95 protein-coding genes and 2 riboswitches (2 of these 97 cut by a window edge) are annotated in these 115,343 nt (G+C 74.4%); of the genes, 71 read left to right on the plus strand and 24 right to left on the minus strand.

The features are described 5' to 3' along the window. From aroB to fusA, 8 genes are all read left to right on the plus strand, one after another. Positions 1-506: the 3' portion of a 3-dehydroquinate synthase gene (aroB, locus tag ACH4SL_RS25495; RefSeq protein ID WP_398449417.1), read on the plus strand. Its footprint begins 601 nt before the window's first position; only the last 506 of its 1,107 coding nucleotides appear in the window; its start codon lies beyond the left edge, outside the window; the stop codon is at positions 504-506. Continuing rightward, the gene (locus ACH4SL_RS25500; protein ID WP_398449419.1) at positions 503-940 is read left to right on the plus strand and encodes a type II 3-dehydroquinate dehydratase; all 438 of its coding nucleotides are present in this window, start codon (positions 503-505) and stop codon (positions 938-940) included. The genes aroB and ACH4SL_RS25500 overlap by 4 nt, the downstream gene beginning before the upstream one ends. 126 nt (positions 941-1,066) lie before the next feature. After that, on the plus strand, positions 1,067-1,963 hold the full coding sequence (locus ACH4SL_RS25505) for an AAA family ATPase (RefSeq protein ID WP_398449644.1): 897 nt from the start codon (positions 1,067-1,069) through the stop codon (positions 1,961-1,963). Between the two features lie 55 nt (positions 1,964-2,018). Continuing rightward, positions 2,019-3,152, plus strand: a complete 1,134-nt coding sequence (locus ACH4SL_RS25510; RefSeq protein ID WP_398449421.1) for a M24 family metallopeptidase — start codon at positions 2,019-2,021, stop codon at positions 3,150-3,152. Between the two features lie 54 nt (positions 3,153-3,206). After that, positions 3,207-3,773 carry an elongation factor P gene (gene efp / locus ACH4SL_RS25515; protein WP_031515388.1) on the plus strand — a complete coding sequence of 189 codons (567 nt, stop codon included), beginning with the start codon at positions 3,207-3,209 and terminating at the stop codon, positions 3,771-3,773. Between the two features lie 2 nt (positions 3,774-3,775). Continuing rightward, positions 3,776-4,201 carry a transcription antitermination factor NusB gene (gene nusB / locus ACH4SL_RS25520; RefSeq protein ID WP_398449423.1) on the plus strand — a complete coding sequence of 142 codons (426 nt, stop codon included), beginning with the start codon at positions 3,776-3,778 and terminating at the stop codon, positions 4,199-4,201. A 106-nt stretch (positions 4,202-4,307) separates the two neighbouring features. Beyond that, the gene (locus ACH4SL_RS25525) at positions 4,308-5,765 is read left to right on the plus strand and encodes a pyridoxal phosphate-dependent decarboxylase family protein (protein WP_398449425.1); all 1,458 of its coding nucleotides are present in this window, start codon (positions 4,308-4,310) and stop codon (positions 5,763-5,765) included. 316 nt (positions 5,766-6,081) lie between these two features. Then, on the plus strand, positions 6,082-8,088 hold the full coding sequence (fusA, locus tag ACH4SL_RS25530; RefSeq protein ID WP_398449427.1) for an elongation factor G: 2,007 nt from the start codon (positions 6,082-6,084) through the stop codon (positions 8,086-8,088). A 462-nt stretch (positions 8,089-8,550) separates the two neighbouring features. On the opposite strand, the gene bldD is transcribed toward fusA, so the two are convergent. Beyond that, positions 8,551-9,051 (minus strand): transcriptional regulator BldD, encoded by a 501-nt coding sequence (gene bldD / locus ACH4SL_RS25535; protein ID WP_031515395.1) that lies wholly within the window; start codon positions 9,049-9,051, stop codon positions 8,551-8,553. Between the two features lie 186 nt (positions 9,052-9,237). Here bldD and pyrR point away from each other — a divergent pair, with 186 nt between their 5' ends. From pyrR to ACH4SL_RS25605, 14 genes are all read left to right on the plus strand, one after another. Further along, on the plus strand, positions 9,238-9,870 hold the full coding sequence (pyrR, locus tag ACH4SL_RS25540) for a bifunctional pyr operon transcriptional regulator/uracil phosphoribosyltransferase PyrR (RefSeq protein WP_398449429.1): 633 nt from the start codon (positions 9,238-9,240) through the stop codon (positions 9,868-9,870). 95 nt (positions 9,871-9,965) lie between these two features. Then, the gene (locus ACH4SL_RS25545; protein WP_398449431.1) at positions 9,966-10,970 is read left to right on the plus strand and encodes an aspartate carbamoyltransferase catalytic subunit; all 1,005 of its coding nucleotides are present in this window, start codon (positions 9,966-9,968) and stop codon (positions 10,968-10,970) included. Between the two features lie 2 nt (positions 10,971-10,972). Next, on the plus strand, positions 10,973-12,265 hold the full coding sequence (locus ACH4SL_RS25550; RefSeq protein WP_398449433.1) for a dihydroorotase: 1,293 nt from the start codon (positions 10,973-10,975) through the stop codon (positions 12,263-12,265). Beyond that, complete coding sequence (locus tag ACH4SL_RS25555) at positions 12,262-12,888, plus strand: hypothetical protein (RefSeq protein ID WP_398449435.1); 627 nt, start codon at positions 12,262-12,264, stop codon at positions 12,886-12,888. Before ACH4SL_RS25550 ends, ACH4SL_RS25555 begins: the two co-directional genes overlap by 4 nt. Beyond that, positions 12,885-14,018: a glutamine-hydrolyzing carbamoyl-phosphate synthase small subunit gene (carA, locus tag ACH4SL_RS25560; protein ID WP_398449438.1), complete on the plus strand. Its 1,134-nt coding sequence runs from the start codon at positions 12,885-12,887 to the stop codon at positions 14,016-14,018. The genes ACH4SL_RS25555 and carA overlap by 4 nt, the downstream gene beginning before the upstream one ends. Continuing rightward, entirely contained in the window at positions 14,011-17,325 is a 3,315-nt protein-coding gene (gene carB / locus ACH4SL_RS25565) for a carbamoyl-phosphate synthase large subunit (protein ID WP_398449440.1), read from the plus strand. Before carA ends, carB begins: the two co-directional genes overlap by 8 nt. Before the next feature lie 93 nt (positions 17,326-17,418). Further along, complete coding sequence (locus ACH4SL_RS25570) at positions 17,419-18,528, plus strand: quinone-dependent dihydroorotate dehydrogenase (protein WP_398449442.1); 1,110 nt, start codon at positions 17,419-17,421, stop codon at positions 18,526-18,528. Beyond that, positions 18,525-19,364 carry an orotidine-5'-phosphate decarboxylase gene (gene pyrF, locus ACH4SL_RS25575; RefSeq protein ID WP_398449444.1) on the plus strand — a complete coding sequence of 280 codons (840 nt, stop codon included), beginning with the start codon at positions 18,525-18,527 and terminating at the stop codon, positions 19,362-19,364. The genes ACH4SL_RS25570 and pyrF overlap by 4 nt, the downstream gene beginning before the upstream one ends. A 288-nt stretch (positions 19,365-19,652) precedes the next feature. Beyond that, the gene (locus ACH4SL_RS25580) at positions 19,653-19,976 is read left to right on the plus strand and encodes an integration host factor (RefSeq protein WP_031515413.1); all 324 of its coding nucleotides are present in this window, start codon (positions 19,653-19,655) and stop codon (positions 19,974-19,976) included. 37 nt (positions 19,977-20,013) lie between these two features. Further along, a complete protein-coding gene (gmk, locus tag ACH4SL_RS25585; RefSeq protein ID WP_398449447.1) occupies positions 20,014-20,637 on the plus strand; it encodes a guanylate kinase in 624 nt (207 codons plus the stop codon). Positions 20,638-20,737: 100 nt separating this feature from the next. Then, a complete protein-coding gene (gene rpoZ, locus ACH4SL_RS25590) occupies positions 20,738-21,010 on the plus strand; it encodes a DNA-directed RNA polymerase subunit omega (protein WP_031515417.1) in 273 nt (90 codons plus the stop codon). 140 nt (positions 21,011-21,150) lie between these two features. After that, positions 21,151-22,416, plus strand: a complete 1,266-nt coding sequence (coaBC, locus tag ACH4SL_RS25595; protein WP_398449449.1) for a bifunctional phosphopantothenoylcysteine decarboxylase/phosphopantothenate--cysteine ligase CoaBC — start codon at positions 21,151-21,153, stop codon at positions 22,414-22,416. Between the two features lie 259 nt (positions 22,417-22,675). Continuing rightward, positions 22,676-23,890, plus strand: a complete 1,215-nt coding sequence (gene metK / locus ACH4SL_RS25600; protein ID WP_398449451.1) for a methionine adenosyltransferase — start codon at positions 22,676-22,678, stop codon at positions 23,888-23,890. Between the two features lie 496 nt (positions 23,891-24,386). Next, a complete protein-coding gene (locus ACH4SL_RS25605; RefSeq protein WP_398449453.1) occupies positions 24,387-26,441 on the plus strand; it encodes a primosomal protein N' in 2,055 nt (684 codons plus the stop codon). Between the two features lie 354 nt (positions 26,442-26,795). On the opposite strand, the gene ACH4SL_RS25610 is transcribed toward ACH4SL_RS25605, so the two are convergent. After that, positions 26,796-27,215 (minus strand): hypothetical protein, encoded by a 420-nt coding sequence (locus ACH4SL_RS25610; protein WP_398449455.1) that lies wholly within the window; start codon positions 27,213-27,215, stop codon positions 26,796-26,798. A 154-nt stretch (positions 27,216-27,369) separates the two neighbouring features. Between ACH4SL_RS25610 and def the strand changes: the two genes are divergently transcribed. From def to ACH4SL_RS25625, 3 genes are all read left to right on the plus strand, one after another. Then, a complete protein-coding gene (gene def, locus ACH4SL_RS25615; protein WP_398449457.1) occupies positions 27,370-27,915 on the plus strand; it encodes a peptide deformylase in 546 nt (181 codons plus the stop codon). Positions 27,916-27,937: 22 nt separating this feature from the next. Then, positions 27,938-28,870 carry a methionyl-tRNA formyltransferase gene (gene fmt, locus ACH4SL_RS25620; RefSeq protein ID WP_398449459.1) on the plus strand — a complete coding sequence of 311 codons (933 nt, stop codon included), beginning with the start codon at positions 27,938-27,940 and terminating at the stop codon, positions 28,868-28,870. A gap of 62 nt (positions 28,871-28,932) precedes the next feature. Further along, a complete protein-coding gene (locus ACH4SL_RS25625) occupies positions 28,933-30,375 on the plus strand; it encodes an RsmB/NOP family class I SAM-dependent RNA methyltransferase (protein ID WP_398449461.1) in 1,443 nt (480 codons plus the stop codon). A 172-nt stretch (positions 30,376-30,547) separates the two neighbouring features. On the opposite strand, the gene ACH4SL_RS25630 is transcribed toward ACH4SL_RS25625, so the two are convergent. Beyond that, positions 30,548-32,647 (minus strand): MMPL family transporter, encoded by a 2,100-nt coding sequence (locus ACH4SL_RS25630; RefSeq protein ID WP_398449463.1) that lies wholly within the window; start codon positions 32,645-32,647, stop codon positions 30,548-30,550. 186 nt (positions 32,648-32,833) lie between these two features. Here ACH4SL_RS25630 and rpe point away from each other — a divergent pair, with 186 nt between their 5' ends. The 8 genes from rpe (at position 32,834) to ACH4SL_RS25670 (ending at position 40,751) form a co-directional block, all read left to right on the plus strand. Next, entirely contained in the window at positions 32,834-33,499 is a 666-nt protein-coding gene (gene rpe, locus ACH4SL_RS25635; protein WP_398449465.1) for a ribulose-phosphate 3-epimerase, read from the plus strand. A gap of 96 nt (positions 33,500-33,595) precedes the next feature. Next, complete coding sequence (locus ACH4SL_RS25640; protein WP_398449467.1) at positions 33,596-34,609, plus strand: sugar-binding transcriptional regulator; 1,014 nt, start codon at positions 33,596-33,598, stop codon at positions 34,607-34,609. A 96-nt stretch (positions 34,610-34,705) separates the two neighbouring features. Beyond that, entirely contained in the window at positions 34,706-35,041 is a 336-nt protein-coding gene (locus ACH4SL_RS25645) for a barstar family protein (protein WP_398449469.1), read from the plus strand. 25 nt (positions 35,042-35,066) lie between these two features. Continuing rightward, on the plus strand, positions 35,067-36,515 hold the full coding sequence (locus tag ACH4SL_RS25650; protein WP_398449471.1) for a GuaB1 family IMP dehydrogenase-related protein: 1,449 nt from the start codon (positions 35,067-35,069) through the stop codon (positions 36,513-36,515). Positions 36,516-36,536: 21 nt separating this feature from the next. Continuing rightward, positions 36,537-36,992: an Lrp/AsnC family transcriptional regulator gene (locus ACH4SL_RS25655; RefSeq protein WP_031517638.1), complete on the plus strand. Its 456-nt coding sequence runs from the start codon at positions 36,537-36,539 to the stop codon at positions 36,990-36,992. 116 nt (positions 36,993-37,108) lie between these two features. Continuing rightward, the gene (locus tag ACH4SL_RS25660) at positions 37,109-38,056 is read left to right on the plus strand and encodes a PRC and DUF2382 domain-containing protein (RefSeq protein WP_398449473.1); all 948 of its coding nucleotides are present in this window, start codon (positions 37,109-37,111) and stop codon (positions 38,054-38,056) included. Between the two features lie 227 nt (positions 38,057-38,283). Further along, entirely contained in the window at positions 38,284-39,048 is a 765-nt protein-coding gene (locus ACH4SL_RS25665; RefSeq protein ID WP_398449646.1) for a carbon-nitrogen hydrolase family protein, read from the plus strand. Next, entirely contained in the window at positions 39,045-40,751 is a 1,707-nt protein-coding gene (locus tag ACH4SL_RS25670; protein WP_398449475.1) for a flavin monoamine oxidase family protein, read from the plus strand. The genes ACH4SL_RS25665 and ACH4SL_RS25670 overlap by 4 nt, the downstream gene beginning before the upstream one ends. Here the strand turns inward: ACH4SL_RS25670 and ACH4SL_RS25675 are convergent. Continuing rightward, positions 40,712-41,422 carry a DUF5995 family protein gene (locus ACH4SL_RS25675; protein ID WP_398449477.1) on the minus strand — a complete coding sequence of 237 codons (711 nt, stop codon included), beginning with the start codon at positions 41,420-41,422 and terminating at the stop codon, positions 40,712-40,714. The genes ACH4SL_RS25670 and ACH4SL_RS25675 overlap by 40 nt on opposite strands. A gap of 334 nt (positions 41,423-41,756) precedes the next feature. Here ACH4SL_RS25675 and ACH4SL_RS25680 point away from each other — a divergent pair, with 334 nt between their 5' ends. Then, positions 41,757-42,599: a helix-turn-helix transcriptional regulator gene (locus ACH4SL_RS25680; protein WP_398449480.1), complete on the plus strand. Its 843-nt coding sequence runs from the start codon at positions 41,757-41,759 to the stop codon at positions 42,597-42,599. A gap of 375 nt (positions 42,600-42,974) precedes the next feature. Beyond that, on the plus strand, positions 42,975-44,360 hold the full coding sequence (locus ACH4SL_RS25685; protein WP_398449482.1) for a uracil-xanthine permease family protein: 1,386 nt from the start codon (positions 42,975-42,977) through the stop codon (positions 44,358-44,360). A gap of 48 nt (positions 44,361-44,408) precedes the next feature. On the opposite strand, the gene ACH4SL_RS25690 is transcribed toward ACH4SL_RS25685, so the two are convergent. Beyond that, positions 44,409-45,641: an MFS transporter gene (locus ACH4SL_RS25690; protein WP_398449484.1), complete on the minus strand. Its 1,233-nt coding sequence runs from the start codon at positions 45,639-45,641 to the stop codon at positions 44,409-44,411. 73 nt (positions 45,642-45,714) lie between these two features. On the opposite strand from ACH4SL_RS25690, the gene ACH4SL_RS25695 reads away from it, so the two are divergent. The 11 genes from ACH4SL_RS25695 to ACH4SL_RS25745 all read left to right on the plus strand — a co-directional run bounded on the left by ACH4SL_RS25695 (position 45,715) and on the right by ACH4SL_RS25745 (position 56,205). Then, the gene (locus tag ACH4SL_RS25695) at positions 45,715-46,893 is read left to right on the plus strand and encodes an ROK family transcriptional regulator (protein WP_398449486.1); all 1,179 of its coding nucleotides are present in this window, start codon (positions 45,715-45,717) and stop codon (positions 46,891-46,893) included. Between the two features lie 417 nt (positions 46,894-47,310). Then, positions 47,311-47,441, plus strand: a riboswitch (FMN riboswitch). Positions 47,442-47,598: 157 nt separating this feature from the next. Continuing rightward, the gene (ribD, locus tag ACH4SL_RS25700) at positions 47,599-48,678 is read left to right on the plus strand and encodes a bifunctional diaminohydroxyphosphoribosylaminopyrimidine deaminase/5-amino-6-(5-phosphoribosylamino)uracil reductase RibD (RefSeq protein ID WP_398449648.1); all 1,080 of its coding nucleotides are present in this window, start codon (positions 47,599-47,601) and stop codon (positions 48,676-48,678) included. A gap of 1 nt (position 48,679) precedes the next feature. Continuing rightward, positions 48,680-49,306 (plus strand): riboflavin synthase, encoded by a 627-nt coding sequence (locus tag ACH4SL_RS25705; RefSeq protein WP_398449488.1) that lies wholly within the window; start codon positions 48,680-48,682, stop codon positions 49,304-49,306. Beyond that, positions 49,303-49,977 (plus strand): nicotinamide riboside transporter PnuC, encoded by a 675-nt coding sequence (locus ACH4SL_RS25710; protein ID WP_398449490.1) that lies wholly within the window; start codon positions 49,303-49,305, stop codon positions 49,975-49,977. Before ACH4SL_RS25705 ends, ACH4SL_RS25710 begins: the two co-directional genes overlap by 4 nt. Beyond that, on the plus strand, positions 49,974-51,305 hold the full coding sequence (locus ACH4SL_RS25715; RefSeq protein ID WP_398449492.1) for a bifunctional 3,4-dihydroxy-2-butanone-4-phosphate synthase/GTP cyclohydrolase II: 1,332 nt from the start codon (positions 49,974-49,976) through the stop codon (positions 51,303-51,305). The genes ACH4SL_RS25710 and ACH4SL_RS25715 overlap by 4 nt, the downstream gene beginning before the upstream one ends. After that, a complete protein-coding gene (gene ribH, locus ACH4SL_RS25720) occupies positions 51,302-51,787 on the plus strand; it encodes a 6,7-dimethyl-8-ribityllumazine synthase (protein ID WP_398180176.1) in 486 nt (161 codons plus the stop codon). The genes ACH4SL_RS25715 and ribH overlap by 4 nt, the downstream gene beginning before the upstream one ends. A gap of 33 nt (positions 51,788-51,820) precedes the next feature. Beyond that, entirely contained in the window at positions 51,821-52,093 is a 273-nt protein-coding gene (locus ACH4SL_RS25725) for a phosphoribosyl-ATP diphosphatase (RefSeq protein ID WP_031517613.1), read from the plus strand. Between the two features lie 114 nt (positions 52,094-52,207). Further along, the gene (hisG, locus tag ACH4SL_RS25730; protein WP_398449494.1) at positions 52,208-53,056 is read left to right on the plus strand and encodes an ATP phosphoribosyltransferase; all 849 of its coding nucleotides are present in this window, start codon (positions 52,208-52,210) and stop codon (positions 53,054-53,056) included. After that, positions 53,053-53,574 (plus strand): PH domain-containing protein, encoded by a 522-nt coding sequence (locus ACH4SL_RS25735; protein WP_398449496.1) that lies wholly within the window; start codon positions 53,053-53,055, stop codon positions 53,572-53,574. The genes hisG and ACH4SL_RS25735 overlap by 4 nt, the downstream gene beginning before the upstream one ends. A 229-nt stretch (positions 53,575-53,803) precedes the next feature. After that, complete coding sequence (locus ACH4SL_RS25740; protein ID WP_398449498.1) at positions 53,804-55,147, plus strand: hemolysin family protein; 1,344 nt, start codon at positions 53,804-53,806, stop codon at positions 55,145-55,147. 8 nt (positions 55,148-55,155) lie between these two features. Then, complete coding sequence (locus ACH4SL_RS25745; protein ID WP_398449650.1) at positions 55,156-56,205, plus strand: hemolysin family protein; 1,050 nt, start codon at positions 55,156-55,158, stop codon at positions 56,203-56,205. 19 nt (positions 56,206-56,224) lie between these two features. On the opposite strand, the gene ACH4SL_RS25750 is transcribed toward ACH4SL_RS25745, so the two are convergent. Continuing rightward, positions 56,225-58,135 carry an AAA family ATPase gene (locus ACH4SL_RS25750; RefSeq protein WP_398449652.1) on the minus strand — a complete coding sequence of 637 codons (1,911 nt, stop codon included), beginning with the start codon at positions 58,133-58,135 and terminating at the stop codon, positions 56,225-56,227. A 634-nt stretch (positions 58,136-58,769) separates the two neighbouring features. Beyond that, positions 58,770-59,378, minus strand: coding sequence for a uridine kinase (locus ACH4SL_RS25755; RefSeq protein WP_398449500.1), 609 nt, complete (start codon positions 59,376-59,378; stop codon positions 58,770-58,772). Positions 59,379-59,481: 103 nt separating this feature from the next. On the opposite strand from ACH4SL_RS25755, the gene ACH4SL_RS25760 reads away from it, so the two are divergent. The 6 genes from ACH4SL_RS25760 to ACH4SL_RS25785 all read left to right on the plus strand — a co-directional run bounded on the left by ACH4SL_RS25760 (position 59,482) and on the right by ACH4SL_RS25785 (position 68,922). Further along, on the plus strand, positions 59,482-60,615 hold the full coding sequence (locus ACH4SL_RS25760) for a M24 family metallopeptidase (protein ID WP_398449502.1): 1,134 nt from the start codon (positions 59,482-59,484) through the stop codon (positions 60,613-60,615). A 187-nt stretch (positions 60,616-60,802) separates the two neighbouring features. After that, positions 60,803-62,209, plus strand: coding sequence for a peptidase C39 family protein (locus tag ACH4SL_RS25765; RefSeq protein WP_398449504.1), 1,407 nt, complete (start codon positions 60,803-60,805; stop codon positions 62,207-62,209). Positions 62,210-62,963: 754 nt separating this feature from the next. Then, complete coding sequence (locus ACH4SL_RS25770) at positions 62,964-64,214, plus strand: carbohydrate-binding protein (RefSeq protein ID WP_398449507.1); 1,251 nt, start codon at positions 62,964-62,966, stop codon at positions 64,212-64,214. A gap of 303 nt (positions 64,215-64,517) precedes the next feature. Beyond that, positions 64,518-65,333: an SAM-dependent methyltransferase gene (locus ACH4SL_RS25775; protein WP_398449509.1), complete on the plus strand. Its 816-nt coding sequence runs from the start codon at positions 64,518-64,520 to the stop codon at positions 65,331-65,333. 2 nt (positions 65,334-65,335) lie between these two features. Beyond that, entirely contained in the window at positions 65,336-67,570 is a 2,235-nt protein-coding gene (locus ACH4SL_RS25780) for a putative bifunctional diguanylate cyclase/phosphodiesterase (protein ID WP_398449654.1), read from the plus strand. A 95-nt stretch (positions 67,571-67,665) separates the two neighbouring features. Beyond that, entirely contained in the window at positions 67,666-68,922 is a 1,257-nt protein-coding gene (locus ACH4SL_RS25785) for an SLC13 family permease (protein WP_398449656.1), read from the plus strand. Positions 68,923-68,933: 11 nt separating this feature from the next. Here ACH4SL_RS25785 and ACH4SL_RS25790 read toward each other — a convergent pair whose 3' ends face one another. Then, the gene (locus ACH4SL_RS25790) at positions 68,934-70,589 is read right to left on the minus strand and encodes a serine/threonine-protein kinase (RefSeq protein ID WP_398449511.1); all 1,656 of its coding nucleotides are present in this window, start codon (positions 70,587-70,589) and stop codon (positions 68,934-68,936) included. A 258-nt stretch (positions 70,590-70,847) separates the two neighbouring features. On the opposite strand from ACH4SL_RS25790, the gene ACH4SL_RS25795 reads away from it, so the two are divergent. Further along, positions 70,848-72,023, plus strand: coding sequence for an acyl-CoA dehydrogenase family protein (locus ACH4SL_RS25795; protein ID WP_398449513.1), 1,176 nt, complete (start codon positions 70,848-70,850; stop codon positions 72,021-72,023). 80 nt (positions 72,024-72,103) lie between these two features. On the opposite strand, the gene ACH4SL_RS25800 is transcribed toward ACH4SL_RS25795, so the two are convergent. Continuing rightward, the gene (locus ACH4SL_RS25800; protein ID WP_398449658.1) at positions 72,104-72,478 is read right to left on the minus strand and encodes a hypothetical protein; all 375 of its coding nucleotides are present in this window, start codon (positions 72,476-72,478) and stop codon (positions 72,104-72,106) included. 407 nt (positions 72,479-72,885) lie between these two features. Here ACH4SL_RS25800 and ACH4SL_RS25805 point away from each other — a divergent pair, with 407 nt between their 5' ends. The 5 genes from ACH4SL_RS25805 to ACH4SL_RS25825 all read left to right on the plus strand — a co-directional run bounded on the left by ACH4SL_RS25805 (position 72,886) and on the right by ACH4SL_RS25825 (position 79,841). Further along, complete coding sequence (locus tag ACH4SL_RS25805; RefSeq protein WP_398449515.1) at positions 72,886-74,127, plus strand: FAD-binding protein; 1,242 nt, start codon at positions 72,886-72,888, stop codon at positions 74,125-74,127. A gap of 35 nt (positions 74,128-74,162) precedes the next feature. Further along, positions 74,163-74,603, plus strand: coding sequence for an Lrp/AsnC family transcriptional regulator (locus ACH4SL_RS25810; protein ID WP_398449660.1), 441 nt, complete (start codon positions 74,163-74,165; stop codon positions 74,601-74,603). Positions 74,604-74,838: 235 nt separating this feature from the next. Continuing rightward, complete coding sequence (locus ACH4SL_RS25815; RefSeq protein WP_398449517.1) at positions 74,839-76,485, plus strand: amidohydrolase; 1,647 nt, start codon at positions 74,839-74,841, stop codon at positions 76,483-76,485. 786 nt (positions 76,486-77,271) lie between these two features. Continuing rightward, positions 77,272-78,951, plus strand: coding sequence for an apolipoprotein N-acyltransferase (lnt, locus tag ACH4SL_RS25820; protein ID WP_398449662.1), 1,680 nt, complete (start codon positions 77,272-77,274; stop codon positions 78,949-78,951). Continuing rightward, entirely contained in the window at positions 78,948-79,841 is an 894-nt protein-coding gene (locus ACH4SL_RS25825) for a polyprenol monophosphomannose synthase (RefSeq protein ID WP_398449519.1), read from the plus strand. Before lnt ends, ACH4SL_RS25825 begins: the two co-directional genes overlap by 4 nt. Before the next feature lie 22 nt (positions 79,842-79,863). On the opposite strand, the gene ACH4SL_RS25830 is transcribed toward ACH4SL_RS25825, so the two are convergent. Beyond that, the gene (locus ACH4SL_RS25830) at positions 79,864-80,643 is read right to left on the minus strand and encodes a hypothetical protein (protein WP_398449521.1); all 780 of its coding nucleotides are present in this window, start codon (positions 80,641-80,643) and stop codon (positions 79,864-79,866) included. Between the two features lie 91 nt (positions 80,644-80,734). Between ACH4SL_RS25830 and fxsA the strand changes: the two genes are divergently transcribed. Further along, positions 80,735-81,346, plus strand: coding sequence for an FxsA family membrane protein (gene fxsA, locus ACH4SL_RS25835; RefSeq protein WP_398449524.1), 612 nt, complete (start codon positions 80,735-80,737; stop codon positions 81,344-81,346). Positions 81,347-81,559: 213 nt separating this feature from the next. On the opposite strand, the gene ACH4SL_RS25840 is transcribed toward fxsA, so the two are convergent. Further along, the gene (locus tag ACH4SL_RS25840; protein WP_031517570.1) at positions 81,560-81,934 is read right to left on the minus strand and encodes an RNA polymerase-binding protein RbpA; all 375 of its coding nucleotides are present in this window, start codon (positions 81,932-81,934) and stop codon (positions 81,560-81,562) included. Positions 81,935-82,191: 257 nt separating this feature from the next. Then, on the minus strand, positions 82,192-82,818 hold the full coding sequence (locus tag ACH4SL_RS25845) for a YitT family protein (RefSeq protein ID WP_398449664.1): 627 nt from the start codon (positions 82,816-82,818) through the stop codon (positions 82,192-82,194). 184 nt (positions 82,819-83,002) lie between these two features. Between ACH4SL_RS25845 and ACH4SL_RS25850 the strand changes: the two genes are divergently transcribed. After that, on the plus strand, positions 83,003-84,493 hold the full coding sequence (locus ACH4SL_RS25850) for a PLP-dependent aminotransferase family protein (RefSeq protein WP_398449526.1): 1,491 nt from the start codon (positions 83,003-83,005) through the stop codon (positions 84,491-84,493). 252 nt (positions 84,494-84,745) lie between these two features. On the opposite strand, the gene ACH4SL_RS25855 is transcribed toward ACH4SL_RS25850, so the two are convergent. Then, positions 84,746-86,338: a hypothetical protein gene (locus ACH4SL_RS25855; protein ID WP_398449528.1), complete on the minus strand. Its 1,593-nt coding sequence runs from the start codon at positions 86,336-86,338 to the stop codon at positions 84,746-84,748. Positions 86,339-86,445: 107 nt separating this feature from the next. Further along, entirely contained in the window at positions 86,446-86,640 is a 195-nt protein-coding gene (locus tag ACH4SL_RS25860) for a hypothetical protein (RefSeq protein ID WP_031517563.1), read from the minus strand. A gap of 235 nt (positions 86,641-86,875) precedes the next feature. Between ACH4SL_RS25860 and ACH4SL_RS25865 the strand changes: the two genes are divergently transcribed. The 3 genes from ACH4SL_RS25865 to ACH4SL_RS25875 all read left to right on the plus strand — a co-directional run bounded on the left by ACH4SL_RS25865 (position 86,876) and on the right by ACH4SL_RS25875 (position 90,038). Continuing rightward, entirely contained in the window at positions 86,876-87,517 is a 642-nt protein-coding gene (locus ACH4SL_RS25865) for a uridine kinase (protein WP_398449530.1), read from the plus strand. A 62-nt stretch (positions 87,518-87,579) separates the two neighbouring features. Then, entirely contained in the window at positions 87,580-88,596 is a 1,017-nt protein-coding gene (locus ACH4SL_RS25870; RefSeq protein ID WP_398449532.1) for a GNAT family N-acetyltransferase, read from the plus strand. A 382-nt stretch (positions 88,597-88,978) separates the two neighbouring features. Next, positions 88,979-89,168: riboswitch (cyclic di-AMP (ydaO/yuaA leader) on the plus strand. A gap of 3 nt (positions 89,169-89,171) precedes the next feature. Then, positions 89,172-90,038 carry a peptidoglycan DD-metalloendopeptidase family protein gene (locus ACH4SL_RS25875; protein WP_398449534.1) on the plus strand — a complete coding sequence of 289 codons (867 nt, stop codon included), beginning with the start codon at positions 89,172-89,174 and terminating at the stop codon, positions 90,036-90,038. Between the two features lie 84 nt (positions 90,039-90,122). Here the strand turns inward: ACH4SL_RS25875 and ACH4SL_RS25880 are convergent, their stop codons facing one another. From ACH4SL_RS25880 to ACH4SL_RS25900, 5 genes are all read right to left on the minus strand, one after another. Beyond that, complete coding sequence (locus ACH4SL_RS25880; protein WP_398449536.1) at positions 90,123-93,347, minus strand: AAA family ATPase; 3,225 nt, start codon at positions 93,345-93,347, stop codon at positions 90,123-90,125. Positions 93,348-93,356: 9 nt separating this feature from the next. Continuing rightward, positions 93,357-94,157, minus strand: coding sequence for a phytanoyl-CoA dioxygenase family protein (locus tag ACH4SL_RS25885; protein ID WP_398449538.1), 801 nt, complete (start codon positions 94,155-94,157; stop codon positions 93,357-93,359). A 65-nt stretch (positions 94,158-94,222) separates the two neighbouring features. After that, a complete protein-coding gene (gene rho / locus ACH4SL_RS25890; protein WP_398449540.1) occupies positions 94,223-95,368 on the minus strand; it encodes a transcription termination factor Rho in 1,146 nt (381 codons plus the stop codon). 341 nt (positions 95,369-95,709) lie between these two features. After that, entirely contained in the window at positions 95,710-96,945 is a 1,236-nt protein-coding gene (locus tag ACH4SL_RS25895) for a D-alanyl-D-alanine carboxypeptidase family protein (protein ID WP_398449542.1), read from the minus strand. Positions 96,946-97,359: 414 nt separating this feature from the next. Then, the gene (locus ACH4SL_RS25900; RefSeq protein ID WP_398449544.1) at positions 97,360-98,370 is read right to left on the minus strand and encodes an LLM class flavin-dependent oxidoreductase; all 1,011 of its coding nucleotides are present in this window, start codon (positions 98,368-98,370) and stop codon (positions 97,360-97,362) included. 214 nt (positions 98,371-98,584) lie between these two features. On the opposite strand from ACH4SL_RS25900, the gene ACH4SL_RS25905 reads away from it, so the two are divergent. Further along, positions 98,585-99,859 carry a transglycosylase family protein gene (locus ACH4SL_RS25905; RefSeq protein WP_398449546.1) on the plus strand — a complete coding sequence of 425 codons (1,275 nt, stop codon included), beginning with the start codon at positions 98,585-98,587 and terminating at the stop codon, positions 99,857-99,859. Between the two features lie 72 nt (positions 99,860-99,931). Here ACH4SL_RS25905 and ACH4SL_RS25910 read toward each other — a convergent pair whose 3' ends face one another. Both ACH4SL_RS25910 and ACH4SL_RS25915 read right to left on the minus strand, forming a co-directional pair. Next, positions 99,932-100,936: an aldo/keto reductase family protein gene (locus ACH4SL_RS25910; RefSeq protein ID WP_398449548.1), complete on the minus strand. Its 1,005-nt coding sequence runs from the start codon at positions 100,934-100,936 to the stop codon at positions 99,932-99,934. A gap of 115 nt (positions 100,937-101,051) precedes the next feature. Beyond that, on the minus strand, positions 101,052-101,711 hold the full coding sequence (locus ACH4SL_RS25915) for a hypothetical protein (protein WP_398449550.1): 660 nt from the start codon (positions 101,709-101,711) through the stop codon (positions 101,052-101,054). A 254-nt stretch (positions 101,712-101,965) separates the two neighbouring features. Between ACH4SL_RS25915 and ACH4SL_RS25920 the strand changes: the two genes are divergently transcribed. From ACH4SL_RS25920 to ACH4SL_RS25950, 7 genes are all read left to right on the plus strand, one after another. Continuing rightward, a complete protein-coding gene (locus ACH4SL_RS25920) occupies positions 101,966-102,691 on the plus strand; it encodes a DUF4232 domain-containing protein (RefSeq protein ID WP_398449552.1) in 726 nt (241 codons plus the stop codon). Positions 102,692-102,814: 123 nt separating this feature from the next. Further along, complete coding sequence (locus ACH4SL_RS25925; RefSeq protein WP_398449554.1) at positions 102,815-105,538, plus strand: CocE/NonD family hydrolase; 2,724 nt, start codon at positions 102,815-102,817, stop codon at positions 105,536-105,538. Beyond that, entirely contained in the window at positions 105,535-106,440 is a 906-nt protein-coding gene (locus ACH4SL_RS25930) for an ABC transporter permease (RefSeq protein ID WP_398449557.1), read from the plus strand. Before ACH4SL_RS25925 ends, ACH4SL_RS25930 begins: the two co-directional genes overlap by 4 nt. Before the next feature lie 192 nt (positions 106,441-106,632). Then, a complete protein-coding gene (locus ACH4SL_RS25935) occupies positions 106,633-108,012 on the plus strand; it encodes a S8 family serine peptidase (protein ID WP_398449559.1) in 1,380 nt (459 codons plus the stop codon). Positions 108,013-108,245: 233 nt separating this feature from the next. Further along, on the plus strand, positions 108,246-109,799 hold the full coding sequence (locus ACH4SL_RS25940; protein WP_398449561.1) for a glycosyl hydrolase family 18 protein: 1,554 nt from the start codon (positions 108,246-108,248) through the stop codon (positions 109,797-109,799). A gap of 171 nt (positions 109,800-109,970) precedes the next feature. After that, complete coding sequence (locus tag ACH4SL_RS25945; RefSeq protein ID WP_398449563.1) at positions 109,971-110,807, plus strand: undecaprenyl-diphosphate phosphatase; 837 nt, start codon at positions 109,971-109,973, stop codon at positions 110,805-110,807. A gap of 162 nt (positions 110,808-110,969) precedes the next feature. Then, positions 110,970-113,210, plus strand: a complete 2,241-nt coding sequence (locus ACH4SL_RS25950) for an RICIN domain-containing protein (RefSeq protein WP_398449565.1) — start codon at positions 110,970-110,972, stop codon at positions 113,208-113,210. Between the two features lie 76 nt (positions 113,211-113,286). Here the strand turns inward: ACH4SL_RS25950 and ACH4SL_RS25955 are convergent, their stop codons facing one another. The 3 genes in view from ACH4SL_RS25955 to ACH4SL_RS25965 are tightly spaced (at most 23 nt apart) and all read right to left on the minus strand, a layout consistent with a single transcriptional unit that may run on beyond the window. Next, positions 113,287-114,390: a Gfo/Idh/MocA family protein gene (locus ACH4SL_RS25955; protein ID WP_398449567.1), complete on the minus strand. Its 1,104-nt coding sequence runs from the start codon at positions 114,388-114,390 to the stop codon at positions 113,287-113,289. Next, positions 114,387-115,133: a sugar phosphate isomerase/epimerase family protein gene (locus ACH4SL_RS25960; protein ID WP_398449569.1), complete on the minus strand. Its 747-nt coding sequence runs from the start codon at positions 115,131-115,133 to the stop codon at positions 114,387-114,389. Before ACH4SL_RS25960 ends, ACH4SL_RS25955 begins: the two co-directional genes overlap by 4 nt. A 23-nt stretch (positions 115,134-115,156) precedes the next feature. Beyond that, positions 115,157-115,343 carry the end of a sugar phosphate isomerase/epimerase family protein gene (locus tag ACH4SL_RS25965; RefSeq protein WP_398449571.1) on the minus strand. The gene runs 734 nt beyond the window's last position, so only the last 187 of its 921 coding nucleotides appear in the window; its start codon lies off the right edge, out of view; the stop codon is at positions 115,157-115,159.

Genomic DNA, 115,343 nt, shown 5'->3' on the forward strand with positions numbered 1-115,343 from the left:
CCGACCCGGTCATCCTCGACCTGATCGAGGCCGACCCCGAGGGCGCCCGCAGCCCCGGCTACGCCCACACCGCCGAGCTGGTCGAACGCGCCATCCGCGTCAAGGCGCAGGTCGTCTCCAGCGACCTCAGGGAATCCGGCCTGCGGGAGATCCTCAACTACGGCCACACACTCGCCCACGCCATCGAGAAGAACGAGCGCTACCGCTGGCGGCACGGCGCCGCCGTCTCCGTCGGCATGGTCTTCGCCGCCGAACTCGGCCGCCTCGCCGGGCGCCTCGACGACGCCACCGCCGACCGGCACCGCGCCGTCCTCGGGGCGGTCGGCCTGCCGCTCACCTACCGCGGCGACCAGTGGCCGAAGCTGCTGGAGACCATGAAGGTCGACAAGAAGTCCCGCGGCGACCTGCTGCGCTTCATCGTCCTCGACGGCCTCGCCAAGCCCACCGTCCTCGAAGGCCCCGACCCCGCGGTCCTGCTCGCCGCCTACGGGGAGGTGTCCGCGTGACCCGCCCGGTCCTCGTCCTCAACGGCCCCAACCTCGGCCGCCTCGGCTCCCGCGAGCCCGACGTCTACGGCTCCACCTCCTACGCCGGCCTCGTCGAGCGCTGCACGGCCTTCGGGGCGAAGCTCGACTTCGCCGTCGAGGTCCGCGAGACCAACGACGAGGGCGAGCTGATCCGCTGGCTGCACGAGGCGGCCGACGGGCGGGTGCCCGTCGTCCTCAACCCCGGTGCGTTCACGCACTACTCGTACGGCCTGCGCGACGCTGCGGCGCAGCGGACCGCGGCGCTCATCGAGGTCCACATCTCCAATCCGTACGCGCGCGAGGCCTTCCGCCACGAGTCGGTGATCGCCCCGGTGGCCACCGGCACGATCGCCGGCTTCGGCCTCACCTCCTACCTCCTGGCCCTCCAGGCCCTCGCCGACCTCCCCGAGTAGGCGTTCCTGCTGCGCAGGGGGCTGCGCCCCGAAGGGGCGCGGGGAACTGCGCGAGCGACCACCCACCGGCCGGTGGTCCGGTACGGACCGAACTGCCCCTTCGGGCCGGTGACGACGTGCACCACGGTGGTGGGCTGGTCGCGCAGTTCTCCCCCAGGCTCCGCCTGGGAGGTGCCCCCACGCGCCCCTGAAAACGCTCGCCCGGCGTGGCAAGGGCACGGGGAAGCTTTCCCGGGCGTTCACCAAACGAAGCACGGGAACGGTACCGTTCCATGTCAACCCGCGCGGCAGCGCACACCGCACGAGATGGAGTCGGCCGACATGCAGCACGCTGTGGGGGCGCCGCAGCCCGGCGGGGGCCCGACGCCCCCGGCCGTAAGCGTCACCGGGCACTTCCCGCTGCCCGCGGCGGCCCCGGTGCAGGCGCCCGTGCCGGACGGCAACGGCTCGCTGGGCGGCGCCGCCCACGGCCCGGTGGCCGTCCTGCTGATCGGCGCGGCGGGCGCCGGGAAGACGACCATCGCGCGGCACTGGGCGGACAACCGCGGCGCCCCGACCGCGCACATCAGCCTCGACGACGTACGCGAGTGGGTGCGGGCCGGGTTCGCCGACCCGCAGGCGGGCTGGAACGAGCACTCCGAGGCGCAGTACCGGCTGGCCCGGCGCACCTGCGGTTTCGCGGCGCGCAACTTCCTGGCCAACGGCGTGTCCTGCATCATCGACGACGCCGTCTTCCCCGACCGCCCGGCGGTCGGCCTCGGCGGCTGGAAGCGGCACGTCGGGCCCGGCCTCGTCCCCGTGGTGCTCCTCCCGGGCCTGGACATCGTCCTGACCCGCAACGCCGAGCGGTCCGGCAACCGCCGGCTCTCCGACGAGGAGGTCGCCCGTATCCACGGCCGGATGGCCGGCTGGTACGGGTCGGGCCTGCCGATCATCGACAACTCCCACCTCGACGTCACGGCGGCGGCCGCGGCCCTCGACCGCGTAGTGCTGCGCAGCTTGCAGGGCCCCCCTACCTGGTGAGCTCCGCAGCGGCGGAAAACGGGCGAGGGTCGACACGTCGACTTAAGCTCGCCGCATGGCGGAGGTGCATGGGACCCGGCGGGACCGGCTGCGCGAGCGATGCGCCGCGGCCGGCGCTGCCGCCGCGCTGATCACCCGACCGGCGAACGTCCGGTATCTGACCGGCTGCGCGCCGCCCGGCTCCGCGCTGCTGGTCGGCCCCGGCGCCGAGGACACCCTCGTCCACCTGCGGCCGCCACCGGACGACGAGGGCGCGGCCGCCGACCCGCGGGGTGCGGGGGAGCAGCCCCCGGAGGACCTGCGGGCGACCGTGCTGCCCTCGCCGGACGGCGACGCGGCCGTGGCCGCGGCCACGCTCGCGCGCGAGCAGCACGCGGGATCGCTCGCCGTCGAGGAGCACCACCTCACCGTGGCGCGCCACCGCGCCATCCGCTCGGTCGCGAACGGCATGCCGATGTCCGACCTCGGCGGAGCCGTGGAGCAGCTGCGGCTGGTCAAGGACGAGCACGAGATCGCCGCGCTGCGGATCGCCGCGGAGATCGCCGACCAGGCGCTCGGCGAGCTGCTGGAGTCGATCCTGGTGGGCCGCACCGAGCGGCATCTCGCGCTGGAGCTGGAGCGCCGGCTCGTCGACCACGGGGCCGACAGCGCCGCCTTCCCCACCTCCGTGGGCACCGGCCCGAACAGCGGCACGGCCCGGCACGTACCGACGGACCGGCGGGTCGAGGAGGGCGACTTCCTCACCGTGCGGCTCGGCGCGTGCTACCGCGGCTACCGGTGCGAGGTGGGCCGCACGTTCGTGATCGGCACGGCCCCGGCGGGCTGGCAGATCGACCTGTACGACCTGGTCTTCAACGCCCAGCGGGCCGCCCGGGAGGCCCTGGCACCCGGTGTGGCCTGCCGGGACGTCGACCGGGTGGCCCGGCAGCCGCTGGTCGCGGCGGGGCACGGCGACGGTGTCGCGCAGTGGTCGGGGCACGGGGTGGGCCTGGAAATCGACGAGGACCCTCAGTTGTCACCTGCGGCCATGGGTAAACTGGACGCTTGCGTGCCGGTCACCGTCGAGCCGGGGGTCCACCTTCCGGGCCGCGGCGGGGTCCGCATCGACGACACACTCGTCGTACGCCCCGCGGCGGACGGCGGGCCCGAGCTACTCACCATCACGACCAAGGAACTCCTCGCCCTGTGACGGGCAGGGGGTGTCCGCGGTCCCCGAAGCAGCACATTCAGGAGATCCGCCACCGTGGCCACCACGAACGACCTCAAGAACGGCCTCGTGCTCAAGCTGGACAGCGGTCAGCTCTGGACCGTAGTCGAGTTCCAGCACGTCAAGCCCGGCAAGGGCCCCGCCTTCGTGCGCACCAAGCTGAAGCACGTGCTCTCCGGGAAGGTCGTCGACAAGACCTTCAACGCGGGTGTGAAGGTCGAGACCGCCAACGTCGACAAGCGCGGCATGCAGTTCTCCTACAAGGACGGCACCGACTTCGTCTTCATGGACACCGAGACCTACGACCAGATCACCATCACCCCCGAGGTCGTCGGCGACGCCGCCAACTACCTGCTGGAGGGCTTCGACGCCACGGTGGCGATGTACGAGGGCTCGCCGCTGTACGTCGAGCTGCCCGCGGCCGTCGAACTGGTCATCGAGTACACCGAGCCGGGCGTCCAGGGCGACCGCTCGACGGGCGGCTCCAAGCCGGCCCGGCTGGAGACCGGCTACGAGATCGGTGTCCCGCTCTTCATCACCACGGGTGAGAAGGTCAAGGTCGACACCCGTACGGGCGACTACCTCGGCCGGGTGAACAGCTAACCGTGGCCGCACGGAACAAGGCCCGCAAGCGCGCCTTCCAGATCCTCTTCGAGGCGGAGCAGCGGAACGCCGACCCGGTGACGGTGATGGCGGACTGGATCCGGCTCGCCCGGACCGACGACCGGCAGCCGCAGGTCACCGAGTACACGATGCAGCTGGTCGAGGGCTACGCGGCGCACGCCGCGCCGATCGACGAGCTGCTGTCGCGGCACGCCGTGGGCTGGACGCTCGACCGGATGCCGGTCGTCGACCGCAACGTGCTGCGGCTCGGTGCCTACGAGCTGATCTGGGAGGACGACGTCCCGGATGCGGTGGTGCTGGACGAGGCGGTGGAGCTGGCCAAGGAATTCTCCACGGACGAGTCGCCGTCCTTCGTCAACGGCCTGCTCGGCAAGCTCATGGAGCTCAAGCCGACCCTGCCGCGCTAGCCGCGGGCGTCCGCTCGCACCCCTGACCAGGCCCGACAGCAGAAGGTGAACAATATTCTGCTTCGGGCCTGGTGCATGCCGCACACCGTGGCCTAGATTCCCGCGCATGGACGAAGCGGCGGGCCCCGGCGGCGACGACACGATCCTGGCCCACCTGGAGCGGCTGCGCGCCGCCGACCTGCCCGTGCGCGGCGGCCGCACCATGGCCTACGTCTACGACGCCGGACTCGCCGGCCTCGACGAGCTGGCGGCCCGCGCGCACGCCGCGTTCGCGGGCGTCAACGGGCTGGACATGACCGCCTTCCCCAGCGTCGTAGCGCTGGAGAACGACATCGTCCGGCAGGCCGCCGACCTGCTCGGCGGCGGCCCCGCCACGGCCGGCACCTTCACCAGCGGCGGCACCGAGAGCTGCCTGCTCGCGGTGCTGACCGCCCGCGAGCACGCCGCTCGCACCCGCGGGGTCACCGCGCCCGAGATCGTGCTCCCGCAGACCGCGCACGCCGCCTTCCACAAGGCCGCCGCGCTCTTCGGGCTCACCCCCGTCACCGTCCCCGTCGACCCCGCGACCTTCCGGGCGGACCCGCGCGCCACGGCCGCCGCCCTCACCGGGCGCACCGCCCTGGTCGTCGTCTCCGCGCCCTCGTACGCGCACGGCGTGGTCGACCCGGTGCCCGCCGTCGCGGCGGCCGCCGCCGAGCGCGGGATCCTCTGCCACGTCGACGCCTGCATCGGCGGCTGGTACCTCGGCCACCGGCGGCTCGCCGACGGCATCGCCCCGCCGCCGCCCTTCGACCTGTCCGTGCCCGGCGTCACCTCGCTCTCGGTCGACCTGCACAAGTACGGCTACACGCCCAAGGGCGCCTCCGTCCTGCTCTTCCGCGACGCCGAGCTGCGCCGCCACGGCTGGTTCGCGCACGCCTCCTGGCCCGGCTACCCGGTCGTCAACGCCACCCTCCAGGGCACCAAGTCCGCCGGGCCGCTCGCCGCCGCGTGGGCGGTACTGCGGAAGGTCGGCACCTCCGGGTACGTCGACCTCGCCCGCCGGGTGCACGAGGCGACCGCGCGGCTCACCGAGGGCGTCGGGCGGATCGAGGGCCTGCGCGTGCTGGGCACCCCCGACGCCTCGCTCGTCGCGGTGGCCGCCGCGGAGGAGGGGCCCGACCCCTTCGTCCTGGCCGACGAGATGCGGCTGCGCGGCTGGTACCTCCAGCCGCAGCCCGCGTACGGGCCGTCACCGGCGAACGTGCACCTGACCGTGACCGCGGCCGCCGCGGACCCCGCCCGGATCGACGAGCTGCTCGCCGAGCTGGCCGCCGCGACCGGCCGGGCCCGCGCGCGGGGCCCCGCGACCGCCGACCCCGCCGTCGCCGAGGCCGCGGCGGGGCTCGACCCGGCGGCGCTCACACCCGACGAGGCCGCGTTCGCGCTCGACGTCGCCGGAGTGGGCTCGGACGGGGCGCTGCCCGAGCGGATGGCGCCGGTGCTCGCCGTACTCCAGGCGCTGCCCGCGCCGCTGACGGAGCGTCTGCTGCCCGAGGTCGTCGCGCGGCTCTACACCGCCTGAGCGGCGCCCCGGGAAAACCGGGTGCCCGCGCCGCGCGCCGCGCGCTACGCTCACGCCCGGAATCACGCGCAGCCCCCCACGAGGGGCGCGCCCGCTGACGAACGAGGGGAGACCGGCCGTGCGTACCGCCGCCGTCATCCCCGCGTCGCGGCACCGGGTGATCCTGGTGTCCTCGTGCCTCCGGCGCCGGCTGCGCGGCCGGCCCCGGACCCCCTGACGCACCCGCACGCCCTCCGCCGCCAGGCGATCCGCGGGCCCGGTGCGCCCGGGGAATCGCGCCCGCCCGATTCCCGGATCACCCGAAAGGCCCAGGGCCGTGCGCAGCACCCGCACCCGTCAGTCCGCCAACCCCCTCGCGACCGTCCGCAACATCGGCATCCTCGCCCATGTCGACGCGGGCAAGACCACCGTCACCGAGCGGGTCCTCCACCTCACCGGCGCCACCCACAAGCGCGGCGAGGTCCACGACGGCACCACCGTCACCGACTTCGACCCGCAGGAGCGCGACCGCGGCATCACCATCTTCGCGGCCGCCGTCTCCTGCGACTGGGACGGCCACCGGATCAACCTCATCGACACACCCGGCCACGTCGACTTCGCCGACGAGGTCGAACGCTCGCTGCGCGTCCTGGACGGCGCGGTCGCGGTCTTCGACGCGGTCGCCGGTGTCGAGCCGCAGAGCGAGTCGGTGTGGCGGCAGGCCGACCGGCACGGCGTCCCGCGCATCGCCTTCGTCAACAAGATGGACCGGGCCGGTGCCGACCTCGACGCCGTCGCGGACTCCGTCCGGCGGCGGCTGCACACCGTCCCGCTGGTCGTCCAGCTGCCGATCGGCCGCGAGGACGGCTTCACCGGCGTCGTCGACCTCGTCACGATGCGCGCGCTGCTCTGGGTGGACGGCGCGTACACCGAGGGCGAGGTGCCGCCGGAGCTGCGGGACGAGGCCGCGCGGCGCCGCCGGCTGCTGGAGGAGACGGCGGCGGAGCTGCACCCGGCCGCGCTGGAGGAGTTCTGCGCCGGGCGGGCGCTGGGCGCCGAGGCGCTGACCGCGGTGCTGCGCGACCTCACCCGCGGCGGCGAGGCCGTCGTCGTGCTGTGCGGCTCGGCCTACCGCAACCGCGGTGTCGAACCGCTGCTGGACGCCGTCACCGCCTACCTGCCCTCGCCACTGGACGTCCCGGCGGTACAGGGGCGGGCGGCCGACCCGGCGGCGCCCTTCGCGGGGCTGGTGTTCAAGGTCAACACGACCGCCACCGGGCGGCTCACGTTCCTGCGGATCTACTCGGGCACGCTGCGGAAGGGGGACACCGTGCTGGACGCGGGCGCCGGGCGCACCGAACGCGTCGGCCGCATCCTGCGGGTGCAGGCCGACCGGCACTCCGAGGTCGGACAGGCCGTCGCCGGCGACATCGTGGCCGTCGTCGGGCCCAAGGCCGCACGCCCCGGCGCGACGCTGTGCGCACCGGACGCGCCGCTGGTCCTGGAGCCGCCGACGGTCGCCGAGCCGGTCGTCTCCGTCGCCGTCGAGGCCGCGCTGTCCGCCGACACCGAACGGCTCGTCGGCGCGCTCGCCCGGCTCGCGGAGGAGGACCCGTCGCTGACGGTCCGCACCGACGCGGAGACCGGCCAGCTCGTGCTGGCCGGCATGGGCGAGCTGCACCTGGAGGTCGCGGTGGAGAAAGTACGCATCGACCACGGCATCCGGGTCGCGGTCGGCGCCCCGCAGGTCTCCTACCGGGAGACCGTGCGGCGCGGGGTGACCGGGCACGTCCACCGGCACGTCAAGCAGGACGGCGGCGCCGGGCAGTACGCACACGTGGTGATCGACGTCGCCCCGGGAGAGGAGGGTTTCGTGTTCGCGTCCACCGTGACCGGCGGGCGGGTGCCGCGCGAGTACGTACGCGCTGTCGAGGACGGCTGCCGGGACGCGCTCGTCGAGGGGCCGCTCGGCGGGCACCCCGTCACCGGCCTGCGGGTCGTCCTCACGGACGGGGCCACGCACCCCAAGGACTCCTCGGAGCTCGCCTTCCGCACGGCCGGCCGCGACGCCCTGCGGGCGGCGCTGCGTGCCTGTGAGCTGGGGCTCCTGGAGCCGGTCGTCGAGGTCACGGTGACCACGCCGGATGACTTCGTCGGGGCGGTCCTGGGCGACCTCGCCGCCCGGCGGGGCCGCGTGAGCGCCCAGCGCTCCCTGGCCGGCGCCGCGGAGCTGGTCGCGACGGTGCCCCTCGCCCGGCTCTTCGGCTACGCCGGGTCCCTCCGCAGCCGCACGCAGGGCCGCGCGACCTTCACCACCCGCTCCGCGGGGTTCGCCGCAGCCTGACCCCTACGCGGGGGCGTTCGGCTTCCCCGCCGCGGGGGGCCCGCGCCTTCGGCGCGGGGTGCTCCCACCCGCACCACCCGTGCGGGTGGGAGCGAAGTGTGCCGGTCTTCCTGTGGGCCGCAACCACCGTCGGCGGCGAGCCCGCCGTACAACCCGGAGGGGGACGATCCGGGGGTGCCCCCGGAGGAATGCGCACGCAAGACCCGCCACCTACGTCATGAGGTCGGACGCGCATTCCGAGGAGGTACCCCCGGAGTGGCACCCGACCCCACCCCCGCACGGAGTGCGCGATGCCCCGCCGGGTGACAACAGGGGCGCGAGGAACTGCGCGGCCAGCCCCCACCGGCGGCAAGGTCGCGCGGAGCACCGCGAGAGGCACCCCGCGGCGCAAGGGTGTGCGGGGCGGAGCCCCGGGGAGGGGGGACCGCCCCGGGGCGGGACGTTTCTGCTCAGGGGAGGGCGTCAGCCCTCTTCGTGCTGGACGGCCCGCCGCGCATCCGCGTCAAGAACGCCCCAGCCGATGAGCTGCTCGGTCAGCACCGACGGCGACTGGTCGTAGATCACGGCGAGCGTGCGCAGATCGTCCTGCCGGATCGACAGCACCTTGCCGTTGTAGTCGCCGCGCTGGCTCTGGATCGTCGCGGCGTACCGCTGCAGCGGACCGGCCTTCTCCGGCGGGACCTGGGACAGCCGCTCCAGGTCGAGGACCAGCTTCGGCGGCGGCTCGGCCGCACCGCCGGGCGTCGAACCCGGCAGCAGCTCCTGCACCGGCACGCCGTAGAAGTCGGCGAGTTCGGCGAGGCGCTGGACGGTCACGGCACGGTCGCCGCGCTCGTACGAGCCCACGACCACTGCCTTCCAGCGGCCCTGGGACTTCTCCTCGACACCGTGCAGTGACAGTCCCTGCTGGGTGCGGATGGCGCGGAGCTTCGCGCCGAGCTGTTTGGCGTAATCGCTGGACATATGGCTCCCCGGACGGAATCTCGGTGACTCACTGTGAGGTTACGCAGCGTAATCCGGGCTCGTCAAGCCGAACAGGTCCGACCGGTCCCTGACCTGGGCAGTCCGGGTCACCTGATACGGTGATGGGCGTACCCCCGACGTCCTTTAACGCCCGTCCCGTGAGGCGGGGAAGGAGGTCCCCGACCCATGGTCGAGAACCGCACGACCGCACCGTCCGGCGAAGCCGTTACCGCCGGTACAACCGATCCTCGGGAGGACCGCCCGGTCCTCGAGGCACCCGACATCGCCCGGGTCCTCACCCGCATCGCCCACGAGATCGTCGAACGCGCCAAGGGCGCCGACGACGTGGTGCTCCTCGGTATCCCCACCCGCGGGGTGTTCCTGGCCCGCCGGCTGGCCGCCAAGCTCGCCGAGATCACCGGCCGCGAGACCGCGGTGGGCTCCCTCGACACCACCATGTACCGCGACGACCTGCGGCTGCGGCCGCCGCGCGCGCTGGCCACGACCGAGATCCCGGGCGACGGGGTCGACGGCAGGCTCGTCGTCCTCGTCGACGACGTGCTCTTCTCCGGCCGCACCATCCGCGCCGCCCTCGACGCGCTGGGCGACATCGGCCGCCCGCGGGCCGTCCAGCTCGCCGTGCTCGTCGACCGGGGCCACCGCGAGCTGCCGATCCGCGCCGACTACGTCGGCAAGAACCTCCCCACCTCCCAGCGCGAGACCGTGCGGGTGCTGCTCACCGAGCAGGACGGGCGCGACAGCGTCCTGCTCGGCCAGCGCGACCCGGCGCCGCGCAGCGGCACGGCAGCGGACGAGTAGCGCCGTACGCCAGGGCCCCCGCAGCGGGGGTCCTGCGCCGCCGCATGCCCGAAGGCCGCCCCGCCACGCCCCCGCACACCCGGAGACGAGTCACCATGAAGCGCCACCTGATCTCGGCCGCCGACCTCACCCGTGACGACGCCCTGCTGATCCTCGACACCGCCGAGGAGATGGCCCGCGTCGCCGACCGGCCGATCAAGAAGCTGCCCACCCTGCGCGGCCGCACCGTCGTCAACCTGTTCTTCGAGGACTCGACGCGCACCCGCATCTCCTTCGAGGCGGCGGCCAAGCGGCTGTCCGCCGACGTCATCAACTTCTCCGCCAAGGGCTCCTCGGTCTCCAAGGGCGAGTCGCTGAAGGACACCGCGCTGACCCTGGAGGCGATGGGCGCCGACGCCGTCGTCGTACGGCACCACTCCTCCGGCGCCCCGCACAACCTCGCCACGTCCGGCTGGATCAACGCCTCGGTGGTCAACGCCGGCGACGGCACCCACGAGCACCCCACGCAGGCGCTGCTGGACGCCTTCACGATGCGCCGCCACCTGTCCGGCACCGGCCGCGACCTGGCAGGACGCCGGATCACCATCGTCGGCGACATCCTGCACAGCCGCGTCGCCCGCTCCAACGTCCAGCTGCTGGCCACCCTCGGCGCGGGCGTCACCCTCGTCGCCCCGCCCACGCTGCTGCCGATCGGCGTGGAGACCTGGCCCTGCGAGGTGTCCTACGACCTCGACGCGGTCCTCGCGAAGTCCGACGCGGTCATGATGCTGCGGGTGCAGCGCGAGCGGATGAACGCCGCGTACTTCCCGACCGAGCGCGAGTACGCCCGCCGCTACGGCCTGGACGGCCGGCGGATGGCCGCGCTGCCCGAGCACGCCATCGTCATGCACCCCGGCCCGATGAACCGCGGCATGGAGATGACCGCCGAGGTCGCCGACTCGCCGCGCTGCACCGCCGTGGAGCAGGTCGCCAACGGTGTCAGCACCCGGATGGCGGTGCTCTACCTGCTGCTCGGCGGCTCCGAGCCGGCCCTCAGCACCGAACGACCCGCACCCGGCACCGACCCGGGCCCCGCCGCCCGCACCGAGGAGAGCAAGTGACCATGAGCGACACCACCCTGATCCGCGGCGCGAAGGTCCTCGGCGGCGCTGCGCAGGACGTGCTGATCACCGGCGAGACCGTGACGGCCGTCGGCGAGGGCCTCGCGGCCCCCGAGGGCGCGGCGGTCGTCGAGGCCGCGGGCCACGTCCTGCTGCCGGGCCTGGTCGACCTGCACACCCACCTGCGCGAGCCCGGCCGCGAGGACTCCGAGACGGTGCTGACCGGCACCCGCGCGGCCGCCGCCGGCGGCTACACCGCCGTGCACGCCATGGCCAACACCTTCCCCGTGGCCGACACCGCGGGCGTCGTCGAGCAGGTCTGGCGGCTCGGCCGGGAGTCCGGCTACTGCGACGTCCAGCCGGTCGGCGCGGTCACCGTGGGCCTGGAGGGCAAGCAGCTCGCCGAGCTGGGCGCGATGGCCGACTCCGCCGCGCAGGTCCGGGTCTTCTCCGACGACGGCAAGTGCGTGGACGACGCCGTGATCATGCGCCGCGCGCTGGAGTACGTGAAGGCGTTCGGCGGCGTCGTCGCCCAGCACGCCCAGGAGCCCCGGCTCACCGAGGGCGCCCAGATGAACGAGGGCACCGTCTCCGGCGAGCTGGGCCTGACCGGCTGGCCCGCGGTCGCCGAGGAGTCGATCATCGCCCGCGACGTGCTGCTGGCCGCGCACGTCGGCTCCCGCGTGCACATCTGCCACCTGTCCACCGCGGGCTCGGTGGAGATCGTGCGCTGGGCCAAGTCCAAGGGCTGGGACGTCACCGCCGAGGTCACCCCGCACCACCTGCTGCTGACCGACGAGCTGGTCCGCTCCTACGACCCGGTCTACAAGGTCAACCCGCCGCTGCGCACCGAGGCCGACGTCCTGGCGCTGCGCGAGGCGCTGGCCGACGGCACGATCGACTGCGTCGCCACCGACCACGCCCCGCACCCGCACGAGGACAAGGACTGCGAGTGGGCCGCGGCCGCCATGGGCATGGTCGGCCTGGAGACCGCCCTGTCCGTGGTGCAGCACACCATGGTCGACACCGGGCTGCTCGACTGGTCCGGCGTCGCCGACCGGATGTCCGCCCGCCCCGCCGCCATCGGCCGGCTCGCCGGGCACGGCCGGCCCGTCGCCCCCGGCGAGCCCGCGAACCTGGTGCTGGTCGATGCCGCATACCGTGGGACCGTCAATCCCGCGGGATTCGCCTCCCGCAGCCGCAACACCCCGTACGCGGGCCGCGAGCTGCCGGGCCGGGTCGTCGCGACCTTCCTGCGGGGCCGTGCGACGGTCATGGACGGACAGCTCGTATGACACCACTGGATCGGCTCAGCCTCGCGGCCGCGCAGGCCGAGGGCAAGCACTCGGCGAAGGTCACCCACTGGGGCGACCGGATCGGCTGGATCGTGGGCCTGGCCCTCGTCGTCGGCCTGGTCTACTGGCTGATGCGGCAGGGCTGGCAGTGGCGCCGCACCCTCCAGGGCGGCCTGCCCGCCCTCCCGCAGCCTCCCGAGGCCACCGGCGAGGTCCTGCTCGGCGACGAGGGCCGCTACCACGGCAGCACCACCGCCGGGCAGTGGCTGGACCGCATCGTCGCGCACGGCCTGGGCGTCCGCAGCCGCGCCGGACTCACCCTCACCGCCGAGGGGCTGGACGTCGACCGCACCGGCGCACCCGGCTTCTTCGTCCCCACCGCCGCCCTGCGCGGCGCCCGGCTCGACAAGGGCATCGCCGGCAAGGTCCTCACCGAGGGCGGCCTGCTGGTCGTCACCTGGGAGCACGGCGGCACCCTCATCGACTCCGGCTTCCGCCTCGACAGCGCCGCGCGGCACCCCGCGTGGGCCGAGCGGATCACCGACCTCAGCGGCGACAGCGCTGTCGCCTTCACCGGCATCCGGCCGGAATCCGAGCAGCACCAGAAGGAAGGCGCGAAATGACGACCTCCACCCGGGCGGCGCGCACGCCCGCCGTACTCGTCCTGGAGGACGGCCGCACCTTCCGCGGCCGCGCCTACGGCGCGGTGGGGGAGACCTTCGGCGAGGCCGTCTTCTCCACCGGCATGACCGGCTACCAGGAGACCCTCACCGACCCCTCCTACCACCGGCAGGTGGTCGTCATGACCGCCCCGCACGTCGGCAACACCGGCGTCAACGACGAGGACCCCGAGTCCCGCCGCATCTGGGTGTCCGGCTACGTCGTCCGCGACCCCGCCCGCCGCCCGTCCAACTGGCGCTCCGTGCGCTCGCTGGACGAGGAGCTGACCGCCCAGGGCGTCGTCGGCATCAGCGGCATCGACACCCGCGCCCTGACCCGGCACCTGCGCGAGCGCGGCGCCATGCGGGTCGGCATCTTCTCCGGCAACGCGCTCGCCGACGAGGGCACCCTGCTCGCGAAGGTCCGCCAGGCCCCCGAGATGACCGGTGCCGACCTGGCCGGCGAGGTCGCCACCGAGCAGCCGTACGTCGTGCCCGCGGTCGGCGAGAAGCGCTTCACCGTCGCCGCCCTCGACCTCGGCATCAAGGGCATGACCCCGCACCGGATGGCCGAGCGCGGCATCGAGGTGCACGTGCTGCCCGCGAACGCCACCGCCGAGGACGTCTACGCGATCGCGCCCGACGGCGTCTTCCTGTCCAACGGCCCCGGCGACCCCGCCACCGCGGACCTCACCGTCGTCAAGGCGGTCCTGGAACGCGGCACCCCGCTGTTCGGCATCTGCTTCGGCAACCAACTGCTCGGCCGCGCCCTCGGCTTCGGCACGTACAAGCTCAAGTACGGCCACCGCGGCATCAACCAGCCGGTGCAGGACCGCGCGACCGGCAAGGTCGAGGTCACCGCGCACAACCACGGCTTCGCCGTCGACGCCCCCCTCGACGAGGTCAGCCAGACCCCGTACGGGCGCGCCGAGGTCAGCCACGTCTGCCTCAACGACCAGGTGGTGGAAGGCCTGCGGCTGCTCGACCGGCCCGCCTTCTCCGTCCAGTACCACCCCGAGGCCGCGGCCGGCCCGCACGACGCCGCGTACCTGTTCGACCGCTTCGTCAAGCTCATGGAGGCCCAGCGTGCCTAAGCGCACCGACATCCGGTCCGTTCTGGTCATCGGCTCGGGTCCGATCGTCATCGGCCAGGCCGCGGAGTTCGACTACTCCGGCACCCAGGCCTGCCGCGTCCTCAAGGCCGAGGGCCTGCGCGTCGTCCTGGTCAACTCCAACCCGGCCACGATCATGACCGACCCGGAGATCGCCGACGCCACGTACGTCGAGCCGATCACCCCGGAGTACGTCGAGAAGATCATCGCCAAGGAGCGCCCCGACGCGCTGCTGCCCACCCTCGGCGGTCAGACCGCGCTCAACACCGCGATCGCGCTGCACGAGAACGGCACGCTCGCCGAATACGGCGTCGAGCTGATCGGCGCCAACGTCGAGGCCATCCACAAGGGCGAGGACCGCGACCAGTTCAAGGGCGTCGTCGAGGCGGTCCGCGCCAAGATCGGCCACGGCGAGTCCGCCCGCTCGGTCATCTGCCACACCATGGACGACGTCCTCACCGGCGTCGACACCCTCGGCGGCTACCCCGTCGTCGTCCGCCCCTCCTTCACCATGGGCGGCGCCGGCTCCGGCTTCGCGCACGACGAGGAGGAGCTGCGCCGGATCGCCGGCCAGGGCCTGACCCTCTCGCCGACGACCGAGGTGCTGCTGGAGGAGTCCATCCTCGGCTGGAAGGAGTACGAGCTGGAGCTGATGCGCGACAAGCACGACAACGTCGTGGTCGTCTGCTCCATCGAGAACTTCGACCCCATGGGCGTGCACACCGGCGACTCCATCACCGTCGCGCCCGCCATGACCCTCACCGACCGCGAGTACCAGATCCTGCGCGACATCGGCATCGCCGTGATCCGCGAGGTCGGCGTCGACACCGGCGGCTGCAACATCCAGTTCGCCGTCAACCCCGAGGACGGCCGGGTCATCGTCATCGAGATGAACCCCCGGGTCTCCCGCTCCTCCGCGCTGGCCTCCAAGGCCACCGGCTTCCCGATCGCCAAGATCGCCGCCCGGCTCGCCGTCGGCTACACCCTCGACGAGATCCCCAACGACATCACCGAGAAGACCCCGGCGTCCTTCGAGCCCACGCTCGACTACGTCGTGGTCAAGGTGCCGCGCTTCGCTTTCGAGAAGTTCCCGGCCGCCGACGCCGCCCTCACCACCACCATGAAGTCGGTCGGCGAGGCCATGGCCATCGGCCGCAACTTCACCGAGGCCCTCAACAAGGCGCTGCGCTCGCTGGAGAAGAAGGGCTCGCAGTTCGACTTCGCGACCCCCGCCGACCCGGCGGCGAAGGCCGAGCTGCTGGAGCGCGCCGCGATCCCCACCGACGGCCGGATCAACACCGTCATGGCCGCGATCCGCGCCGGCGCCACCCCGGAGGAGGTCTTCGCGTCCACGAAGATCGACCCGTGGTTCGTCGACCAGCTCTTCCTCATCCACGAATACGCCGAGGAGCTTGCCGCCGCCGACCGCCTCGAACCGGAACTGCTCGCCGAGGCCAAGCGGCACGGCTTCTCCGACGCCCAGATCGCCGGCATCCGCGACCTGCGCGAGGAGACCGTCCGCGAGGTGCGGCACGCGCTCGGCATCCGCCCGGTCTACAAGACCGTCGACACCTGCGCCGCCGAGTTCGCCGCCGCCACGCCGTACTTCTACTCCTCCTACGACGAGGAGACCGAGGTCGCGCCGCGGAGCAGGCCCGCGGTGATCATCCTGGGCTCCGGGCCCAACCGCATCGGCCAGGGCATCGAGTTCGACTACTCCTGCGTGCACGCCTCCTTCGCGCTGCACGACGCCGGGTACGAGACCGTCATGGTCAACTGCAACCCGGAGACCGTCTCCACCGACTACGACACCTCCGACCGGCTCTACTTCGAGCCGCTCACGCTGGAGGACGTACTGGAGATCGTGCACGCCGAGGAGCAGGCCGGCCCGGTCGCCGGCGTCGTCGTCCAGCTCGGCGGCCAGACCCCGCTGGGCCTCGCGCAGGCCCTCAAGGACAACGGCGTGCCGGTCGTCGGCACCTCGCCCGAGGCCATCCACCTCGCCGAGGACCGCGGCGCCTTCGGCCGCGTCCTGGCCGAGGCCGGCCTGCCCGCGCCCAAGCACGGCACCGCCACGTCCTTCCCCGGCGCCAAGGCCATCGCCGACGAGATCGGCTACCCGGTCCTCGTCCGGCCGTCCTACGTGCTCGGCGGACGCGGCATGGAGATCGTCTACGACGAGGCGCGGCTCGCCGAGTACATCGCCGAATCCACCGAGATCAGCCACGATCGCCCGGTCCTGGTCGACCGCTTCCTCGACGACGCGATCGAGATCGACGTGGACGCCCTCTACGACGGCCACGAGCTCTACCTCGGCGGCGTCATGGAGCACATCGAGGAAGCCGGTATCCACTCCGGCGACTCCGCGTGCGCGCTGCCCCCGATCACGCTGGGCGGCCACGACATCAAGCGGCTGCGCGCCTCCACCGAGGCCATCGCCCGCGGTGTCGGCGTGCAGGGCCTGATCAACATCCAGTTCGCGCTGGCCGGGGACATCCTCTACGTCCTGGAGGCCAACCCGCGCGCCTCCCGTACCGTCCCCTTCACCTCCAAGGCCACCGCGGTGCCGCTCGCCAAGGCCGCCGCCCGTATCTCGCTCGGCGCGACCATCGCCGAGCTGCGCGCCGAGGGCCTGCTGCCCGCCACCGGCGACGGCGGGGAGCTGCCGCTGGACGCGCCGATCTCCGTCAAGGAGGCCGTGCTGCCCTGGAGCCGCTTCCGCGACCCCCAGGGCCGCGGCGTCGACACCATCCTCGGCCCGGAGATGCGCTCCACCGGCGAGGTCATGGGCATCGACGCGGTCTTCGGCACCGCCTACGCCAAATCCCAGGCCGCCGCGTACGGGGCCCTGCCCAGCAAGGGCCGCGCCTTCATCTCGGTCGCCAACCGCGACAAGCGCGCCCTGATCTTCCCGGCCCGCGCGCTCATCGAGCACGGCTTCGAGCTGCTCGCCACCTCCGGCACCGCGGAGGTGCTGCGCCGCAACGGGATCCACGCGAAGGTCGTGCGCAAGCAGAGCGAGGGCGTCGGGCCCGAGGGCGAGCCCACGATCGTCACCCTCATCCACGAGGGCGAGGTGGACCTGATCGTGAACACCCCGTTCGGCACGGGCGGCCGCCTCGACGGCTACGACATCCGTACGGCCGCGGTGTCGCGGGGCATCCCCTGCCTCACGACGGTGCAGGCGCTCGCGGCGGCCGTCCAGGGCATCGACGCCCTGACCCGCGGCGAGATCGGCGTCGGCTCCCTCCAGGAGCACGCCGCCCGCCTGGCAGCGAGCCGCGCATAGCCGCGCGGGGCGAGCGTTTTGAGGGGCGCGTGGGGGGCACCTCACGCGCCCCCAGACGCGGGCGCACCGAACCGTACGACGAGAAAGCGACGCATGTACGACTTGCTCTTCCGGATGCTCTTCCGGCGGATGGACGCCGAGAAGGCGCATCACCTCGCCTTCGGGTGGATCCGGGCCGCGGCCCGGACGCCCGGGGTGCGGGCGCTGGCCGCCCGCGTCCTGGCCCGTCCGCAGGCGAGCCTGCGGACCACCGCGTTCGGGCGGACGATGCCGGGGCCGTTCGGCCTGGCGGCGGGGTTCGACAAGAACGCCGTCGCCGTCGACGGCATGGCGATGCTCGGCTTCGACCACGTCGAGATCGGTACGGTCACCGCGCGGCCGCAGCCCGGCAATCCGCAGCCGCGGCTCTTCCGGCTGGTGCCGGACCGCGCGCTGATCAACCGGATGGGGTTCAACAACGACGGCTCCGCCGCCGTCGCGGCCCGGCTGGCGGCGCGGCGGGCGGTCTTCCCGGTCACCGTGGGCGTCAACATCGGCAAGACCAAGGTCGTCCCGGAGGGGGAGGCCGTACAGGATTACGTGGCCTCCGCCGAGCGGCTGGCCCGGCACGCCGACTACCTGGTTGTCAATGTGTCGTCGCCGAACACTCCGGGGCTGCGCAGCCTTCAGGCCACCGAGGCGCTGCGGCCGCTGCTGGCCGGGGTGCGGGAGGCCGCCGACCGGGCGGTGCCCGAGCGGCGGGTCCCGCTGCTGGTCAAGATCGCACCGGACCTCGCGGACGAGGACGTCGACGCGGTCGCCGACCTGGCCGTCGAGCTGGGCCTGGACGGCATCATCGCCACCAACACCACCATCGCCCGCGAGAGCCTGGGCCTGACCGGCGACCCCGCGGTCGCCGCCGAGACCGGCGGCCTGTCCGGGGCGCCGCTGAAGGACCGCTCGCTGGAGGTGCTGCGGCGGCTGTACGAGCGGGTCGGCGACCGGATCACGCTGGTCGGCGTCGGCGGCGTGGCGGACGCCGAGGACGCCTGGCAGCGCATCCTGGCGGGTGCGACGCTCGTCCAGGGCTACAGCGCCTTCATCTACCAGGGGCCCTTCTGGATGCGCGCCGTCCACAAGGGGCTGGCCGCCCGGCTGGCCGCGAGCCCGTACGCCACCCTCGCCGACGCGGTCGGCGCCGACACCAGGAAGGCCACCTCGTGAGCACCGAGCAGGAACCCTTCGGCGCGCGGCTGCGCCGGGCCATGGACACCCGCGGGCAGCTGTGCGTCGGCATCGACCCGCACGCCTCGCTGCTGGCCGAGTGGGGGGTCGGCGACGACGTCGCGGGCCTGGAGCGCTTCACGATGACCACGGTCGAGGCGCTGGCGGAGCAGGTCGCGGTGCTCAAGCCGCAGTCGGCCTTCTTCGAGCGCTTCGGCTCGCGCGGTGTCGCGGTGCTGGAGCGGGCCGTCGCCGCGGCCCGGCAGGCGGGTGCGCTGGTGCTGATGGATGCCAAGCGGGGCGACATCGGCTCGACGATGGCCGCGTACGCCGCCACGTACCTGGACCCGTCCTCGCCGCTGTTCAGCGACGCGGTCACGGTCAGCCCGTACCTGGGCTTCGGCTCGCTGCGGCCCGCGCTGGACGCGGCGCGGGCGGCGGGCGCGGGCGTCTTCGTCCTGGCGCTGACCTCGAACCCGGAGGGCGCCGAGGTACAGCGCGCGACGGCCGCCGACGGCCGGCCGGTCGCCCAGGTGGTGCTGGACGCCATCGCCGAGGAGAACGACGGGACGGCCCCGCTGGGCTCGGTCGGCGCGGTGGTGGGCGCGACGCTGGGCCGCGCCGGGGTGAACCTGGCGGTGAACGGGCCGCTGCTGGCCCCGGGCGTCGGCGCGCAGGGGGCGACCCCGGCCGACCTCCCGGGCGTCTTCGGCGCCGCGCTGGCCAACGTACTGCCGAGCGTGAGCCGCGGGGTGCTGCGGCACGGACCGGACGCGGCGGCGCTGCGTGCGGCCGCCCGGCGGTACGCCGACGAGGTACGCCAAGCGGGGCAATAGTGCGGTAATACCTGCGGGTAATACGGTCGAATATCGAACAGAAAAAGGGCCGGATTCAACCACCTGCGGCTTTGTGCTCGCAAGGTGTTCCGCTTTGTCCCAAATATCCCCTCGGATCAAGGCTGACCAGGACTTTTCGACTGTTCTCGCTGACGTGAGCCGTCCGGACCGCTAGTCTCCGACAGGAGCGCGCAGTTCACCCGCGCAGCTCCTCTCCTCCGCACAGGTGTGGGGGAGCGTGTTCCACCGGTCCATATCCGATTGCTCTACTTCCGAGGTGACGTAGGCGTGGCACTTCCGCCCCTTACCCCCGAACAGCGCGCTGCCGCGCTCGAAAAGGCCGCCGCGGCTCGCCGGGAGCGCGCCGAGGTCAAGAACCGACTGAAGCACTCCGGCGCGTCTCTGCACGAGGTCATCAAGCAAGGCCAGGAGAACGACGTCATCGGCAAGATGAAGGTCTCCGCCCTGCTCGAGTCCCTTCCCGGTGTCGGGAAAGTGCGCGCCAAGCAGATCATGGAGCGGCTCGGCATCTCCGAGAGCCGCCGGGTGCGCGGTCTTGGCTCGAACCAGATCGCTTCCCTGGAGCGGGAGTTCGGCGGCACCGCCGCCTGATGTCCCGGGTCCTTCGGGAACCAGGGATAATCGCTCCATGAGCTCTGCTGTCTCCCGGGGGGCTGTCGGCCCCCTCGCTCCGCAGGGGGCCACCGCGGCCCCCCCGGTCAGACGTCCGCGACTGACCGTGCTCTCCGGCCCCTCCGGGGTCGGCAAGAGCACGGTCGTCGCCCACCTGCGCACCGTGCACCCCGAGGTGTGGCTCTCGGTGTCGGCGACGACCAGAAAGCCCCGCCCCGGTGAACGGGACGGCGTGCAGTATTTCTTCGTCGACGACGACGAGTTCGACAAACTCGTCGCCAACGGCGAACTGCTGGAGTGGGCCGAATTCGCCGGCCATCGCTACGGCACCCCGCGGCAGGCGGTCCTCGACCGGCTCGCCGCGGGCGAGCCCGTGCTGCTGGAGATCGACCTCCAGGGCGCCCGGCTGGTGCGCGAGTCGATGCCGGAGGCCGATCTGGTCTTCCTCGCCCCGCCCAGCTGGGACGAGCTGGTCCGCCGGCTCACCGGCCGGGGCACCGAGTCGCCCGAGGTGATCGAGCGCCGGCTGGCCGCGGCCCGGGTCGAACTGGCCGCGGAGTCCGAGTTCGACCGCACCCTTGTCAACACCTCCGTCGAGGATGTAGCGCGTGAGCTGCTAGCCTTGATGCACATCGACTGAGTGGCATCTTTGTCCCGCGCGCCGGACCCCGGTCCGGCTTCCGCGCCCGCCACCCCGTCCGCACCGTCCACTCGTTCCCGTCAGTAGGGGTAGGTAGAGCGTGTCCTCTTCCATCACCACGCCCGAGGGCATCATCAACCCGCCGATCGACGAGCTGCTTGAGGCCACCGACTCCAAGTACAGCCTGGTGATCTACGCGGCCAAGCGCGCCCGCCAGATCAACGCGTACTACTCCCAGCTCGGCGAGGGCCTGCTGGAGTACGTCGGCCCGCTGGTGGACACCCACGTCCACGAGAAGCCGCTGTCGATCGCGCTGCGCGAGATCAACGCGGGCCTGCTCACCTCCGAGGCCGTCGAGGCCCCGGCCACCTGAGCAGCCGCACGGCGCACACACGTACGACGCATGACCACAGGCCCGGCGGCGCGACCGCCGGGCCTGTGGTGTGTCATGGGGGGAGCGGCGGCCGGCGCGAGCAGGGCCGGTGAAGGCGCGACGGCAGACGGGAGAGACGCATGGAGCGGCAGGCGGACGGTACGGACGCCCCGGGCGGTACGGCGGGTGCCCGGCCCCGGGTCGTGCTCGGGGTCGGCGGCGGCATCGCGGCGTACAAGTCCTGCGAGCTGCTGCGGCGGCTCACCGAGTCGGGGCACGACGTCACCGTGGTGCCGACCGAGTCGGCGCTGAACTTCGTCGGCGCGGCCACCTGGTCCGCGCTGTCCGGCCACCCGGTCGCCACCGGGGTGTGGACCGGCGTCCACGAGGTGCCGCACGTCAGGATCGGCCAGCACGCCGACCTGGTCGTCGTCGCCCCCGCCACCGCCGACCTGCTCGCGCGGGCCGCCCACGGCCTGGCCGACGACCTGCTCACCAACACCCTGCTCACCGCGCGCTGCCCCGTCGTCTTCGCCCCCGCCATGCACACCGAGATGTGGGAGCACCCCGCGACGCAGGAGAACGTCGCCACGCTGCGCCGCCGCGGCGCCGTGGTCGTCGAGCCCGCGGTCGGCCGGCTCACCGGTGTCGACACCGGCAAGGGGCGGCTGCCCGAGCCCGCGGAGATCTTCGAGGTCTGCCGCCGGGTGCTGGCCCGCGGCGGCCTCACGCGCGATCTGGCCGGCCGCCATGTGGTGGTCAGCGCCGGCGGCACCCGCGAGCCGCTGGACCCGGTGCGCTTCCTCGGCAACCGCTCCTCGGGCAAGCAGGGCTACGCGCTGGCCCGTACCGCGGTCGCGCGCGGCGCCCGGGTCACGCTGGTCGCCGCCAACACCGCGCTGCCGGACCCGGCGGGCGCCGACGTGGTGCCGGTCGGCAGCGCCGCGCAGATGCGCGACGCGGTGCTCGCCGCGGCCCGGGACGCCGACGCGGTCGTGATGGCGGCGGCTGTTGCGGATTTCCGTCCGTCTCATTACACGGATATGAAGATCAAGAAGCGGGACGGCCAGGGCCCCGAGCCGATCGGGCTCGCGGAGAACCCCGACATCCTCGCGGGCCTGTCCGCGGACCGCCCGCACCCCGCCCTGGTCGTCGTCGGCTTCGCCGCCGAGACGGACGACGTGCTCGCCAACGGGCGCAAGAAGCTCGCCCGCAAGGGCTGTGACCTGCTGGTCGTCAACGAGGTCGGGGAGGGCACGGCCTTCGGCACCGACCACAACGCGGCCGTCGTGCTGGGTGCCGACGGCAGCGAGACCGAGGTGCCGTACGGGCCGAAGGAGGCGCTTGCCGAGACCGTCTGGGACCTCGTGTCCGTCCGGCTCGGCGGCGCCCCCCAGGGGGGCTGAGGCCCCCCGACCAGGCGCTTCCGCGGAAATCCCCCGAACGGCCGTACCGAATCGGGCGGAATCGCATGAAAGGCCGCCGTGGCGGGACTGATCGTCATACCGTCGTGGGAAGTGACGCAGGTCATGCAGCATCCAAGGAACGAGATGTCGTGTCCGCTCCGGCGGCGCGAACGATAAACTTGCCGCCGGAGTGCCGGGCGCAGCCCCGCTGCACTCCACCAAGAATCAGCCAGCAGCCGCTGCAACCCCAGGGAGCGATGTGTCCCGCCGCCTCTTCACCTCCGAGTCCGTCACCGAGGGCCACCCGGACAAGATCGCTGATCAGATCAGCGACACCATTCTCGACGCCCTGCTGACCGCCGACCCCGCCTCGCGCGTCGCGGTCGAGACGCTGATCACCACCGGCCAGGTGCACATCGCGGGAGAGGTGACGACGACCGCGTACGTGGACATCGCCACCCTCGTCCGCAGCAGGATCCTCGACATCGGCTACGACTCGTCCAAGAAGGGCTTCGACGGCGCCTCCTGCGGCGTGTCGGTGTCCATCGGCGCGCAGTCGCCCGACATCGCCCAGGGCGTCGACACCGCCTACGAGGCCCGGGTCGAGGGCGCCGCGGGCGAGGACGACCTCGACAAGCAGGGCGCGGGCGACCAGGGCCTGATGTTCGGCTACGCCTCGGACGAGACGCCCGAGCTCATGCCGCTGCCCATCACCCTCGCGCACCGCCTCTCCCGGCGCCTCACCGAGGTCCGCAAGAACGGGACCATCCCCTACCTGCGGCCCGACGGCAAGACGCAGGTCACCATCGAGTACGACGGCGACAAGGCCGTCCGCCTCGACACCGTCGTGGTGTCCTCGCAGCACGCCTCCGACATCGACCTGGAGTCGCTGCTCGCGCCCGACATCCGCGAGTTCGTCGTCGAGGTCGAGCTCAAGGCGCTCATCGAGGACGGCATCAAGCTCGACACCGAGGGCTACAAGCTGCTCGTCAACCCCACCGGGCGGTTCGAGATCGGCGGCCCGATGGGTGACGCGGGCCTGACCGGCCGGAAGATCATCATCGACACGTACGGCGGTATGGCCCGCCACGGCGGTGGCGCCTTCTCCGGCAAGGACCCGTCCAAGGTGGACCGCTCCGCGGCGTACGCGATGCGGTGGGTCGCCAAGAACGTCGTGGCCGCCGGGCTCGCGGCGCGCTGCGAGGTCCAGGTCGCGTACGCGATCGGCAAGGCGGAGCCCGTCGGGCTCTTCGTCGAGACCTTCGGCACGGAGAACGTCGACGTCGAGAAGATCGAGCAGGCCATCTCGCAGGTCTTCGACCTGCGGCCGGCCGCGATCATCCGCGACCTCGACCTGCTGCGGCCCATCTACGCGGCCACCGCCGCGTACGGCCACTTCGGCCGCGAGCTTCCCGAGTTCACGTGGGAGCGCACGGACCGCGTCGAGGCGCTGCGCGCCGCCGCGGGCATCTGAGGTAGCCCCCGCCCCTCGCGAAGCGCGGTTCGCCGCCTCCGCGAGGGGCTTCGCCCTGCCAGGGGGTGCGCCACGGGGTGCCCCTCGCGGTGGCCGCCGCGACCGTCCGCCGGTGGGTGGCTTGTCGCGCAGTTCCCCGCGCCCCTCAAAAACGGGTGCCCTCCCGCGTAACAGCAGCCGCCTCCGGCGGCGAAGCCCCGAACGAGAGGGGCTCATGTCTGCGGCGCAGGGCAACAAATCAGGGGCGCGGGGAACTGCGCGCTCAGCCCCCACCGGGCGGAAAGGTGGCGTGCCACGCCAGGCGGCAACCATCCAGGGGCGCGGGGAACTGCGCGCTCAGCCCCCACCGGGCGGAAAGGTGGCGTGCCACGCCAGGTGGCAACCATCCAGGGGCGCGGGGAACTGCGCGACCAGCCCCCACCGGCGGAAGATCGCGGAGCCCAGCGCAAGGGGCAGGTCGGGGCGTCCTGTCAGAGCCGTCTGGCACGATTGCCGGGTGAGCGACCAGGACAAACCGGCGGAGCAACTCGCCCTTATCCGGGGGGCCGTCCGGAAGGCGAAACCGCGGACGTGGCGCGGAGCCGCCCTCGCCGAGGGGCTGCCGGTCGCCCGGGTGCTGGTCGACAAGGGGCTGCTGCACCTGGACCAGTTCTTCGACTACGCCGTCCCCGCCGCGATGGACGCGGACGCCCAGCCCGGCGTACGGGTCCGGGTCCGCTTCGGCGCGCGTGTCGTCAAGGGGCGGCGCGAGGGCGGCACCCTGCACGACGGCTTCATCGTCGAGCGCCGCGCCGAGAGCGACTACGCCGGCCCGCTCGCCCCGCTGGCCCAGGTCCTCTCCGCCGAGCGCGTCCTCACCCCGCGGCTGCTCACCCTGTGCCGCCAGGTCGCCGACCGCTACGCCGGGGTGCTCGCCGACGTCGTCCAGCTCGCCGTGCCGCCCCGGATGGCCCGCGCCGAACGCGACCCGTCCCCCGAGCCGCTGCCCGCCCCCGCCGCCCCCGCGCCCGGCAGCTGGGCGCGGTACGCCACCGGGCCCGGCTACCTCCAGGCGCTCGCCCGCGGCGACACCCCGCGGGCCGTCTGGCTCGCCCTCCCCGGCCCGCACTGGCCTGAAGAACTCGCCCGCGCCATCGCCGCGACCCTCGCCTCCGGGCGCGGCGCCCTCGCCGTGCTGCCCGACGGGCGCGCCGTCGCCCGCGCCGACGCCGCCCTCACCGCACTCCTCGGCGAGGGCCACCACGTCATGCTCACCGCCGACGCCGGCCCCGAGGAGCGCTACCGGCGCTGGCTCGCCGTCAGCCGCGGCGCGGTCCGCGCCGTCGTCGGCACCCGTGCCGCCATGTTCGCCCCCGTCGCCGACCTCGGCCTCGTCGCGGTGTGGGACGACGGCGACTCCAGCCACTCCGAGCCGCACGCGCCCTACCCGCAGGCCCGGGACGTCCTGCTGCTGCGCGCCACCGAGGAGCGCACCGCCTTCCTGCTCGGCGGCCTGACCGGCACCGTCGAGGGCGCCCAGCTCGTCGACAGCGGCTGGGCGCTGCCGCTGGCCGCGACCCGCGACCAGGTACGGGCCGCGGCCCCGCTCATCCGCACCATCGGCGACGCCGACGAGGCCCGGGACGCCGCCGCCCGCGCCGCCCGGCTGCCCTCGCTCGCCTGGCAGGTCACCCGCGACGCGCTGGCCCGCGGACCGGTCCTCGTACAGGTGCCGCGGCGCGGCTACGTCCCCCGGCTGGCCTGCGGCTCCTGCCGCGCCGCCGCCCGCTGCGCCGCCTGCGCAGGACCGCTGGAACTGCACGAGCAGGGCGGCACACCCGCGTGCGGCTGGTGCGGGCGCCCCGCCGCGGACTGGCACTGCCCCGAATGCGGCGGCTTCCGGCTGCGCGCCCAGGTCGTCGGCGCCCGCCGCACCGCGGAGGAGCTGGGCCGCGCCTTCCCGCGGGTCCCGGTGCGGACGTCGGGCCGCGACACCGTGCTGCCGTCCGTCGGCGCCGCCCCCGCGCTCGTCATCGCCACGCCGGGCGCGGAGCCCGTCGCCGACGGCCCCGGTTACGCGGCCGCCTTGCTGCTCGACGGCTGGGCCCTCCTCGGGCGGCCCGACCTGCGGGCCGGCGAGGAGGCGCTGCGGCGCTGGGCCGCCGCGGCCGCGCTGGTGCGTCCCGCGGGGGAGGGGGGCACGGTCGTCGTCCTCGCCGAGCCGACGCTGCGGCCCGTGCAGGCGCTCGTCCGGTGGGACCCCGCCGGGCACGCCGTGCGGGAGCTGGCCGAACGCGCCGAGCTGCGGTTTCCGCCGGTGGCACGGATGGCGTCGGTCTCCGGGCCGCCCGGTGCGGTGGCGGAGCTGCTCGCGGTACTGCGGCTGCCGCCGGGGGCGGACCAGCTGGGGCCGGTGCCGATGCCTTCCGGCGGGGAGAGGGTGCTTTTGCGGGTGCCGCCGGGGAGTGGGGGGGCGCTGGCGCTGGCGCTGCGGGAGGCGCGGGTCGCTCGGGCCGCGCGGGGTGGGGGGGAGCCTGTCGCTGTCCGCCTTGACCCGGCGGACATCGGGTAGTTTTCGTTTTCCCGCCCCGCCCACCCGTGCGGGTGCTTGGCCGTCTGCCGGTGCCACTCGTGGGTGGGTCGGGTGCCGCCCCGGGGCACCTCCTCGGAATGCGCGTCCGACCTCATGCGCTGGGCGGCGGGTCCCGGGTGCGCATTCCTGCGGGGGCACCCCGGACCGTCCCCCTCCGGGAGCGTTGGCGGCGTTCCGCCCGGTGGGGGTGGAGGAAAAACGAGGTACTGCGGGGAGCCCCCGACGGCGACTCGGCCCCACAGGTGGACCGAAACTTTCTGCTCTCACCTGCACGGGTGGTGGGGGTGGGAAAACCCCCGCGCCGGAGGCGCGGGGGCGCACCGCGCCGGGGGCTCAGCCGTTGCGGGGGCTCGGGAGGAGGGGGTCGGGGAGAGGGGCGTCCTCCGGGAGGGGGGGAGGGACGGGCGGGCGGCGCCCGCCGTAGCGGCGGTGGACCGCCTGCTTGGTCACCCCCAGGGCGGAGCCCACCGCGTCCCAGGAGAAGCCGAGGGAGCGGTCGAACTCGACCGCCGCGGTCACGAGGGTCTCGACGCTGTCCCGAAGCTCCTGCGCGAGCCGCACCGTGGGGGCGGGCGCGCGGCCGTAGACGACGAAGCCGGCCGTGGGGCCGCCGCGGCGCGGGCGGTAGACGTTGCCCAGCTGGGCGGTGAGCGTCCGCAGCGCGTCCGCCTGGCGGCGGACCCTCTCGATGTCCCGCACCAGCAGGTGCAGACTGGCCCGCGCCTGGGCGTCAGGGGTTGCGTGGTCGGGCATCAACAGGCCTCTCCAACCGACGGTGACGGGTCGAACTCTCCTGACCAACGCGCCACCGGCCTCGGGAGTCACGCCCTGGGGGCGTGCGGTGGGTCGCGCACCCCCGGGGATCTAGAATTGGCAGCCGTTCCCCGTCCGGCAGGAGAGGCCCCGCGTGACCGTCAAGCCCATCCGCCTGTTCGGCGATCCGGTGCTGCGTCAGGTGGCGCAGCCGGTGACGACGTTCGACGCGGAATTGCGCACCCTGGTGAAGGACCTGACCGAGACGATGCAGGCGGCGCCCGGTGCGGGGCTCGCGGCGCCGCAACTGGGCGTGCCGCTGCGGGTGTTCACGTACTTCGTGGAAGGCGAGCTGGGACACCTGGTCAATCCGGAGCTGACGCTGGGCGAGGAGGTGCAGGACGGCCCGGAGGGCTGCCTGTCGATCCCGGGGCTCACGTACGACTGCCGGCGGGCGCTGGAAGTGGTGGCCCGGGGGCTGGACATGTACGGGGAGCCGCTGGAGATTCGCGGGACCCAGCGGCTGGCCCGGTGCATCCAGCACGAGACCGACCATCTGGACGGCATCCTGTTCGTCGACCGGCTGGACGCCGAGCAGCAGGCGGCCGCGATGCGGGCGATCCGTGAGGCCGAGTGGGCGGGGCAGATTCCGCCCGAGGTCAGGGTGTCGCCGCACGACACGTTCGGCCGCGGCCGGTAACCGAGAGAGGCACACCCGCACGATGAAGCTCGTCTTCGCCGGCACCCCCGAGGTCGCCGTACCCGCGCTCGACGCCCTGATCGCCGCCGGGCGGCACGAGGTCGCCGCCGTCGTGACCCGGCCGGACGCGGTCGCCGGGCGCGGCCGCAAGCTCGTGGCCAGCCCGGTCGCGCAGCGCGCCGAGGAGGCCGGGATCGAGGTGCTCAAGCCCGGCAGGCCGCGGGAGCCCGAATTCCTGGAGCGGCTGCGGGAGATCGCCCCCGACTGCTGCCCGGTCGTCGCGTACGGGGCGCTGCTGCCCCGGGTCGCGCTGGACGTGCCGCGGCACGGCTGGGTCAACCTGCACTTCTCGCTGCTGCCCGCGTGGCGCGGGGCCGCGCCCGTGCAGCACGCGGTGATGGCCGGTGACGAGATGACCGGTGCCGCCACCTTCCTGATCGAGGAGGGCCTGGACTCCGGGCCGGTCTACGGGGTCGTCACCGAGGCCGTGCGGCCGAAGGACACCAGCGGGGATCTGCTGGGGCGGCTCGCGGTGAGCGGCGCCGGGCTGCTGGTCGCCACGATGGACGGCATCGAGGACGGCTCGCTCGTCGCGCGCGAGCAGCCCGCGGACGGGGTCACCCTCGCGCCGAAGCTCACCGTGGAGAACGCCGAGGTGGACTGGTCGGCGCCCGCGCTGCGGGTCGACCGGCTGGTGCGGGGCTGCACCCCGGCCCCCGGCGCCTGGACGCTGGTCGGCGGCGAGCGGCTCAAGCTCGGCCCCGTCACCCCCGCGCCCGAGCGCACCGACCTCGCGCCCGGCGAGCTGGCCGTCGCCAAGAACGCCGTGCACGTCGGGACGGGCAGCCACGCGGTCCTGCTGGGCGAGGTGCAGGCGCAGGGCAAGAAGCGGATGCCCGCGGCCGACTGGGCCCGCGGCGTCCAGCCGCCCGTCGGCACGGTCCTCGGCCGCTGACCGTACGGCGTAGGCTTGCGAGGTTCGACGACAAGACGACAAACGTGACGAAACAGAGCGCAGTGAACGGCAGACACCAGCAGCGCCGCCCGCAGGGCACCCCCCACCGGCGTCCGCAGCGCGACCCCGTACGGGTCCTCGCGTTCGAGGCGCTGCGCGCCGTCGACGAGCGGGACGCGTACGCCAACCTGGTCCTCCCCGGGCTGCTGCGCACCGCCGAGCGCGAGGCGGCCGACCAGGGCCGCTCGTTCGACCGGCGTGACGCGGCGCTGGCCACCGAGCTGGTCTACGGCACCCTGCGCAACCAGGGCACGTACGACGCGGTGATCGCCGCCTGCGTCGACCGGCCGCTGCGCGAGGTCGACCCGCCGGTGCTTGACGTGCTCTCGCTCGGCGCGCACCAGCTGCTCGCGACGCGCATCCCGCCGCACGCCGCGGTCTCCGCGACCGTCGACCTCGCCCGCGTGGTGCTGGGGGAGGGCCGCGCGCGGTTCGTCAACGCGGTGCTGCGCAAGGTCGCCGCGCACGACCTCGCCGGGTGGCTGGAGCGTGTCGCGCCGCGTTACGAGGACGACGCCGAGGGGCATCTCGCCGTGGTCCACTCGCACCCGCGGTGGATCGTCTCCGCCCTGTGGGACGCGCTCGGCGGCGGTCGGGCGGGCGTCGAGGAGCTGCTCGCCGCGGACAACGCGCGACCCGAGGTCACCCTTGTCGCCCGCCCCGGCCGCGCCACCGCCGCGGAGGTCGCCGCCGCGATGCCGGAAGGCTCCACCGAGCCCGGCCGCTGGTCGCCCTACGCCGTACGCCTCGCCGAGGGCGGCGACCCCGCCGCGGTGCCGGCCGTGGCCGAGGGCCGGGCCGGCGTCCAGGACGAGGGCAGCCAGCTCGTCGCCGCCGCGCTGGCCGCGGTGCCCGTCGAGGGCCGCGACGAGCGCTGGCTCGACGGCTGCGCGGGCCCCGGCGGCAAGGCCGCGCTGCTCGCCGGGCTCGCGGCGGGGCGCGGCGCGCGGCTCGTCGCCGTCGAGAAGCAGCCGCACCGCGCGCGGCTCGTCGGCCGCGCGCTGGCGGGCAACCCCGGGCCGTACCAGGTCCTCGTGGCCGACGGCACCCGCCCGGTGTGGGCCCCCGGCTCCTTCGACCGGGTCCTCGTCGACGTCCCCTGCACGGGCCTCGGCGCGCTGCGCCGCCGGCCCGAGGCACGCTGGCGGCGCCGCGCGGAGGACGTCCGCGGCTTCGGCCCCCTCCAGCGCGGCCTCCTCACGGAGGCGGTCGCCGCCACCCGCCCCGGCGGCGTCGTCGGCTACGCCACCTGCTCGCCGCACCTGGCGGAGACGCGCGAGGTCGTGGACGACGTCCTCGCCCGCACCCCGGGCCTCGAACTCCTCGACGCGCGGGAATTCCTTCCAGGGGTGCAGGATCTCGGGCCCGGTCCGACGGTTCAGCTCTGGCCGCACGTGCACGGCACCGACGCGATGTTCCTGGCGCTCCTCCGCCGCACGTCCTGACCGCGCCCCTGCGAAGGGGCTGCGCCCCGCCAGGGGCGCGGGGAACTGCGCGAGCAACCCACCACCGGCAGGTGGTCCGGAATGAACCGTACTGCCCCTTCGGGCCGGTGACGACCCGCGCCCCGGTGGGGGCTGGGCGCGCAGTCCCCCGCGCCCTTGTGGGGCACGGTCTCTACGCGGAAGGGCGCCCCAGGCGGGACGGCAGCCACGTGCGGTCGCCCAGGTCCAGCGTGATCGCGGAGACCAGGACCGAGCGGACGACGAACGTGTCGAGCAGGACGCCGAAGGCCACCGCGAAGCCGATCTCCGCGAAGGCGACCACCGGCAGGGTGCCGAGGACGGCGAAGGTGCCGGCGAGGACGAGGCCCGCGGAGGTGATGACGCCGCCGGTGGCGGCGAGGCCGGTCAGGACGCCCTGCCGGGTGCCCAGCGCCGCGCTCTCCTCGCGGATGCGGGTCATCAGGAAGATGTTGTAGTCGATGCCGAGCGCGACCAGGAAGACGAAGACGAACAGCGGGAAGGCGGTGTCCTCGCCCGCGTAGTCGAAGACGTGCGCGAAGACCAGCGAGCTGACGCCGAGCGCGGCCGCGAAGGACAGCACGACGGTCGCGATGAGCACCAGGGGCGCGACGAGCGCACGCAGCAGCACCGCGAGGATGAGCAGCACGACCAGCAGGATCAGCGGGATGAGCAGGAGATTGTCGCGGGTGGAGGCGCGCGCGGTGTCCTGCTGGACCGCGGTGCTGCCGCCGACCTTCGCGTCGGCGCCGGGGATGGCGTGCAGGACGTCGCGGGCGTGGTCGACGGTGCGGCGGGCCGCGTCGGTGTCGGGCTTCCGGGTGAGCGTGGCCTCCAGGTAGACGAGGCCGTTCTTGCGCGGTGTGACGCCCGGCGGGGTGCCGACGCTCGCGGGCAGGACGCCGGGCAGGCCGCGCAGCGCCGCGGTGACCTGGGGGGCGGCGCCCGCGCGGGCGATGACGACCATGGGCTGGCCGCCGCCCGCGGGGAAGTAGCGGTCCTGGAGGTGCTGGCCGACGACCGAGTCGGGGGTGTCGGTGAAGCTGTCCGCCTGCGCCAGGCCGTCCGCGTTGATCGCGAAGAGCCCGAAGCCGAGGGCGCCGAGGACGACGACGGTGGTGCTCCACACCAGGCGCGGGCGGCGGCTGATGCGCCGGCCGATGCGCGCCCACACGCCGGTCGCGGTGGGCTCGGGTGTGCCGACGTGCGGGATCGCGGGCCAGAAGACCCAGCGGCCGGCGATCACCAGCAGTGCGGGGAAGAGCGTGATCATCGAGGTGAGCGCGACGGCCACGCCGATCGCGGCGACCGGCCCGAGTCCTGAGGTGGAGTTCATCTCGGCGGCGAGCAGGCATAGCATGCTCAGCGCGACGGTCGCGGCGCTGGCGATGACGGCGGGCCCGGCGCGGTGCAGGGCGAGGGCCATCGCCTCGTGGCGGTCCTCGTGGTGGCGCAGCTCCTCGCGGTAGCGGGCGACGAGCAGCAGCGCGTAGTCCGTCCCGGCGCCGAAGACCAGCACGGTGAGGATGCCGGCGCTCTGCGCGTTGACGACCAGGCCGGCGTGCCGGGCCAGCAGGTAGACCAGGGCCTCGGTGGTGAAGAGCGCGGCGATGACGGAGACCACCGGGAGCACCAGCAGGGTCAGGCTGCGGTAGGTGACGAGCAGGATCACCACGACGACGGCGAGGGCCGCGTAGAGGAGGGTGCCGTCGATGCCGGCGAAGGCCTTGCTGGAGTCGGCGGCGAAGCCGCCGGGGCCGGTGATGTGCACCTGGAGGCCGTCGGTGCCGCGGCCGGCGGTGTCGCGCAGGTCGTCCACCGCGTCCTCGACGGAGGTCCAGCCCTTCTCCTCCAGCACGATCGGCACGATGACCTGGGCGGCCCGCGGGTCCTGCGGGCGGTCGAGCACCGGGCCCGCGGTGCGCGAGCCGATGATGCCGTGCGCGGTCATGGTGCGGACGGCCGCGGTGTTGCGGCCGATGACGGCGACGTCGGCGGGGGTGAGGCCGCCGGGGCGGGTGTAGATGACGACGGCCGGGGCGGATTCGGGGACGAACTGCTTCTGCAGCTGGAGCACCCGGGTGGATTCGGCGTCGCCGGGCAGCCAGCTCGCCGCGTCGTTCTTCTCCGCGTCCATGAGCCTGGTGGCCAGCGGGGCGAGGGCGACGAGCACGACCACCCACAGGGCCAGCACGACCCACTTGCTGCGCCGTCCGGTGACCAGGTGCGCCAGCCGTCCCGCCGTGCCCGCCATCCGCGTGATCCCCCCATGGTCCGCTCGGAGGTGGCCCCGTGACACCCCGGCAGGTACGCGGGGCGGGCCGGTCCCAGCATGGCACCGGTGTTCGGACCGCGCCCGTCGGCCGCGGCGGGGCGGGCCCCGCGGGGGCGGGCCCGTACCGGGTTTTCGCGGTGCCCGGCGATCTGGTTTGCTGGGGCCATGAGCGTGCAGATCAGCCCCAGCATCCTGTCCGCGGACTTCGCCCGGCTGGCCGACGAGGCCAAGGCGGTCGAGGGTGCCGACTGGCTCCATGTCGACGTGATGGACAACCACTTCGTGCCGAACCTGACGCTGGGTCTGCCGGTGGTGGAGTCGCTGCGCAAGGCGACCGGGACCCCGCTGGACTGCCATCTGATGATCGAGGACCCGGACCGCTGGGCGCCCGCGTACGTCGAGGCCGGCGCCTCGTCGGTGACCTTCCACGTCGAGGCCGCGGCCGCGCCCGTACGTATCGCCCGGGAGATCCGCGCCAAGGGCGCCCGCGCGTCGATGGCGCTGCGGCCGGCGACGCCGATCGAGCCGTACGAGGACCTGCTGCCGGAACTCGACATGCTGCTGGTCATGACCGTGGAGCCGGGCTTCGGCGGGCAGAGCTTCCTGGACATCATGCTGCCCAAGATCCGCCGCACCCGGCAGCTGATCGACAAGCACGGCCTGGAGATCTGGCTCCAGGTGGACGGCGGGGTGTCCGCCGAGACCATCGAGCGCTGCGCGGAGGCCGGCGCCGACAACTTCGTGGCGGGCAACGCGGTGTACGGCGCGGACGACCCGGCGGCGGCCGTGCGGGGCCTGCGCGAGCAGGCCGCCAAGGCACACCGGCACTGATCTGCGGCCGCCGGGTGCTTACGCGCCCGTAACCCCCGGCGTCTGCGAGGATGGGCGGGGAAGCCGGACCGGCCGGGCGACTGGGGAGAGACGGACGTGAGCACAGGCCGCGCGCAGGCGCGCATGGGCCCAGGGGAGATGGTCCAGGCGGCGGCGATGGCGCGTCGCTTCTACCTGGAGGGGAAGTCCAAGATCCAGATCGCCGAGGAGTTCGGCGTGAGCCGCTTCAAGGTGGCCCGGGTCCTGGAGACGGCGCTGGAACGCGAACTGGTGCGGATCGAGATCCGGGTACCGGCCGAGCTGGACGCCGAACGCTCCGACGCACTGCGCGCGCACTACGGGCTGCGGCACGCGGTCGTCGTGCAGACCCCGCAGGACCAGGCCGACGCCCCCGACCCGGAGAACCTGGGCGCGGTCGCCGCCGGCCTGCTCGGCGAGCTGGTCAGCGACGGCGACGTGCTGGGCCTGGCCTGGGGCCGCTCCATCATCACCATGGCCAACGCGATCGACCGCCTCGCCCCCTGCACCGTCGTCCAGCTCACCGGCGTCTACGACGTCGGCACCGCCGAGCGCGGCTCGGTCGAGGCGGTGCGCACCGCGGCGGCCGTCTCCGGCGGCGAGGCGCACCCGCTGTACGCGCCCATGGTGCTCGGCGACCCGGCCACCGCCGCCGCGCTGCGCGGCCAGAGCGGTATCGCCGCGGTCATGGGCTACTACGACAAGGTGACCGTCGCGGTGGTGTCCGTCGGCTCGTGGGAGGCGGGGGTCTCCACGGTCCACGACGCGCTCACCGACGAGGAGCGCGAGCACTACGCCGGGCTCGGGGTGGCCGCCGAGATGTCCTCGCACCTCTTCGACGCGGCCGGCCGCCGGGTGGGCCGCGACCTGGGGGAGCGCTGCATCACCATCGACGCCGACCGGCTGCGCCGCATCCCCGAGGTGGTGGCCATCGCGGGTGGTACGCGCAAGGCCGCCGCGATCGACGCGGTCCTGCGCTCGGGCCTGGTCACCAGCCTGGTCACCGACATCGCCGCCGCCGACCGGCTGCTGTCCGGCACCGGCCCCGCGGAGCGCCCGGCGCTGGAGCGCACCGACCCCGACGAGCGCTGACGAGCGCTGACGAGCACCGGAGTGAACGCAGGCGAGCGCTGCTGACCGGCGCGCCGCTGCCGCGCGCCCCGGCACCTGCTGTGACAGCATCGGCCCATGCTCGTGCTCGACCTGACCGGCGTCGGCGACCGGCAGGCGTTCATGGACCGGTGCACCGCCGACCTGGGCCTGCCGGAGTGGTTCGGCCGCACCTGGGACTCGCTCGCCGACTGCCTCACCGACCTGTCGTGGTGGCCCGCCGGGCCGGACGGGCGGCGGCTGGAGGTCCGCGGCTGGCCGGGCTTCGCGCGGGCGCTGCCGCGCGAGTGGCGGATCGTGCGGGACATCCTGCGGGACGCCGAGCTGTTCTGGCGGGACACCGACACCGAGCTGCGGGTCGTCCTGGAGGAAGACACGAGTGCGGTCGGCCAAGAGCCGGACGTTCATCCGTAGGCGTTGTCTCCCCGCGCATGCAAATATGAAGTACGTGCGTTTCATAAACGATGTTCAGCCTCCGTACGACCTGACGTACGACGACGTCTTCATGGTGCCCAGCCGCAGCGCGGTGGGCTCCCGGCAGGGTGTGGACCTTCGGTCGCCCGACGGGACCGGCACCACGATCCCGCTGGTGGTCGCCAACATGACCGCCGTCGCCGGCCGCCGGATGGCCGAGACCATGGCCCGCCGAGGCGGGCTCGCGGTCATCCCGCAGGACATTCCGATCGATGTCGTCGCCGACGTGGTCGGCTACGTCAAGCAGCGCCATCTGGTGCTGGACACCCCGATCACCCTGGCCCCCGGCCAGACCGTCGCCGACGCGCTGTCGCTGCTGCCCAAGCGGGCGCACGGCGCGGGCGTCGTCGTCGAGGACGGCCGCCCGGTCGGTGTCGTGACCGAGTCGGACCTGACGGGCGTGGACCGCTTCACCCAGCTGTCCGAGGTGATGTCCGCCGACCTGCTGGTGCTGGACGCCGGTATCGACCCGCGGGACGCCTTCAACCGGCTGGAGGACGCGCACCGCAAGCTCGCGCCCGCCGTGGACGCCGACGGCCGGCTCGCCGGCATCCTCACCCGGACCGCCGCGCTGCGCGCCACGCTCTACCAGCCCGCCGTCGACGCCGAGGGCAGGCTGCGGATCGCCGCGGCCGTCGGCATCAACGGGGACGTGGCGGGCAAGGCCGCGCAGCTGCTCAAGGCCGGGGTGGACACCCTCGTGGTGGACACCGCGCACGGCCACCAGGAGTCGATGCTCGCCGCGGTCCGCGCGGTGCGCGCGCTCGACCCGCGGGTGCCGGTCGTCGCGGGCAACGTGGTGTCGGCCGAGGGCACCCGCGATCTGATCGAGGCGGGCGCCGACATCGTCAAGGTCGGCGTGGGCCCCGGCGCGATGTGCACCACCCGGATGATGACCGGGGTGGGCCGCCCGCAGTTCTCCGCCGTCCTGGAGTGCGTCGCCGAGGCGCGCCGGCACGGCAAGCACGTATGGGCCGACGGCGGTGTGCGCCACCCGCGGGACGTCGCGATGGCCCTCGCGGCGGGCGCCTCCAACGTCATGATCGGCTCGTGGTTCGCCGGGACGTACGAGTCGCCCGGCGACCTCCAGCAGGCCGCGGACGGCCGGCTCTACAAGGAGTCCTTCGGCATGGCCTCGGCCCGCGCGGTCCGCAACCGCACCAGCGAGGAGTCGGCGTACGACCGGGCGCGCAAGGGGCTCTTCGAGGAGGGCATCTCCACCTCGCGGATGTACCTCGACCCGGCGCGGCCCGGTGTGGAGGACCTGGTCGACTCGATCATCGCCGGGGTCCGCAGCGCGTGCACGTACGCGGGTGCGGGCTCGCTCGCGGAGTTCGAGCGCAACGCGATCGTCGGCATCCAGAGCGCCGCGGGATACGCCGAGGGCAAGCCCTTGCACGCCAGCTGGCAGTAGCCGGCGGTAGCGTCGGGCCTCGTGCCGCTGAACGAACTCGACGAACGCATCGTCCACGCGCTGGCCGCCGACGCCCGCCGCACCTACGCCGACATCGGCGCCGAGGTGGGCCTGTCGGCCCCCGCCGTCAAGCGCCGGGTCGACCGGCTGCGGGCGGCGGGGGCGATCACCGGCTTCACCGTGCGCGTCGACCCGGCCGCGCTCGGCTGGCAGACCGAGGCCCTCGTGGAGCTGTACTGCCGCCACAACACCTCGCCCGACGACATCCGGCGCGGTCTGTCCCGCTACCCGGAGGTGGCGTCCGCCTCGACCGTGACCGGTGAGGCGGACGCGGTCGTGCAGGTCTTCGCCGCCGATGTGCGGCACTTCGAGCAGGTGCTTGAGCGCATCGCCGGCGAGCCCTTCGTGACCAGGACCAAGTCGGTGCTGGTGCTCTCGCCGCTGCTGCGCCGCTACGGGGCGGGCAGCCCCGGCTGATCCGGCCGGCGCGCGGACCCTTGGGGAAAATATCGGGTTCGATAGGTTTTGCCGGATTCTCCCGGGTAATCCGTTCAGTGACCGTTCCCAGGTCACGGCAGCCCCGAGGAGGCGACATGATCACGCGCGAACAGATACCCCAGGTGGTGGGCCATCCGGTCCATGACGCCGAGGGCAAGAAGGTCGGCGACGCGAAGCACATGTACCTGGACGACAACACCGGCAGCCCCGAGTGGGTGACGGTCAAGACCGGGTTCTTCGGCAGCAACGAGACCTTCGTACCGACCCGTTCCGCGCGGCTTGTCCAGGACCACCTGGAGGTGCCGTACGCCCGGGAGAAGATCAAGGGCGCGCCCAACGTGGACGTCGACTCCGGCGGCCACCTGTCGGTCGAGGAGGAGCAGCACCTCTACCGCTACTACGGCATCGAGCGCAGCGGCGGCAAGGACGAGTCCGCCGGCACCACCGGCAAGGCCGCCGCCGCGGGCGGGGCGGCGGGCGCGGCGGGCGCCGCCGCGGGCACGAAGCGCTCCGCGCGGGACACCGGGGCCGACACCTCCGGCGGGATGGGCGACAAGTCCGCCGCCGCGGGCGCGGGTGCCGGGATGGGCACGTCCGGGATGCCCGGCCGCACGGGCGCGCCGGAACGCGGCACCGCGGCCGCGGCCGAGGGCGAGGCCATGACGCGCTCCGAGGAGGAGATGCACGTCAAGGTCGAACGCCACGCCTCGGGCAAGGCCAGGCTGCGCAAGTTCGTCGAGGTCGAGGAGGTCGAGCAGACCGTCCCCGTACGCCATGAGGAGGTCAAGCTCGAACGCGAGCCGCTGAGCGCGTCCGACCGCGAGGCCCTGCGCTCCGGCGCCGAGATCGGCGAGGCCGAGCGCTATGTGACCCTGCACGAGGAGAACCCCGTCGTCGAGACGGAGGTCGTCGCCAAGGAGCGGGTCAGGATGCGGGTCGAGGAGCACGTCGAGCAGAAGAAGGTGCACGGGCGCGTGCGGAAGGAAAAGATCGAGACGGACATGGAGTCCCCCTCGGATCCCCTTCCGGGCGACACCCGCTGACCGCTCCGGTCCCCGCCCGGCCTCCGGCCCCCCGGAGGCCGGGCGCCCTTCTGTGCACCGCACCGCGCAACGGATCACCGGCGGAGCCGGAAAAGCCGCAACGGATCGCTCGTCGGAGCGCAAGGGATAGCTCTTGAGTGCGCCGGAGTCAGTGCGTAGCGTCGAGGGCATATGGGTTGACCTGCGGAAAGAAGGAGTGCGGGGTGCGGATCGCGCTGGCTCAGGGGATGGGGCCCGGCGGGGCGGCGTTCGAGGCGGCGGCGCGCGAGGCGGCTCGCGGCGGGGCGCGGCTCATGGTCGCGCCCGAGCTGTCCTGGACCGGCTATGTGCTGGGACCGCGGGCGGCGGAGCTGGCGGAGCCCGCGGACGGGCCCGCCGCGGAGTGCGCCGCCCGCGTCGCGGAGCGGTACGGGATCGCGGTCGTGTACGGCGCGCCCGAGCGCGACGGGGACGCCGTCCGCAACACCGTCACCCTCGTCGGGCCCGACGGCGCCGCGAAGGCCACGTACCGCAAGGCGCATCTGTACGGCGAGGACGAGCGCGCCGCCTTCGCGCCCGGCGCCGAGCCGGTCGTGCAGGCCGAGCTGGACGGCCTCGTGATCGGCCTGCTCGTCTGCTACGACGTGGAATTCCCGGAGGCGGTGCGCGCGCACGCGCTGGCCGGCACCGACGTGCTGGCGGTGCCCACCGCGCTGATGCGCCCCTACGAGGCGGTGCCGCGGCTGCTCGTACCGGCGAGGGCGTACGAGAACGGGCTGTACGTCGCCTACGCCAACCGCTGCGGCCCGGAGGGCGGCTACGACTTCGCCGGGCTGAGCTGCCTCGCCGGGCCGGACGGCGAGGTCGCCGCGCGGGCCGGGGCGGGGCCCGGCGTGCTGTTCGGCGACGCCGACCCGGCGCGGATCGCCGAGGCGCGCGCGGCCACGCCGTACCTCGACGACCGCCGCCCCGACCTCTACCGCACCCTCACCGCCAGGAGCCCCCGCACATGACGTCCGTGCCCACCGCCGTCCACGACGAGCAGCACATCGCGGCGCAGGCCCGGCCGCCCGTCACGATGTCCGGTCCCGACTTCCCCTTCCCCTACGACGACTTCCTCGCCCACCCCGCGGGCCTCGGCGCGGTGCCGCCCGCCGAGCACGGCACCGAGGTCGCGATCGTCGGCGGCGGGCTGTCCGGGATCGTGGCCGCGTACGAGCTGCTGGCCATGGGCCTGCGGCCGGTGGTCTACGAGGCCGACCGGATCGGCGGGCGGCTGCGCACGGTCGGCTTCGACGGCTGCGACCCGGAACTGACCGCGGAGATGGGCGCGATGCGCTTCCCGCCGTCCTCCACCGCCTTCTGGCACTACGCGGACCTGGCGGGCCTGACCAGCTCGCCCTTCCCCAACCCGCTGGCACCCGCGACCCCGTCGACCGTCGTCGACCTCAAGGGCGAGACGCACTACGCCACGTCGGTGGAGGACCTGCCCGAGGTCTACCACCAGGTGATGCACGCCTGGAACGCCTGCCTGGAGGAGGGCGCCGACTTCTCCGCGATGCAGCGCGCGCTGCGCGAGCGGGACGTACCGGAGATCCGCCGGATATGGTCCGCGCTCGTGGAGCGGCTGGACAACCAGACGTTCTACGGCTTCCTGTGCGACTCGCCCGCCTTCCGCTCCTTCCGGCACCGGGAGATCTTCGGGCAGGTCGGCTTCGGCACCGGCGGCTGGGACACCGACTTCCCCAACTCGATCCTGGAGATCCTGCGGGTCGTCTACACCGGCGCCGACGACGACCACCGCAGCATCGACGGCGGCAGCCGCCAACTGCCGCTGCGGCTGTGGGAGAAGGCCCCCGACAAGCCCGTGCACTGGCCCCGCGGCACCTCGCTCGCCTCGCTGCACGAGGGCGGCAGCCCGCGCCCCGCGGTCACCGGGCTGCACCGCACGGCGGGCAACCGCATCACCGTCACCGACACCACCGGCGACATCCGCTCGTACAAGGCGGTGGTCTTCACCGCGCAGAGCTGGATGCTGCTGTCCAAGATCGCCTGCGACGACGCGCTCTTCCCGATCGACCACTGGACGGCGATGGAGCGCACCCACTACATGGCGTCCAGCAAGCTCTTCGTGCCCGTCGACCGGCCCTTCTGGCGGGACAGGGACCCGCGCACCGGGCGGGACGTGATGTCGATGACGCTCACCGACCGGATGACCCGCGGCACCTACCTGCTGGAGCAGGGGCCGGACCGGCCCGCCGCGATCTGCCTGTCGTACACCTGGAGCGACGACAGCCTCAAGTGGCTGCCGCTGAGCGCGCACGAGCGCATGGAGGTCATGCTCGGCTCGCTCGCCGAGATCTACCCGGGCGTCGACATCAGGAAGCACGTCATCGGCAACCCGGTGACCGTCTCCTGGGAGAACGAGCCCTACTTCATGGGCGCCTTCAAGGCGAACCTGCCCGGCCACTACCGCTACCAGCGGCGGCTGTTCACGCACTTCGTGCAGGACACGCTGCCCGCCGACCGGCGCGGCCTCTTCCTCGCGGGCGACGACATCTCGTGGACCGCCGGGTGGGCCGAGGGCGCGGTGCAGACCGCGCTCAACGCGGTGTGGGGCGTCATGCACCACCTCGGCGGCGCCACCGACCCGCTCAACCCCGGGCCCGGCGACCGCTACGACGAGCTGGCGCCGGTGCTGCTGCCCGAGGACTGACGCGGGCAGCCGGCCGGTGTCAGCAGCAGCCGGCCGACCAGGCCCACCCCGGCGTCCAGCCGGCTCACGCACTCGTCGTACGCGGCCGGGGAGCCGCGCAGCGCCCACAGCAACCGGGCCGCCGCCCAGGCCGCGTCCCGGGCGCGGGCCAGCGACCAGCACCCCACGACGTGGGTGAGCGGGTCGGCGGCCTCCAGCAGGTCGGGGCCGGGCATCAGCTCCTCGCGGACGCGCTCCTCGATCGCGGTGAGCACCTCGCCGATCCGGTCGAAGTCCGCTTCGAGCGCGGCGAGTCCGAGCCCGGTGGCGCGGCAGGTGTCCAGCACCGCGAGCGCCAGGTCGTGGCCGACGTGCGCGTTGACGCCGGCCAGCGCGAACTGCAGCGGCCGCACCCCCGGGTGGGCGCGCATCGCGAACAGCGGGCGCCAGCAGGCGGGCGGGCGGCGGCCCGCCGCGTCGTCCTCGACCGCCGCCAGGAAGCGCCCGGCGAACCGCACCGCGAGCCGGGCCGCCACCACCCGGTCGGCGAAGTCGCCGCCCGCGAGCCGCCGTTCGACCTCCTCGGTCACGGAGGCGTAGACCCGGGTGAAGACGGCGACGCCGTCCCCGTACGGCAGGCCCGCGTCGGTGGCCCTCATCCGCTCCAGCACGGCGGCTACGTCGGTCGTCATACGCCCCAGTCTGTCCGCGCCCGCACCACCCCCGCCGCACGGCGCACCGCGACACGTGCCCCGGCCACCCGTGCGGGTGGCCGCACCCGCACGCCGGCGCGGCCTTCGGGGACGCCGCCCAGCCGGTGCAGCTCGGCCGCCGGGACCGGGGCGTCGGCGGCGACGTCGTGGACGCGGTCGCGATGCCGGGCGCGTACAGCACCCGCGTGATGCCCTGGGACACGACGGCGCCGGCGCCTACCCTGCGGCGGCGCCCGCCGGACCGGCAGGGACCTGCGGATCCGGGGAGTGGCACTCCCTGGATAGCCCGCGCCGCCGGCCGCATGCTGGAGGGGTGGACCGACCAGAACTCGCCGACTTCCTGCGCCGCTGCCGTGCCCGGCTGACCCCCGCGGACGTGGGCCTCACCGGCGGCGCGCGCCGCCGTACCCCGGGGCTGCGCCGGGAGGAGGTCGCCCAGCTGGCGTGCATGTCGGTGGACTACTACACCCGGCTGGAGCAGTCCCGCGGCCCGCATCCGTCGCGGCAGATGCTCACCACGCTGGCCCGCGCGCTGCGGCTGACCGCCGACGAGCGCGACCACCTCTTCCACCTGTGCGGGGAGGAGCCGCCGCGGGAGACCGCCGGCGGCGGGCATGTACGCCCCGGGCTGCTGCTGGTCCTGGACCGGCTGCACGACACGCCCGCCCAGGTCGTCAGCGACATCGGCGACGTCCTGGCGCAGAACGCGATGTCGGTCGCGCTCAGCGGCGACGCCTCGGCCCGGCCGCCCGCGCTGCGCAACATGATGCGCCGGATGTTCACCGACCCGTCCGCCGCCGCGATCTTCCCCGCGGAGGACCGCGAGCACCACGCCCGGGCGAGCGTCGCCAACCTGCGCGCGGTGCTCGCCGCCCGCCCCGACGACCCGCGCGCCGCCGCGCTGGTGGCCGAACTGCGGGCGGTCAGCGCGGAGTTCTCCCGGCTGTGGGACGAACACCTGGTCGCCGTACGGCGCTCCGACGCCAAGCGCTTCCTGCACCCGGTGGTGGGGGAGCTGACGCTGGACTGCGAGGTGCTGCTGAGCGCCGGGCACGACCAGCAGCTCATCGTCTACACCGCGCGGCCGGGCAGCGAGTCGTACGAGCGGCTACAGCTCCTGCGGGTGGTCGGACTGCAGGATCTGACGGCCCGCTGATCGTACTGCTGTTCCCCCGGGCGACCGCCTGACGGCAGGTCAACTGCCGTACGGGGGAGGGCAGGTGAATGCGCGCCTGTGCCATGGCGTAATCCCGCGGAATGAATTGCCCGTTGCGGGCTCCCTCCGGGGCGGCGGGCGCCGGTAACGTGGGGTTCGGTTCGGCGGGCGCGATTCCCCCGTGCGCGTCCGCCGAACCACTGCCCTGCCGCTGCGTGACCACTCCGCGCGGCAGGCCCTCCCCTCGCCGGCTCCCGGTGAGCCGACCGTATGAACCCCGCGGACCGGCGGCCCTTCCGCGGCCGCGCCGCCGGACCCCCGCCGCTTACGTTGAGGACGCACACGGCGGGGGGTCGGCGGCGAGGAGCGGGGCACATGGTGCGCGCAGTGGGCTGGACGGTGCACGGCGACGGCCGCAGCCCGCGCCCCGGCCAGGTGGTCAGGCCCGGCGAGCGCCTCAGCTGGGGGCGCACGGCGGGGCTGGGCGCGCAGCACGTCGTCGCGATGTTCGGCGCGACGTTCGTGGCCCCCGTCCTGATGGGCCTGGACCCCAACCTCGCCGTGCTGATGTCGGGCGTGGCCACCGTGCTGTTCCTGCTCGCGACCGCCGGGCGCGTCCCCAGCTACCTGGGCAGCAGCCTGTCCTTCGTCGGCGTGGCCGCCACGATCCGCGCGCAGGGCGGCGACAGCGCGACCCTCACCGGCGCGCTGCTGGTCACCGGCGCGGTGCTGTGCGGGTGCGGGCTCGCGGTGCGCGCGCTCGGGCCGGGCGTCGTGCACGCCGTGCTGCCGCCGCCGGTGACGGGCGCGGTGGTGCTGCTCATCGGCTTCAACCTCGCGCCGGTCGCGGCGGGCACGTACTGGCCGCAGGACCAGTGGACCGCGCTGCTGACGCTGCTGTTCACCGGCTTCGCGCTGGTGGGGCTGCGCGGCTTCGCGGGGCGGATCGCGATCTTCCTGGGGCTGCTGTTCGGCTACGGGATCTCGTGGCTCTTCGACCGCGTCTTCGGCCGGATCGGCGTCAAGGACACCCCCGCCGGGCACACCGGCGGCCACTGGCGGCTGGACCTGCACGAGGTGGGGCACGCCGCGTGGTTCGGGTGGCCGAGCACCCACGCGCCCTCCTTCGACGGCTCCGCGGTGCTCGTCGCGCTGCCGGTGGTGATCGCGCTCGTCGCGGAGAACGCCGGGCACGTCAAGGCCGTCGGCGAGATGACCGGCGACCGGCTGGACTCCGTGCTCGGCACCGCGATCGCCGCCGACGGCGCCACCACCGTGCTCTCCAGCGCCTTCGGCGGCCCGGCCACCACCACCTACGCCGAGAACATCGGCGTGATGGCCGCGACCCGCGTCTACTCCACCGCCGCCTACTGGGCGGCCGCGTGCTTCGCGATCCTCTTCGGGCTGTGCCCCAAGTTCGGCGCCGTCGTCGCGGCGATCCCCGGCGGGGTGCTCGGCGGCATCACCGTCATCCTCTACGGCATGATCGGCCTGCTCGGCGCGCGCATCTGGGTGGAGAACCGGGTCGACCTGGCCAACCCGGTCAACCTGGTGCCGATCGCGGGCGGCGTCGTCGCGGGCATCGGCGACGTCACCTTGAAGATCACCGACACCTTCTCGCTCAGCGGCATCGCGCTGGGCACCATCCTGGTGCTGGTCGGCTACCACGCGCTGCGGCTGGTCGCGCCTGCGTACCTGCGCACCGGTTCCCCCGGGGGCGGCGGGTCCGCCGGGGGAGGGGGTACGCCGGGGGGCGGCTGACACCGGACCGGCTCCCACTCCGGTCGGGGCCGCCGCCCCCCGGCGGGATCAGTCGGCCGCCGTCATCGACGCGGCCGGTGCGGGCGTGCCGCCCGCCACCTTCTGGCTCGCACCGCCGTGCGTCCCGACCACTCCCGCGCCGAACACCAGGCCCAGCGTCAGGGCGGTGACCAGGCCGAAGGAGACGGTCAGCGACGACGCCCCGGCGATGCCGCCGATCGCAGCGGGCGCGACCAGGCCCGAGGTGTACGTGACGGTCGCGACGCCCGCGATCGTCCGGGCGGGGTTGGTCCCGCTGCGCCCGGCGGCCGCGAAGCACAGCGGCACCACGACCGAGATCCCGACGCCGATGAGCGCGAAGCCCGCGATGCCCGGGGCCGGGGAGTGGGCGAACACCACCAGCAGGCCGCCCGCGGTGGCGATCACGCCGCCCGCCCGGATCGCCAGGACGGCGCCGAGCCGGCGCACCGCGATGTCGCCCAGCAGCCGGGCGGTGGCCATCGTGCAGGAGAACGCGGTGTAGGCGAGCGCCGCGATCGCGGGCGAGGCGTGCGCGATGTCGCGCAGGAAGACCGCGCACCAGTCGGCGGTGCCGCCCTCGGCGAAGACGCCGCAGAAGCCGATCGCGCCGATCACCAGCGCGGACCTGGGCGGCAGGGCGAAGCGCGGCGGCGCGTCCTCGTCGGCCGCCGGGTGCAGGTCGGGCACCTGCGAGCACAGCAGCAGCGCGACGGCCACCAGCACCGCGGCGACCACGCCGAGGTGGATCCGCCCGTCCAGGTGGGAGTGCGCGGCGGGTACGCCGACGGCGGCGCCGACCAGGGTGCCGACGCTCCACATGCCGTGCAGCCCCGACATGATCGACTTCCCCTTGTGCTCCTCGACGGCGACGCCGACCGCGTTCATCACGACGTCCGCCATGCCGGCGCTGGCGCCGAACGCCAGCAGCGCCAGGCACAGGAAGGGCAGCCCGGGGGCGAGCGGCGGCAGCACGAGGACCGCGCACCACAGCGCGAGCAGCATCCGCAGCGCGGTACGCGAGCCCAGCCGGTGCATCAGCCGCCCGGCCAGCGGCATCATCAGCACCGAGCCGATCGCCGGGCACACCAGCGCGATGCCCAGCCCGCCCGCGCTGAGGTCCAGATGGTCCTTGATCCACGGGATGCGGGTGGCGAAGGTGCCCTGCGCGGCTCCGTGCACCGCGAAGACGGTGGCGATCGCCAGATGGGAGCGGCGCACCCGGGCGGGTGTCCAGCCGGTGTCGGCGGTGGGCGTGGTCATGGTGCGTAAACTATCAGGAAGCCTGCCTGAAAGTTAAGTCCCGGGCACCCACCGGTCTGGAAGGATCGCCCGCATGACCGCCACCCGCGCGCGCCCCGCCGAGAACGCGTCCCCGCGTACGGCCAGAGCCATCAACGACCGGCTCGCCCTGCGCCTGCTCCAGCAGGAAGGGCCGCTCACCGCCGCGCAGTTGAAGGAGCTGACCGGGCTCTCCCGGCCCAGCGTCGCCGACCTCGTCGAGCGCCTCCAGGAATCCGGCCTGATCGAGGTCGTCGGCGAGTCCGGCGCCGCCCGCCGCGGCCCCAACGCGCGCGTCTACGGGATCGTCGCGGACCGCGCGCACGTCGCCGGGCTCGATGTGCGGGTCGACAGCATCGGCGTGGAGATCGCCGACCTCCTCGGCCACACCGTCACCCGCGCCGCGCTGACCGTCGCGCCGGACGCCGACCCGGCCGCCACCGTCGAGCGCGGTGTGGAGCTGCTGCTCGGCGCGGCCGGCGGCACCGCCCTGCACACCGTCGCGTGCGGCGCGCCCGGCCTGGTCAACCCGGTCACCGGGCGGCTCGCCGTCACCGGCGAACTGCCCGCCTGGCACGGCGACCTCGTCGACGAGGTCCGCCGCAGGAGCGGGGTGCCGGTGCTGCTGGAGAACGAGGTCAACCTCGCGGCGGTCGCCGAGCAGCGGGTCCGCGGCGGCGCGCCGGACGAGACGTTCGTACTGCTCTGGATCGGCGGCGGCGTCGGCGCCGCCCTCGTCCTCGACGGGCGGCTGCGGCGCGGCTTCTCCGGCGGCGCGGGGGAGGTGGGCTTCCTGCCGGTGTCGACCACCGGGCGGCTGCCCACCGCCACCAACTGCGACGACGGCTTCCACGGGCTCACCGGCAGCCGCGCGGTGTGCGCGCTGGCCCGCGAGCACGGCATCCGCACCGCCGCCACCGCCGACGCGGCCGCCGCCGCGGACGCGGTGCACGCCGGGACCCCCGGCTTCCTCGACGCGCTCGCCGCCCGGCTCGCGGTGGGCGCCTCGGCGATCTGCGCCGTCCTCGACCCCGGGCTGCTGGTGCTGGCCGGCGAGGTGGGCGCGGCGGGCGGCCAGGACCTCGCCGACCGCGTCGGCGACCGGCTGGCCCGGCTGTCCCCGCTGCGCACCACGGTGCTGCCCACCGCGATCCCGTCCGGCCCGATCCTGCGCGGCGCGGTCATCACGGCGATGGATTCGGCGCAGGAGGCGGTCTTCGCGCCCGCGGGCTGAGATCCGGGTACGGGGGCGGGTCTTCGCGGGGGTCGGCCCCGTACAGCGCTGGGCCGCAGGTCTTCGCAGGAGCGGACCCGGGTACGGAGCTGGGCCGCGGGTCCTTGCGGGGGCGGACCCGGGTACGGGCGCGGGCCTTCGTGGGGCGGGCCCCGGGTACGGAGCGGGGCCGCGGGTCCTCGCGGGGACGGATCCGAGCCGCGCCGCGGGGGAGCGCCGTCGGCGGGTCGCGGCGGCGTAGCGGCAGGTGAAGGCCCTGGTGGCGGCCCCGGCCGCGGCGCCCCGCGGGGCCGGGCGCCCGCGTGCGCCGGGCGGGCGCAGTGGTGGAGCACACACCCGCCGGGGGAGAGCGGCGGGGAAACGCCCTGGAGCCGCGGCCGTCCGGCGTGGCAGACTGGGGAGCGTACTTAGTGACGTACGCGCACTCCGGGGTCGGTGCAATTCCGAACCGGCGGTTACAGTCCGCGACCCGGCCGCATCCAGCGGCCGGTTGACCAGGTGAAATTCCTGGACCGACGGTGAAAGTCCGGATGGGAGGCAGTGCGCGGCGGGCGTTCACGACGGTGCGCCGCCACGGCGGCAGGTCGGGTCGATCTGCCGGTGCCGCAGGGTGGGGTGTCCGGGCGTGTGCGCGCGTCGAAGCCCCGGAGTCCGTGCCCGATGCGGCAGGAGGACCCGGTGGCCACCACCACGGAAACCGACGCGATGCGCAGAGCCGTCGCGCTCTCCGCACGCGCCCTCGGCGCGACCGCCCCCAACCCCGTCGTCGGCTGTGTGATCCTCGACGCCGCGGGCGAGCCCGCGGGCGAGGGCTGGCACCGCAGGGCCGGCGGCCCGCACGCCGAGATCCACGCCCTGGAAGCCGCCGGGGCCGCGGCCCGCGGCGGCACCGCGATCGTCACCCTCGAACCCTGCAACCACACCGGCAGGACCGGCCCCTGCGCCCAGGCGCTGATCGCCGCCGGTGTCTCCCGCGTCGTCTACGCCGTCGCCGACCCCAGCCCCGCCGCGTCCGGCGGCGCCGCGACCCTGCGGGCCGCGGGCGTGGACGTCGAGGGCGGTGTGCTCGCCGCCGAGGCCGAGGCCGTCAACACCGCGTGGCTCACCTCGGTGCGCCGCGGCCGCCCGTACGTGCTGTGGAAGTACGCCGCGACACTCGACGGCCGGATCGCCGCCGCCGACGGCAGCAGCCGCTGGATCACCTCCGCGGAATCCCGCGCCGACGTGCACCGGCTGCGCGCGCAGGCCGACGCGGTCGTCGTCGGCTCCGGGACGCTGCTCGCCGACGACCCGCACCTCGCGGTGCGCGGTGTCGACGGCGCGGTGCAGCCGCTGCGGGTCGTCGTCGACACCCGGGCCCGTATCCGCCCCACCGCGCGCGTCCTGGACGACGCCGCGCCCACCCTCGTCGCCGTCGCCAAGGACGCCGACACCGCCCACCTCGGCGGCCTGGACCTCGTCCGGCTGCCCTACGCGCCCGGTCCCGCCGCCGGGCCCCGCGGCCTGGACGTGACCGCGCTGCTCGCCGAGCTGCACGCCCGCGGCGTCCGCTCCGTCCTGCTGGAGGGCGGTCCGACGCTCGCCGGGGCCTTCGTGGCCGCGGGCGCCGTGGACACCGTCGTCGGCTACCTCGCGCCCGCCCTGCTGGGCGCGGGCCCCGGCGCCCTCGGCCCGGCAGGAATCAGCACCCTCGCGCAGGCGTTGCGGCTCGACGTGACCGACGTCGCCCGCCTCGGGCCCGACCTGCGTATCACCGCCGTCCCCACTGCTGCACAGGAGAAGTGACGTGTTCACCGGAATCGTCGAAGAACTGGGTGAGATCACCGCGGTCGAGGAGCAGTCCGACGCCGCCCGTTTCACCGTCCGCGGGCCCGTCGTCACCGAGGGCGCGAAGCACGGCGACTCGATCGCGGTCAACGGGGTGTGCCTGACCGTCGTGGACCTCGGCGACGGCAGCTTCACCGCCGACGTCATGGACGAGACGCTCAAGCGCTCCAGCCTCGGCGCGCTGCGCCCCGGCAGCCGCGTCAACCTGGAGCGCCCGATGGCGCTCGGCGGCCGGCTCGGCGGGCACCTGGTGCAGGGGCACGTGGACGGCACCGGCACGGTCCTGGAGCGCACCCCGGGCGAGCACTGGGAGATCGTGAAGATCTCGCTGCCCGGCGACCTCGCCCGCTACGTCGTCGAGAAGGGCTCGGTCACCGTGGACGGCATCAGCCTCACCGTCGTCGACGCGGCCGCCGACTTCTTCACCGTCAGCCTCATCCCGACCACCCTGGAGCTGACCACGCTCGGCGTGAAGCAGCCCGGCGACCCGGTCAACCTGGAGGTCGACGTCATCGCCAAGTACGTCGAGCGCATGCTCGGCGGGGCGGCGGGAACGGCCCCCGGGGCCGCCGGAGATGTGCGATGAGCGCCCTGCACTGGCTCAACGGCGAGGCGTTCACCGCCTTCGACCAGCACGTCATGTGGTCCGACATGATCGGCAACCTGCTGGGCCTGGGCGCGCTCGCGCTCGGCTGGCGGCGGGCGATGCTGACCTGGCCCGTCCAGCTGCTGTCCGGCGTGGTGCTGGTCGCCGCGTTCTGGTCGGCGCACCTGGGCGGCGGGGTCGGCAAGCAGTTCGTGGTCGTCACGGTCGCGGTGTGGGGCTGGTTCCGCTGGCGCGGCGGCCGTACCGACGACGCCGGGCGGGTCGCGATCCGCTTCGCCACCTGGCGGGAGCGCGCCGTGCTGGTCGTCGCCACCGGGGCCGGCACCGCCGCGGTCGCCGGGCTCTTCCTGGCCTACCCGTCGCTGTCGTGGAATCCGTGGCCGGACGCGTACATCTTCACCGGCACCCTCGCCGCGATGTACGCCCAGGCGCGCGGCTGGGTCGAGTTCTGGTTCGCGTGGCTGGCCGTCGACCTGGTCGGGGTGCCGCTCAACTTCCACAGCGGCCTGCCCTTCTCGGGGCTGGTCTACATCGTCTACTTCGTCCTGGTCATCGCCGGGATGTACGCCTGGTGGCAGCAGACCCGCCGGCCCGACGCCGGGGCCCGGGTCCGACCGAGCAGCACCGTCGCGGAAGGAGTGACGGCATGAGTGCCGTGACCGCACTGCAGGACGACTGGTTCGACGACGAGGATCTGCGCCTGGACCCGGTGGAGCGGGCGGTCGCGGACATCGCCGCGGGCCGTCCGATCGTCGTGGTCGACGACGAGAACCGGGAGAACGAGGGCGATCTGATCGTCGCCGCGGAGAAGATCACCCCGGAGATCGTGGCCTTCATGATGACCGAGTGCCGCGGGCTGATCTGCGTGCCGATGGAGGCGCCCGACCTGGACCGGCTGGAGCTGCCGCAGATGGTGGACTCCAACACCGAGTCCATGCGCACCGCCTTCACCGTCTCGGTCGACGCGGGGCCCGAGCACGGGGTGACCACCGGCATCTCCGCCGCCGACCGGGCCGCCACCATCCGGCTGCTGGCCGAGTCCACCAGCCTGCCCGGCGACTTCGTCCGCCCCGGCCACGTCTTCCCGCTGCGCGCCCGCAGCGGCGGCGTCCTCACCCGCGCCGGCCACACCGAGGCGGGCGTCGACCTCGCCCGGCTCGCCGGGCTGCGGCCGGCCGCCGCCATCGTGGAGATCGCCCGCGAGGACGGCACCATGGCCCGGCTGCCCGACCTCGTCCCCTTCGCCCGCAAGCACGGCCTCACGATCATCTCCATCGAGGACCTGATCGCCTACCGCCGCTCCGCCGAGCCGACCGTGCGCCGCGAGGCGTCCACGACACTGCCCACCGCCTACGGCGACTTCCGCGCGTACGGCTACCGCAGCACCACCGACGGCGTCGAGCACATCGCGCTGGTCGCCGGCGACATCGGCGAGGGGGACGACGGCACCGACGTGCTGGTGCGCGTCCACTCCGAGTGCCTGACCGGCGACGTCTTCGGCTCGCAGCGCTGCGACTGCGGCCCGCAGCTCCAGGCGGCGCTGCGCCGGGTCGCCGAGGAGGGCCGCGGCGTGGTGCTCTACCTGCGCGGGCACGAGGGCCGCGGCATCGGCCTGCTGTCCAAGCTGCGCGCGTACGAGCTCCAGGAGCGCGGCCGCGACACCCTGGACGCCAACCTCGAACTCGGCCTGCCCGCCGACGCGCGCGACTACGGCGCCGCCGCCCAGGTGCTGGCCGACCTCGGGGTGCGCTCGCTGCGGCTGATCACCAACAACCCCGCCAAGACCGGCGCGCTGGTCCGGCACGGCCTCGACGTCCTGGGACGCGAGCCGATGCCGGTCGGGGCCGGGGAGCACAATCTGCGGTACCTGCGGACCAAGCGCGACCGGATGGGGCACGACCTGCCCTGGCTGGACACCGTGGCCCGCCCCCGCACCGTCGAGGCCGGCAACGGCACTGAGCACCGAGGAGACAAGTGAGCGGCAAGGGCGCCCCCGAGCTGACCGTCAAGAACTGCGGCGACCTGCGGGTGGCGGTGATCGCGGCCCAGTGGCACCAGCAGGTCATGGACGGCCTCGTGGACGGGGCGATGCGCGCCCTGCACGACCTCGGCATCGAGGAGCCGACGCTGCTGCGGGTGCCGGGCAGCTTCGAACTGCCCGTCGTCGCCAAGGCGACGGCCGCCCGCGGCTACGACGCGGTCGTCGCCCTCGGGGTCATCATCCGCGGCGGCACCCCGCACTTCGAGTACGTCTCGCAGGGCGTCACCGCCGGCCTCACCCAGGTCACCGTGGACACCGGGGTGCCCGTCGGCTTCGGCGTGCTGACCTGCGACACCGAGGAGCAGGCGCTCGACCGCGCGGGACTTCCCGGGTCGAACGAGGACAAGGGCCATGAAGCGGTCACCGCCGCGGTGGCCACCGCGACCGTGATCCGTTCACTATCCGAGCCGTGGCGCTGACCGGTCCGCGCTTCCCCGTACGCTAGGACCACCATGGCCAACAAGACATTCGAGCAGCTCTTCACCGAGCTGCAGCACAAGGCCGCCACGGCCGACCCCAGCACGTCCCGCACCGCCGAGCTGGTCGGCAAGGGCGTGCACGCGATCGGCAAGAAGGTGGTCGAGGAGGCCGCCGAGGTGTGGATGGCAGCGGAGTACGAGGGCGCTGCCGCCACCGCCGAGGAGATCTCCCAACTGCTCTACCACGTCCAGGTGATGATGGTCGCCCGCGGCATCTCGCTGGACGACGTGTACGCGCATCTGTGAGCCGTGCGGCCCGCGCCACCCGCGCGCGGGCCGCACGCGCACGTCCGCGTACCCGTACGCACCCCCTTGCACCACCCCGCCCTGACACCGCTCCGAGCGAAGGAACCCCACCCCATGCTGCGCATCGCCGTCCCCAACAAGGGCTCGCTGTCCGGACCCGCGGCGGCCATGCTCCATGAGGCCGGCTACCGGCAGCGCAAGGAGTCCAAGGAGCTGGTGCTGTTCGACAGCGCCAACGACGTGGAGTTCTTCTACCTGCGCCCGCGCGACATCGCCATCTACGTCGCCTCCGGCCGGCTCGACATCGGCATCACCGGCCGCGACCTGCTGCTCGACTCCGGCGCCAGCGCCGAGGAGATCCTGCAGCTCGGCTTCGCCCGCTCCACCTTCCGCTACGCCGCCCACCCCGGCACCGCGGCCGGTGTCGCCGACCTCGGCGGCATGACGATCGCGACGTCCTACGAGGGCGTCGTCGAGAAGCACCTCGCCGACAACGGCGTGGCCGCCACCGTCGTCCACCTCGACGGCGCCGTGGAGACCGCGATCCAGCTCGGCGTCGCCCAGGTCATCGCGGACGTCGTGGAGACCGGCACCTCGCTGCGCAACGCCGGCCTGGAGACCTTCGGCGAGCCGATCATGGCCTCCGAGGCGGTCGTCGTCCGCCCGGTCGGCGCGCCCGCCGGCGACCCCAAGGTGCAGAAGTTCCTGCGCCGGCTGCAGGGCGTCCTGGTCGCCCGGCGCTACGTGATGATGGACTACGACATCCGCGCCGAGCACGTCGACCAGGCCGTGGCCCTCACCCCGGGCCTGGAGTCGCCGACCGTCTCCCCGCTGCACCACGAGGGCTGGGTCGCGGTGCGGGCGATGGTCCCCACCACCGACGCCCAGCGGATCATGGACGAGCTGTACGACCTCGGCGCCCGCGCGATCCTCACCACCGGCATCCACGCCGCCCGGCTGTGACCGCCCCCGACGGCGGCGCGGACCGGGAGCAGGTCCGCGCCCCCGCCGGCGCCGTCGCGCGGCTGCCGGTCACCTTCCGGCCGCTGCTCACCCGTGTGGTGCTGCTCACGGTCGGCGTGCTGCTGCTCGCCACGCTCGTCACCCTGGCGGTGCTCATGCCGGCCGAGGGCGCGTCGCCGTGGACCACCGGCGACCGGGTCAGCATCGCCGTCGTCGGGGTCCTCGCGCTGGGCGTCCTCGCGCTGCTCAGCCGCCCCAGGGCGGTCGCCGACCACGACGGCCTCACCGTCGTCAACGTGGTCGTCCGGCGCCGGCTGGCCTGGGCGGAGATCCTCGGCGTACGGCTGCGCCCCGGCGACGCCTGGGTGCACCTGGACCTCGCCGACGGCACCACGCTCGCCGTCATGGGCATCCAGCCCGGCATCGCCCGCCGCCAGGCCCTCGTCGACGCCCGGCTGCTGCGCGAGCTGGTCACCGCGCTCGGTGAGGCGCCCGGTGACGGGCGTGACGCGAGGTGACCCGGGGACCGCTGCCTTCCCGGCCCGCGGTGAAGCCGTCGTGAAGGCGCCGCCCGCCGTCCTTCGCGGTCGGCGGGCCGTTGACTACTCTGGAACGGGGCCGCGCCGTACGCGCGCGGCCCGCCGACCTGCCATCCCGACCGAGGAGTGACACCCACACCCCGATGGACGCACCGTCCGGTAGTACCAGCGCCGCCCCTCCGCCACGAAAACCCGGAGCGGCGGCCTCATGAGTACGTCCCTGCTGCTGCTCGCAGCGGCCCTCGTCCTGATCATCGCCAACGGCTTCTTCGTCGCCGCCGAATTCGGCCTGGTGACCGTGGAGCGCCCCGCCGCCGAACGCGCCGCGGCCGAGGGCGACCGGCGCGCGGCCGGCGTCGTCGCCGCCCTGCGCAAGCTCTCCTTCCAGCTGTCCGGCACCCAGCTCGGCATCACCATCACCTCGCTGGTCGTCGGCATGCTCGCCGAACCCGCCCTGGCCGACCTGCTCACCGGCCCGATCCGGGCCGCGGGCATCCCGCACGGCGCCGCCCCCGGCATCGCCGTCGTGGCCGGCATGATGGCCGCCTCCGCGGTCCAGATGGTGGTCGGCGAGCTGGTCCCCAAGAACTGGGCGGTCTCCCGGCCGCTCGCCGTCGCCCGGATGGTCGCAGGACCCCAGCGGGCCTTCTCCCGTGCCTTCCGGCCCGTCATCGAGCTGCTCAACGGCGCCGCCAACCGCCTGGTGCGGATGCTCGGCGTGGAGCCCGCCGACGAGCTGGCCTCCGCCCGTACCCCCACCGAGCTGGTCTCGCTGGCCCGGCACTCCGCGCGGGCCGGCGCGCTCGAACAGGACACCGCCGACCTGTTCGTCCGCACCCTCTCCCTCGGCGACCTCATCGCCGAGAACGTGATGACCCCGCGGGTGCGGGTGAGCGCCCTGGAGGACACCGCGACCGCCGCGGACGTGCTCAACCTCACCCGCGCCACCGGCCTGTCCCGCTTCCCCGTCTACCGCGGCCGGCTCGACGACATCGTCGGCATGGTGCACCTCAAGGACGCCCTCGCGGTGCCCGCCGAGCTGCGCGACCGCACCCCCGTCAGCCGTATCGCGGTCGTCCCGCTGCTGGTGCCCGAGACACTCACCGCGCAGCCGCTGCTGGAACTGCTGCGCAGCCAGCAGCCCATCGCCGTGGTCGTCGACGAGTACGGCGGCACCGCCGGGGTCGTCACCCTGGAGGACATCGTCGAGGAGCTGGTCGGCGAGGTCCGCGACGAGCACGACGCCGTCGACCTGCCCGAACTGGCGCAGGCCCCGTCCGAGGACGGCCGCCCCGCGTGGGACGCCGACGGCGGCTGCCGGGTCGACACGCTGGCCAGGATCGGCCTGGAGGCGCCCGAGGGCCCGTACGAGACCGTCGCCGGGCTCGTCGCCGACCTGCTCGGGCGGATCCCCGCGGTGGGCGACACCGCGGACCTGCCCGGCTGGCGGCTGCGCGTCGCCGAGGTCGGGCACCACCGCGCCGAGCGGATACGCATTCTGCGCACCGCGCCCGCGCCGGACGCCGCGGAAGAGGCGGGTGAGGGCCGGTGAACGCGCTGATGCTGGTGTTCGCGCTGCTGCTGGTGCTCGCCAACGGCTTCTTCGTCGGCGCCGAGTTCGCCCTGGTCTCGGTCCGCCGCAGCCAGGTCGAACCGCTCGCCGCGACCCACCGCAGGGCCCGTACCGTGCTGCACGGGCTGGAGAACCTGCCGCAGATGATGGCCGCCGCGCAGTTCGGCGTCACCGTCTGCTCGCTGACCCTCGGCGCGGTCGCCGAGCCGACCGTCGCCCGTCTGCTGGAGCCGGTCTTCTCCGCCGCCCGCATGCCCGAGGACCTGGTCCACCCGGTCGGCTACGTGCTCGCGCTGGCCTTCGTGGTCTTCCTGCACCTGGTCATCGGCGAACTGGTGCCGAAGAACCTGGCGATGGCCGACCCGGAGAAGACCGCGCTGTGGCTCAGCCCCGGGCTCGTCGGCTTCGCCCGGGTCTTCGCACCGGTCATCGTGGTGCTCGGCGCCGCCGCGCGGCTCATCCTGCGCGCCTTCCGCGTCGAGCCCAAGGACGAGGTCGAGTCCGTCTTCACCAGCGCCGAGCTGACGGTCCTGGTGGAGGACGCCCGGCGGGCCGGGCTGCTGGACTCCGACGAGCAGGAGCGGCTGGAGGACGCCCTGGAACTGGGCAGCCGCCCGGTCACCGAGGTGCTGCTCACCCCCGACGAGCTGATCACCCTGGCCCCCACGGCGACCGCCCGGGAGGTCGAGGAGCTGACCGTACGCACCGGCTACTCGCGCTTCCCGGTCGCCGCCGAGTCCGGTACGGGCTACCTCGGCTACCTGCACGTCAAGGACGTCCTGGACCTGGAGGACCAGGACCGCCCGGTGCCGCGCCGGCTGTGGCGGCCCATCACCACGCTGCGGGCCGACCTGCCGCTGGACGACGCGCTCACCTCGATGCGGCGGGCCGCCTCGCACCTCGCGGCCGTCGCGGAGCCGGGCGGGCGGGTGCTCGGCCTGGTGGCGCTGGAGGACGTCCTGGAGATGCTGGTGGGCGAGGTGCGGGACCCCTCGCACCCGGCGCACCGCCCGATGCCGGGCGAGCTCGTCCGCTGACGCCCGCCGCCCGGCCCCGCTACTCGGCGGGGTCGGGCGACGGCGGGACGCCGGGGCCGCGCCCCGACAGCACCTCGCCGTAGGCCTGCATCAGGTCCGGCAGCCGCAGCGTCGCCAGCTCGTCGCGGGTCGGCGTCGCCGGATACTCCGACAGCCGCAGGTCGCGGTACGCGCAGCTCTTCTCGTACAGCGTGCGCAGCAGCCGGCCGTTGCCCAGCTCGTCGATCCAGCCCTGCTCCACGACATGGCCGCTGATCGCACGCAGCTCGTCGATCGCCTCGTCGTCCCAGTGGTCGCCGTTCTCCGCGGCCAGCACCTCGCCGATCCGGGTCAGCTCGCCCGGGCGGTAGCTCGGGAAGTCCACCCGGGTGGTGAAGCGCGAGCCGAGGCCGGGGTTGGCCGCGAGCAGCCGGTCCATGCCCTCGGGATAGCCCGCGAGGATCACCACCAGCCGGTCCCGGTTGTCCTCGGCGCGCTTGAGCAGCACCTGGAGTGCCTCGTCGCCGTACGCGTCGCCCTTGCTGTAGCCGGAGTTGGACAGCGCGTACGCCTCGTCGACGAACAGCACGCCGCCCAGCGCCGAGTCGATCAGCTCGTTGGCCTTGACCGCGGTCTGGCCCAGGAACTCGCCGACCAGATCGGACCGCTGGGCCTCCACGAGGTGGTCGCCGCCGAGCAGGCCCAGCGCGTAGAACACCCGGCCCAGTATCCGGGCCACCGTGGTCTTGCCCGTGCCCGAGGGGCCGGAGAAGACGAAATGCCGCTTCGGGGGCTGCACCGGCAGCCCCTGCCCGGCCCGCAGCCGGGCCATCCGCAACTGCGCCGACAGCGCCCGCACCTGGCGCTTCACCGGCTCCAGGCCCACCATCCGGTCCAGCTCCGCGAGCGCCTGGGCCAGCAGCGCCGGGTCCGAGCCGCCGAGCGGCAGCGGGACCTGCGGGCCGCCCGCCGGCGGGGCGGCCCCGCGGTCGCGCGGGTCCTCCTCCAGCGGGCCCGGCGGGGCGAGCAGCACGTCGTCGACCTCGGCCGGTTCCGGTACGGCGGGCGGGCGGCCGTCGCCCGGCTCCGCGTACAGCCCGGCCTCCAGGTCCGTGCCGCCCTCCGGCACCGTCTGCCCGCCGGCCAGCGACACCGCGGTGGCCAGGCCCGCGCTCTCGTCGAGGCCGTCGTCCGTCTCGTGTATCGCGGCCAGCCGCGCGGCGGTGTCCATGAACGCCGGGTCCACCCGGTGCACCGCCCGGTAGAGCGGTACGGCCGCGGCGGTACGGCCCGTGCCCTCGTACGCCCGGGCCAGCCAGTAGCGCAGCTCCTTGCGCTGCGGCTGCTCGCTGCGGCAGCGCATCAGGGCGGCGGACAGCAGCGGTTCCGCCTGCCCGCACATCTCCAGGCGCACCCGCGCCATGCCGCCGAACAGGCCCGCCTCGATGCCCAGCAGCTGGTCGCCCAGCAGCGGTTCTGTGTGCCGGACCAGATGCTCCCAGTCCTTGACCAGATACGCCCGGCAGGCGTGCAGGAAGCGCACCTGGGGGTCGGTGTCGACGGGCGGGCAGTCCGCGAGCGCGCGGTCCAGCTCGGCGACGTGCCGGCCGTCCAGCCAGTGGCTCGCGTGCGCGAGCAGCAGGTCGCGGCTGGTCTCCAGCACCGGCTGCACCCACCAGCCCAGCCAGTACCAGGAGTTCAGCGTGCGGCGGTGTGCGGCGCGCTGCTCGCCGAAGCGGTCGCGGTGCCGGTACATCTGGAGCAGGGCGGTCGCGGTGTCCGCGCGCAGGGCGTGCAGGCCGAGCCAGGCGTCGGCCATTCCCTGGTCCAGCCGGACCGCGGTCCTGAACTCCTCCTCGGCTTGGGCGTAGGCGCCCACCGTGTACGCGTCGATGCCGCGCAGCCAGGCGAGGTCGGCAGGGCCGCCCGCGCGGTCGGTGCCGAAGTCCATGTGGTCCCCACCCTCGTTGCCCCCGCGCCCCTCGCCGACGGCTCCCGCCGCCAACCGGTTGGCGACGCGCGGAAGTTGAAGCATGTGGTGACTCCCCAGGACACCACCGCGACCCCTTCGCATCGTACCCGCGAAGCGGGCGCGGCCGTAGTGCGCATGTCCCCTGCGGGGTTGCTCCCGGGTGCTGCTCCTTGCGCGGGGGGTACGCCCCGGGCTGCCCCTTGCGGTGGGCGCCGCGACCTTGCGGTCGGTGGGTGGTTGCTCGCGCAGTTCCCCGCGCCCCCCCGGGTTGCCCGGCGGGGCATCGCGCTTCCTGTCCGTCGCTGGGGTGGGTGCCGGCACGGGGCACCTCCTCGGAATGCGCGTTCACCCTCTTACCGTGTGGGCGAGCCACTTGCAGCGCATTCCTGCGGGGGCACCCCGCACCGTCACCCTCGGGCCGGCTGGGCGGCTGCCTGCCGGTGGGGGTGAGCGTTTTCAGGGGTGCGTGGGGGCACCTCCCGGGCGAAGCCCGGGGCGCGGGGAAGGGCAGACGGAGCCCCCGGTCACGGGGGAACAACCGGGGGCTCCGTGCTACGGAAAGCGGTCTTCCGGGACCGCTTGGTTGAAAACGTAATTGCTCGCCGCCAAGCGGTCAAGCCGTCACCGCAGGTCCGCGCGTGGGGCCGGGTACCGCGCGGTAGCCGTCCTGCGTCTGACGGACCAGCAGGTCCGCGTACGGCCGCGTCGGGTCCGACGCGAAATGCGCGTCCTCCGCGGCGGACCACCCGGTCCAGAAGTGGGCGAGCGCGGGACCGTCCCGCCGCATCCCGCGCCCCCGCGCGGTACCGCGGTCGACCTCCAGCCACAGCGTGAGCGCGAGGTGCGGGCGCAGGACGCGGCGCCCGGCCCCGACGCCCTCGACGAGCACCACCGGCGCCGCCGGCACGTCGCGCCAGGACGCGAACCGCCGGGCCGTCCAGTCGTAGACCTCGTGCCGCGCGGCCAGCCCCGCGGCGAAGGGCCCGGCGATCTGCGCCCCGAACCGCTCCTCCCAGTCGAACGGCTCCTCGTGCGTGGCGAGATCGTCGGTGTGCACGACGGGCACCCCGCCCAGCTCGGCGGCGAGCCGCCCGGCCAGCGTGGTCTTGCCCGAGCCCGCGTGCCCGTCGACGGCGACCAGCCGGACCGGGCCGCAGGACGGCGCCGGCACGCCGAGCGCCGCGGCCAGCTCGCGCAGTGACAGGCCCTTTTCGTCATCCATGCCCCAGGACCCTACGCACCCCCGCGGCACGCCGTACCGGGCGGCGCGCGGCGTGCCGGAAATACCGGCGCCCGGAGCGGGACGGGCGTTTACCGTGGGCGGCGTGACCGTAACCGAGCAGAATGCCGACGCGCTCCACCCCGCCGAGCGCCTCACCCTCGCCAGGAAGGCCGCGGGCGACGCGGGCCTCGACGCGCTGCTGGTCTCGCCGGGCGCGGACCTGCGGTATCTGACCGGCTACCAGGCGCTGCCGCTGGAGCGGCTGACGTGCCTGGTGGTGCCGGCCGAGGCAGACCCCTTCCTGGTCGTGCCCGCGCTGGAGCGCCCCGCCGCGACGGCCTCGCCGGCCGGCGGCCTGGGCCTGGACATCACCGGCTTCGCCGAGACCGACGACGCGTACGCGATGATCGCCCGCCGGCTGCCCGCGGGCGTCCGCCGCTTCGCGGTGGACAACCACATGTGGGCGGAGAAGCTGCTGGCCTTCCAGGCGGCGCTGCCGGACGCCCAGGCGTGCCTGGCCGGCGACGTGCTGACGGAGCTGCGGATGCGCAAGAGCCCCGCCGAGGTCGCCGCGCTGCGCCGCGCGGGCGCCGCCATCGACCGGGTGCACCGCCGGGTGGGGGAGTGGCTGCGGCCCGGCCGCACCGAGCGCGAGGTCGCCCGCGACATCGCCGACGCCATCATCGAGGCGGGCCATGCGACCGTCGACTTCGTCATCGTCGGCTCGGGCCCCAACAGCGCGAGCCCGCACCACGAGGTGTCCGACCGCGTCATCCGCACCGGCGACCCGGTCGTGGTCGACATCGGCGGCACCACCGCGGAGGGCTACTGCTCCGACTCCACCCGCACCTACGCCGTCGGCGAGCCCCCGGCGGGCTTCCGCGAGCTGTACGCGGTGCTGCTGCGCGCCCAGACCACGCAGACCGAGGCGGTGCGGCCCGGCATCACCGCCGAGCAGCTGGACGCGGTGGGCCGCGACATCATCGCCGCCGCGGGCTACGGCGAGCACTTCATCCACCGCACCGGGCACGGCATCGGCATGGAGTCGCACGAGGAGCCGTACATCGTGGCGGGCAGCAGCCGGGCGCTGGCGCCCGGCATGGCCTTCTCGATCGAGCCCGGCATCTACCTGCCCGACACGTACGGCGCGCGCATCGAGGACATCGCGGTGTGCACCGGGGAGGGCGGCGAGCGGCTGAATCTGACGGGGCGCGACCTGGTCGTGCTGCCCGGCTGAGCGGCGGCCCGGCGCCACTGGAACAGACCAATGACGGTGCCGCCACGCGGCCGGAAAGCCTGGTGGAAGGGCGGGTCGTGCTGCCATGGTGGTGCGACCTGCCCGCCGGCCGCGCGCAGGGGTGCCCCGCGCTGCCCGGGCACGCCCAGGAACGAGCAACGCCGAGGGAAACGAAGGGGATTCAGCCATGACCAGTAACGCGCCCCGCCGTACCGTCATCACCGCGGCGCTGGCCGCCGCGGCGGCCGCCGCCACCACCGCCGTCGCACGGCCCGCGACCGCGGCGCCCGGCGCGGCGGCCGCGCCCGGCGCCGCGCAGCACGGGCACGGCGGGGGAGCCGCGCCCGACGACGCACCGGTCGACTACCACGGCTGGACGAGCTTCCCCGACTGGCTGTTCGGCGCGCACTCCGGCACCCGCCCGGTGCCCGGCGTGCGGCCCGGCCTGGAGATCGGCCGGGCCACCGGTTCGCTGGACTACACCGACCCGCACACCGGCACCACCGCGACCTGGGAGTCCGCGTCGTGGACCTCGCCGGTGCGCAAGGTCCCGCACCCGGCGAGCGAGCTGATCGCGTCCTGGAACGCGCACACCCCGGCGGGCACCTGGCTCCAGGTCGAGCTGCTCGGCACGTACACCGACGGCACCGCCACCCCGGCGTACGTCATGGGCCGCTGGACCGCGGGCGACGGGCCCGAGGACATCCGGCGCACCTCCGTCGACGACCAGACGGACGGCAGGAGCAGCATCTGGACCGACACCTTCTCCATCGACGACGCCGCGGCCGGGCCGCTGCTCGCGTCGTACCGGCTGCGCCTCACGCTCTTCCGCAAGCCCGGCAGCAGGCTGACGCCGCGGGTGTGGCGGCTCGGCGCGATGGCGTCGAACATCCCGGACCGCTTCACCGTGCCGGCCTCCGTGCCCGGGGTGGGCGCGGGCGTGGAGCTGGCGGTGCCCGCGTACTCGCAGAACATCCACAAGGGGCAGTACCCGGAGTACGACAACGGCGGCGAGGCGTGGTGCAGCCCGACGTCCTCGACGATGGTGATCGAGTACTGGGGGCGCGGCCCCACCGCGGAGCAGATGGCGTGGGTGGACCCGTCGTACGCCGACCCGCAGGTCGACCAGGGCGCCCGCTACACGTACGACTACCAGTACGAGGGCTGCGGCAACTGGCCCTTCAACGCCGCCTACGCGGCGACCTACCCGGACATGCAGGGCGTCATCACCCGGCTGCACTCCCTCAACGACGTGGAGACGCTCGTCGCCGCCGGCATCCCGGTGATAACGTCCCAGTCCTTCCTGGCCTCCGAGCTGGACGGCGCCGGCTACGGCACGTCCGGCCATCTGATGGCCCTGGTCGGCTTCACCGCGGAGGGCGACGTCGTCGCCAACGACCCGGCGAGCGACAGCGACGCGGTGGTCCGCAACGTCTACAAGCGGGCCCAGTTCGAGACGATCTGGCTCCGCACCAAGCGCATCAACGCCACGGGCGGCACGAGCGGCGGCACCGGCGGCGTCTGCTACCTCTACTTCCCCGCAAGGCCCACCCCCCGCCAACGCCGCGCCCTCGCCTCCGTCGGCGTGATCTGACCCCCCGGGGGCGGACCCCCACGGTCCGCCCCCGGCACCGGGTGCCGACATCGCGCACCACCCCCGCATCCCCGCCGCGGCAGCGGCGTCGGGTGCCCGCGCGTGGCAGCAGCATCGCCAACCCCGGCACCGGGAGCCGGCGTGGCGCAACGCCGCACGGCCCCTGCGTGCGCCCGCCGTGGCAGCGGCGTCGCCAGCCCCGCGCGCCGCGCGTCCCCGCCGCGGCAGCGGCGTCGCCAACCACCCGGCGCCGAGTGCACGCGTGGCGCAACGCTGCACGGCCCCTGCGTGCGCCCGCCGCGGTAGCGGCGTCGCCAGCCTCGCGCGCGCCGCGCGTCCCCGTCGCGGGAGCGGCTTGTCAACGCCGGGCGTGGGGTGCCGGCGTGGCGCAACGCTGCACGGCCCCTGCGTGCGCCCGCCGCGGTAGCGGCGTCGCCAGCCCCGCGCGCCCCGCGTGTCCCCGCCGCGGCAGCGGCGTCGCCAGCCCCGGCACCGGGTGCCGGCGTGGCGCAACGCCGCACGGCCCCTGCGTGCGCCCGCCGCGGCAGCGGCGTCGCCAGCCCCGCGCGCCGCGCGTCCCCGTCGTGGGAGCGGCTTGTGCCCAACTCCCGGCGCGGAGCGCCCACGTGCCGCTTCTGCCACAAATTGGTCTCGACCAATTTGTGGGTTGCTCTAAAGGTCTGGACCAACTCATTGACGGGTTCGTGTCAGCGCTGGATTCTGCTGGCACGTTCCCCCACAGGAGGTTCCAGACGTGAAGCGTCTCCAAGCACTGGGTTCGGGCGTGGCCGCCGCCGCGCTCGCCGTGGCCGGGCTGGGTGCCGTGGCCACGGTCGGCGCCGGGCAGGCCGACGGCGCCACGGCGGCGTCCGCCGCCCTGGGCAGCCAGTGGTACGCCGCCGCCCCGTATCTGATGCCGACCGACAACAATCCGCCGGACGCGACCGCGATCATGGACGCCACCGGCCTGAAAGCCTTCCAGCTCGCCTTCATCCTGGCGCCCAACGGCGGTGGCTGTACGCCGACGTGGAGCGGTACGAGCGCGGTCTCGTCCGACACCGCGGTCGGCAGCGTCATCTCCGCGATCCGCGCCAAGGGCGGCGACGTCTCCGTCTCGATCGGCGGCTACGGCGGCACCAAGCTCGGCCAGGCCTGCTCCGACGCGGCCTCGACCGCCGCCGCCTACCAGCAGGTCATCAACAAGTACCAGCTCAAGGCGATGGACTTCGACCTGGAGGAGCCGGAGTACGAGAACACCGCCGCCGTCGCGCACGAGATCGGCGCGGCCAAGATCCTGCAGCAGAACAACCCCGGCCTCTACATCTCGGTGACCACCGCGGGCACCGCGGCCGGCACCGGCTGGTTCGGCCAGCAGATGCTCAACGAGGCCAAGTCGCAGGGCTTCACGCCCAACAACTTCTCCATCATGCCCTTCGACGGCGGCTTCAACGGCGCCGCCGCCCAGACCTCCGCGCTCACCGCCTTCAACGGCCTGCTGAAGACCACCTTCGGCTGGGACACCGCGACCGCGTACGCCCACGAGGGCTTCTCCGGCATGAACGGCCGCAGCGACGCGGGCGAGTACTTCTACCAGGCGGACTTCCAGACCGTGCTGGACTACGCGACCAGCCACGGCATGGCCCGCTTCACCTTCTGGTCCCTCAACCGGGACCGCCAGTGCACCCCGCCGGACAACCAGACCACCTCGGGCACGTGCAGCAGCGTGCCGCAGAGCGACTGGGAGTTCGCGAAGTTCTCGGTGAAGTTCGCCGGCGCCACCCCGCCCACCAACCCGCCGACGACGCCGCCCACCACCCCGCCGACCTCGCCCGGCGGTGGCGACGGCACCTGCACCGCCGCCCAGTGGAGCGCCTCCGCGGTCTACACGGGCGGCAACGAGGTCGCGCACAACGGCCACCTGTGGAAGGCCAAGTGGTGGACGACCAACGAGGAGCCCGGCACCACCGGGGAGTGGGGCGTGTGGCAGGACGAAGGCGCCTGCTGACCGGAGCGTGACCACACCCGGCCCGGAAAGATTGGCCGGAAACCGACGACGGGCCCACGGCGTGCAGCGCCGTGGGCCCGTCGTCCAGGCGGGTTCGGCCCGTTTCCTCTGCGCGAATTCGCCGTGGCGCGTTTTCGCAGCTGCACATGCCGGTGGTTGTTGACCGAAAACGGACGTAGCGTCTCCGGTTGGTTGTTTCGCTCCGAACATACGATCAGTAGCCTCACAGGGACAAGCGGCCTTCCGTCCGCGGCAGTTGCTCCGGACGCGTCCACCCGGCCCCTCGACCTGGAGACTCCCACCGTGACTGAGCGACCCTCCTGGGCACCCCCCGGTATCGACATCAACGTGCCCAGCGTGTCGCGGGTGTACGACTACTTCCTCGGCGGCTCGCACAACTTCGAGGTGGACCGGGAAGCGGCCAGGAAGGCCATCGAGGCCATGCCGGGCATCCCCAGGCTCGGGCAGGCCAACCGGGCGATGATGCGCCGCGCGGTGCGGTACGCGGTCGGCCGGGGCATCACGCAGTTCCTCGACATCGGCTCGGGCATCCCGACCTTCGGCAACGTCCACGAGGTCGTGCACGCCCTGAACCCCGAGGCGAACGTCGTCTACGTCGACAACGACCCGGTCGCCGTCGAGCACAGCAAGGCGGTGCTCGACGGCAACAAGCGCGCCACGATCGCCGCCGCGGACCTCCGCAACCCGCGCGGCGTGCTGGACCACCCCGAGGTCCGGCGGCTGCTGGACCTCGACCGGCCGGTCGCGCTGCTGCTCGTCGCGGTGCTGCACTTCCTGTCCGACGACGAGGACGACGCCTACGGCGTGGTCGCCACCCTGCGCGACGCGCTCGCGCCCGGCAGCGTGCTGGTCGTCACCCACGGCACCCAGCAGACCGAGATGAACGAGGACCAGGACGAGGCCGTGAAGATCTACCGGCGCACCAGGACCCCGCTGATCCTGCGCTCGCCGGACGAGGTGGAACGCTTCTTCACCGGTTTCGAGCTGCTGGAGCCCGGCGTCGTCACGCTTCCCTACTGGCGCCCCGACTCCCCGCCGGGGGACGACATCGACCCCGCCGTGCTGGCCGGCCTGGCCGGTGTGGGGCTGAAGGCGTGACGCTGCGACCGGTCCTCGCCGGGTACGGACCGGGCCCGGCGACGGCGCTGGACGACGACAGCCTGGCGCGGTTCGCGGCGATCTGGAGCCGGGCCATCTACCCGGTGACGGCCACCTCGATGACGAAGGCGGAGTTCGAGGCGCACCTGCGGCCGCTGGCCGCCGTGCTGCGCGACACCCTGCACGCCGAGCGCTTCGAGCCGCGCGCGGCCGTGTCGGTCGGCACCGGCCTGGTCGCCGCCCACTGCACCGACCCCGAGGCGCTGCCCAGCATCCTCGGCGTCATCGACGCCTACCTGGTCCTCTACTGCGGTCCCGGCGCCGATCTCGGACTGCCCGCCGACGAATGCCGGGCGCGCTGCTCGCGCCTCCAGCACGCCGTGGCCGTCGGCTTCGCCCACGCGCTGCGCGAACGCACCCTGCGCGAGCAGGAGTCCATCTCGCGCGCCGCCCTCAACGCCAAGAGCGAGGCGGAGAGCGCGCTCGCCGCGAGCGAGGCCCGCTTCCGGGCCGTCTTCGAGACCGCCGCCGTCGGCATCGGCATCGCCGACCTCGACGGCACCATCCTGGAGCTCAACGCGGCGCTGGTCCGGATGTTCGGCAGCGAGGCCTTCATCCGGCAGCGCAGGACCTGCGACTGGCTGCACCCCGAGCACCCCGAACCTCCCGAGCACGCCGGCCGCCCCGAGCACTCCGGGCGCCCGGAGCACTCCGGCGACACCGAGGACGTCAACCGCGAGCTGGTGCGCGGCGAGCGCGACCATTACCAGATCGAGAAGGCCTACCCGCGCGCCGACGGCTCGGTGCTGTGGGCCGACGTCCAGGTGTCGCTGCTGCGCGACGGCGCCGGGCAGCCGCGCTACCAGCTCGCGCTGCTCGACGACGTGACCGAGCGCCGCCGGCTGCTGGACCGGCTGCGCCACCAGGCCACCCACGACGCGCTCACCGCGCTGCCCAACCGGGCGCTGTTCTTCGAACGCCTCGACCAGGCCCTCGAAGAGCCCGCGGGCGGGCCCGCCCGCCACATCGGCGTGTGCTACCTGGATCTCGACGGCTTCAAGGCCGTCAACGACAGCCTCGGCCACGCCGTCGGCGACCGGCTGCTGCTCGCCGTCGCCGACCGGCTGCGGGACTGCGTCACCTCGCCGGACCAGCTCGTCGCCCGTATCGGCGGCGACGAGTTCGTGGCGCTCTACGCCGACCCGCCCGACCGGCGCGCCGTCACCGACCTGGCCGCGCGCATCCTGGGCGCGCTGTCCACCCCGGTGCTGCTGGACGACCGCCAGCTCCCGGTGCACGGCAGCCTCGGCATCGTGCACGGCCCGGTCGGCGGCCGCGGCCCGGCCGACATCCTGCGCAGCGCCGACATCACGATGTACCGCGCCAAGGAACGCGGCGGCAACCGCTACGAGGTCGCCGACGCGGACGCCGACGCCCGCGCCATCACCCGGCACGGCCTGACCAACCAGCTGCCCAGCGCGCTGCGGCACCACGAGTTCTTCGTGGAGTACCAGCCGCTCATCGCCCTGGAGGACAACACCGTGCTCGGCGCCGAGGCGCTCGTGCGGTGGAGCCACCCGGTGCACGGGGTGCTCGGCCCCGACCGGTTCATCCCGCTCGCCGAGAGCACCGGGCAGATCGTGCCGCTCGGCCGCTGGGTGCTGGAGCAGGCCGTCCGGCAGGCCCAGGAGTGGCGGCAGGACACGCACTGCCCCGGGCCGCCGCCGCGGATCAACGTCAACCTCTCGCCCGTGCAGCTCGGCCACCGCGGCCTCGTCGCCGATGTCGCCGCGGTCCTCGACGACAGCGGCCTGGAGCCGAGCGCCCTGTGCCTCGAAGTCACCGAGAGCGCCCTGATCGGGGCCGACAAGGACGCCCTCGAACCGCTGCGGCGGATCGCCGACCTCGGGGTCGCCATAGCGCTGGACGACTTCGGCACGGGCTACTCCAACCTCGCCTCGCTGCGCTGGCTCCCGGTCAGCGTGCTGAAGCTCGACCGCGCCTTCACCCTGGGCATGCGGCGGGGGCCCGCCGACCCGATGGAATCCAAGATCGTCGAGTGCATCGTCACCCTCGCGCACGCCCTCGACCTCACCGTCACCGTCGAAGGCGTCGAGACCCGCGTCCAGGCCGACCACCTGCGCGCGCTCGGCTGCGACACCGCGCAGGGCTGGTACTACGGCAAGGCGGGCCCCGCCGACCGGCTGCACAAGCTCACCCTCGCCGACACCGGCTGACGCACCCGACCGCACCACCGGCAGCGCTGATCGGGCACCACCCCCCGCTGTGATGAAATCACCTGGTACGCCGTCATCCGGACCAGGGAGTTCCGCTGAGCACCGCAGCCGCAGAGACGCTGTCCGTGGCCGCGCTGCTGCTCGTCCTGGGCTTCGCCGTGGTGCGCCCGCACGGCTGGCCGGAGGCCGCCGCCGCGGTGCCCGCCGCCGCGCTGCTGACCGCCGTCGGGGCGGTGCCGCTCTCCGCCGCCTGGCACCAGATCCGCGAACTGGCGCCCGTCGTCGGCTTCCTCGCCGCGGTGCTCGTGCTCGCCGAGCTGTGCGCCGACGACGGGCTCTTCACCGCCGCGGGCGACGCCATCTCGCAGGCCTGCCACGGGCGCCCGCAGCGGCTGCTCGCCGGGGTCTTCGCCGTCGCCGCCGTGGTGACCGCGGTGCTCAGCCTGGACGCCACCGTCGTGCTGCTCACCCCGGTCGTCATCGCGACGGCCGCACGCGCCGGGGCCCGCGCCCGCCCGCACGTCTACGCGTGCGCGCACCTGGCCAACTCCGCCTCGCTGCTGCTGCCGGTGTCCAACCTGACCAACCTGCTGGCCTTCACCGCCGCGGGCATCACCTTCACCCGCTTCGCGCTGCTGATGGCGGTGCCCTGGCTGCTGGCCGTCGGCATCGAGTACGTCGTCTTCCGCCGCTTCTTCGCCGCCGACCTCGCCGTCGTCGAGCACCCGCCGGAGCGCGGCGAGCCGCCCACCGTCCCCGCCTTCACCCTCGTGGTGCTCGGCCTGACGCTGGCCGGCTTCGCCCTCACCTCGCTCGCCGGGATCAACCCGGCCTGGGCCGCGCTGGCCGGCGCGCTGGTCCTGGGGGTGCGCGCCCTCCACCGCGGGCGGGCCACCGTGCCCGGCCTGGTCAAGGCGGCCGGGCCGCTGTTCTGCCTGTTCGTGCTCGCGCTCGGCGTCGTCGTCGAGGCGGTCGTCCGCAACGGGCTGTCCGACGCGGCCGACGCGGTGCTGCCGGACGGCGACAGCCTGCCCGCGCTGCTCGGGGTCGCCGCCTGCGCCGCCGTCCTGGCCAACCTCATCAACAACCTGCCGGCCACCCTCGCGCTGCTGCCGCTCGCCGAGTCCGGCGGCGCGGGGCCGGTGCTCGCCGTGCTCATCGGCGTCAACCTCGGCCCCAACCTCAGCTACGCCGGGTCGCTGGCCACCCTGCTGTGGCGCCGCGTCCTGCAGGCCCACGGCGCCGACGCGAAGCTCGGCACCTTCACCCGGCTCGGGCTGCTCACCGTGCCGCCCACGCTGGTCGCCGCGACCGCCGCGCTGTGGGCGGGCCTGCGGCTCACCGGCACCTGACGGGCCCCGGCTCAGTCCTTCTTCTCCAGGCCGGTCGGCGACCCCGGGGCCGTCGAACCGGGCGCCAGCTGGAGGTGCGTGGCGTCGGTCATGGACAGCGTGTAGACGCGGCCGTCGGCGCAGTGCAGATCCGAATCCGGGTCGGTGGGCACGCTGGTGACCGCCTGGAAGGTGACCATGTCGCCCTGCACCCCCGTGAGCCGGAGGTCCTCGGTGCAGCCGTTGTCCACGCCGGAGTCCGGCACGGGGATGCTGCTGACCTGCTTGCCCACGGTGGCGCCCCGCTTGCCGCCCCGCAGGGTGAGCGTGACCTTGACCGCGCTGCTGCCCTGGGAGTAGCTCCCCGGACCCTCGCCGTACCAGGTGCCGACCCAGGCCGCGGGCAGCTCGTCCCCCGCGGAGGCCGTGGACACCCCCGACGACGGGCCGCCCGAGCCCTTGCCGCCCGCGTCGCCGCCGGAACCGCTGCCGCCGCCCGAGCCGCCGCCCGCGTACTGGCTGAGCACCACCGCCAGCACCGCCGCCACCGCGACCACGCCGCCGGCCGCCGCGAGCACGGTGCCGGAGACCCGCGGCCGCGTGGGCGCGGCGGGGGAGGAGGGGGCGCCGCCGTAAGGATGCCGCGGGCCCGTCAGCGGTGCGGCGGTCCGCGGATAGGGCGCGGTGTGCGGGGTGGTCTGCGGGGAGGGCTGCGGCGCGGGGCGGGCCGGGTAGGCCGTGGTGCCCGGGCCGTACGGCGACGGGCCGAGGTCAGCGGCGGGCGCCGCGCCCAGCGCCGCCCGGGTCCGCGCCTCCCTGGCCGCCAGGTCCGCCGCCAGCTCCGGCATCGCCGCGGGCCAGCCGCCGGTGGCGCCGCCGCCGGGGAGCAGCCCGGCGGCGGCCCGGGCGTCGGGGCGGTCCGCCGGGCTCTTGGCCAGGCACGCGCGGACCATCGGCAGCAGCTCGGCGGGCACACCGTCCAGATCCGGGTCCTCGTGCACCACCCGGTAGAGCAGCGCCGGGGCCGAGACCTCCTCACCGGGGTGCTGGAAGGGCCCGTGCCCGGTGGCCGCGTACACCAGCACCGCGCCGAGCGCGAACAGGTCGCCGGGCTCGGCCGCCGAGCCCGCCGTGGCCTGCTCGGGCGCCATGTAGCCGGGCGAGCCGATCATCGCGCCGGTGCTGGTGTGCCGGGTGTCCTCCGCGGCCCGGGCGATACCGAAGTCGATGAGCAGCGGCCGCTGCCCGGCCAGCAGCACGTTGGACGGCTTGACGTCGCGGTGCGCGAGGCCCGCCTCGTGGACCGTCCGCAGCGCCCCGCACAGCTCGGCGGCCAGCGCGACCACGGCGCTCCCGGGCAGCGGGCCGTGGGCGGCGACCCGGTCGGCCAGCGACGGCGCCGGTACGTACTCGGTCGCCAGCCACTGCGGGCCGCTGCCGGGCGGGCTGAAGTCGACCACCGCGACCGTCCACGGCGAGCGCACCCGGTCGGCGTTGCGGATCTCCTGGGCGAAGCGGGCGCCGAAGCCGGGGTCGAGCGCGAACTCCGGCCGTACGGTCTTGAGCGCGAGCGCCCTGCCCGCGGGGGTCCGCGCCAGGAACACCTGCCCCATCCCGCCCGCCCCGAGCCGCGCGAACAAGGGATAACCGCCGATCGACCGCGGGTCGCCGGCTTCCAGCCTCTCCATGCGCCGAGCGTACGACGGCGCGCCGGGCACGGCCCCGCCGTTCCGGAAAACCGCCGATCTTCCGCCGCCCCCGCCTTCCCTCGCGGCACACCGGTGACGTGCGCCGCCCCATCCGGCATACTCCAACGCGCCGGTCTCGTCGATCAGCCCGTGCCGTGATCCGGTACGGGAGGGCGACAGCCGGGTATGCCCATCGGACGGAACCGCCCACCCACGGCGGCCCGCCCCGTAGCCCCCGACAGGGAGGAGTGCGCCGCCATGCAGAAACACGGTCCGCAGCCGGTGTCCCGCCAACTGCCCACCGAGGAGGCGCGCGACCTGCTCGCGCTCACCCGGGACATCGCCCAGCGCGAGATCGCCCCCGCCGCGGCGGCGGAGGAGGAGGCGGGCCGCTTCCCGCGCGAGGTCTTCACCCTGATCGGCGAAGCCGGACTGCTCGGCCTGCCCTACCCGGAGGAGTACGGCGGCGGGGGCCAGCCCTACGAGGTCTACCTCCAGGTCCTGGAGGAGCTCGCGGCCGCGCGGCTCACCGTCGGCATGGGCGTCAGCGTCCACACCCTGTCCTGCCACGCCCTCGCCCACTACGGCACCAAGGAGCAGCGTGCCGAGCACCTGCCGGCGATGCTCGGCGGGGGCCTGCTGGGCGCCTACTGCCTGTCCGAGCCCACCTCCGGCTCCGACGCCGCGGCCCTGCGCACCCGCGCGGTCCGGGACGGCGGCGACTGGGTCCTCGACGGCACCAAGGCCTGGATCACGCACGGCGGCGTCGCCGACTTCTACACCGTGCTGGCCCGCAGCGGCGGCGAGGGAGCGCACGGCATCTCGGCGTATCTCGTCCCCGGCGACGCTCCGGGGCTGGCCGCGGCCCCGCCCGAGCGGAAGATGGGCCTGAAGGGCTCGCCCACCGCGCAGCTGCACCTCGACGCGGTACGCGTCCCCGACGCCCGCCGTATCGGCGAGCCCGGCCAGGGCTTCGCCATCGCGCTCGGCGCCCTGGACTCCGGGCGGCTCGGCATCGCCGCCTGCGCCGTGGGCGTCGCGCAGGCCGCGCTGGACGCCGCGCTCGGCTACGTCCTGGAGCGGCAGCAGTTCGGCAGGCCGGTCGCCGACTTCCAGGGCCTGCGCTTCATGCTCGCCGACATGGCGACCGGTATCGAGGCGGGCCGCGCGCTCTACCTGGCCGCCGCGCGGCGGCGGGACGCCGGAGAGCCCTTCTCCGCGCAGGCCGCGATGGCCAAGCTCTTCTGCACCGACACCGCGATGCGGGTCACCACCGACGCCGTCCAGCTGCTCGGCGGATACGGCTACACCGCCGACTTCCCGCTGGAGCGCTACCTGCGGGAGGCGAAGGTGCTGCAGATCCTGGAGGGCACCAACCAGATCCAGCGGATGGTCGTCGCCCGCCACCTGGCGGGCCCGGAGTCCCGCCGCTGAGCGGCGGGCCGTGGGCCGCGGACGTGACGGAGCGGCAGGGCCGGCGGCGTCGTCGGCGCCGGCCTGGCCGCCGGGAGGTCCTAGGCCGCCAGCCCCTGGGGGGGCAGGTGGAAGGGGCGGCTCTCGGGGCCGCCGACGTGCGAGAAGGGCTGGGTACGCCAGTCGAGCCCGGCGGGCAGGGTGAGCAGCGCGGCCAGGTCCGGCCGGCTGACCGCGGCGCCGTCGCCGGTGACCGGGCCGGCCTCGGCGACCGCCCGGCCGGAGCCGTCGCAGACCGTCAGGCCGAACGGATTCCACGGCGTCGGGCACAGCGCGTGCTGCGGAAGGCGGTCCTCGTCCGCGAGGACGGCGATGGGCCGCCCGCAGCCGGGGCAGGACAGCCGGACGACGTCCGCGGTGTCCTCGTCGAGGACGTCCTCGGTGCCGGCTTCCGCCTCGGCCGCGAAGATGTCCATCAGGTCATCGGACGCATCGGCGTCCGGCAGGCCGGCGGCCGGGATCGGGCCGCGTTCGTGGCCCTCCTCGGACGCGGGAGCGGTCCGCTCGCTGCGACTGCGGCGCACATGATGGCGCATGGCGTTGTCCCCCTCGGGTGAGTGCCCCTCCAACGGGTCGGCCGGGCGTCACGCCTCAGGCCATAGCGAGCACTTCCCGCCGCGCTACGCGGGTAACCGCGTCATAGCGGACGGACCGGTCCACCCGGTGTGTGCTTCGTCACATCCCCGTGGTTGGCCGGTTCGTGCGCCCCCGCAGTGCGCCCGCGCACCCCCTTGAGCCCCCGCGCGGCGCCTTGCCAACCGTCCGGATACAGTGCCAACAGGCGAGGCCAGGACGGGTCCCGCGGGATCGGAAGCGTGACGTGATGCGAACCAACTGGGCGGGGAACCTGACCTTCTCGGCGGCCGAAGTACGACGTCCGGCCACCGTGGCGGAGCTGCGGTCCGCCGTCGCCGGCAGCCGGCGGGCCAAGGCGCTCGGCAGCGGCCACTCCTTCAGCGACATCGCCGACACCGACGGCACCCTCATCGACACCTCCGCGCTGCCGCCCGAGATCGACATCGACACCGCCGCCCGCACCGTGCGGGTCGCCGCGGGCGTGCGCTACGCCGACCTCGCCGCGCATCTGCACGCCCACGGCTGGGCGCTGCCCAACATGGCCTCGCTGCCGCACATCTCCGTCGCCGGCTCGGTCGCCACCGGCACGCACGGTTCCGGCGACGGCAACGGCTCACTCGCCACCGCGGTCTCCGGGCTCGACCTCGTCACGTCCGACGGCGCCATCCACACCATGAGCCGCGCCGCCGACCCCGACACCTTCGACGGCGCCGTGGTCGCCCTCGGCGCGCTGGGCGTCGTCACCCACCTCACCCTCGACCTGCGGCCCGACTTCGCCGTACGGCAGCAGGTCCGCACCGGCCTCGCCCTCGCCGACGCCGTCGAGCACTTCGACGCGATCACCTCGGCCGCGTACAGCGTCAGCCTCTTCACCGACTGGCGCGGCCCCCGCTTCACCCAGGTCTGGCTCAAGCAGCTCGCCGACGCCCCCGCCGCCGACTTCCCGTGGGCCGAGCCCGCCGAGGCCAAGCTGCACCCGGTGCCCGGCGTCGACCCGGTGCACTGCACCGAGCAGTTCGACGTGCCCGGGCCCTGGCACGAGCGGCTGCCGCACTTCCGGCCCGGCTTCACGCCCAGCAACGGCGAGGAGATCCAGTCCGAGTACCTCGTGCCGCGCTCCCGGGCGACCGCCGCGCTCGGCGCGCTCGACGCGATGCGCGACACCCTCGCGCCCGTGCTGCAGATCTGCGAGATCCGCACCATCGCCGCCGACCGGCTGTGGCTCAGCCCCGCCTACGGCCGCGACACCGTCGGCCTGCACTTCACCTGGGTCAAGGACGCCGCCGCCGTCCTGGCCGTGCTCGGCCCGCTGGAGGCCGCGCTCGCCCCGTACGGGGCCCGGCCGCACTGGGGCAAGCTCTTCACCACCGACCCCGCCGAGATCCGCGCCCGCTACCCGCGGATGGACGACTTCGCCGCGCTCGTCGCCGCGACCGACCCCGCGGGCACCTTCTCCAACGGCTTCCTCGACCGTATGCTCCGCGGATGACCGAAATCCCCGGCGGAACGGTAAGGTCGTCGGCTGTGGAAGAGCTGGACCGGCAGATCGTGGAACTGCTCATGGCCGACGGGCGCATGAGCTACACCGACCTCGGCAAGGCGACCGGTCTGTCCACGTCGGCGGTCCACCAGCGGGTCCGGCGGCTGGAGCAGCGCGGCGTGATCCGCGGCTACGCCGCGATCGTCGACGCGGAGGCCGTCGGGCTGCCGCTCACCGCCTTCATCTCCGTCAAGCCCTTCGACCCCAGCGCGCCGGACGACATCCCCGAACGCCTCGCCGACGTCGCCGAGATCGAGGCGTGCCACTCCGTGGCGGGTGACGAGAACTACATACTCAAGGTGCGCGTGGCCACCCCGAGCGAGCTCGAACACCTCCTGGCCCGCATCCGCACCCTCGCCGGCGTCTCGACCCGTACGACGGTCGTCCTCTCCACCCCGTACGAGTCCCGCCCTCCCCGGATGTAGGGGGCCGCCCCGGGGTGCCGCTTGCGGTGGCCCGCGCGACCTTCGTGGCAGGAGCGAGCCCTTACCGCGCTGGGTGAGCGTTTTTCAGGGGCGCGTGGGGGCACCTCCCAGGCGGAGCCCGGGGGAGAACTGCGCAGCCCACCGCCGGCGGAAGGTCGCGGTCGCTCACCGCAAAGGGCAGCCCGGGGCGTACCCCGCGGCCGGGTAAGGGCCTGGGGCGGGGGAGACTGGGGGGATGCGTCCCAGCTCAGCCACCCAGCCCCAGGCCCAGCGCAGCGTGTTGGTGCGCGGCGGCTTCGTCTACAGCCCCGCGGACCCGTTCGCGACCGCGATGGTCGTCGAGGGCGGCACCGTCGCCTGGGTCGGCGGCGAATCCGCCGCGGACTCCTTCGCCGACGGCGTGGACGAGGTCGTCCATCTCGACGGCGCCCTCGTCACCCCCGCGTTCACCGACGCGCACGTACACGTCACGTCCACCGGGCTGGCCCTGACCGGACTGGACCTCACGGGCTGCGGAAGCCTGCGGGAGGCCCTGGAGCGGGTCGCCGCGCACGCCGCCGCGCACCCCGCGGACCGGGTGCTGCTCGGGCACGGCTGGGACGAGACGGCATGGCCCGAGCGCCGGCCCCCGACCCGCGCGGAGCTGGACGCGGCGGCGGGCGGGCGGCCGCTGTACCTGTCCCGCACGGACGTGCACTCCGCGGCCGTCACGAGCGCGCTCGCCGCCCTCGTACCGGACCTCGCGGGGCGCGCGGGCCACGACCCGCAGGCGCCGCTGACGCGCGACGCGCACCACGCCGTACGCCGGGCCGCGTACGCCGCCGTGACGCCCGCGCAGCGCGACGCGGCCCAGCGGGCGGCCCTGCGGCACGCGGCCGCGCAGGGCATCGGCGCCGTGCACGAGTGCGCGGGCCCGGAGATCTCCTCGCAGGACGACCTGACCGCGCTGCTCGCGCTCGCCGCGCGGGGCGGGGTCCCGCGGGTGCTCGGCTACTGGGCCGAGCCGGTGAGCGGCCCCGCGGACCTGGAGCGGCTGCGCGACCTCGGCGCGGCCGGCGCCGCGGGCGACCTGTTCGTCGACGGCTCCCTCGGCTCGCACACCGCCCACCTGCACGCCCCCTACGCCGACGCCCCCGGCAGCACGGGCGTGGCCTACCTGGACGCCGACACCGTCGCCCGGCACCTGCTGCTGTGCACGCGGGCCGGGGTGCAGGCCGGCTTCCACGCGATCGGCGACGCCGCCGTGGACGCCGTCGTGGCGGGCGTACGGGCCGCGGCCGCGGACGCGGGCCTTGACAGGGTGCGGGCGCTGCGGCACCGCGTGGAGCACGCCGAGCTGCTCTCGCCGGACGCGATCGCCGCCTTCGCCGAGTTCGGCCTCGTCGCGTCCGTGCAGCCCGCCTTCGACGCCACCTGGGGCGGCCCGGACGGCATGTACGCGCAGCGCCTCGGCGCCGAGCGGGCCGCGGCCCTCAACCCCTTCGCGGCGCTGAGCCGCGCGGGCGTGCCGCTCGCCCTCGGCTCCGACAGCCCCGTCACCCCGCTGGATCCGTGGGGTGCGGTGCGGGCCGCGGCCTTCCACCGCACCCCGGCGCACCGCATCTCCGCCCGCGCCGCCTTCACCGCCCACACCCGCGGCGGCCGGCGCGCGGCGGGCCGGGACGACGCGGGCGTGCTGGTGCCCGGCGCACCCGCCGACTACGCCGTGTGGAGCGTCGGCGACCTGGTCGTCCAGGCGCCCGACGAGCGCGTCGCCAACTGGTCCACCGACCCGCGCTCGGGAGTGCCCGGACTGCCGGACCTCACGCCGGGCCGCGAGCTGCCGGTCGCGCTGCGGACGGTCGTCGGCGGCCGTACGGTCCACGAGCGGCCGAACGGGTGACCGCGGAGGCGCCCCGATGCGGCCGAACGGTGTGCCCTGGCCGGTCGGCGGCGTGTCGCAACGCCCCCGGCCGGTCCGCACTGACCTGCTGATTTGGTGAAACTCCGCAGGTCACAGGGTTGTTGACAGTTGCCCGTCGAGGGCGAGTAGGTTCGGCGAAGTCCACCACAGGACGCCGAACCGGAGGTACTCGCGAGGGCGTCGAACGCCCGCTGGGCCGTGGGGTGTCGCGCCGCACGTGCACGCCGCCACTGGCAGCCAGGTCCAGCGCGCACGACGCGGAACGCGGCTCGCCAGTGGGCCTCTCCGCCCGTGAGGGTCAGGAGGGTGAGCACCGCCCGGTCGGCAGGTGGGACCCGGGAAGGGCCCGGACGCCCAGTAGACAACGGCCTCGGCGGACGCGCAGCCAGCGCGCCCCGGGTCGGCCCGAAGGGTGTCCGGGCCCGTTCCGCAGCGGTGCGCTCCGCGCGGGCGGGGCTGGGACTTTGGGCCTGACAGGTTGAGGTGGGAAGCTTTGCCCACCTGCGGCCCGCCCGGACGCCATCCCGGGGTACGGTCGCCTTCACCACGTCTCCACCTGCGAGGAAGGCCGCGATCGTGCGCCTGCGCCCCGAAGCCGCGAGCGCGGCGCCCCCGGCGGAGTCCGGCGCGCCCGAACCCGCCGCCGCTCCCCCTGCGAGCGCCGCGCCGGAGCCCGCGCGCCCCCCGGCGGACGACACCGCGAACGCGCCGGACAGCGCGCCCGAGGCGGCTGCGACGTCCGGGTCCCGTCCGGCCCCGGACACCGTGCCGGACGCGGCCGAGGCGCCCGCGACGTACGAGCCCCGTCCGGTCCCGGACACCGCCCCGGACACCTCGCCGGACGCCGCCGAGGCGCCCGAGGCCCGCCCCACCCGGCGGCGCCGCTTCGCCGCGCTCGTCCGGCGGATGTGGCGCAGCAGCGCGGTCGCCGCGGCCGCGGGGCTCGCGCTGGCCGCGGCCTTCCCGCCGTACGACGTGTGGCCGCTCTCGCTCGCGGCCGTCGCCGCCTTCACGCTGCTGATGCGCGGCCGGACGGTGCGCCAGGGCGCCTGGCTGGGCTTCGCCTTCGGGCTGCCGTTCTTCATCTGGCTGCTCCAGTGGCTGCACACCGTCGGCTGGGACGCCGTGGTCGGGCTCTCGGTCATCGAGGCGTGCTTCCTCGCCGCGCTGGGCGCGTTCATGGTGCCGGCCGTACGGCTGCCGGGCTGGCCGGCGTGGGCCGCGTGCCTGTGGGTGACCGAGGAGCTGGCCCGCGACCGGCTGCCCTTCGGCGGCTTCCCGTGGGGGCGGCTGGCCTTCGCCAACACCGGCTCGCCCTTCACCCCGCTGGCCGCGCTCGGCGGCGCGCCGCTGGTGTCCTTCGCGGTGGCCCTGAGCGGCACGCTGCTGGCCGCCGCGGCCCTCGCGCTGGTCCGGCTGCGTCCGGAGCCGCGCAGCGCCCGTACCGCCCTTTCCGCGGCCGGCGCGCTCGTGCTGTCGGCCGCGGTGCTGCTCGCCGGGCTGCTGGTGCCCGTGCCGACGGATGCCGAGGACCATGTGCGCATCGCCGTCGTGCAGGGCAACGTGCAGCAGCCGGGCATGCACTTCCTGGGCCGCCCGATGATGATCCTGGACAACCACGTCAAGGCCACCCTCCAGCTCGCCGCCGACATCAAGGCGGGCAAGGTGCCCAAGCCGGACCTCGTGCTGTGGCCGGAGAACTCCTCCGACCTCGACCCGTTCAGCCACCCGGCCGCGTACGACAAGATCACCGAGGCCGTGCAGGCGGTCGGCGTCCCCGTCCTGGTCGGGGTGCTGGTGGACGGCCCCGACGCGGACCACGTGCAGAACGAGGGCATCGTCTGGGACCCGGTGAAGGGCCCGGGCGCGCACTACACCAAGCAGCACCCGGTGCCGTTCGGCGAGTACGTGCCCTTCCGCAAGGAGCTGACCAAGGTCATCAGCCGGCTCGACGAGATCCCGCGCGACTTCTACCCCGGCAAGACCACCGGGGTGCTGCAGATCGGCCCGGCCCGGCTCGGCGACGTGATCTGCTTCGAGGTCGCCTACGACGGCATCGTGCGCGACACCGTGAACGCCGGCGCCCGCGCCCTCGTCGTCCAGACCAACAACGCCACCTACGGCGAGACGGGCCAGCCCGAGCAGCAGCTCGCGATGTCCAGGCTGCGCGCGATCGAGCACGGCCGGGCCGTCGTCACCGCCGCGACCAGCGGAATCAGCGCGATCGTCGCTCCTGATGGCAAGATCGAGCAGCGCAGCAAGGAATTCACGCAGACGGTGCTCAACGCCGACATCCCGCTGCGCGACGGCACGACGCTGGCCGATCGCGTCGGTGCGGCACCCGAGTGGACTCTCGCTATGGTGGGGCTCCTGTCCTGTGCGGCTGCCGTCGCGCTCGGCAGGCGCGAGCGCACCCGCACGGCGAAAGGGCAAGAGCAGCAGTGAACGACGGCGAGCAGCGGACCTTCGGCCCGCTGGGCAAGGTCCTGGTCATCATCCCGACCTACAACGAGGCCGAGAACGTCGTGCCGATCGTGCGGCGGGTGCGGGCCGCGGTGCCGGAGGCCGAGATCCTCGTCGCCGACGACAACAGCCCCGACGGCACCGGCAAGCTCGCCGACGAGCTGTCCGCCGCCGACCCCGCGGTGCACGTCATGCACCGCAAGGGCAAGGAGGGCCTGGGCGCCGCCTACCTCGCGGGCTTCCGCTGGGGCATCGACCACGGGTTCGACGTCCTGGTCGAGATGGACGCCGACGGCTCCCACCAGCCCGAGGAGCTGCCGCGGCTGCTCACCGCGCTCAAGAGCGCCGACCTGGTGCTGGGCTCGCGCTGGATCCCCGGCGGCCGGGTCGTGAACTGGCCCAAGAGCCGCGAGTACATCTCCCGCGGCGGCAGCACGTACTCCCGGCTGATGCTCGGGGTGACGCTGCGGGACGTGACGGGCGGCTACCGCGCTTTCCGCAAGGAGACGCTGCTGGGCCTCGGCATGGACGACGTGGCGTCGGCCGGGTACTGCTTCCAGGTCGACCTGGCCTGGCGCGCGGTCAAGGCGGGCTTCCACGTCATCGAGGTGCCGATCACCTTCGTCGAGCGGGAGCGCGGCGACAGCAAGATGAGCCGCAACATCGTTGCCGAAGCGTTCCTGCGGGTCACCGCGTGGGGCGTCAGCTCGCGCGCCGGGCAGCTCACCGGCCGCAAGCCCGACACCGGCGCCCCGGCCGCCCCCGCCGCCGAGCGGCCCGCGGAGGGTACGGGCGCGGTCTCCGTGCCCGAGCAGGCGGCACCGGCCGAGGCCGAGACGGCCGAGAGCGCCGCCGAACGGGAGTCGCACTAGCGGCTGCGCCCGCCGCGGTCGGCTAGTGGAGGATGTTCACCGCCCGCGCGACCACCAGCACCACGGTCAGCAGCGACACCGCGGACTGCGCCAGCATCAGCGCCTTCGCCCACCGCGTCAGCGGCATGACGTCGGTCGGGCTGAAGGCGGTGGAGTTGGTGTACGACAGGTAGAAGTAGTCGAAGAAGGCCGGTTCCCAGTGCGCGGGCGCCATCTCCGGCACCTGCATCTGGACGAAGAGGAAGTCCGGCACGTCCCGCTCGCCCTGCGCACGGGCGGCGGGCCCGCCGCGGTCCAGCTCCCAGTACAGCAGCCCGAAGATCACGATGTTGATCAGCCAGATCGCCCCGCCGGTCAGCAGCAGCGGGCCCGCGGAGGAGCCCTCGGTGCCCCGTACGAGGCCCGCGACGAGCCGCACGGCCCCGTAGGCGTTCGCGCCGCCGATCGCGAGCGTGAGGGCCAGTTCCAGCACGCGGTACGTCCGCGAGGAGCGCTCGATGCGGTGCGGGTTGCCCGCGACCAGCGCGACCAGCAGCGCCAGCTCCACGACCGGCATCAGCCACCGCGGGTGCACCGCGAGCCGCGCGGGCAGCGCGAACTGGATCACGACGACGGCCAGCACCGTCGACGTGGAGGCCCACCGCGGCTCCCCGCGGGTGACCCTCCGCCAGGCCGGCAGGTGCGCCGCGGCCGACCCGTCCGTCGTGGGCCCTTCGGCGGCCGCCGCCGCGCGCTCCGGCGGCGGTACGGGGGCGGACGCCGGCTGCGGCTCGGGCTGCGGGTCGGGCGGGGTGCTCGTCACGCCGCACATCGTGGCGGCGCGGCGGCCCCGCCGTCCATCGCGCACGGGGGGACCGACCCGGGCTTTACCTGCTCTTTGGCACACTTGAGCTATGACGACGAGTTCCTCGCGCCCGGTCCCTCCGCAGCCCGGGCAGCAGCCGCCGGGGCAGCCGCGGCGGCGCTCCCGCGCCCGTACCGTGGTGCCCCTGGCGGTGGCGGCCTGGGCCGTGCTGGAGATCTGGCTGATGACGGTGGTGGCGTCGGCCACCAGCGGCCTCGTCGTGCTGCTGTGCCTCATCGCGGGCTTCGTGCTGGGCGCCGCGGCCGTCAAGCGCGCCGGGCGCAGCGCCTGGCGGAATCTGACGGCCACGGTGCAGGTGCCCGACGGCAGGCCGGGTGAGGGTTCCCCGGTGCCGCCGCCCGGCAGCGGCGGGCGCACGGGTCTGCACATGCTCGGCGGGCTGCTGCTGATGATCCCCGGCTTCCTCTCGGACGCCGTGGCCCTGCTGCTGCTCTTCCCGCCGACCCGGCGACTCGTCGGGGCGCTCGCCGAACGCCTGGCGCGCCGCTCGCTGCGGCGCCACCCGGACGCCGGACCCGGTTCGATCAGCGACCTCTTCCGGCAGGCACAGCAGGCGCAGCAGGCCGGTGACCAGGCGCGGATGCGCCGCCCGGACGGCAAGGTCATCCAGGGCGAGGTCATCGACCACCACGACCGCTGAACCGCCACGTCCCGGGGGCGTGGCGGTCGGCGGAGGTGTGAGCAGGCTCACGCGGGAACGCGTACGCGCCCGCCCGGTCGGGGCCGCCCGTCCGCGGACGGGCGGCCCCGGGGGCGGACACACGACCGCCCGGCCGGGGGACGCGGCATCGCGTCCCGCGCCGGGCGGGGGGTCCGGAGGCACCCCGGGTCGTGTCCCGGGGTATCGGTCGGGTCAGGCGGTCTTGCGGTTGTCTCGCGGGTGCACCGCGATGTTCATGGCGCCGGAGCGCAGCACGGCCAGCCGCTCGGCCAGCACTTCCTCCAGCTCTTCGAGCGTGCGCCGCTCCATGAGCATGTCCCAGTGCGTGCGCGCGGGCTTGGTCGTCTTCTCTTCCGGGCCTTCGCCGTCCACCAGCAGCGCGGTCTGGCCGCAGGCGCGGCATTCCCACTCCGGCGGAATCTCGGCCTCGACCGAAAACGGCATCTCGAATCGATGGCCGTTCCGGCATGCGTACTCAACGGTCTGGCGCGGGGCCAGATCGATGCCGCGGTCGGTCTCGTAGCTGGTGGCCCCGAGTCGCGTGCCGCGGAGAGCTCGCTCACTCATGAATCGTGCCTCCCGGGCTTTGGTCGCCCACAGGACAGGTGTCGCTGTCGTCGTCATCCGGTCAACGTCCGGTCGGCGGTGAAGATTCCCGAAGTGGGAGATGCGTCGCCCGTCGTGTCGCCCCTGTTTGTACCCGCCGATGCCCGTTTTGTCACATCCGGGACAAGATGTCACCCGGCATTGTCATATCTTTTGCGTGCAGTAACGGTCAAGCCGGAGGGCCAACCGCGTACACTACCTGTCCGCGTGCCCGGGGGCTAAATCGTGTCCGCCATCAAGCGTTCCCGCGCGGCGGACCCGGCCGCTGCGGCGGAGGGTTCCGTACCCGGCTCCAGGCCGCCGAAAACGCGCAGGAAGAACTGCGCCAGCGGCCCTATCGCCAGCGCGTAGAGCACCGTCCCCACGCCCACGCCGCCGCCCAGGACGAAGCCGACCGCCAGCACCGTCAGCTCGATCGCGGTCCTGATCAGCCGCAGCGAGCGGCCCGTCCTGCGGTGCAGCCCGGTCATCAGGCCGTCGCGCGGGCCGGGCCCGAAGCGGGCGGCGATGTACAGGCCGGTCGCGACCCCGTTGCCGGCCACCGCGCCCACCAGCAGCGGGATGCGCCCGCCGAGCGCCTCGACGTGCGGCACCAGCGCGAGGGTCACGTCGATCGCGCCGCCGACCAGGAAGACGTTGGAGACCGTGCCGAGGCCGGGCCGCTGCCGGATCGGCCACCACAGCAGCAGCACCACCGCGCCGACGATGATCGAGACGTTGCCGATGGAGATCCCGGTGTGCCGGGACAGTCCCTGGTGGAAGACATCCCACGGGTCCAGCCCGAGATCCGCGCGGATCATCAGCCCGTCCGTCACGCCGTACAGCAGCAGCCCGGCGTACAGCATGACGAGGCGGGCCACCGGCAGCGGGCCGCGGCCCGCCACGAGCCGCCCGAGCCGGGACGGAGGAAACAGGCGTACAGGTGACAACGGAGCCCCCCGGATGGTGGTCATACGGACACGCATGACACTCTGTGGCTCGTAAGGGGAGCTTCTCCAGGGCCAATTCGCGGAAGGTGGACTGAATTCCATGTCGCAGTGGACCGCGTCGGTGAGTGCCGCGCATCTGGCCAGGCTGCTGTCGCCCGGGCCGCAGGCGTCCGCCGGCGGACGGCGGCTCCCCGCCTACCGCGGGCTCGCCGACGGGGTGCGGCTGCTCGTCCTGGAGGGCCGCGTCCAGGTCGCCGCCCGGCTGCCGGCCGAGCGCGAGCTGGCCCTCGCGCTGGGGGTGAGCCGGACCACGGTCGCGGCCGCGTACGAGGCGCTGCGCGCCGAGGGCTTCGCGCGCTCGCGGCGCGGCGCCGGAAGCTGGACCGCGATCCCCGACGGGCACGTACTGCCCACCCGCGGCCTGGAGCCCCTCCCGCCGGACGCGGCGGGCTCCGTCATCGACCTCGGCTGCGCCGCGCTCCCGGCACCCGAACCGTGGCTCACCCAGTCCATGGAGGGCGCCCTCGCCGAGCTGCCCGCCTACGCCGCCACCCACGGCGACTTCCCCGCCGGTCTGCCCGTGCTGCGCGAGGCCATCGCCGATCGCTACACCGCGCGCGGTGTGCCGACCATGCCCGAGCAGATCATGGTCACCACCGGGGCGATGGGCGCGATCGGCGCCACCGCCCGCCGTGTCGCCGGGCACGGCGAGCGCGTCGCCGTCGAGTCGCCGAGCTACGCGAACGTCCTGGAGCTCTTCCGCGAGACCGGCGCCCGGCTCGTCCCCGTCGCCCTGCGCGAAGGGCTCGGCGGCTGGGACATGGCCGCGTGGCGCCGCGTGCTGCGGGACGCCGCCCCCCGGATGGCGTACGTCATGCCCGACTACCACAACCCCACCGGCACGCTCGTCGGCGACGACGAGCGGCGCGAGCTGGTCGAGGCCGCCCGCGCCGCCGGGACGGTCGTCGTCGCCGACGAGACGATGGCCGAGCTGACCCTGGACGGCGACGAGCCCGGCGTGCGCCCGATGGCCGCCTTCGACCGCGGCGGCACCGTCATGACCGTGGGCTCCGCGAGCAAGGCGGTGTGGGCGGGGCTGCGCATCGGCTGGGTCCGCTCCACGCCCGACGTCGTCCGCCAACTGGTCTCCGCGCGCGCCTACCTCGACCTCGGCTCGCCGGTCGTCGACCAGCTCGCCGTCGCCTGGCTGCTGCGCGGCGGCGGCTGGGACCAGGCGCTCGCCACGCGGCGGCTGCGCGCCCGCGAATGCCGCGACGACCTCGCGGCGGCGCTGCGCGAGCACACGCCGGACTGGGACTTCACCGTCCCGCGCGGCGGTATGACGATGTGGGTCCGCACGGGTGACGTGTCCGGCTCCCGGGTCGCCGTCGCGGGCGAGCGCCTCGGCGTACGGGTCCCGTCCGGCCCGCGCTTCGGGGTGGACGGGGCGTTCGAGTCCTACGTCCGCATCCCCTTCACGGTGAGCGGCCCCACCGCGCGCGAGGCTGCGGCTCGGCTTGCCGCCGCTGCCACCGTCGTCCGCTCGGGGGGCGCCCCGGACGCGGACCCTACGGGGTTGTTCGTGGCCTGAGCGATCCGCTGCGCGGGGCGGTGCGTGTTTTCGGCTGCGGCCGCGGCGCCCTTGCGCAGGGCGGTGCTTATCAGGGGCGCGGGGAACTGCGCGAGCAACCACCCACCGGCCGGTGGTCCGGTACGGACCGAACTGCCCCTTCGGGCCGGTGACTACCCGCGCCCCGGTGGGGGCTGAGCGCGCAGTTCCCCGCGCCCCTAAAAACGCTCGCCCGGCGCCGCAGGCGCCAGCTCCCCGCGCCGCAGGGGCGGCCTAGGTCAGGTCCGCGACCGTGCGGATGACGTCCTTGCGGAGGGAGGGGGCCGCGGGTTCCGGGGCCGGGTCCGAGGTGGGGGCGGGGGCGGCGCCCGGGAGGAGGGTGAGGACGGCCTCGCGGTGAGCGGCCGCGCTCTCCTCGTCGTACGGGTCGGGCGCCGCCGGGACCTGGAGGCGCAGGACGGGCCCGGTGCCGAGCCGCGCGTACCCCCGGCCGGGCGGGACGTCCGCCGCCGGCGTGGACCCCGGCGCCGCGCCGAGCACCGCCTCGACGTGCTCGGACGCCAGCCGTCCGAGCACGACCCGCGCGCGGGTGTGGGCGACGACGACGGGCGCGAGCCCCTCCGTCGCGTCGAGCTGGTCGGCGACGGCCACCGCGACGTTCGCGGCGCGCCCGTGCCGCAGCGGCACGTCGAGCAGCAGCTGCGGATCGGGGCGGCCCTCGGCGAGGGCGAGCTGGGTGAGGGCGGTGGGCCGGTCGACGAGGATCCACAGCGGGCGCCGCGCGTCGTCCTCGACCGGGCGGCCCTCCTGCCGCGCGCGGTTGACGGCGACGAGCCGCCGCTCCGTCTCGTGCGCGGCCCATTCGAGCGTGGCGGCGGCGCCGAGTACGCCGTCCTCGACGGCGAGCACGCCGGGCCGCCCGGTCAGGAACGCGTACTCACCGGCGCCGCTGCCGTCCACCACGACGACGTCGCCGCCGGTCAGCGCCTGGAGCGCGACGCAGCGCAGCAGGCCGGTGGTGCCGGTGCCGGGCTGGCCGAGGGCGAGCAGATGCGGCTCGGTGGAGCGGGCGCCGGTGCGCCACAGCACGGGCGGCGCGTCGCGCGGTTCCGTGCCGTCGCCGCCGGTGACCGGCAGCGTGCGGTCCACCGCGTCCGGGTCGGTGAAGCCGAGCACCGTCTCGCCGGGCGCGGTGACGAAGCGCTGCACGGCGATGTCGGTGGCCAGCGGCGGCAGGGCGGTGAGGACGAGGCGGTTGTCCTCCTCGTTCCAGTCGAAGCGGTATTCGCGGCCGCGCCCCGCCTTGGCGTGCAGCAGCTGCTCGACGCGGGTGCGCGCGTCGGGCTCGCCGTCCGTGAAGTACGCCGGGTAGCGCAGTTCGAGCCGGACGAGTCGGCCGTCCTCGAAGTCGTAGGAGCCGAAGGCCTTCTCCCAGCCTCCGTCGTACGTGTAGAGCGGCGCGGGGTCGGCGGGGTCGGAGAGGTACGGCACCAGGGCGTCGTACAGCGCGCGCAGCCGGGCGGTCTCGGCCTCGCCGGGGCCCGCGGGGGTGCGGGCGGCGCGGTCGCGGCCCATCCAGGCGGCGGAGGCGAGCACGGCGGCCAGGGCGAGCAGCGGCCCGTACGGCATCATCACCACGACCACGACGCCCCCGGCGGCGAGCAGCAGCGCGGGGCCGCGGCGGTCCTTGGGGGTGCGGGCCCACCAGGTGCCCGCCCAGGCGGCCTGGCGGCGCATGCCGCGGCCGATGGTGATGACCGGATGCAGGACGTCCGAGGCGCCGTCGGCGGCGGTGCGCGCCAGGTCGCGGCCGCGGGCGAGCGCGGGACGGCTGGTCAGGATGCTGGGCAGGGGGCGCCTGGACACGGCTTGCTCCATGGGTGGCGGGGGAGTGCTGGGGTGCGGCGGGGGAGGGACCGCGAGCGACCCGGGAGCGGGCGCGCTCCCGGGTCCTGGGGGTGACGTCGGCAGCCCTAGATCTTGATCCCGCCCAGCAGGCTGGCCAGGCTCGCGCCGCCCGCCGTGATGCTCGGGGCGATGGCGGTGCTCGCGAGGTAGAAGCCGAAGAGCGCGCTGACGATGCCGTGGGACATCTTCAGACCGTCCTTGCGGAAGAACAGGAAGACGATGATGCCGAGCAGGACGACACCGGACATGGACAGGATCATGGGCTTTCTCCTGGGTGAGGGGGACGGTCACCATGAGTTCCTCCAGGGTCACAAAAAGTCATGGATCCCGCTCGGCGGCAGATGGGTGATTTGTAGAGAATTTCGCCCATCAGGGTGGGTTGGTCCCCGCCGGGGCGCGCGCGTGGCGCTCGTACGGCCCCGCGGCCGTCCCGCCCGATCGGGTGACGGCGGGCCCTCGCGTCCGCTCCGTGGGCGGCTCCGGCAGGATGGGCGCGTGCAGTTCACGCCGATCAGCCGGCCCCGGCTCGCCGCGGCCCTCGCCGAGAAGATCGCCGGGCAGGACCCGCCCGCGGGGCCGTGGTGGCGGGTCGCCGTGGACGGCGCGCCCGCCGCCGGCACCGCGGACCTCGCCGACGACCTCGCCGCCGCGCTGCCGCCGCTCGGCCACCGGGTGCTGCGGGTACGCGCCGCGGACTTCTGGCGGCCCGCGTCGCTGCGGCTGGAGTACGGGCACGAGGACGCCGACGCGTACTACCAGCTGTGGCTGGACACCGGCGCCCTGCGCCGGGAGGTGCTGGACCCGCTCGGCCCCGGCGGCAGCGGGCGCGCCCTGCCGTCGCTGCGCGACCCCGGCACCGACCGTTCCACCCGGGCGGACTACGTCGAGCTGCCGCCCGGCGGGGTCCTGGTGCTGGACGGCCCGCTGCTGCTCGGGCAGGGCCTGCCATTGGACCTGACGGTGCATCTGCGGCTGTCGCCGGCCGCGCTCGCCCGCCGTACGGAGGAGGCGGCGCGCTGGACGCTGCCCGCCTTCGCGCGCTACGCCGACGAGGTGCTGCCGGAGGAGACCGCCGACGTCACCGTGCGCGCCGACGACCCGCGGCATCCCGCGTGGACGGGCGGGGAGCCGGCATGAGCGTCGTGACCAGGCTCCGCCTTGCCCTCGGCGGTCGCGCCCCGCTAGCGTCCACGACCACCATGACTGTCGCCACCGCGCCGCTGACTCCCGAGCACATACCCCTGGCCGTGCAGCGTTACGACCGCTGGTTCGCCCGTGCCCGGCGCCCGCCCTCGCAGCGGTCCTGGCTGGCCGACGGACCCGTGCGCGGCGAGGACCTGCTCGGCCGGCTGCACACGGTGCCCGGCCTGGAGGCCTGCCGCGCGCTCGACGGCGACGGCAACATGATCGGCTACCTCGCCGCCCAGCCCGTCACGCTCGCCCCCGACGACCCCGCGGGCCTGCGCACCCACCCCCACTCCGCGCTCGTCCCGTACGGCGGCCACGCGCTGCCCGGCGGGCGGGAGACCGAGGTGCTGCGCTCGCTCTACGCCCGGATCGCCGAGCGGCTGGTCGCCGACCGGCGGCTGGTGCACTACGTGCAGGTGCCCGCGGGCGAGGTGGCCACCGCGCCCTGGGTAGACCTCGGCTTCGGCCGCGAGCTGGTGCACGGGCTGATGGCGGTCAAGGCCCGCGGCCGGCAGCCGCGCGGGGTGGAGGGCCTGGGCATCCGGCGTGCCGGGCCCGGCGACCTGCCGCAGATAGGGCGGATGGCCGCCGAGTCCTCCCGGCGGCAGCGCGGCACCGCGGTCTTCCAGCCGCAGCCCGAGGCCGCGCTCGCCGCGCACCGGCTGCGCTACGCCGACGCGCTCGCCGACCCGCGCTGCGGCGCCTGGATCGCCTCCCGGCGCGGCGAGGAGATCGCGATGGTCGTCATCGTCCCCGCCGCTCCGGATCCGGTGATACCCGAGTCGTGCGTCGAGCTGGCCGAGGCGTACGTGGAGCCGTCGGCGCGCGGTGAGGGCATCAGCCGGGTGCTGCTGGCCACCGCGCTGGCCTGGGCGTACGACAACGGACACCGCTACATGTCGGCCCGCTGGCACTCCTCCTCGCCGCTGGCGGCGGGCCACTGGCCCGCGGTCGGCTTCCGGCCGGTCGCCTACCGGCTCAGCAGGACGCTGGACGCGCGGATCGGCGGGGCGCCGGGGACGTTCTGACCCCCCATCGGCGACTAAAGGTGCGAAAGTTGCATAAGCCTGCATATCGGACATTTCACGGTGATGTGGATCACGCCGGGCGAATCGTGTGTCCGGTGTCACCCGCCGAACACGGTCCGCTCCCGGCCCGCGCACCCGCTGTTCCCGCCGCGGGTCGAATGTTGCGGTGGGTACGCGGCCGGTCCGCGGACGGTGACGGGCGCGGGTACGTACCGGATCGTACGGGTGGCGCGCTGTGACCGCCGGTAAGGGTGGAATGGGGCGGCATGCCGGGTTTGCTTGCCCGGCGCTCGCGAGGTCGTTTAGCTTCGCCGTTACCGCGGGCCGGACGTCCGCGACAGCCGCCGGGCGGAACGCCGAATCCTGCCGCCGCCCGGGCGCAGCACCATCCGAGCTGCAAAGGGCAGGAGCGGGGGACCCAAGGTAAGCCGCCGTCCGGGACGTCTCCCGGCCGGCTCGGGGTGAAGCCGTGCCGTACACCCGCGCACCTGACCGGAGCGCGCACCGCGGCCGCGGCCGGGCATCTCCAGCCCGAACCCGACAGCTCACCTCGCAGGCGTAGGAGAGGAATCCCCATGCCCGCACAGGGTCAGCACCGCAAGCCCCGCTCGCTCAACCGCCTCACCCGCGTCTGCATCGTGGCCGGTACGGGCGCCGCTGCCGTGGCGATCCCGCTCGTCGGCGTCGCCCAGTCCGCGTCCGCCGCCGAGCCCGCCAAGGCCCCGGCCGCGGCGACCGCCACGGCGCACGACTACACCGTGGTCCGCGGCGACACGCTCGCGAAGATCGCCACCACGCACCACGTCAAGGGCGGCTGGAAGGCGCTCTACGACGCCAACAAGAAGGCCATCGGCGCCAACCCGTCGCTGATACGCCCCGGCCTGCACATCACGCTGGACACCACCCCGGCCGCCGCGCCCGCCGCGAAGGCGCCCGCGGTGAAGGCACCGGCCGCGAAGGCCCCCGCCAAGAAGGCCGCCCCGGTGAAGAAGGCCGCTCCGGCCGCCCCCGCCGCCGCCGCGAAGAAGGCCGACACCGGCTGGACCAAGCCGGTCGGCGACGCCGCCATCGGCACCGGCTACAAGACCGGCGGCAGCATGTGGTCCTCCGGCCACCACACCGGCGTCGACTTCCTCGTCTGGAGCGGCACCCCGGTCCACTCGGTGGCCGCCGGCACCGTCGTCCACGCGGGCGCGGACGGCGCCTACGGCAACGACGTGATCATCAAGCACGCGGACGGCAAGTACACCCTGTACGGCCACCTGACGCGCCCGGTGGTCTCGGTCGGCCAGACCGTCACCGAGGGCCAGGAGATCGGCATCTCCGGCGCCACCGGCAACGTCACCGGCCCGCACCTGCACTTCGAGGTGCGCACCACGCCGGACTACGGCTCCGACATCGACCCGGTCGCCTACCTGGCGTCGCACGGCGTCACCGTCTGAGCCACCGCCCGAGCGGCACGACCCCCGGTGCCCGTCCGGTCCTCGCGACCGGGCGGGCACCCGCGTGTCTCCCCCCCCCCCGTGTCACGCCTGCCCGAACAGCCCGGCCAGCTCGCCCCGGGAGGCCACACCGAGCTTCGGGTACGCCTTGTACAGGTGGTAGCCGACGGTCCGCGGGCTCAGGAACAGCCGGGCCGCGATGTCCTTGTTCGACAGGCCCTCCGCCGCCAGCCGGACGATCTGCGATTCCTGCGGTGTGAGCCCCGCCTCCGCGTCCACCGGCGCCGCCTCCCGGCCGGCCTCCGGCAGTGTCCCGCCCGCCGCGCCCAGCTCGCCGCGCGCCCGCTCCGCCCACGGGGCCGCGCCGAGCCGCTCGAAGACGTCCAGTGCGGTGCGCAGCCTGACCCGGGCCTCGTTCTTGCGGCGCGCCCGGCGCAGCCACTCCCCGTACAGCAGGCCGGTGCGGGCCGACTCCATCGCCCGCCGGTGCGGGTCGTGCGCGTCGAGCGCGGCGAGGTAGTACGCCTCCGCGTCCGCCTCCGGCGCGCGCAGCGCCCGGCAGCGCGCCACCAGCGCCGCCGCCCAGCTCTGCCCGGACCGCGCCGCCCACTCCTCGAACCGCGCGAAGGACGCGTCCGCGCGCTCCGGCACCCCGAGCCGCACCGCCGCCTCCACCAGGTCCGGCACGCTGCGGGTGGCCGATATGTGGTGCCGCACCGACTCCTCGCCGAGCAGCGCCAGCTGCTCCAGCGCCGCCTGCGCCCGGCCGCGGCCCAGCTCCAGCAGCCCCTGCGACCAGTACGCCCACGGGGCGCCCGGCGCCATCGCCGTGCCCGAGCCGCCCGCGAGCGCCGCGTCCACCCGGCGGCGGCACTCGTCCTGGTCGCCGCGCATCGCCGCGACGTACGCGAGCGCGCTGCTGAGCTGGCTCACCCACTGCCGCTGCCCGGTGTCCGCCGCGATCCGCAGCGCCTCCCGGGCGGTCGCCGCCGCGTCGTCGAAACGCGCGTCGAAGATCTCCGCCTCGGCCCGGAAGAACAGCACCGTCGTGAGGCGCCCGACCCCGCCGCTCTCCCGGCCCTCCGCCGCGAGCACCGTGGTCAGCTCGTGCGCCTGCACGTCCTGGCCGAGCGTCAGGCCCACCCCGCACAGCATCACCAGATGCCCGGGATCGACCCGCCCGCCGTGCGCCGCCCGCGCCGCGGCCGCCGCCGCGCCGAGGTCCGGCGGTACGCGCCCGGCCGAGCCCGGCCCCAGTGCGGCGACCAGGAAGGCGGCGACGGGCAGCACGGGCGCGTCCGGCGGCAGCCCCAGCGCGTCCAGCCGCGCGAGGGTGTCGGTGACCACGTCGCCGCCCAGATACCACGCGGTGTGCGTGGCCTGCACGAGCATCCGCGCCGCGCGCTGCGGATCCCCCTCGGCGGCCAGCGCCGCCCCCTCGGTCAGCAGCCGGTGCGCACCGGGGAAGTCCCCCTCCAGGAAGTCCGCGAGCCCCCGCACGTGCAACGTCCGCGCGACGGCGAGCTGTTCGGCTCCGCCTGAGGGGAAGGCACCCTCGGGCCTGCCGCCCGGCCCGGCGGCACGCGGGGCCAGGGCACTCCCGGGCGCGCTGCCCGAGGCGGCGTGCGGGCCGCCGTCCGGGCCGCTGCCGTGCGGGCGCTGTACGGGTGCGGCTGCCTCCCCCGGGCCGCCGGTCCCGGCGCCGCCGCCCGGGCCGCTGCCGTGCGGGCGCCGTACGGGTGCGGCTGCCTCTCCCAGGCCGTCGGTCCCTGGGGCGCCGTCCGGGCCGCTGCCGTACGGGTGCTGCTCCGATGCGGATGGCTCCTGCGGGCTGCGGGCGTCCGCGTCGGTCCCGGCGCCGCCGCCCGGGCCGGCGCCGTGTAGGTGCCGTGCAGGTGCGGGTGCCTCTCCCCGGCCGTCGGTCTCCGGGGCGCCGTACGGGCCCTGCACCGGTGCCGCTTCCTCCCGTGGGGCGGCGGCCGTGGCGGTCAGGCGTGTCGCCAGGCGGGCGGCCTCGTCGGCGAAGGCGCGGGCGCGGGGGATCTCGCCCGCTTCGGAGGCGGATTCCGCGGCGAGGAGCAGGCGGCGCAGGCGGGCCGGCGGGTCGGTGCTCAGCCGGGCCGCGCGGTCGTACGCGGCCGCGGCCGCGGTGTGGCCGCTGCGTTCGCGCGCGCGGCCCGCGGTGCGTTCCAGCGCGGCGGCCGCCGCCTCGTCGGGGCCGGTCGCGGCGGCCGCGAGGTGCCAGGCGCGGTGGTCGGCGTCGCGCTCGGGGTCGGCCGCGGCGGCCAGCGCGCGGTGCGCGGCCAGCCGCTCGGGCAGGGAGGCCCGCTGGTGGATCGCGGCCCGCACGAGCGGATGCCGGAAGCGCAGCAGCGTGCCGTCCACCGTGACGAGCCCGGCGTCCTGCGCGGGCGGGAGGTCCGGGACACCCGCGCCCAGCTCGCCCGCCGCCCGCAGGACCGTACCCAGCTCGCCGGTGTGGTCGGCGGCGGCCACCAGCAGCAGCGTCTGGGTGGCCCGCGGCAGATGGCTGACCCGGCCGTGGAAGGCCAGCTGCAGGCGGCTGGTCAGCGGCAGCGCGCCCGGCCCGGCCACCGCGCTCCCGGCGTCCCGCAGTCCCGCCGGGAGCTCCAGCAGCGCCAGCGGATTGCCCTGCGCCTCCGCCAGCACCCGGCGGCGCAGCCCCTCCGCCATCGGGTCCTCCCGGCCCGAGGGCCCGGAGCGCTCGGCGAGCAGCGCCAGCGCCGCCGCCTCGTCCAGCGGCGCGGGGCGCAGCTCGGGCAGGCCCGGCGCGGGGAAGGCACCCTCGCCGTCGCGCGCCGCGAAGACCATGGCGACGCCCTCCGCGTCCAGCCGCCGCGCCGCGAAGAGCAGCGCGTCGGCGGACGCCCGGTCCAGCCACTGGGCGTCGTCCACGACGCACAGCAGCGGCCCGTCGCCCGCGTGCTCCGACAGCAGCGACAGCACCGCCAGGCCGACGAACATCGGTTCGACGGGGCCCGGTTCGACACCGCCGAGCCCGAACGCCGCCCGCAGCGCCCGCCGTTGCGGCTCCGGCAGCGCGCCGTCCGCGCCCATCGCCGTACGCAGCAGCAACTGCAGCCCGGCGAAGGGCAGTTCCGCCTCGAACTCGACGCCCGAGCCGCGTACCACCGTCATGTCCGCGGCCTGGCCCACCGCGTGCTCCAGCAGCGCGGTCTTGCCGATGCCCGCCTCGCCGCGCAGCACCAGCACCCCGCTGCGCCCGTCCCGTGCCCCGTCCAGCAGGCCGCGCAGCGCCGCGGCCTCCCCGTCCCGTCCGTACAGCATGATCAGACGCTAGCCGACGTCCGCGGCGCGCAGCCCGCGGCGTATCGCCAGCTCCACCGGCGAGTACGCCCCGTCGGCGCGCTCCAGCTCCAGCGGCACGGCGGGGTGGAGCGGCGGCTGGGCGAGGAAGCGCGGCGCGGCGCCGTGGTTCGGCTGCGCGGCGTGCACGAGGAAGGGGTGGCACAGGAAGACGTCGCCCGCCCGGCCGGTGGCGAGCGCCACCGGGCGGTGGTCGGAGGCGGCCACCATCGCCGGTGCGCCCCGCAGCATCGACACGCCCGTCTCGCCGTACGGGGCGAGCACCCGCGGGATGTCGAGATGGGAGCCGACGCGGATCCGGGTCGGCGCGTTGTCCTCGGTGACGTCGGTGAAGAGGAACAGCATCAGCAGTGCGCGGTCCCGCGAACGCAGGTTGGAGAAATGCCAGCTCTCGCCCGCGGGCAGGTAGCCGCCGTCGATGTGCCAGCCCGCGTCGTCCGGTTCCTCCGGGTGCGGGAAGCGCAGCGGGAAGGAGCCGAGCGACGGCCGCGGCACCCACCGTCCGGGCCCGACCAGCAGGTCGAACGCGGCATGCAGGACAGGGGTGTTGGCCGCGGCGACGAAGGGCGGCTGGGGCATGTTGCCCACCCAGTGCACCGGCTTCGTCCACGTCGCAGGATCGGCCGGGTCGAAGCCGGTCTCCTGCCACAGCAGGTCGGCGCACGCGCGGGCGGTCGGAGCGTCGAAGGCCCCCTCGATCTTCACGAAGCCGTCCCGCAGGAAGTCCTCGACCAGCGCCTCACCCCCGGACGCGGGGTCACTCGTGTCCATGCTGCCGATCATCACCGCCGCCGCGCCGCGCGGTCCAGCGGATTTCCGCCGGGCTCAGGCCGGGCTCAGGCCGGGCGCGGGACGGTGCCCTGCACCTGGTGCAGGAAGGACGCGTTGTCGGGCGTGTGCCGCATCCGGTCCAGCAGCACATCGAGGGCGGAGTGCGCGTCGCGCCCGTGCAGCGCCTGCCGCAGGCCGTGCACCACCGGCAACTCCCGCGGCGGCAGCAGCAGTTCCTCGCGCCGGGTGCCGGACGAGAGGATGTCGACCGCCGGGAAGACCCGCCGCTCGGCGAGCGTACGGTCCAGGTGCAGCTCCATGTTGCCGGTGCCCTTCAGCTCCTCGTAGAAGAAGCTGTCGGCGCGCGAACCGGTGTCGACCAGCGCGGTGGCCAGGATCGTCAGCGACCCGGCCTCCTCGGTCCGCCGCGCCGCGCCGAAGAGCCGCTTCGGCCCGTGCAGCGCGGCCGCGTCCACCCCGCCGGAGAGCGTACGGCCGCTGTGCGCCGCCGCGTTGTTGTGCGCCCGGCACAGCCGGGTCAGCGAATCCAGCAGGATCACCACGTCCTGCCCCAGCTCCACCAGCCGCTTGGCCCGCTCCACCGCCAGCTCCGCGAGCGCGATGTGCTCCTTCGGCGGCCGGTCGAAGGTCGAGGACAGCACCTCGCCGCGCACCCCGCGCCGCATGTCGGTGACCTCCTCGGGCCGCTCGTCCAGCAGCACCACCATCAGCACGCACTCCGGGTGGTTGGCGGCGATCGCGGCCGCGACGTTCTGCAGCAGCACCGTCTTGCCCGCCTTGGGCTGCGCCACGATCAGCCCGCGCTGGCCCTTGCCGACCGGCGCGAAGAGGTCCATGAGCCGCCCGGACATCGCGCCCGAGCCGCGCAGCAACGGGCTTTCCAGGCGCAGCCGTTCGCGCGGGTGCAGCGGTGTCAGGTCGGCGAAGTGCGGTCGGGGCGCGCCCGCGGGCCGCCCGTTGACGAGCTGGATCTCGGTGAGCGCGCCGGGCTTGCCGGGCAGCCCGGTCACCAGGTCGCCGCGGCGCAGCCCGGCCGCGCGGATCCGGTCGGCGGGGACGTGCAGGTCGCCGGGCGCGGGGTGCAGCCCGGGGGAGCGGAGGCGGCCCTGGCCGCCCTGGATGTCGAGGACGCCCGTCACGGGGGCGGCCGTCTCGGGCCGTACGTCCGGCCGTTCGAGAGTGCGGGGCATGTACGTCGTCCTTTCGCGGACGGAAGCGGGGAAGCGGGGGAGGAGCGGGAGGGGGATGCGGCGCGAGCGGGATCGTCACGCTCCGCGAACCGCGGACATCACCCGGCGGCCCGTACCGAGGCCTGTCACCTGGGCGTCGAGGGCGAACCGGCGCGGACGCGCCCTGCGCGACCGCGGAGGGGAACCACCGGACCGGCGAACCGCCGGACGGGAACTGAAACCAGCACCGGCGCCGCGAAAAGGCGGCACAGAGAAGTGCTAAGGGCACTGTAGCACGCGGCGCCGTCGGCGGGCCGCAGGCGTACGGGCCCAGGCGTACGGGGGCCTCCGCGTACGGGGCGTCAGCGGCCGCGGCCGTTGCCCGCCTTGCGGCGCAGCAGCAGGACGGAGCCGGCCGCGAGCACCGCCAGGCCGCCGCCGACGTACCAGGCCCGCGCCGAGGTGTTGTCGTGCGCGGGGGAGGAGTGCTCGGCCGGTGCGGGGTGCGGCGCCTGCCGGGCCGGTACCGGGACCGACGCGGCCACGCTCTTGAGGTGGTAGGCGGTCGGCGCGGAGTTCAGGGTGCCGACCGAGGTGGTGTGCCCGGCGGCGGCGAAGCCCCAGTCCAGCAGTTTGCCGGCCTCGGTGTAGACCGCCTGCGGCAGGCCGGACTGCGGGTTCATGACGGTCACGATGAGCGTGCGACCGTCCCGCTTGGCGGCGGCGACCAGGGTGTTGCCCGCGTTGGTGGTGTAGCCGTTCTTCACACCGATCAGCCCCGGGTACGGGTGCACGCCCTGGGCACCGGTCAGCAGCCGGTTGGTGTTCTGGATGCCGAACTCCTTGATGTAGTCGCCCTGCGCGTCGTAGCCGCCGGGGAATTCCGCGGACGCCGTCGAGGCGTACGAGGCGAAGTCGTGGTTCGCCAGCCCCGCGCGTGCGAAGACCGCCAGGTCGTACGCGGACGAGACCTGGCCCGGGTTGTCGTAGCCGTCCGGCGAGACGACGTGCGTGTCGTCGGCCCCGAGCATGCGCGCCTTGGCCTGCATCTGGGACACCGTCCGCTCGACGGAGCCGTTCATGTGCGCCAGGACGTGCACGGCGTCATTGCCCGACGCGAGGAAGACCCCGCGCCACAGGTCGGCCACGGTGTACGTCTGCCCCGGCTGCACCCCCACCAGGCTGCTGCCCTCGCCGATGCCCAGCAGATCCTCGTCGGTGACCTTGTGCGTCTCGGCCGCCGGGAAGCGGGGGAGCACGGTCAGCGCGAAGAGCGTCTTGAGGGTCGAGGCGGGCGGCAGCTCGCGGTGCGCGTTCCTGGCGGCGAGCACCTGGCCGGTGCGGGCGTCGGAGACCGTCCACGACAGCGCGGAGATGCCGTCCGGCAGCTCGGGGGCGCCGTCCTGGAGGTCGACGTGCGTGCCGGGCTCGGCCAGCAGCGCACCGCCGACCGCCTGGCTCGGGCTGCCGTCGCCCGTCCCGCCGGTCGCGGCGCCCGCGGGGGCGGCGGGGGCCGCGAACACGGCGAGGCAGCAGCCCGCGCCGAGCGCTGCGGCGACGCGGTGCGGGACACGGGGGGCTGCGCGGCGGTTGCTCATATGTTCACCGTATGAACGCCAATGCCTTCGCGGCGCGATGACCAGGCCCGTACCCCACCCCGAGGGGTGGCCCCTCTACGCCACCCGGCCCACTCCCCGCCCGCGCGGGCGGCCGCGCTTGCCGCGTCGGGCGAGCGTTTGCGCTGCCGCGCGGGGGGCTGCGCCTGCGGCGCCGGGCGAGCGTTTTTAGGGGCGCGGGGAACTGCGCGACCAGCCACGACGTGCCGTCACGTTGTCACCGGCCCGAAGGGGCAGTTCGGTCCGTACCGGACCACCGGCCGGTGGGGGCGGGCCGCGCAGTTCCCCGCGCCCCTGATGGTTGCCCGGCGCCGCAAGCGCAGCCCCTGACGGGGCGCCCCGCGGCGCAGCCGCAGCCTCGTCCCGGGGGCGGCCGGGAGCCCGGCCCGGCGGGGCTCAGGAGGAGAGGATCGCGGCGAGGGCCCGGTGGGACTCCAGCAGCCGACGGCGGTCATACGTGCTGGTCGTCACGAGGTATTCGTCCGCCGCGCTGCGGGTGAGGAGGGCCGTGAGGGCGGCGGCGACCTCGTCCGGGGGGCCGGCGACGTGGCCGGTGAGGGCAGCGGCGAAGTGGTCCCGCTCCGCGGGGGTCATCGCGCGGGATTCCACCGCCTCCGGCGGGGGGAGCGGGGGGAAGGAGCCGTGCGTGCGGGAGTACGCGGTGGACCAGGCCTCGGGGAGCAGGAGGCGGCGGGCCTCCTCCGGGGTGGGGGCGACGGCGACCGTGCCGGAGAGGGTGACGTGCGGGGCAGCGGCCCAGCGCGACGGCCGGAAGCCGGCGCGGTAGCGGTCGACCGCCCGCAGCATCGCGTCCTCCCCGCGTATCCCGCCGATGACCAGCGGCAGCCCGAGCCGCGCGGCGAGATCCGCGCCGCTCCCGGTGGCCAGCAGGAAGGGCGCGGGGCGCAGGCCCTCCGCGGGCCAGGCGTGCACCCCGGGGTGCGCGGCCTGCTCACCGGTGAACCACCCGAGCAGCTCGGTGACCTGCCCGTCGAAATCCTCCGCCGCGTCCTTGCCGTGCCCGAGCGCCCGCCGTACGCCGCCGGTGAAGCCCACGGAACGGCCGAGCCCCATGTCGATCCGCCCCGGGAAGAGCGCTTCGAGCACCCCGAACTGCTCGGCGACGACGAGCGGCCGGTGGTTGGGCAGCATCACCCCGCCCGTGCCCACCCGGATCCGCGACGTCGCCGCCGCGACGGCCGCGGCCAGCACGGTGGGAGCGGAGCCCGCGACGCCCGGTACGGAGTGGTGCTCGGAGACCCAGAAGCGGTGGAAGCCCAGCGCCTCCGCCTCCCGGGCCAGCGCGACCGTCTCCCGCAGCGCCTGCGGGCCGTCCCCGCCCTCCCGGGTCCGGGACCGGTCCAGCAGCGAGAAGGGCGTGTCGCGCAGTACGGAACTCACCCTCATTCCAACGCTCACGCCGCCCCGCCATTCCCGCCCGCTCCCGGCAGCGCCCGGGGAGCCGCGGGGAGCCGGAGGGGGGAGCCCGGGGAGAACGCCTCCGCGCCGAATGCGCCCTTGTGGCGCGCCCGGGGCGGGCCTACTCTGTGCCCGCCCGGCAATTCGGGCGTATGGCAGCCCGGCCGCACGGTGCCGGGCCGGTCCGGAGAGGACGCGTTCCATGGCCTTACGCGGGCGCCACCGCCGATACCGTCCGAGCCGGGTCTCGCAGGCCTCGCTGACCGTTACCGCGGGCGGTGCCGGTCTGGCGCTGCCGCTCATCGGCCTGAGCACGGCCCACGCCGAGACCACCGATGTGTGGGACAAGGTCGCCAACTGCGAGTCGTCCGGCAACTGGCACATCAACACCGGGAACGGCTACTACGGCGGGCTCCAGTTCACGTCCTCCACCTGGAAGTCCTTCGGCGGCGGCACGTACGCCCCGCGCGCCGACCTGGCCACCAGGAACGAGCAGATAGCCGTCGCCGAACGGGTGCTGCGCAGCCAGGGCCCCGGCGCCTGGCCGGTGTGCTCCCGGCGCGCCGGGCTCACCCGCGAGGTGGCCACCGCGTCGCACACCGTGCACGTCCCCGCGGCGAAGACACGCCCCGCGACCGCGCACACCACGGCGCACACCACGGCGAAGGCCCCCGCGAAGGCGCAGCCCAAGGCCCCCGCGAAGAAGCCCGCCGCGAAGAAGCCCACCGCGGCGCCGCCGAAGAAGCCCGCCGGGCAGGAGCACTACACGGTCGTCCGGGGCGACACCCTCTCCGGGATCGCCGCCGACCGGCACGTCAAGGGCGGCTGGCCGCGCCTCTACGCCGACAACCGCGGCGTCGTCGGCGACGACCCGGACCTGATACTCCCCGGCCAGCGGCTCGCCCTGGACGCCCCGCCCGCGAAGGCGAAGCCCAAGCCGAAGCCGCAGGCCAAACCGGCGGTGAAGCCCGCGGCCAAACCTGCGGCCAAGCCCGCCGCGAAACCGGCGGCCAAGCCCGCCCCGAAGCCCGCGCAGAAGAAGACCGCCGAGCCCGCCTCCGTCACGCACTCCACGGGCTACACCCTGCCGGTGCACGCCGCCCTCGGCACCGGTTACCAGGCCTCCGGCAGCCACTGGTCCAGCGGCCACCACACCGGCCAGGACTTCCTGGTCCCGACCGGCACCGCCGTGCACGCCGTGGCCTCGGGCAAGGTCGTCACCGCCGGGTGGGGCGGGGCGTACGGCTACCAGGTGGTGATCCGGCACCCGGACGGGCACTACAGCCAGTACGGCCACCTGTCGCAGATCTCCGTCAAGGTCGGCCAGCAGGTCACCGAGGGCCAGCGCATCGCCCGTTCCGGCTCCACGGGCAACGCTACAGGCCCGCACCTGCACTTCGAGATCCGGACGGGCCCGTCGTACGGCGACGACATCAACCCCCTGCACTTCCTCCGCGCCCACGGCGTGAAGGTCTGACCCGCGCCCCCGGGCCGCCGCGGGAGGCGGCCCGGGAGCGTCGTACGCCGAGCCCCGCAGGGCCCCGCGGGGTCAGGGCCGCTTGGTCGGGACGTTCTCGTAGACCTTGAGCGGGTCGGTCACCGCGACCGGCGCGAGGATCGACTCGATGCGCTCCACCACTTCGGCGTCCAGCTTCACGCCGGCCGCCTTCGCGTTCTCGCCCACCTGCTCGGGGCGCGAGGCGCCCACGATCGCGGCGGAGACGTTCTTGTTCTGCAGCACCCACGCGACCGCGAGCTGCGCGAGGCTCAGGCCCGCCTCCGCGGCGATCGGCTTGAGCTCCTGCACCCGTGCGAGCACCTCGTCGCGCATCCAGCGGCTGATCATGTTGGCGCCGCCCTTGTCGTCGGTGGCGCGCGATCCGGCCGGGGGCTGCTCGCCCGGCAGGTACTTGCCGGTCAGGACGCCCTGGGCGATCGGGGAGAAGACGACCTGGCCGATGCCCAGCTCCTCCGACGTCGGGACGACCTCGCCCTCGATGACGCGCCACAGCGCCGAATACTGCGGCTGGTTGGACACCAGCGGGATCCGCAGCTCGCGCGCCAGCGCGTGGGCGCGGCGGATCTGGTCGGCCGTCCACTCCGACACGCCGATGTAGTGCGCCTTGCCGGAGTGCACGACGTCGGCGAAGGCCTCCATCGTCTCTTCCAGCGGGGTGAAGCGGTCGTAGCGGTGGGCCTGGTAGAGGTCGACGTAGTCGGTCTGCAGGCGGCTCAGGGAGTTGTCGATGGACTCCATGATGTGCTTGCGGGACAGGCCGCGGTCGTTGTGGCCGGGGCCGGTGGGCCAGAAGACCTTGGTGAAGATCTCCAGGCCCTCGCGCCGCTCGCCCTTCAGCGCGCGGCCGAGTACGGACTCGGCGCGGGTGCCCGCGTAGACGTCCGCGGTGTCGAAGGTGGTGATGCCGACGTCCAGGGCCGCGCGCACGCACGCGGTGGCGGCGTCCTCCTCCACCTGGGAGCCGTGGGTGAGCCAGTTGCCGTAGGCGATCTCGCTGATGATCAGGCCGCTGCGGCCGAGATGACGGTATTCCATGGTCAACGACCTTAATCCGCGTCCCCGCCGCCGGTGAAGGCGGCCGTACGGGGACGTGCGTGGGCAGATCGGTCGTACCCGGGCAGGGACAGGGGCCGTACGGATCGGCCCCGGCTCAGCGGGTGCGGCTGGGGGAGACCAGCAGGAAGGGCTCGCCCTCGCGCGTGCGGTGCTCGGTGCACTGCCAGCCGTACCGGCCGAGCAGCTCCGCGCAGCGGGCGAGCGCCCGTATCGCCGCCGTCCCTTCCGGGCCGCCGCGCCAGGCGACCCGTGGCTCGCCCTCCCGCTCCCCGGCGGCCGTCACCGCGTAGCCCGGGGAGCCGGGGCGGGCGGGAGGGCATCCGGCGGCCTCCAGGGCGAGGGCGACGGCGTGCACGGGGCGGTCCCGCTCCCAGGGCGCGGGAGCGCCGGTCGCCCCGTCGAGCAGCAGCGACCTGATCCGCAGCAGGCCCTCCCACGCGGTCGCCACCTCGGCGGCGCGCCGCGGCCCGCCGGGCGGTCCCGTCCCCGTCCCGTCGTCGGCGGCGAAGGTGTCGGCGGCGGGTGCGGGACGCCCTGGCGGCGGGACGTCGGGGCGGGCCGCCGTCAGGTCGGCGCGCAGCCGCAGGCCCTCCGGCGTGAGGTAGTAGCCGTGGTGCCCGCTGCGCCCGTGGCGGACGGCGAGCCCGTGGGCGGCGAGCGCGGCGCACACGTCGGCCCGCGCGGTCAGCCGCCCGGTCACCGGGTCGGAACCGGTGAGCGCGCGCCGCTGGGCGGCCGTCAACGTGCCCTTCATGCGCCTTTCCTCCCGTCCCGTCACATCCTTTCCCGCACCGTACCGCGGGCCACCGACAGCGCCCGCCAGGAGCGGCGCCGCCCCCGCCGTAGCCGGTCCCGCGGGCACGGTCACGCCCGCGCTGCCAGTTCGTACGGGGGCGGTAACAGACGCGCGGTCCGCCGGAGCCGGGCTGCCCCGCGGGTCAGAATTGCGGCGTCGATCGCACATGGACCGGTCCTGCCGGACCGGTCCCGGGGGAAACGGACCACCGCATGAAGACGAAGACGGCCAGAACCGGCCCGGTACGCCGCGCCCTGCGCGGCACCCTCCTGGGAGCGGCCGCGGCCGCCGTGCTGCTGGCGGCCACCGCCTGCCAGGGCGACGACGACGCCGCGGGCCCGTCGAGCCCGGCGCCGGCCGGGAAGGGCACGCCGAGGGCCACCGCGTCCACGACCGACTCCGGCACCGGGACAGCCACCAGCACGCCCGCCGACGACCGGACCGGGGACACCGGCGAGACCAGCGGCGGCAACGGCACGAAGTACAAGGACTGCCAGGTCACCGAGCTGAACACCGCCGTCGAGCTCCAGGACGCCGCGGGGGAGACCCCGCGGCACTTCCTGCTGACCGTCACCAACGGCACCAGGACGCCGTGCGTCCTCAACGAATCCCCGCAGGTGCGGCTCGGGGCCGGCAACGACGCCGACATCGTGCGGACCCTCGGCGAGGTCGACACCGACCCGCTCGTCGTCCCGGGCGGCGGCAAGGCGTACGCCGGCCTGTACGTCTTCGGCGCCGACGAAGGCGGCGAGGCGGAGTACGACCGGTCCGACCGCTTCACCGCCACCCTCGTCTCCGGCGACGGCACCGAGCTCAACGGCACGCTCATCTTCGACCTGCCCGACGGCCTCGACTCCGTCTCCTACGACGACGCGGCGCGGCTGTACGGCTGGGCCCTCACCGAGGGCATGGCGATGCGCCCCGTCACCCGGATCTGACCGCCCGCGCGGCGCCCCGCCCCGTCGCGGCCGGGGCGCCGCACGTTGTGAAAAGCCGGGGAAACGCGGGGGAGCCCCCGCCCCGTCCGCGGCCTGCGGATCCTTGCCGCCTAGGATCGTGGGATGGATCTCCGATGGCCGCGGCGCAGGCGGTGGTTGGCCGGTGCGGGGGCGCTCGCGGTGCTCGTGGCGGGCGGTGCGGCGGTCGGTACGGCCGCGGCGGCCGGCGGCGGCCCCGCGGTGCACCGCTCCGACGCGATGCTCACCGGCGCCGGCGGCGTACGCCTGGACACCTCCTACTTCACCGCGGGCGGCGGCGGCCGCAGACCCGCCGTGCTGCTCGGCCACGGCTTCGGCGGCAGCAAGGACGAGGTGCGCGGCCAGGCCGAGTCGCTGGCGCGGCACGGCTACGCCGTCCTGACGTGGTCGGCGCGCGGATTCGGCGCGTCCGGCGGGCAGATCGGGCTCGACGCGCCGGACGGCGAGGTCGCCGACGTCAGCCGGCTCATCGACTGGCTCGCCGCCCGCCCCGAGGTCCGGCTCGACGCGCCGGGCGACCCGCGGGTCGGCGTCACGGGCGTGTCGTACGGCGGCGCGGTGTCGCTGCTGGCCGCCGGGTACGACCACCGCGTGGACGCGATCGCGCCCCGCGAGACGTACTGGAACCTCGCGGACGCGCTCTTCCCCGACGACGTCTACAAGAAGCTGTGGGCCGGCATCTTCTTCTCCTCCGGCGCCACGCCGCTGCCCGCGGCGGCCGCCGCGGACGGGGACAAGGCCCCGACGAAGCAGGAGCTGCGCGAAGCGGCGGCCGCGGCCGCCGCGAGCGACCCGGTGTGCGGCCGCTTCACACCGCAGATCTGCGCCCTCTACCAGCGTGTCGCGCAGGCCGGCCGCCCCGACGCCGCCGCCACCGCGCAGCTCGCGGCGCTCAGTCCCGCCGCCGTCGCGTCCCGCATCAAGGTGCCCGCGCTCATCGTGCAGGGCCAGACCGACTCGCTCTTCACGCTCGCGCAGTCCGACGCGGCGGCCGCCGCCCTGCGGGCCAACGGCGCGCCCGTGGCCGTCGACTGGATCGCGGGCGGGCACGACGGCGGCGACACCGAGGACGCCCGGGTCGACCGCCGGGTCACCGCGTGGTTCGACCGCTACCTCAAGGGCGACAAGGGCGCCGACACCGGCCCGGCCTTCCGGGTCACCCGCACCGGCGGCCTGAACTCCACCGACGGCAGCGTGGTCCTGCGCGGCGCCACCGCCGACTCCTACCCGGGCCTGGAGGGCTCCTCCGCCCGCCGGGTCACCCTGACCGGCGGCCCGCAGCGCATCCTCAGCCCCGCGGGCGGCTCCCCGCCGGCGATCTCCGCGGTGCCCGGCGCCGGTTCGCTGAGCGCCCTGTCGTCGCTCGGCGCGAGCCTGTCCACGGACATGCCCGGGCAGTTCGCGAGCTTCGACTCCGCGCCGCTCGCCGCCCACACCCATCTGACCGGCTCGCCGACCGTGACGCTGCGGGTGGCCACGAAGGCACCCGACGTGGTGCTCTTCGGCAAGCTCTACGACGTCACGCCGGGCGGCAAGCAGACGCTGCCCGCCGGGCTCGCCGCGCCCGTACGCGTCACCGGATCACCGGACGGCACCCTGGTGACGCTGCGACTGCCCGCCGTGGACCACGACTTCGCCGGCGGCCACCGGCTGCGGCTGGTGGTGGCCACGACCGACCTGGGGTACGCCTCGCCCGCGGCCGCCGCGTCGGTGACGGTGTCGCTGGCCGGGCCGCAGCTGACCGTGCCCGTCGACACCGAGCTGTCCGACGCCGCCGGGCCGCTGCCCTGGTGGACGTGGGCGCTGCCGCCGGCCGCGCTGCTGGCCGCCGCGGCGCTGCTGGTGACCGGGCGGCGCCGGGTGCGGCCGCGCCCCGCCGACCCGGCGCTCGCGGCGGTGCCGCTGCAGATCACCGGGCTGAGCAAGCGCTACGCGAAATCCGCCGACCGCTACGCGGTGCGCGACCTGTCCTTCCGGGTCGAGCCGGGGCAGGTGCTCGGGCTGCTCGGGCCGAACGGCGCGGGCAAGACCACCACGCTGCGGATGCTGATGGGCCTGATCCACCCGGACGAGGGCGAGATCCGGGTCTTCGGCGAGGCGGTGCGGCCGGGCGCGCCGGTGCTGTCGCGGCTCGGCGCCTTCGTCGAGGGCGCCGGCTTCCTGCCGCACCTGACCGGCCGCGCCAACCTGGAGCTGTACTGGCAGGCCACCGGCCGCCCGCCGGGCGACGCGCACCTGGCCGAGGCGCTGGAGATCGCGGGCCTCGGCGACGCGCTGGAGCGCGCGGTGCGCACGTACTCGCAGGGCATGCGGCAGCGGCTCGCCATCGCCCAGGCCATGCTGGGCCTGCCGGACCTGCTGATCCTCGACGAGCCGACCAACGGTCTCGACCCGCCGCAGATCCGCGAGATGCGCGAGGTGATGATCCGCTACGCGGCCGGCGGGCGCACCGTCATCGTCTCCAGCCACCTGCTGGCCGAGGTCGAGCAGAGCTGCACGCACCTGGTGGTGATGGACCGCGGCCGGCTGGTGACCGCGGGGCCCGTCGCCGAGATCGTCGGCTCGGAGGACACCGTGCTCGTCGGCGTGGACGGCGAGATGCCGGCGGACGTCGTCGACAAGGTCGCGGGGCTGCCCGGGGTGGCCACCGCCGTACGCGCCGAGGACGGCCTGCTCGCGGTGCTGGACGGGCTGACGTCCGCGCAGTTCGTGGCCGAACTCGTCCGGCTGGACGTCCCGGTGGCCCGGGTCGGGCCGCACCGCCGGCTGGAGGACGCCTTCCTGACCCTGATCGGAGGCTCGGCATGAGCGCCGCCCCGCCCGCACCCGTCCCCGCTCCCGCGCCGCCGCCCGCCGCGGTGCCGCGCCGGGAAACCGCCGAGGGCTACCGGCCCGGCCGCACGCTGCGGCTGCGCGTCGAGGCCCGGCGGCAGTTGCGGCGGCGGCGCACGATGGTGGTGTTCGGGCTGCTGGCCGCGCTGCCCTTCGTGCTGATCATCGCCTTCGCGATCGGCGGCACCCCCAAGGAGGGCCGCAACGGCCCGACGCTGATCGACACCGCGACCGCGTCCGGCGGCAACTTCGCGGCGACGTGCCTGTTCGTGTCGGCCGGCTTCGTGCTGGTGGTGCCCGTCGCGCTGTTCTGCGGCGACACCGTTGCCTCGGAGGCGGGCTGGTCGAGCCTGCGCTACCTGCTGGCCGCGCCCGTGCCGCGGACCCGGCTGCTGGGCGTGAAGTTCACCGTGGCGCTCGCCTTCAGCGCGGCGGCCATCGTGCTGCTGCCCGCGGTGGCGCTCGCGGCCGGCACCGTCGCGTACGGCTGGGGCGATCTGGAGCTGCCCACCGGCGGGGCGCTCGCGTCGGGCGACGCGCTGCCGCGGGCGGCGATCGCGGTCGCGTACATCTTCGTGAGCGAACTGGTCACCGCGGCGCTGGCGTTCTGGCTCTCGACGAGGACCGACGCGCCGCTCGGCGCGGTGGGCGGCGCGGTCGGGCTGACGATCGTCGGCAACGTGCTGGACGCGGTGACCGCGCTCGGCTCGTGGCGCGACGTGCTGCCCGCGCACTGGCAGTTCTCCTGGGCGGACGCCCTCCAGCCGGACCTGGAGTGGGGCTCCATGCTGCAGGGCGTGTCCGTGTCGGTGTCGTACGCGATCGTGCTGACCGCGCTCGCCTTCCGGGGCTTCCGCACCAAGGACATCGTCTCCTGACGGTACGCCCGGCCCCCCGGAGGTCCCGCTGGGCGGACGCTTCGTCATGCCCCGGTCATGGCACGGTAAAAGGAGGGCCATCCGGGTAAAGCGACCTGCCGTAATCCGGGAGGCACTCTTGTCCTGGGCATGATCTCTCCGATGTGATCAGTCATCCGTCTCGTGCGGTCGTCCTCCACCCAGGGAGAGTCCATGCGCAGATTCCGCCCGCGCTCCGCAGCGGTCGCCGCGGCCGGGGCCACCGCCCTCACCGCCGCCGTGCTGACCGCCGCTCCGGCCGGCGGCGCCACCGCCTCCGCGCCCGCCGCCCACGTGCCCGCCGCCAAGGCGGTGCCCGCGGTCGCCGGCCACCGGCTGGTGCACGGGGTGAGCAGCCCGCTGACGCTGGCCCAGTGCCAGGCGCAGTGGGGCATCAACTGCTACACCCCGCTGCAGTACCGGCAGGCGTACGACCTCAACCCGCTCTACCGGGCTGGCGTCACGGGCAAGGGCCGCACGATCGTCATCGTCGACTCGTTCGGCTCGCCGACGATCCAGCACGACCTGGACGTCTACAGCGCCCAGTTCGGCATCAAGAGCAGCAAGGTGCAGGTCGTCAAGTGGGGCGACGTGCCGCCGTTCGACCCGACCAACCCCGACCACACCGGCTGGGCGGGCGAGTCCACGCTGGACGTCGAGATGGCGCACGCCGTCGCGCCCGACGCGAAGATCGTGCTCGTCGAGACCGGTGTCGCCGAGACCGAGGGCGTCGTCGGTCTGCCGGAGATGATGGACGCCGAGAAGTACCTCATCGACCACAACGTGGGCGACGTCATCACCCAGAGCTTCGGGGCGACCGAGAACACCTTCCCGGGCTTCGACAAGGGCGACTTCTCCAGCATCCAGGGCCTGCGCTACGCCTTCCAGGACGCGGCCCGGCACGGCGTGACGGTGCTGGCCTCCTCCGGCGACGACGGCGCGACCGACGCGGTGGAGGACGGCTCGGGCGACTACCCCTACCAGGTCAACTCCTGGCCGTCCGCGGACCCGCTGGTCACCTCGATCGGCGGCACCCAGCTGCACCTGGACGAGGCGGGCAACCGCACCGCGCCGGACAGCGTGTACAACGACTACGGCGCGGGCGGCGGCGGCCAGTCGCACGTCTTCGCCCGGCCGTCGTACCAGGACGGCGTCAAGAAGACGGTCGGCGCGCACCGCGGCACCCCGGACATCTCGATGGCCGCGGCGGTGGACGGCGGCGCCTGGGTCTACTCCAGCTACGACCCGACGGCCACCGGCTGGGACGTCTACGGCGGCACGAGCGAGGCGAGCCCGCTGTTCTCCGGCATCGTCGCGCTCGCCGACCAGTTCGGCGGGCACCGGGTGGGCGACATCCACCAGGCGCTGTACACGCTCGCCAAGGGCAGCCCGAAGTTCAGCGGCATCGTGGACGCCGCGGACGGCACGAACAACACCTACGGCGGGGTCCCCGGCTACACCGCGGTCAAGGGCTACGACATGGCCACCGGTGTCGGCTCGGTCGACGCGCTGCGGTTCGTGCCCGCGCTGGCGCTCACCAGCTGGGGCCGCTGACCGGCAGTCCGCACGATCCGGCAAGGTCACCGCCGCGCCCGGCCCCGGGCGCGGCGGTTCTCCGCCGACCGGCGGCTGCCGGAAAGGCCGCGAACGCCGGAAATCTGCTTCCGGGTGGTTCAACTCCATTATCTGTTAGGACTCTTGACAGTCGAGTGGTCTGGACCAACAGTATTGGTCCAGACCAGCAGGCCGCCGTCTGCTGATCCCCCCACCTGGAAGGAGCGCGGTCCATGACCGGACCCGTTCGTAGAGGGCGAGCCCGCGCACTGCTCACCGGACTCGCCACCGCAGCCGCCGCCGCAGGGCTGGCCCTGACCGGCGGCGGCGCCGCCCACGCGGCCACCCCGCTGCCCCAGCACCTCTCGGCGCCGTACTTCGAGGCATGGAACGGCGACAGCCTCTCCGGCCTGGCCGCCGCGTCGGGCAACAAGTACCTGACGATGGCCTTCATCCAGACCCCGTCGGTCGGCTCCTGCACGCCGTACTGGAACGGCGACAGCTCGATGCCGATCAGCCAGGCCAACTTCGGTGCCGACATCGACACCATCCAGGCCGGCGGCGGCGACGTCATCCCGTCCTTCGGCGGCTTTACGGCCGACAACACCGGCACCGAGATCGCCGACAGCTGCACCGACGTCGCCTCGATCGCGGCCGCCTACGAGAAGGTCGTCAGCACCTACGACATCAGCCGGCTCGACATGGACATCGAGGACAACTCGCTGACCAAGGCCGCCGGCATCGACCGCCGCAACAAGGCGCTCAAGATGACGCAGGACTGGGCCGCGGCCAACGGGCGCACGCTGCAGATCTCCTACACCCTGCCGACCACCACCCACGGTCTGACCACCGGCACCGCCGGCGACGGCTCGGGCCTGTCGGTCATCAAGAACGCCATCTCCAACGGGGTGAACGTCGACGTCGTCAACCTCATGACGTTCGACTACTACGACAACGCCACCCACGAGATGGCGAACGACACCCAGACGGCCACCCAGGGCCTGCACGACCAGCTGGCCAAGCTCTACACGTCGAAGACCGACGCGCAGATCTGGAACATGGTCGGCATCATCGAGATGCCGGGCATCGACGACTTCGGCGCCGCCGAGACGTTCACCACCGCCGACGCCACCCAGGTCTACAACTGGGCGGTCAGCAAGGGCGTCAACACGCTGTCCTTCTGGGCCCTGCAGCGCGACAACGGCGGCTGCCCCGGCCAGGGCGGCTCCGACACCTGCTCCGGCATCGCGCAGAGCACCTGGCAGTTCAGTCACACCTTCGCGGCGTTCAACAGCGGCGGCACCACCACGCCGCCCACCAACGACTTCTCGGTGTCGCTGTCCCCGGCCTCCGCCACCGTCACGGCGGGCGGCTCCACCACATCCAGCGTGCACACCGCCGTCACCGCGGGCAGCGCCCAGTCGGTGAGCCTGAGCGTGAGCGGCGCGCCGGCCGGCGTCACCGCCTCGGTCAGCCCCGGCTCGGTCACGGCGGGCGGCAACGCGACGCTGAACGTCTCCACGACCGCCGCCGCCGTCTCCGGCACCTACACCCTCACCGTCACGGGCACCGCGTCCGGCGCCGCGCACAACGCGACGTTCACGCTGACCGTCACCGGCGGCACGACCGCCTGCACGGCCGCCCCGTGGAGCAGCTCGGCGATCTACGTCGGCGGCAACACCGTCTCCCACAGCGGCCACACCTGGAAGGCCAAGTGGTGGACGACCGGCGAGGAGCCCGGCACCACCGGCGAGTGGGGCGTGTGGCAGGACCTCGGCGCCTGCTGACGTGACCTGGGCGCACCGCTGACCTGTCCCGCACCACGGCGGCCGGACCTCCCCGGATTCGGGGTCCGGCCGCCGATCCTCTAGAGTCGCCACCGGACGTCTACGCATGTGTAGTCGTCACCAGCGGGCCGGCTGATCACCGGCGGACCAGGGGACAGGACCACCACCCACATGAGTGCCATCGGCGTCGGCCAGGCCGTCATTCTCGGAGTCGTGGAAGGAGTGACCGAGTTCCTGCCGGTCTCCTCCACCGGGCATCTGAAGATGGCCGAGGGCCTGATGAACATCAAGGTCGACGACAAGTCCGTCGTCGCCTTCACCGCGGTGATCCAGGTCGGCGCCATCGCCGCGGTGTTCGTGTACTTCTTCAAGGACATCATGCGGTTCGTCTCCGCGTGGCTGCGCGGGCTGACGAACAGGAACGAGCGGGACAACCACGACTACAAGTTCACCTGGTGGGTGATCTACTCCACGATCCCGATCGTGATCGTCGGGCTGGCGGCCAAGCCGCTCATCGACGGTCCGCTGGGGTCGCTGTGGGTCGTCGCCCTGTCGCTGATCGTCGGCAGCGTGGTCATGTGGGCCGCGGAGCAGATGGCCCGGTTCAAGCGCGGCGAGGACGAGGTCACCGTGAAGGACGCGATGTACGTCGGTACGTCGCAGATCCTGGCGCTGCTCTTCCCCGGCTTCTCCCGCTCCGGCGCGACCATCTCCACCGCGCTGATCCGCGACCTCGACCGGATGGCGGCCACCCGGCTGTCGTTCTTCCTCGGCCTGCCCGCGCTCACCGGCGCCGGGCTGTACGAGCTCAAGGACGCCACCGGCGGCGGGGTCAGCGCGAGCGCGCTCGCGGTCGGCACCCTGGTGTCGTTCGTCGTCGCCTACGGCTCCATCGCCTGGCTGCTGCGGTTCGTGGCGCGGCACTCGTTCAACTCGTTCGTGATCTACCGGATCGTGATCGGCTTCGTGCTCATCGGGCTGCTGGCGACCGGCACGCTCGACAGCTGAGAGCGGCTGCCGAGCAGCTCAGGGGCCGGACCGGGAGGTCCGGCCCTTTTTCCGGCCCGCATAATTCACGACTTATTTTTTGATGTGTATTGACGCGCCGACAGCTGCGCCCCTAGCGTCCACTCCGCATCGCGACCCCACAACGCGACCGAGGAGAGACGTGTGACCCAGGTTTCCACCGGGCCCGGCACGCACATCCGCCCCAGCCCCCACCGCAGAAGAACCGCCGCTCTCGTAGCGGCACTGCTCCTCCCGGCCGGCGCCGGACTCGCCCTGCTCTCCGCGCCCGGCGCGGCAGCCGCGACCATCCCCGCCGCCCCGGCCTCGGTGACCGGCGTCGGCAGCGGCAAGTGCGTGGACGCCCGCGCCGCCGCCACCGCCAACGGCACCGCCGTCCAGCAGTACGCCTGCAACGGCAGCGCCGCCCAGCAGTGGCAGTTCACCGCCACCGACAGCGGCTACTACCGCGTCGGCGTCGCCCCCGCCCCGAACCAGGTGTGGGACGTCACCGACGTGTCCACCGCCGACAGCGCCAAGACCCAGCTGTGGCTGTACGGCGGCGGCGCCAACCAGCAGTGGCTGCCGGTCGCCGAGGCCGGCGGCTCCTTCCACTTCGTCAACCGCAACAGCGGCAAGTGCCTGGACGTGCCCGGGGCCTCCACCGCCGACAGCGTCCAGCTCCAGCAGTACACCTGCAACGGCACCGCCGCGCAGTCCTTCACCGTCTCCGGCTCGGACGGCGGCACCACCACCCCGCCCACCGGCAACGACCCGGACCTCGGGCCGAACGTCGTGGTCTTCGACCCGTCGATGTCCGCGTCCTCGATCCAGTCCAAGCTCACCTCGATCTTCAACCAGCAGCAGAGCAACCAGTTCGGCAGCCAGCGCTACGCCGTGCTCTTCAAGCCCGGCACCTACAGCGCGGACGTCAACGTCGGCTTCTACACCCAGGTCGCGGGCCTCGGCCTGAGCCCGGACGACGTGACGATCAACGGCGCCGTGCACGCCGAGGCCGACTGGTTCGGCGGCAACGCCACGCAGAACTTCTGGCGCGACGCCGAGAACATGTCCGTCAACCCCACCGGCGGCACCGACCGCTGGGCGGTCTCGCAGGCCGCGCCCTACCGGCGCATGCACGTACGCGGCAACCTGGCGCTGGACGACGGCGGCTGGTCCAGCGGCGGCTTCATCTCCGACACCAAGGTCGACGGCCAGATCCGCTCCGGCTCCCAGCAGCAGTTCCTGACCCGCGACTCGACGATGGGCAGCTGGTCCGGCTCCAACTGGAACATGGTCTTCGTCGGCGACCAGGGCGCCCCCGGCCAGTCCTTCCCGACCTACACCAACGTCGCCTCCTCGCCCACCATCCGCGAGAAGCCGTTTCTGTACGTCGACGGGTCGGGCAACTACCAGGTCTTCGTGCCCGCGCTGCAGTCCAACGCCTCCGGCACCACCTGGAGCGGCAAGACCCCGCAGGGCCAGTCGCTGCCGCTCGACCAGTTCTACGTCGCCAAGCCCGGCGCCACCGCGGCCGACATGAACGCGGCCCTCGCGGCGGGCAAGAACCTGCTGGTCACCCCGGGCGTCTACCACCTCAACCAGACGCTGAACGTCACCCGTCCCGACACCGTCGTGCTGGGCCTGGGCCTGGCCACGCTGGTGCCGGACAACGGGATCACCGCGCTCAGCACCGCGGACGTCGACGGCATCAAGCTGGCCGGCCTGCTCATCGACGCCGGCACCACCAGCTCGCAGCAGCTGATGCAGATCGGCCCGGCCGGCTCGTCCGCCTCGCACGCGGCCGACCCGGTGAGCCTGTCCGACGTCTTCTTCCGCATCGGCGGCGCGACCGTCGGGAAGGCCGTCAACTCCCTGGTGATCAACAGCAGCAACACGATCATCGACCACACCTGGATCTGGCGCGCCGACCACGGCAACGGCGGCACGGTCGGCTGGGGCACCAACACCGCCGACACCGGCCTGATCGTCAACGGTGCCAATGTGACGGCGTACGGGCTGTTCGTCGAACACTTCCAGAAGACGCAGGTTTTGTGGAACGGCAACGGCGGGCGGACGTACTTCTTCCAGAACGAGATGCCCTACGACCCGCCCAACCAGGCCTCCTGGATGAACGGTTCCGCGCAGGGCTACCCCGCCTACAAGGTCGCCTCCTCGGTCACCAGCCATGAGGCATGGGGCCTGGGCAGCTACTGCTACTTCAGCTCCAACCCGTCCGTGGTCTCCGCCAACGCCTTCCAGGTGCCCGACACCTCCGGCGTGCGCTTCCACGACATGGTGACCGTCTCCCTGGGCGGCACCGGCACCATCAGCCACGTCATCAACAACACCGGCGCCGCCGTCAACAGCGGCCACCAGGTGACGGACCTGACGAACTACCCGTAGCACCCCCGCAGAAAAGGACCCGGCCGACCCCTCCCCCCACGGAAGGGCCGGCCGGGCGCGTCGGTGGCGGGCTGCGTCAGGACAGCGTGGCCGCCACCGGGTCCCAGTCGTCCGGCAGGACGGGTACGGCCGGGGCCGACGACTCCAGCGGGAGAACGGCGTGCTGCTCGGCCGAGGAGGTGATCGTGGCCATCAGCTCCAGCACGTGCTGGGCCAGCTCGCCCGAGGCGCGGTGCTGCTCCCCGCCGCGGATCGCGCGGGCCATGTCCAGCACGCCCATACCGCGGCCCGCCGTCGACCCCGCCACCGGCAGCTCGCTCCACTCCTGCGCGCCGAGCGCCTGCACCCGCAGCGGGCCCTCGAAGGTGTTGGGGTCCGGCAGCGACAAGGTGCCCTCGGTGCCGGTGATCTCGATCATCCGGCGCGGCACCGACGAGTCGAAGCTGAAGGTGGCCGCCGCGCTCGGGCCGCTCGCGAAGTCCAGCAGCGCGTGCACATGCGTCGGCACCTCCACCGCGAAGCGCGTGCCCGCCTTCGGGCCCGAGCCGATCACCCGCTCCGCGCGCGCCTGCCGAGCTGTCGCCGACACCCGGCTGACCTGCCCGAATATCGCCACCAGCGCCGTCAGGTAGTAGGGGCCGATGTCGAACAGCGGCCCGGCGCCGTACTGGAAGAGGAATTCCGGGCTCGGGTGCCAGCTCTCCGGGCCCGGGCCCTGGGTGACGGCCGTGACGCTCACCGGCTCGCCGATCACCCCCGCGCTCACCGCGCGCGCCGCCGACTGGAGGCCGGCGCCGAGGAAGGTGTCGGGCGCGCTGCCCACCCGCAGCCCGGCGGCCTGCGCCTCGGCGAGGATCTTCGCCCCGTCGGCCGGCGCCAGCGCGAGCGGCTTCTCGCCGTAGACGTGCTTGCCCGCCCGCAGCGCCGCGCTCGCGACCTCGGCGTGCGCGGCCGGGATCGTGAGGTTGACGACGATCTCGACCTCGGGCAGCGCGAGCACCGAGGCGACGTCCCCGGCGAAGGGCACCGAGTACGTCTGCGCCGCCGCGCGGGCCCGCTCGACGTCGAGGTCGGCGATGCCCAGCACGCGGACGTCGGGGAAGCCGGACAGCGCCGTCAGGTACTGGGTGCTGATGACACCGGCGCCGATCAGCGCCACCCCGACCGGACCGCGGCTCATGACCGCCCCTCCAGCTCCGTGAGGTAGGTGTGGCTGGCGGCGACGGCCTCGAAGACGTCGCCCGCGCACGAGTCCAGCTCCACGATCCGGACCGCGTCCGGCGCCGCCGCGAGGATCGGCGGCACGTCGATCGTGCCCTGGCCGACCGCGGTGTGCGGCTGCTCCTTGACGCCCGGACCGTCCTTGACGTGCAGCGAGAACACCCGGTCGCCCAGCGCGCGCAGCAGCGCGGGCACGTCCGCGCCGCCCACGGCCGCCCAGTAGGTGTCGACCTCCAGGAAGACCTCGGGCGCCAGCAGGTCGGCCAGCACCTCCAGCGCGGTGCGGCCCTCGAAGCGCGGCTCGATCTCCCACCAGTGGTTGTGGTAGCCGATGAGCGCGCCGTGCTCGGCGGCCTGGGCGGCGAAGCCGTTGAGGCGGTCGGCGACCTGCTGAAGGCCGTCGGTGGTGGTGAAGAGGTCGTGGTCGATCCCGCCCGGGATGATCGCCCGGTCGGTGCCGGTGGTCCGCACGGCGTCGAAGACCTCGCCGGCGTCCTTGCTGAACAGCGCGTAGGCGTGGGTGCTCGGCACGGTGAGGCCGAGGTCGTCGGCGAGCTTGCGGAAACCGGCCGGGTCGGCGGTCGGGTCGTAGGGCTCCACCGAGCGGTAGCCGATCTCGGCGAGCCGGGTCAGCGTGCCGTCGCGGTCGGCGGCCATCTGGTCCCGGAGGGTGTAGAGCTGGATGCTCAGCGGCTCGGGCATGGAAACAAATCCTCCTGTGCGGGTCAGCCGACGATGAGGGGGCGCAGTGTGCGGTGGGCGATCTCCAGGCCCTGGGTGACGCGGGTGGTGTCCCCGCTCCACACCGGGTCCTCGTGCTCGACGGACAGCACGCCGGTGAAACCGCCCTCGTAGAGCGTGTCCACGATCCGCCGCCAGTCCACGTCCCCGAGGCCGGGAACGCGGTAGCGC

Source organism: Streptomyces sp. NPDC021020, from assembly GCF_044333285.1.
Taxonomy (GTDB): domain Bacteria; phylum Actinomycetota; class Actinomycetes; order Streptomycetales; family Streptomycetaceae; genus Actinacidiphila.

Coding starts and splice junctions, on each gene's coding strand:
- ACH4SL_RS25845 (WP_398449664.1), bottom strand. CDS start 82,818: ATGCTGTACGCCGGGCTGCTGCTGTACGGCGTGACGGACGGGCTGATG.
- fxsA (WP_398449524.1), top strand. CDS start 80,735: ATGACGACGAGTTCCTCGCGCCCGGTCCCTCCGCAGCCCGGGCAGCAG.
- coaBC (WP_398449449.1), top strand. CDS start 21,151: ATGGAGCGGCAGGCGGACGGTACGGACGCCCCGGGCGGTACGGCGGGT.
- fmt (WP_398449459.1), top strand. CDS start 27,938: ATGAAGCTCGTCTTCGCCGGCACCCCCGAGGTCGCCGTACCCGCGCTC.
- hisG (WP_398449494.1), top strand. CDS start 52,208: ATGCTGCGCATCGCCGTCCCCAACAAGGGCTCGCTGTCCGGACCCGCG.
- ACH4SL_RS25555 (WP_398449435.1), top strand. CDS start 12,262: ATGACACCACTGGATCGGCTCAGCCTCGCGGCCGCGCAGGCCGAGGGC.
- ACH4SL_RS25925 (WP_398449554.1), top strand. CDS start 102,815: ATGGATCTCCGATGGCCGCGGCGCAGGCGGTGGTTGGCCGGTGCGGGG.
- ACH4SL_RS25755 (WP_398449500.1), bottom strand. CDS start 59,378: ATGGATGACGAAAAGGGCCTGTCACTGCGCGAGCTGGCCGCGGCGCTC.
- ACH4SL_RS25630 (WP_398449463.1), bottom strand. CDS start 32,647: ATGGCGGGCACGGCGGGACGGCTGGCGCACCTGGTCACCGGACGGCGC.
- ACH4SL_RS25525 (WP_398449425.1), top strand. CDS start 4,308: ATGGACGAAGCGGCGGGCCCCGGCGGCGACGACACGATCCTGGCCCAC.
- gmk (WP_398449447.1), top strand. CDS start 20,014: ATGAGCTCTGCTGTCTCCCGGGGGGCTGTCGGCCCCCTCGCTCCGCAG.
- ACH4SL_RS25915 (WP_398449550.1), bottom strand. CDS start 101,711: ATGAAGGGCACGTTGACGGCCGCCCAGCGGCGCGCGCTCACCGGTTCC.
- ACH4SL_RS25935 (WP_398449559.1), top strand. CDS start 106,633: ATGCGCAGATTCCGCCCGCGCTCCGCAGCGGTCGCCGCGGCCGGGGCC.
- ACH4SL_RS25685 (WP_398449482.1), top strand. CDS start 42,975: ATGGTGCGCGCAGTGGGCTGGACGGTGCACGGCGACGGCCGCAGCCCG.
- ACH4SL_RS25955 (WP_398449567.1), bottom strand. CDS start 114,390: ATGAGCCGCGGTCCGGTCGGGGTGGCGCTGATCGGCGCCGGTGTCATC.
- ribD (WP_398449648.1), top strand. CDS start 47,599: ATGCGCAGAGCCGTCGCGCTCTCCGCACGCGCCCTCGGCGCGACCGCC.
- ACH4SL_RS25725 (WP_031517613.1), top strand. CDS start 51,821: ATGGCCAACAAGACATTCGAGCAGCTCTTCACCGAGCTGCAGCACAAG.
- ACH4SL_RS25920 (WP_398449552.1), top strand. CDS start 101,966: ATGAAGACGAAGACGGCCAGAACCGGCCCGGTACGCCGCGCCCTGCGC.
- carA (WP_398449438.1), top strand. CDS start 12,885: ATGACGACCTCCACCCGGGCGGCGCGCACGCCCGCCGTACTCGTCCTG.
- ACH4SL_RS25675 (WP_398449477.1), bottom strand. CDS start 41,422: ATGACGACCGACGTAGCCGCCGTGCTGGAGCGGATGAGGGCCACCGAC.
- ACH4SL_RS25690 (WP_398449484.1), bottom strand. CDS start 45,641: ATGACCACGCCCACCGCCGACACCGGCTGGACACCCGCCCGGGTGCGC.
- ACH4SL_RS25510 (WP_398449421.1), top strand. CDS start 2,019: ATGGCGGAGGTGCATGGGACCCGGCGGGACCGGCTGCGCGAGCGATGC.
- ACH4SL_RS25905 (WP_398449546.1), top strand. CDS start 98,585: ATGGCCTTACGCGGGCGCCACCGCCGATACCGTCCGAGCCGGGTCTCG.
- ACH4SL_RS25880 (WP_398449536.1), bottom strand. CDS start 93,347: ATGCTGTACGGACGGGACGGGGAGGCCGCGGCGCTGCGCGGCCTGCTG.
- ACH4SL_RS25695 (WP_398449486.1), top strand. CDS start 45,715: ATGACCGCCACCCGCGCGCGCCCCGCCGAGAACGCGTCCCCGCGTACG.
- ACH4SL_RS25745 (WP_398449650.1), top strand. CDS start 55,156: ATGCTGGTGTTCGCGCTGCTGCTGGTGCTCGCCAACGGCTTCTTCGTC.
- ACH4SL_RS25715 (WP_398449492.1), top strand. CDS start 49,974: ATGAGTGCCGTGACCGCACTGCAGGACGACTGGTTCGACGACGAGGAT.
- ACH4SL_RS25750 (WP_398449652.1), bottom strand. CDS start 58,135: ATGGACTTCGGCACCGACCGCGCGGGCGGCCCTGCCGACCTCGCCTGG.
- ACH4SL_RS25940 (WP_398449561.1), top strand. CDS start 108,246: ATGACCGGACCCGTTCGTAGAGGGCGAGCCCGCGCACTGCTCACCGGA.
- ACH4SL_RS25660 (WP_398449473.1), top strand. CDS start 37,109: ATGATCACGCGCGAACAGATACCCCAGGTGGTGGGCCATCCGGTCCAT.
- ACH4SL_RS25610 (WP_398449455.1), bottom strand. CDS start 27,215: ATGCCCGACCACGCAACCCCTGACGCCCAGGCGCGGGCCAGTCTGCAC.
- ACH4SL_RS25740 (WP_398449498.1), top strand. CDS start 53,804: ATGAGTACGTCCCTGCTGCTGCTCGCAGCGGCCCTCGTCCTGATCATC.
- ACH4SL_RS25960 (WP_398449569.1), bottom strand. CDS start 115,133: ATGCCCGAGCCGCTGAGCATCCAGCTCTACACCCTCCGGGACCAGATG.
- rpe (WP_398449465.1), top strand. CDS start 32,834: ATGAGCGTGCAGATCAGCCCCAGCATCCTGTCCGCGGACTTCGCCCGG.
- ACH4SL_RS25850 (WP_398449526.1), top strand. CDS start 83,003: ATGTCGCAGTGGACCGCGTCGGTGAGTGCCGCGCATCTGGCCAGGCTG.
- ACH4SL_RS25900 (WP_398449544.1), bottom strand. CDS start 98,370: ATGAGGGTGAGTTCCGTACTGCGCGACACGCCCTTCTCGCTGCTGGAC.
- ACH4SL_RS25945 (WP_398449563.1), top strand. CDS start 109,971: ATGAGTGCCATCGGCGTCGGCCAGGCCGTCATTCTCGGAGTCGTGGAA.
- ACH4SL_RS25670 (WP_398449475.1), top strand. CDS start 39,045: ATGACGTCCGTGCCCACCGCCGTCCACGACGAGCAGCACATCGCGGCG.
- ACH4SL_RS25895 (WP_398449542.1), bottom strand. CDS start 96,945: ATGAGCAACCGCCGCGCAGCCCCCCGTGTCCCGCACCGCGTCGCCGCA.
- ACH4SL_RS25930 (WP_398449557.1), top strand. CDS start 105,535: ATGAGCGCCGCCCCGCCCGCACCCGTCCCCGCTCCCGCGCCGCCGCCC.
- ACH4SL_RS25860 (WP_031517563.1), bottom strand. CDS start 86,640: ATGATCCTGTCCATGTCCGGTGTCGTCCTGCTCGGCATCATCGTCTTC.
- ACH4SL_RS25665 (WP_398449646.1), top strand. CDS start 38,284: ATGGGGCCCGGCGGGGCGGCGTTCGAGGCGGCGGCGCGCGAGGCGGCT.
- ACH4SL_RS25815 (WP_398449517.1), top strand. CDS start 74,839: ATGCGTCCCAGCTCAGCCACCCAGCCCCAGGCCCAGCGCAGCGTGTTG.
- ACH4SL_RS25545 (WP_398449431.1), top strand. CDS start 9,966: ATGAAGCGCCACCTGATCTCGGCCGCCGACCTCACCCGTGACGACGCC.
- ACH4SL_RS25550 (WP_398449433.1), top strand. CDS start 10,973: ATGAGCGACACCACCCTGATCCGCGGCGCGAAGGTCCTCGGCGGCGCT.
- ACH4SL_RS25650 (WP_398449471.1), top strand. CDS start 35,067: ATGAAGTACGTGCGTTTCATAAACGATGTTCAGCCTCCGTACGACCTG.
- ACH4SL_RS25840 (WP_031517570.1), bottom strand. CDS start 81,934: ATGAGTGAGCGAGCTCTCCGCGGCACGCGACTCGGGGCCACCAGCTAC.
- ACH4SL_RS25570 (WP_398449442.1), top strand. CDS start 17,419: ATGTACGACTTGCTCTTCCGGATGCTCTTCCGGCGGATGGACGCCGAG.
- ACH4SL_RS25765 (WP_398449504.1), top strand. CDS start 60,803: ATGACCAGTAACGCGCCCCGCCGTACCGTCATCACCGCGGCGCTGGCC.
- ACH4SL_RS25800 (WP_398449658.1), bottom strand. CDS start 72,478: ATGGACATCTTCGCGGCCGAGGCGGAAGCCGGCACCGAGGACGTCCTC.
- ACH4SL_RS25870 (WP_398449532.1), top strand. CDS start 87,580: ATGACTGTCGCCACCGCGCCGCTGACTCCCGAGCACATACCCCTGGCC.
- ACH4SL_RS25795 (WP_398449513.1), top strand. CDS start 70,848: ATGCAGAAACACGGTCCGCAGCCGGTGTCCCGCCAACTGCCCACCGAG.
- rho (WP_398449540.1), bottom strand. CDS start 95,368: ATGCCCCGCACTCTCGAACGGCCGGACGTACGGCCCGAGACGGCCGCC.
- ACH4SL_RS25710 (WP_398449490.1), top strand. CDS start 49,303: ATGAGCGCCCTGCACTGGCTCAACGGCGAGGCGTTCACCGCCTTCGAC.
- bldD (WP_031515395.1), bottom strand. CDS start 9,051: ATGTCCAGCGATTACGCCAAACAGCTCGGCGCGAAGCTCCGCGCCATC.
- ACH4SL_RS25645 (WP_398449469.1), top strand. CDS start 34,706: ATGCTCGTGCTCGACCTGACCGGCGTCGGCGACCGGCAGGCGTTCATG.
- ACH4SL_RS25910 (WP_398449548.1), bottom strand. CDS start 100,936: ATGGAATACCGTCATCTCGGCCGCAGCGGCCTGATCATCAGCGAGATC.
- pyrR (WP_398449429.1), top strand. CDS start 9,238: ATGGTCGAGAACCGCACGACCGCACCGTCCGGCGAAGCCGTTACCGCC.
- ACH4SL_RS25805 (WP_398449515.1), top strand. CDS start 72,886: ATGCGAACCAACTGGGCGGGGAACCTGACCTTCTCGGCGGCCGAAGTA.
- ACH4SL_RS25790 (WP_398449511.1), bottom strand. CDS start 70,589: ATGGAGAGGCTGGAAGCCGGCGACCCGCGGTCGATCGGCGGTTATCCC.
- ACH4SL_RS25885 (WP_398449538.1), bottom strand. CDS start 94,157: ATGGACACGAGTGACCCCGCGTCCGGGGGTGAGGCGCTGGTCGAGGAC.
- ACH4SL_RS25875 (WP_398449534.1), top strand. CDS start 89,172: ATGCCCGCACAGGGTCAGCACCGCAAGCCCCGCTCGCTCAACCGCCTC.